Below are 89,878 nucleotides of genomic sequence, written 5' to 3'. Positions count from 1 at the left end.
GAAGGGGTTGGGGGGGGGGGGGTCTGGGGATGGGGAAGCGGCGCCCGACGCAACTCGCGCGTCGGGCGCCGCTTTCGGTGACCGGGATCTCGGTGGCCGGGACCGGGGTCCCGGTTGCCCGTCAGCCCGCGGCTGCGGGCGGGAGCGCCGGTTCGGGGCCGGGGAGCGGGGGCGGCTGCACGGGCGGCCACGGGTCGGGCTCCGGCGGCCCGGGCTCCGGGCGGGGCTCGGGCGGCACCGGGTCGGGTCCGCCCGGCGTCGGCGCCGGGCCTGGCAGCGGGCCGGGTCCGGGGCCGCCGGGGCCGGGCGCGGGGGTCGGGTTCGGCGGGACGGGGTCACTCGGACGGATCATCTCGGACACTCCTCCGACGGTTCCGACGGGTGGGGGCGGCGGGCAGCGGGAGGCCGACCGGTCAGCGGCGGCGCCGCAGCACCGCCCAGACGATCAGCACCCCCGCGGTCAGCCCCGCGCCCAGCAGGTACGGGCTGCGCCGGACGGGCCGCCCGGGCGCCGGCCAGTCCTGGAACGCCATCGGCGGCTCCCCGAACCGGGCCCGCTCGGCGGCCCGCCCGGCGGCCTGCTCAGCGGCGTGCCGGACCCGTCCCAGGCCGGCATCACCGGCGTGCACGGCCGCGGCCGTCACCCGGCCGACCGACTCGCGGGCCCGCTCCAGCAGCGAGTGGCCGTCGTCCGCGGGCACGTCCGCGGGCACGTCCGCGGGCGGGGTCGGCCCGACGCCCAGCAGGTCCTGGGCGGCCAGGGCGTCCCCGAGCAGCAGTTCCGGGTCGTCCGGTACGGGCGTGCCGAGCCCGGGGTGCGCGGCGCTGCCGCGGGCCTCGGGCCCGCCGAGCCGGTCGTCGTCTTCGGATTTCATCGCTACCAGCCTCCGGTCGGTGCGGGACGGTCTGACTCGGACGCGGCGCACGCTCACGCCGCGCCGCCCGCTCGCCTTGCCCGTGAACGACGCGGCAAACCCGGGTACCGCCGGTCCACCGGCGGTACCGGAGCCGCCGCCGCCCCTCGGTCCCGGGCCCGCGCCTGCCCTCGGCACGGCCGTGCACACCCGGACGGCCGCGGCACCGGCCCGCCCGGCGACGGGCGGTTCGATCCACCGCACCCGGGCAGACGACCCGGTATGGCGACTGTGCACGAGGAGATCGAACGCAAGTACGACGGCGCCGTGGACCGGCCGCTCACGGCGGCCGGGCTGTCCCACGTCGCGCGCCTGCGCGCCGGCGGAACCCTGAAGCTCGACGCCGTCTACTACGACACCCCCGACCTGCACCTGCTGCGCCGGGGCATCACCCTGCGCCGGCGGACGGGCGGACCCGATGCCGGCTGGCACCTGAAGACGCCGGGGCCCGACGGCAGCCGGACGGAGACCCGGCTGCCCCTCGGACCGGACGGCAGCCGCAACGGCGACGCCCGCCGGCTGCCCGCGGAGCTGGTCGCACGGACCCGCGCCGATGCCCGGGGCGAGCAGGTGGCCCCCGTCGCCCATCTGCGGACCAGACGTGACCTGACCCTGCTGGTCGACAAGCGCGACCGCACCCTGGCGGAACTGACCCGCGACACCGTCTCCGCGGAACTCCTCGGGGCTCCGGCCCGCTCCGACGGCCGTCCCGCCGGGCGGTCCACCACCACCTGGGTCGAGACCGAGGTCGAGCTGGCCGCCGGGGACCGCACGCTGCTCGACGAGATCGAGGCGCGACTGCTCCGGCGCGGGCTCCACCAGTCCTCGGCCGGGTCCAAACTCGGCCGCGCCCTGGCGGACCGCCTGGCGGCCACCCCGGCCCGCCCCGTACCGGGCCCGGCCGAACCGTCCGGCGGCGGCGCCCGGCCGGGGTCCGTCGGGGCGGCGCTCACCGACTGCCTGCGGGCCCAGGCCGCCGCGCTGCGCGAGCTCGACCCGGCCGTACGGATGGACGAGCCGGACTCCGTGCACCGGATGCGGGTGACCGTCCGGCGGCTGCGCAGTGCGCTGGCCGCGCACCGGCGGATCCTCGACCGGGCCCCGGCCGACCACCTCGACCGTGAACTCCGGCGGCTCGGCCGGGCGCTGGGCGGGGCCCGGGACGCCGAGGTGCTCGCCCAGCGTCTCGGCGAGCAGGCGGCGGAGCTGCCGCCCGCCGCCCACCCCGCCGCGGTCGGCGCGGAGATCCGCGTCCGGTTCGACGCCCGCTACCGGAAGGCACACCGGGCCGTTCTGCGGGTGATGGACGGGCGCCGCTACTACGCGCTGCTGGACGAACTCGAGCGGTTCGCCACCCGGCCGCCGCTGAACGGCCGGGCCGCGAAAGGCCGTTCGGAAGCCCGCCGGATGCTGCGCAAGCAGCGGCGGCGCACGGCCCGCCGGCTGCGGACCGCCCTCGCCCTGCCGCCCGGTTCGCGGCGGGACGGGGAACTCCACCGCGCCCGCAAGGCGGCCAAACGCGCCCGGTACGCGGCGGAGAGCGTCGGCTCACTCGTCGGCGGCCCCGCCGGCCGTACGGTCGACCGGATGAAGCGGATCCAGAGGCCGTTGGGGGCCCACCAGGACGGTGTGATGGGCGAGCGGGCACTCGCCGACCTCGCCGCGGCCACACCCCTGCCCGACGGCGCCGCGGTCTTCGGCCTCGGCGTCCTCTACGCCCGGCAGCGGCTGGACGCCCCGCGCCAGGTCGAGAAGGCGGCCGAGGCCGCCGACCGGCTCGGCCACTGACGGCGGGCCGTTCGGCCGTACCGCACCGGACCGACCGGGGCGGACGGGCGCTCAGCCCGAGGCCGGCCTGAGCAGGTCCTCGACCAGGGTGTCCACCAGGCCGCGGGGAATGCTCGCCCCCGTCAGGGCGCGGTAGACGATCGGGCCGACGAGCGCGTCGATCGTGGCGTCGGGCCCGAGCCTCGGCGCGACCTCCCCGGCCTCGACCGCCCGGGCGAGCATCTCGCGTTCCAGGCCGCGGCGGGGGTCGAGGTAGCGCCGGCGGAAGGTCTTCGCCGTGCCGGGGTCGTGCTGCGCCTGGGCGAGGAGCGCCAGGAGGACCTTGCCGGCGGGGTCGCGGGTGACGAACCGGGCGAACCCGCGGAGGTAGGCGCGGATGCCCTCCACACCGGACCCGTCCACCGGAACGGGGAGGCGCTTGTCGCTGTCCTCGATGAGCGTGTCGAGCAGGATCTCGGTCTTCGACGGCCACCAGCGGTAGATCGTCTGCTTGGCGACGCCGGCCCGGCGCGCGATGGCCTCGACGGTCAGGGCGCCGAAGCCGTGCTCGACCAGCAGGTCGTCGGCGGCGTGGAGCACGGCCAGCCGGGCGGCTTCGTCGCGCCGGCTGCCGGACCGCGCCCGCGGGGCCGGAGGGTTCGGGGCGGACATGCCGCACACCCTACCCGCCCCGACGGCCGGAACCGAACTGGACGCAACGTCTCGTCTAGACGAGACGTTGCGTCTAGTCTGGGGTTCCGCCGCGCGGCGAATCGCACGGCGGGTCCCCGCCATGCCTCCCCACAGCGAAGGAACGCCCATGTCCGTCCCCGTCACCCCGCACCGCCGCCGGGCGCTCGTCATCGGCGCCTCCCGAGGGCTGGGCCTCGTGCTCGCCGACGAACTCGCCCGCCGCGACTGGCAGGTCATCGCCACGACGCGCGGCGCCGGCAGCGAGCTGGACGCGGTGGCCCTCGCCCGGAACGGGCGCCTGACGATCGAATCCCTGGAGATGACCAGCCCCGACCAGCTGGCGGCGCTCCGCGGCCGGCTCGCCGGACACCGCCTCGACCTGCTCTTCGTCAACGCCGCGATCGACCGCGGGAACCTGCCGATCGGCGAGGTCCCGACCGAGATGTTCACCGAGGTGATGGTCACCAACGCGCTGAGCCCGATGCGCGCGCTGGAGGCGCTGCGCGGAGCCGTCGCACCCGGCGGGACAGTGGCGGTGATGTCCTCCGAGCAGGGCAGCATCTCGCTGAACACCGAGGACGGCTACGAGCTCTACAAGGCGAGCAAGGCCGCGCTCAACCAGCTGATGCGCAGCTACGCGACCCGCTACGCCGACGACGGGCGCACCAAGCTGCTCATCGACCCCGGCCACAACCGCACCGAACTCGGCGGCCCCGACGCGCCCCTCCTCCCCCGGCAGAGCATCCCGGCCGTCGTCGACGTCCTCGAGGCCCAGGCCGGCCTCCCCGGTCTGCGGTTCCTCGACCGCCACGGCGAGACCGTCCCGTGGTGACCGGGGGTGAGGCCTCCCGCGCCGGGACGCCTCACCACGGCCCGGGCCGCTCCGGTCCCGGGCCGTCGGACCCGTCCGCCCGCCGGGCGGCGGGTCCGGCACCGGCCCGGAGGGCGGCCTTGTGCACGGAGCCCAGCGCGACGAGCAGGAAGCCGATGTCGTCCAGCAGGACGGGGTCCGGCAGCAGGTCCACGGGACAGACCAGATAGGCGAGGGAGGCCCAGAACAGGACCTTCGTCGACATCGGGACACCGGACGAGCGCAGCAGTCGGCGGGCCCGGACCAGCCTGACCGCCAGGACGGCCGCGACGGCCAGGGAGGCGACGACGACCGCCCCGGCCAGCCACCAGAACACATCCGTACCGTCCACCCCGATCACCTTCCGTTCACCACCTCGCCTGCCCCGTGCCCGGCCGCCCAATCGCACCGGTCTGCCGATCTCCCCGACCGGCCGGTGGCCCGGGCCGGCGGGCCGTCGCCCGTTTGACCGCGTCCGGGTGGCGTAGGGCGGGCCTGGGCACAGGCTGGGTATCGGACCTGGCCGTTCGCATGCGCGCCGCCCGTCGAGGCGGCCGGCCGGCTCGTCCTTCCTTCGACTCGTCGTTCCACCGATCCAGGAGACCTGATGGTTCGCCCGCTGTCCCTTCCCGCGCCCAACGCCGGGACGGGCGTCATACCTGCCCCCGACCTCGACCTTCTCCCCGACCCTCCCGGCGCGAACCTGCTCCCTGCGATCCCGCCCGGCGAGGACCTCGCCGCCGCGCTGATGCACTCGGCCGCCTGCCGTCCGGTCGAGGAAGTCGCCGACCTGCTGGTCCAGTTGGAGCCGGACCGGACACCGACCCTGACCCCGGCCCTGCACCGGGCGCTGGCGGGCCGGCCGGTCGAGGAGCTGGTCCGGCTGCTCGCCCTGCTGCGGCCCCGGGACCGGGCCGGGGCGGATGCCATCCTGCGGACGGCGGTGCTGACCAGACCCCCGGACGAGGTGGCCGGCCTGACCGTCCTGCTGGCCGCGGAACCCGACAGCGGCATCCGGGCCGCGCTCTGCGACGCGGCGGCGCTGCGCCCGGTCGCCGACGTCGCCCATCTCGCCCAACTCCTGCAGCCCGTACCCGACGTGCTCCGGCCGACCGGTCCGGTCGAGCTGCCGGAGCCGTCCGGGCTGTGCGGGCCCTCGGCGCCGTTCGAGCCGTCCGCGCTGTCCGCCCCGGCCACGGCGGCACCGGCACCGGCCCCGTACGCCGGGCTCCCCGCCGGGTCCGCGGACGGGCGGGCGCCCGGGCGGGCGGCCGCGCCGCGGCCCGCGGTACGGGTCCGGGGCCACCGGACGCGCTCGCCGCTGCGGTGGCCGGCGGCCGTGGCGCTCCTGGCGACCGGGGCGCTCCATCTGCCGCTCGTGCTCCCGCACTGGGGCCAGAACCCGGTCGCGGACGCCGTGTTCACCGCCGTCGCGGCGCTGTGCCTGCTCCTCGCCGTCCTGCTCGTCCTCCGCGACGCGCCCTGGGTCTGGATCGCCGGAGCCGCCGTCGGCGGGTCCGCCATCACCGGCTACCTGATCTCCGGCAGCCTCGTCTTCCCGGACCTCGCCGACGATCTGACGCAGTGGCAGAGCTACCTGGTGCCCGCCGCGCTGGTCTGCGAAGCCGCCCTGGTGGCGCTGGCGCTCACGCATGCCGCCACCCGCCGCCGCAGGCGTCCGGCCGGCGGACCCGCGGCCCCGGTCGTCTGACCCGTCGCCGCCCGCGTCCGTGCGGACGGCCGGAGCCCGGGCCCCGCCCTCCGTGGCGGACCCGGGCTCCGGCCGTCGCGCGCAGGGTTCAGAGGCCGAGGTCGAGCAGGGCGTTGGCCACCACCTCGGTCGGTGCGGGGTGGATCCAGTACGGGGTCCCGGCCAGGGTGGGGATGTCGATGCCGAGGCTCATGGCCACCACCAGGGGCTGGATCAGGGCGGGCGCCTGCGGTCCGAGGAGGTGGGCGCCCAGCAGGCGGCGGGTGCCGGGGTCCGCGATCACCTTGCAGAATCCGGTGGTGTCCTCCGCCGCCCAGCCGTAGGCGGTGTCCGCGTAGCGGCGGGTGGCGGTCCGGTAGTCGAGGCCGCGCTCCCGGCACTCCTGCTCGGTGCGGCCGACCTGGGCGATCCGGGGCCGGGTGAAGACCGCGGCGGGCACGGCGTCGTGGCCGGCGGTGATGGGGTCGTCGGGGTGGAGCAGGTTGTGGGCGACCACCTGGGCCTCCCGGTTGGCCACGTGCTTCAGCGGGACGGGGGTGCAGACGTCGCCGAGCGCGAGGACGCCCTCGGCGGTGGTCCGCTGGTGGGCGTCGACCACGATCCGCCCGTCGTCCCGGAGCGCGACCGCGCCCCGGGCGGCGTCGATGGTGTCGCTGTTCGGGATCCGGCCGACCGCGACGAGCAGGGTGTCGGCCTCCACGGCGGAGCCGTCGTCCAGGTGCAGGCGCAGGCGGCCCGGTTCGCCGTCGAGCCGGGTGAGCGCGACCCCGGTGCGGACGTCGAACTGCGCGGCGGCGAGGCGGGTGTACGCCCGGGACACCGACTCGTCCTGGGCCGGGAGCAGGGTCGAGTGCTTCTCGATGACCGTGATCCGGCTGCCGGCCGCGTGGAAGACGTGGGCCAGCTCGGCGGCGACGTAGCCGCCGCCGAGGACGGCCAGGTGCCGCGGCGGCGTCCGGCGGCGCATCACCGTGTCCGAGGTCTCGTAGGGCAGAGCGCTGTCACGGACGGGCGGCGGGACCGCCGGGCGGCTGCCGACCGCCACGACGACCCGGTCGGCCCGGATCCGGACCTCGTCCCGGCCGGCCGTCACCACGAGGGTGCGCTCCGCGGTGAAGCGGGCCCGGCCGCGGTACACGGTGACGAAGTCCGAGGCGCGCCGGCCCTGTTCACCCTCGGCGGCGTCCCGGTCGAGGCGCCCGAACACGCGGTCGTGCACCTGCGGCCAGCGCAGGCCGTACAGGGCGGCGTCCACCCCGAAGCGGCCGGCCTCCCGGACGGTGTCCGCGACGTCCGCGGTGTGGGCGAGCATCTTGCTGGGGATGCAGCCCCGGTTCAGGCAGGTCCCGCCGAACGGTCCCTCGTCGACGATGGCGACGTCGAGGCCGCGGAAGCGGTCGTCGATCACCGCGTTGCCGGAACCCGCGCCCAGGACGACCAGATCATGGTGCCGCATGTCCGGAGGCTACCCCCGGGCGGCGCACGGACGCCGGAGCCAGCGGCTATCCTCGGGCCCATGTCGCACCCCGATGAGCTGCTCGTCGCAATCGCCTCGATGGTGGAGTCCGAGCACAGCAATCAGATGCCACTGACCGTCGTCGTCCCCGGCGCGGTCATCACCGGCCGGCTCGCCCCGGAGAGCGTGTGGCGGGAGCGGGTCGCGGAGGTCCTGGCCACCTCCGAGCACCTGAAACCGTTCGGCACCCTGTTCGCGGCCCCGGCCGACGGTACGGACGGCCCGGCCGGCACGCCCGGGCCGCGCACCGGGGAGATCACCCACCTCCACCTGCACCTCGCCAGGATCCTCCAGGGCAGCTTCGGCCTGCCGCACACCGGCGGCATGTACCGCATCGCCCTGGCGGAAGTGAGCAGTTGGACGGTGGGAGACCTCAGCTACTCCGACCAGTAGCACCCGACGAGAACCCGGCGAAGGCAGCCGGACGCCCCGCACCCGCCGAAATGAGCGTGTGCAGGGCACGCTTATTCCGGTACAGTTCCTGGCCGTACCTCGGGCAGCCGTCCACTCCGCCCGGTCAGTCATGCGGGGCACTCCCCGCGCATCCAAGGGAACCCCCGTGAACCGCACCGACATCCGCGCCGCCCTCACCGACCTGCTCCTCACCCCGGGGCTCGACCTCGACGAGGCCGCGGACCGGCACTTCGCCCCCGACTACCGTCAGCGCACCGACGGGCGCTGGGACGACCGGACCGGGTTCCTCACCCACATCGCCCACCTGCGGAAAGTGGTGGCCCACGGCACCGTCACCGTCCACGACGAACTCGTCGACGGCGACCGCTACGCGGACCGCCACACCGTCACGGTCACCAAGGTCGACGGGTCGACCGTCCGCATGGAGGTGTACCTGTTCGCCGAGTTCGCCCCCGACGGCCGCTTCCGCAGGGTCGAGGAGACCACCCTGATGCTCGAAGGCGCCGAAGGGGACCGCAACCTCGGCAGCGCCCGCTGACCTCCGGCGTCCGGGGACCGCCGCCCGTCGGCGACGGCCCCCGGACGCCGATCACTGCTCACCGGTCCGCCGCGCCTCACCGCTCTGCTGCTCGCCACTCGGCGGTCGCACCCCGCCCGCCGCGTCCCGGCCGGCGGAGGACGCCAGGCGGTCGGCGAGCCCGAGGACCAGCGCGCGCAGCTCGTCCGGCTGCTCGATCACGAACGGCCCGTCGATCGCGGCGAGCACCGCCGGGAGCCAGTCCAGCCGCTCGACCCGGAGCTCCACCCGGGACCACCCGGGAGACCCGCCGCCCGCGCCATCCGAAGGCCCGTCCGAAGGCCCGTCCGAAGGCCGGTCCGCGGGCCCGTCCGCAGAGCGGTCCGCGGGCCCTTCCACGGTCGCGACGCTGGCGGGGAGCCAGGTCCGGATCCGCTCGGGCGCCGCCGCGATCCGCAGCACCACGTGGTGCCGGTAGGCGGCCTCCGCGAACCCGGCCATGACCCGGGCCGCCGGGTCCGGTCCGGCGGGCGGCTCGAAGGTCCCCGGGCGTCCGCGCACCTCGGAGATCCGGTCCAGCCGGAAGGTCCGGTCCTCGCCGACGGCCGGGTCGGCCGCCGACACGTACCACCGGCCGGAGTGGACCACCAGCCCGTACGGATGGACCGTGCGCACGCTGCGCCGTCCGTCGGCGGCGGTGTAGCCGATCTCGACCGGTGTGCGGTGGCGGACGGCGTCCGCGAGCGCGAGCAGCACCGTGCTGTCCACGTCGGCACCGCGCGGTGCGGCGGTGAAGGCGAGCGAGCCGAGCACGGCGTCCAGCCGGTCCGCCGATCGCCGGGGAAGCACCCGGCGGACCTTGGCCAGGGCCGTCCCGGCCGCCGTGGCGGCCGCCCCCGGCTCTCCCCCCGGCCCTCCCGCCGGTCCGGTGACCAGCCCCAGCGCCACCGCCACGGCCTCGTCGTCGCTGAGCATCAGCGGGGGCATCCGGTACCCGGGGCCGAGCCGGTAGCCGCCGTACCGGCCGCGTACCGAGACCACCGGGACATCCAGCTCGATCAGGTGCGCGATGTAGCGCCGGACCGTGCGCTCGTCCACCTCCAGCCGGTCGGCGAGCTCTGCGAGGGTCCGCAGGCCGCCCGACTGGAGGAGTTCCAGCAGAGCGAGGACGCGGGAGGTCGGTTTGGACATACCGGGGATTCTCTCGCGAATACCGGGCGGATTCCGTCCGGTATCCGCTCTAGCGTGGTCCGTGTCGCCCACTCATTCGATCCAGGGAGCCACACCATGCACCTCATCTCCATCCGCGTCATCACCGAGGACGTCGCACGCCTCGTCGAGTTCTACGAACGCGTCACCGGGACGGCGGCCGTCTGGAGCACCGAGGACTTCGCCGAGATCACGCCGAGGTCGGAAGGGTCGGAAGGGTCGGATGGGCCGGAAGGGTCGGCGGCGACGGCGGGGACCGCGGGAGCGGCCACGCTGGCCATCGGCAGCACCCGGACCGTCCCGCTCTTCGCACCCGGCTCGGCCGAGGCCGCTGCCAACCGCAGCGCGATCCTCGAATTCCTGGTCGACGACGTCGACGCGCTCCACGCGGCGCTGGCGGGACAGGGCACGGAGTTCGTCAACGAGCCCACCACGATGCCCTGGGGCAACCGGTCGCTGCTGCTGCGTGACCCGGACGGCAACCTGGTCAACCTCTTCACCCCGGTCACCCCGGCCGCTCGGGCGAAGTTCGGTCGCTGAGACCGGAGCCGCCCGCCGCGGTGGACGGCACGCGGCGGGCGGTGGACGGCGGGCCGCGGACGGCGGGCCCCGGCGGCGGGGGTCAGCAGCCGGTGTTGTGCAGGCCGGGCGTCTCGAAGTTGCCCTGACCCTCGACCGCGAGGACGCCGTAGATGGTGCTGCAGCCCAGGTCCTGGTTCTTGAACTGGAACGTCTTGGTGTCGCCCTTCTTCATCGTGTAGGCGTTGCTGAGGTGCGTCGTGTTGCCCTTGCGGTAGCCGAACTTCACGGTGATCGCGGAGCCGCCGGTCTTCCCGTAGACGATGTTCACGGTGCGGCCGCCGTCGATGATGCCCACGCAGAGCGAGCCGTTGGACAGCGAGGTGCAGGACGGACCGGCGTTGCGGGCCGCGACGGCGGCCGGCTCGTCGGTGGCGGCCGAGGCCGGTACCGCCAGGGCCGCGACGGCGAGGAAGGACGCGGCGAGGACGGCGCCCGCCCGGGTGTGGTTGCGCATGGGAGATCCAGTCTCTGCAGGTGGCCGGGGTGATCGGCAGTCAGGTTACCCGACAGTACACGGAGCAACCAAGCTGGTGGCCCTATGAGATGACCATCAGTCAGCCTGCCGCCCGGTCCCGGGTGGACCCGGGCGGCGGCCCTGCCGAGGCCCGGTCGGCACCGTCCGGGTGGAGATCACCCAGAACGGCGTGGCCCGCCTCCTGAGCAGCGGGCACCCGCCCATGCCGGACACCCCCGTACACGCCCGGCCACTGCCTCGACCGTCGGCCCCGGCGCCCGCCCGGTCGGCCGACGCGCCTGGGGAGTTCAGCCGCCGGCCGGGCCGGGCTCGGCGTACGACAGCCAGTCGCGGAGGGGCGCGTCCGGCTCGTCCGGTCCGGCGGCCTCCTCCAGCGCGCGAATGGTCCGGGTGACCGGGGAGACCGAGAGCCGTACCGCCGTGCCGGGCGGGTACGCGGCGAGCGTGCGCGGGAGCGCCCAGGCGACCGTGCGGTCCGTGCCGCCCTCGTCCAGCGCGAGGTGGTGGGCACCGGTCCGGGTGCGGGCGGCCTCCACCCGCAGCACCTCGCCGGTCACCGTCCGGGCCGCCCGGCCGTCGGCCACGGCCAGCACCAGGTACAGCACGGTGAGCGCGCCGAGCACGGCCATGGCGACGGTCTCGCCGGGCAGCGGGCCCCGGTGGTCCAGCGCGTGCAGCAGCCATCCGTGGGTGCTCGCGAACTCGACGGCGCCGAGGAGCGGCAGCAGGAGCATCAGCCGGACGACGGTCAGCCGCCCGGCCACCGCGAGCGCGAGCAGCAGCAGGAACAGCCAGCCGCCGCCGATCAGCAGCGCGTCCTTGTTCTCGCCCGGAGCCGGGTTGGTCACCCAGTCCGCGGTGCGCACGTGGGCGAAGAGGGCGAGGCCGAGCGCGGCGCTCGCCGCCCCGGCCGCCACCCGCAGCAGCCGGCCCGGCGTCCCGCCGAACGCCGGCCGCAGCAGCGGGTAGCGCACCCGGACCTGGCGCCAGGTGCCGGTGTACGCGGACCACACCAGCCGGCGGTCGCCGGAGTCGAAGCCCAGCAGGCGGCCGGTGGTGCTGACCACGCCGAGCGCGGTGCCGTAGGCGAGGTAGCGGCCCCAGACGGCGACCGAGGCGGGCGGCAGCGCGGCGAACTCCTCGTGCGCCCGCAGCCAGGACTCCACGCCCGACCAGTGCCGGGCCCGGGCGAGGCCGGCCGGTGTGGACCGCTCGCCCCTGGCCAGCGCGAGCAGGGCCTGCACGGCGAGCGCCGGGACGGCGAAGGCGGCCAGGGCGCGCGGCGCGTCCACCCGGTGCTCGGCGGCGATGACCGCGAGGCCGAGCAGGATCCCCGGAACGGCCCCGACGCCCCGCAGCACGCCGGTCAGGCGGGCGGACAGGCGGGCCCGGGACAGGCCCTGGCGGCGGGCCGCCGCGATGATCTCGCCGCGCAGGGCGCGGTTCCACGCGGCCGCGGACCGCTCCCCGCGGAACGCGATCGCCCCGATCGGCGCGCCGGAGGCACCCGCCTGGCCCGCCACCCGGTCGAGGACCAGTTGCTCGTACGGCGTGAGCGGGCCCGACGGGCGGCGTCCCCGGTGGACGGTGCTGCCCGCGGGGTCGTTGCCGGGCTGGCGGAGTTCGATCAGCCCGCGTGCGGCGAGGTCGAGCAGGATGGCCGGCGCGGCGTTGCGCACCGACCGCCAGCGGTCGCCGAGGAGGCTGACCAGCGCCGGTGACTCGGGGTCGGCGCCCAGCTCCTGGGTGGCGGGGTCCGGTTCGACGGCGCCGTTGCGGGTCCTGAGCATCGCCACGGCGAAGGCCGGCAGCCACAGGGCGAACACCGCGGCGGCGGCCCACACCAGTTGGGTGCCGGTGAGCCAGTCGGGCAGCGGGCCCGACGGGGTGACCTCGGTCCACAGCGGAGGAGTGGTGCCGGCCATCAGATCGCGACCGCGTCGCCGGTGCGGACGGCGGCGTCCGTCTCGAAGTAGTCCTGGCGGACGTGCGCGCCGAAGCCGGCCACCAGGTTGGTGGGGAAGGTCTCCAGCGCGGTGTTGTAGCTCTGCACGGCGCTGTTGAAGAACTGCCGGGCGTAGGCGATCTTGTCCTCGGTGGCGACCAGTTCCGTCTGCAGCATCGCGAACCGGCGGTCCGCCTTGAGCTCCGGGTACGCCTCGCCCAGCGCGAGCAGCCGCCCGAGGCCGGCGCTCAGCGCGTTCTCCGCCTCCGCCCGCTCGGCGGCGCCGAGCGAGCCGGCGACGGCGGCGGCCCGGGCGGAGGTGACCGCCTCCAGGGCGCCGCGCTCGTGCTCGGCGTAACTCCTGGCCGTCTCCACCAGGTTGGGGATGAGGTCGTGCCGGCGGCGGAGCTGGACGTCGATCTGCGCCCAGGACGCCTGGGTCTGGTTGCGCAGCCGGACCAGCCGGTTGGAGGTCCGGACCAGTTGTCCGAGCGCCACCAGCGCCAGCACCAGTACCGCTATCCCCGCACCCACGATGACACCCATTGCGCTCTGCTCCGGACCTGTTCCTGCTCCACCGATCGGGCCGGTCGGCCGATCGAGGTGATCCTAGATCAGCTGTCGGACATTCCGGACCGGCATATCCGGCGGCCGGACGGCACTGAGGCCCCCGCCGCGGCCGGGCGGGGGCCTCACGGGTGACGGCAGGTCAGGCGCTCCGCTGCTCCTGCTCCGCCTGGGCGTTCCACTCGCGCTTGCCGGCCCGCCACGCCTCGTCGCTCTGGCCGAGCCGCCAGTACCCGGAGATCGAGAGCCGCTCGCGCGGCACACCGCGGTCCAGGCGCAGGTGGCGCCGCAGCTCCTTCACGAAGCCCGCCTCGCCGTGGACGAAGGCGCAGACCCCGCCGGGCGGGAACTCCAGGGCGGCGACCGCCTCCACCAGCGCCTCGCCCGTGGCGCGGCCGCCGCGGTGCAGCCAGCCGACCGCAACCCCGTCCGGGGTGACGATCTTCTGCTCCTCCGCGGCACCCTCGACCTCGACGAAGGCGTGGATGACCGCGCCCGCCGGCATCCGCTCCATCGCGGCGGCGATCGCGGGCAGCGCGCTCTCGTCCCCCACCAGCAGGTGCCAGTCGGCCGCCGGATCCGGTACGTAGCCGCCGCTCGAGCCGCCGAACCGCACGGTGTCGCCGACCTGCGCGGCCGCCGCCCACGGGCCGGCCAGCCCCTCGTCACCGTGCACCACGAAGTCGATGGTCAGCTCGCGCGCCGCCGCGTCCCAGGCCCGCACCGTGTACGTCCGCGACACCGGCCACTGCTCGCGCGGCAGCTCCTCCCGGATCCACCCCAGGTCCCAGGGCTCCGGGTAGGTCACACCCGGCGCCGCGAACAGCACCTTGACGTACTGGTCGGCGAACTCCGCCCCCTCGAACCCCTCGAGCCCCGCTCCCCCGAGCACCAGCCGCACCATGTGCGGGGTGATCCGCTCGGTGCGCAGCACCTGCGCCTCCCGCACCTGCGGCGCCCTCCGGGCCTGCTGCTCTGCCATTGGTCTCCCCCTGATCTCGCCCTGGTGACAACGCCGCAAACTAACACTCCGGCAGCGGAGACGCACTCCGGGCGGACCCCCGGCCGGTACTAGGTTGGGTGCATGACGAGCCTCGAGCACCCTCAGTTGTCCGGGCTGGGCCGCAATCCGGCGGCGCCGGAGGGTGCACTGGTGCGTCTGGCGGCGAGCGCGGCGGGGCGGCACGGGATCGCGCTGCGTCCCGGGGAGCTGGCGGACCCCGTGGTCGAGGCCCTCCTCACGCACGGCGGCGCCGACGCTGTGGCCACGCTGCGCCGCAACCGGCTCTCCCCGGCGATGCGCCGCCGGATCGCGGACCATCCCGATCCGGCGGTCCGCGACGCTTACCCGAACTTTGTCCGCGCTCTGGTGGGCTCCGGCGTGACGTTGAGCATCCTTGCCCTGGAGGAGGCCTACGGCCTGCTTCGGACCCCGCTCGCCGGGGCGCCGGATCCACTGCTGCGCGTCGCGGTCGCCCAGGCCTGGCACGACCGGCCTCCCGGTGTCCAGGCGGCAATGCTCGCCGACCCCGACCCCCGGGTGCGGGCTGCCGCCACCCTTCACAGCCGGCCGGGGATCCCGGTGGAATGGACGGACCGCTGTCTGGCCGATCCCGCCACGCGGACCAACGTGGCGGCCTATGCCCCGCTCAATCGGGGCCAGTTCGAACGGCTCCTGGCTTGTGGCGACGCGCAGGCCGTCCGGGCCGTCGCGGCCAACCCCCACCTGACGGCCGCCATGGTCGCGCGGCTGCTGGACCACACGGACCCGGGCGTGCAGGTCGCTGTGGCGCAGAGCCGCCACGTCGACCCCGCGACCCGGGCCCGGCTGTACGCGTCCCTGGAGGCCGCCCGCGCGGACGGGGTTCTTGCGGCAAAGGTGGCGCTGACCTGGGGTGCGTCCAGGCTGGACTGGCTGCGCGAGGCGCCGCTCGATGAGCGGATGACGTATCTGGACAGCCCGCACGCGCCGTTCCGGGAGGTACTGGCCTCCTGCCCCGACCTGCCGGAGGAGGCCTGGCAGCGGCTGGACGAGGACCCGGCGCTCGCGGTCCGCCGTACCGCCGCCCGGCGGCCGGGCGCGCCGCCGAAGGTCCTGGAACGTCTGCTGCGCGCCCACGGCGAGGAGGGCGGGGCCGGGCCGCACCTGGTCGAGCATCCCAACTTCCCCCGGCACCGGCTGCGCACGTTCGCCGACGAGCCCGGCCCGACCGTGCGCGGCCTCGCCCTGTACGATCCGCAACTTCCTGCCAGGGACCTGCGGCGGCTGGCCACCGAGCCCGCCCTGCGCCGCGGCGTCGCCCGGCATCCTGCGGTCCCGCAGGACCTGCTGGCGCAGCTGCTGGCCGATCAGGACCCCAAGGTGGCCGACGATGCCGCTGCCAACCCCGCGCTGGGGCCGGCCGGGATGGACCGGATCCTGTCCGCGGCCGGCCTGTGAGGTATCGCGGCGCGGTCAGGCGTAGCGGCTGAGGTCGTGGAAGAAGTCGGCGACCGGGGCGGCCAGGCCGCGCTGCAGGGCCTGGCGGTAGACGGTGACGCCGACGGCGAGGTCGAGGACGCCGAGGCCGAACGGGGAGAAGATCAGCGGGCGGTCGGCGGGCAGCTCGGCCTTGCCCTGGAGGACGTCGTACAGCGTGCCGGTGACGAAGTCGCGGTTGCCGGTAACCTGTTCGGCCAGGTGCGGGGAGGTGTCGGCCTTCAGGCAGTGGTCGATGTCGTCGACGATGTTGGTCGAGGCGAGGATGATCTCGGGTGAGAGGTCGCGCAGCGAGACGTGCAGCACGGTCGGGTTGTGGTCGAACCAGGCGGGCTCCTGGACGTGCGGGGCGCCGGCCGTGGTGGCGAAGACGATCAGGTCCGAGGAGCGGACGGCCTCCTCGGCGGTCGGTACCACGGTGATCCGCGCGGTGCGGCCCTGGTCGGTGAGGTAACCGGCGAAGGCGGTGGCGTACTGCTCGCTGGTGTCGAAGATGGTGACGGTGTCGAACTCCCAGCCGGTGCCGTGCAGGTACTTCTCGATGTACCGGGCGATCAGGCCGGTGCCGAAGAAGGTGATGCTGCGCGGGCGGTCGCGGTCGCGGTGCAGCTCGGCCGCCGCGAGCGCCGCGGAGGCGGCGGTGCGGGTCGCGCTGATGATGGAGCTCTCCAGGCAGGCGAACGGGTAGCCGGTCTCGTGGTCGTTGAGGATCAGCACGGCCGAGGCGCGCGGCAGCCCGGAGGCGATGTTGCCGGGGAAGCTGGAGATCCACTTGATGCCGTCGACGCCGAACTCGCCGCCCAGGGCGGCCGGCAGCGCGATGATCCGCGAGTCGGGGCGGTCCGGGAAGCGCAGGAAGTAGCTCGGCGGGTTGACGCTCTGCTGCTCGCCGTGGGCGAGGTAGGCGCGGCGCACGATGTCGACGATCCCGGCCGGGTCGCCGTCCAGGACCTCGTTGACGACGGCTCCGCCGATGACGGAGAACTGCGGTGCGGCAGAAATGATGGGCTCCAGGGTGGAAGTGACGGGTGGGGAGGGAGGTCAGTGCTCCGGGACCTCGGCGGGTGCCTCGGGTGCCGCGGGTGCGGCCGCCCGGCCGCGGACCGCCGACTCCCAGACGGTCGCCGTACCGGCGGCCAGCAGCGTGGCGCAGAACAGGCCGCTCTGGTACGGCAGGTGGTGCAGCGCCAGCGACAGCGCGCCCGCCAGCAGGCCGATCGCCACCGCCCGGAAGCTGGTGAAGCAGGAGGCGACCAGGCCGATGTAGGTGGCGTAGATGGCGAAGTCCAGGCCGAGGCCGTCCAGGCTGCCGAGGTCGCTGCCGAACAGCCAGCCGGCCAGCGAACTGCTCAGCCAGGCCGCGTACACGGCGACCGAGGCGGCCAGCACGTTCCAGTGCTGTTCGCCGGGACCGGGCTGCTCCCGGTAGCGCTTGGCGGCCAGCGCGTAGATGGCGTCCGTCATGCCGTAGGCGAGCACGGCCCGCCAGGCGGCGGACAGGTGCTTGATGGACGGCGAGAGGGCGGCCGAGTAGAACACGTGCCGGGCGTTGACCACCAGGGTGGTGAGCACCACCAGCGGCCAGGCGGCGCCGGAGGACAGCATGCCGACGCCGATCATCTGCGCCGAGCCGCCGTTGACCAGGGCGCTGAGCAGCATGGTCTCCAGCAGGCTCTGTCCGGACTGCTGCGCCACCGCCCCGAACAGCAGGCCGAACGGGACGGCGCCCACCACGATCGGGACGGACGCCAGCGCGCCGCTGCGCACCTCCGCCGATCGGGTCGTGGCGGTGACGGTGACGGTGGTCATCGACGTCCTTTCCGTGTCGTGGTGCGGGGTCCCGCCGGGCAGCGGGGGCCTCACTGGAAGAGCTTGGTGAGCGCGAACCCCGCGACCGCGCAGGCGAACACCAGGAAGAAGTTGTCCCGTTTGACCGCGCCGACCCCGAACCCGACCAGCGCGCCGACCAGGTAGGGCGTCAGCCAGCTCGGCCCGCGTTCGGCGGGCGGCGCGAGCAGCACCGACGGCACGATGATCGCCATCAGCACGGCCGGCATGACGTACGGCAGCGCCTGTTCGATCCTGGGCGAGATCTTCTCCGGTTTCAGCGGTCCGAAGAAGCTGAAGCGCAGCGCGAAGGTCACCGCGCCCATCAGCACGATGGTCAGGATGTTCACGTCGGGTTCTCCTTCGTTCGGGGCGCCGCCCGGCGGCCGGCCGTCGGTGCAGGCGGCCGGCCGTCGGTGGTGGTGGCCGGCCGTCAGCGTTCGGCGGCAGGCACCGCAGGCACGGCAGGCACGGCCGGTCGGCCGCCCAGGCTCTCGCGGACCAGCCCGGCGATCAACTCCGGCCTGGTGGTGTTGAGGTAGTGGCCGCCGTGGCCGGTCACCACGATCCGGGCCTGCGGGTCGACGGCCCGCCAGGTGTCGGCGGCGTCCGGGCGGCCGCCGGTCAGCGGGTCGTCGGTGGCGATCACGGCGGTCACCGGGCAGTCGAGCGGCTGCTCGGCCAGCGCCGTCAGCGCCTGGTGGAAGCCGCGGGTGGCCTCCACCGTGTCGTAGCGGAACGCGCCCGCCAGGTCGGCCCGTTCGGCGGCGGAGAAGCCGTCCACCTCGGTCAGGCCGGTGTTGTCGGCCAGCCACTGCAGCACCTGCTGCTCCGACATGCCGAGCACCTCGTTGGCGGTGTGGTCGGCGGGGTCCGCCGAGCGGAGCACCTTGGAGAGCACCAGCAGGCCCCGGACGTCCGTGCCGCGCCGGCGCAGCGCCGTCACCAGCAGCAGGCCGAGCGCCGATCCGGCGCAGTGGCCGAGGACGGTGACCGGCCCGGCGGCGCGGGCGGCGACCGCGTCGGCGAGCTCCTCGGCGAGGTGCTCGACCGGGCGGTGCGGGCGGGGGTCGGCGGCGGTGCGCCCGGGCAGCTCGGCGCCGAGCACCCGGACCGCCTCGCCGCCGGCCGCCAGTTCCCGGGCCAGCGGCACGTAGCTGACCGCGCCGCCGCCCGCGAAGGGCAGGCAGACCACGGTGGCCGCGGCCCCGGGCGCGTCCGCGCCGGCCGTCTCGGTGAGGTCGACCAGCAGCTCCCGGGGGCCGGCCGCGGCCTCGGCCAGGCTCGCGGCGAGCCCTCGCGGGGTCGGGCGGGCCAGCAGGGTGCGCAGGCCGATCCGGCCGTCGGAGAGCGCGGCGACCTTCATCGCGGCGATCGAGTGGCCGCCCAGGTCGAAGAAGTTGTCGGTGACCGACACCTGCTGCGCGGTCAGTCCGAGGACCCGGCCGAAGAGGTCGCAGACCAGGCGCTCCTCGTCGGTGGCGGGCGGCTCGTACGCCCGGCCGGTCACTGCGACCTCCAGCCGCTCCAGCGCCCGGCGGTCGGTCTTGCCGTTCGGGGTGAGCGGGAACTCCTCCAGGCGGACCAGGACCTCGGGGTGCATGTAGCCGGGCAGGGTGGCGGCCAGGCCGCGCCGGAAGGCCTCCAGGTCGGGGGCGGCGGTGCCGGTGTAGTACGCCACCAGCCGCTTCTCGCCGGCCAGTTCGCGGGCCAGGGTGAGCGCGCCGTCGACCCCGGGCAGCCGCTCCAGGGCGCCGTCGATCTCGGAGAGCTCGATCCGGTAGCCGCGGACCTTGACCTGGTGGTCGTTGCGGCCGGCGCAGTCGAGGATGCCGTCGGGCAGCCAGCGGCCGACGTCGCCGGTCCGGTACAGCAGCGTGGAGCGGTCGTCGAGGGTGTTGGGCCGGAACACCGCGGCCGTGCGGTCGGGGTCGTTGACGTAGCCGAGGCCGACGCCCGCGCCGGTCACGCAGATCTCGCCGAAGCTGCCGAGCGGGCGCAGCGCGTCGTCGGGGCCGACCACGTGGATGCCGGTGTTGAGCACCGGCCGGCCGACCGGCACCCGGACGCCGTCCAGCGCGGACTCGATCCGGTGGTGCGTCACGTCGTCCGAGGCCTCGGTCGGCCCGTACGCGTTGACCAGCGGGATCGCCGGGTACTGGGCGAACCAGCGGCGGGTGAGCGCGGGCGGCAGCGGTTCGCCGGTGACCAGGTTGACCCGCAGCCGGGGCAGCGGGGCGGGGCGCTGGGCGGTCTCGGTGAGCACCGCGTCCAGGTAGGAGGGGACCACCTCCAGCACGGTGATGCCGTCCTCGGCGAGGCCGTGCAGGAACGCCGGGATGTCGACCACGGCGTCCTGGCCGTAGACCACGGTGGCGCCGCCCGTGGTCCAGGCGACCAGCAGCTGCCAGACCGAGATGTCGAAGCACTGGGTGGCGAGCTGGGCGACCCGGTCGTCCGGGGTGAGGTCGAGGTCGACCACCTTGGCCAGCAGGTGGTTGAGCATGCCCAGGTGGCGGATGAGGGCGCCCTTGGGTTCGCCGGTGGAGCCCGAGGTGAAGATCAGGTACGCCGGGTCGTCCGGTCCGGGCCGCGGTCCGCCGCCGTCGGCCGGCTCGAAGCGTTCGGCGTCCTGCGGGAGGAGCAGGTCGGGTTCGGCGCCGGCCGCGGCGAGGGCCGCCCGCAGCCGGTCGGCGTCGGCGGCGTCGGCGACCAGGTGGCGGGAGCCGCTGCGCCGCAGGACGGCCGCGATCCGGTCGGCGGGGTGGTCGGGGTCCTGCGGGAGGTAGACGGCGCCGAGCTTGAGCAGGGCGAGGACGGTCACCGCCCACGGCGCGCCGCGGGTGAGCACGGTGGTGACCACGTCGCCGGCGCGGACCCCGCGGCTGCGGTAGTGGGCGGCGGTGCGTTCGGCGGCGAGGTCGAGTTCGGCGTAGCTGAGCTGCTGTCCTTCGTGGACCAGCGCGAGCCGGTCGGGGGTCCGGTCGACGTGCTGGGCGAAGCGGTCCAGGAAGGTGCCCTCGGGCAGCTGGTACGCGGGCCCGCCGAAGCCGCGCAGTTCGGCCTCCTCGGCCTCGCCGAGCAGGGCGGCCGGTTCGCGGGGCGCGTCGGCGTCGGCGGTCAGCGCGGTGAGGGCGCGCCGGTAGTGGCCGCCGATCCGGGTGATCTGGTCGGTGCCGAAGGCGTTGGCGTGGAAGTGGATGCTGAGCTGCACCTCGTCGGTGACCGCGTCCTGGGAGAACTCGGCGCGGAACGGGAACTCGGTCTGGGCGTTCACCACCGAGCGGACCAGGCCGAAGCCGTCCCGCTCGGTAAGGCTCTTCAGCACGTGGAAGTGGGTGAAGTTGAAGACCGTCTCGAACAGCGGCTCGCGGCTGCCGACGGCGCGCTTGATCTCGGCCATCGGGTAGCGGCGGTGCGGCAGCATCGCGGTCTCGGCCCGGTAGACGGCGTGGACCAGGTCGGCCCAGCTACCGGGGGCGAGCGCGGTCCGGAACGGCACCGAGTTGAGGAACAGGCCCGGGATGTTCTCGCCGCCCTCGACCTCGGGGCGCCCGGAGTGCTCGTAGCCGGTCAGGACGTCGTCGGTGCCGGCCACGAAGCCGAGGACGGCGGTGTGCGCGGCGAGCAGCAGCGACTTGACCGGCACGCGCAGGGCGGCCGCGGTGGCGACGACGGCCGCGGACAGCCCGGCGGGCAGCTCGACGTCGTGGATCACCACCTCGGGGACCTCGGCGGCGGAGTCGGCGGCGTAGCGCGGCAGGGCGGTGCTCTGGGCGCCGTCCATCAGGGTCAGCCAGAAGGCGCGCTGGTCGGGTGAGTCGACGGCCTGCCGTTCCAGTGCGACGAAGTCGCGGTAGGACAGCCGGGTGTCGGCGGCGGGCAGGTCGCGGCCGTCGAGCAGTGCGAAGTAGGTGCTGAACAGGTCGCGGTGGATCGTGTTGACGCTCCAGCCGTCGAGGGCGGCGTCGTGGTAGCTCAGCGAGTACTGGTAGTCCGCCTCGCCGAGCAGGTGCAGGTGCACCCGGACCAGGTCGGGGGTGCCGTAGCGGAAGCCGTCGCGCAGTTCGTGTTCGGCGAACCGGGCGAGTTCCTGCTCCTGGCGGCCGGCCGGGTGGTCGCGCAGGTCGGTCACGGTGAGCGGCAGGGGCGCGTCGCCGTGCACCACCTGGACCGGTTCGGCGAAGCCGGAGAGGTGGAAGGAGGTGCGGAACACGGCGTGCCGGCGGGCGACCTCGGCGACCGCGCGGGCGAAGGTGTCGACGTCCACCCGGTCGGCGATCCGGTAGCTGAGGATGTCGTGGTAGAGGCCGTCGCTGTCGCTGCGGGCGGCCTCGAAGATCAGGCCGACCTGCAGCCGGGACATCGGGTAGGCGTCCTCGGCGCCGGCCGGCAGCCGGTCCCGGTCGGCGGCGGCCAGCAGTGCGAACGGTTCGGCGGCGGCTGCGGGGGCGGCGGCCGGGTCCTCGGCGGTGGCGTGGCCGGCCAGTTCGCCGACGGTGGGGTGGGCGAACAGCTGCTGGAAGGTGAAGCGCAGCCCGGCAGCCCTGGCCCGGGCCAGCACGGCGATGAAGGTGATCGAGTCCCCGCCGAGTGCGAAGAAGTTGTCGTGCACGCCGACCTGTTCGACGCCCAGCACGTCGGCCCAGATCCCGGCGAGCGTGTGCTCCTCGGCGGTGCGCGGCGCGACGTGCTCGGCGGCCACCGCGGCGGCGGGCCGCGGCAGCGCGCCGAGGTCGCGCTTGCCGTTGTGGTTGGTCGGGATGGCCGCGACCTCGACCAGGTGCGGTGGGACCATGTACGAGGGCAGGTCGGCCGCGAGCGCCTCGCGCAGCCGGGCCTCGGTGTAGCCGGGTCCGGGGACCACGTAGCCGACCAGGGCGCGGTTCCCGGCCTCGTCGGCCACCGTGGTGACGGCGACGTCGGCGACGCCGGGGCAGGCGGCGGCGGTGTGCTCGATCTCGCCGAGTTCGATCCGGTAGCCGCGGATCTTGACCTGGGTGTCGATCCGCCCGAGGTACTCGATGGTGCCGTCGGGCAGCCAGCGGGCCAGGTCGCCGGTGCGGTAGAGCCGCCCGGCCGGTTCGAAGGGGTTGCGGACGAACCGCTCCTCGGTCAGTTCGGGTGCGCCGAGGTAGCCGCGGGCCAGGCCGGTCCCGGCGATGCACAGCTCGCCGGGGGTGCCGATCGGCGCCAACTCGCCCGACCTGGTCCGGATGTAGAGCCGGATGTTGTCGATCGGGCGGCCGATCGGGACGGACCGGGTGGTGTCGACGCCGGTGCAGGGCTGGCAGGTCACATCGACGGCGGCCTCGGTCGGGCCGTACAGGTTGACCAGTTCGGCGCGGCCGCCGAGCTCCCGGGCGAACTGTTCGGTGTGGCCGACGGCGAGCGCCTCGCCGCTGGCGAAGACCGTTCGCAGGGTGGCCAGTCGGGCGCTGCGGCCGGTGGCGGCGGCGTACTGCAGGAAGGCGCCGAGCATCGACGGTACGAAGTGCGCGGTGGTGACGGCGGCTTCGGCGATCCGCTCGGCGATCTTCTCCGGGTCGCGTTCGTCGCCGCCGGGGAGGGTGACGACGGCGGCGCCGGCCAGCGACCACCAGAAGATCTCCCACACCGACACGTCGAAGGTGAACGGCGTCTTGTGCAGGATGACGTCGTCGGCGGTGAGCGGGTAGGCGCGCTGCATCCACCAGAGCCGGTTGACGATCGCCCGGTGTTCGACCATGACGCCCTTGGGACGGCCGGTGGAGCCGGAGGTGTAGATCACGTAGGCGAGGTCCCCGGGGCCGCTGACCGCGGGCAGGTCGGCGGGGTCGGCCGCGGCGGCGGCGGGGTCGGCCACGTCGAGCACGGCCCGGCCGGTGACCGCGTGCGCGGTCTCCTCGGCGACCAGGACCAGCGGGGTGCCGCTGTGGTCGAGGATGTAGTCGATCCGGCCCTGCGGCAGGGTCGGGTCGATCGGGAGGTAGGCGCCGCCGGCCTTGAGCACGGCGTAGACCGCGACCAGCATCCGCGGGGAGCGCGGGACGCAGACGCCGACCACGTCGCCGGCGCCGATGCCGCGCTCGCGCAGCACCCGGGCGAGGCGGTTGGCGGCGGCGTTCAGCTCGGCGTAGCTGGTGCCGTCGTCGGCGACCGCGACGGCGTCGGGGGTGGCGGCGGCCCGTTCCTCCAGGAAGCGGTGGAGGGTCCGGTCGGCCGGGAAGTCGGCCTCGGTGGCGTTGAACTCCCCCGCGATCAGGGCGCGTTCGGTGTCGGTCGGGGACAGCAGCGGGGTCAGCAGCTGCGCGGTGTCCTTGAGCAGCGCGCCGCACAGCTCCGCGCAGGAGTCGGCCAGCCGCCGGGCGGTCGCCTCGGTGAACAGCCTTGCGTCGTAGCGGAGTTCGATCAGGCCGGCGCCGCCCTCCGGGCCCGGCCGCAGGTCGAACAGCAGCGGGCAGCCCCGGGCGTCGGCGTCCTGCTCGGTGAGGTCGCCGTCGACGGCGAGCATCAGGTCGCCGGGCCGGGTGCCGTCGCGGTCCAGCAGGGCGGACAGCGGGACGTCGAGGTGGTCCAGGGCCGCCAGGTAGGCGCCGCGCAGCGCGCCGAGCAGGTCGCGTCCGGTGGTCGTGTCCTGGAGTGCGACGCCGACCGGGACGGTGCGCGTGGCGCCCGGGTGGGCGGCGCCGGGAACCGGCAGGAAGACGGTCACCCGGTCGCGGTCGGCGGCCCGGGCCGCCAGCAGTGCGAGGACCGCGCCGCCGACCACCCGGAGCAGCAGCGGGTCGCCGTTGGTCAGCGCGCGGGCGGCGGCCACGGTCTGCGGCGCCAGCGGGGCGGTGGCGAGCGGGCGGGGGCCGGTGTGCTTGCGCAGGTGGTCGCGGACCAGGGCGGTCGGTTCGGCCCAGTCGGCCAGGTGCTGCTGCCAGAAGGCCGCCTGCTGCGGGAAGTCCCGCAGGGCGAGCTGGAGTTCGAGGGCGTTGCTCACGAGGTGTCCTAAAAGGAGAAGGTGGCGGCGGCCGGAGCCGCGGTGGGCTCCACGGCCGGGGCGGTGGGCAGGACGGGTCCGGTGGCGTCGGCGAGGATCTCGTCCAGGGCCCCGACGGTCCGGGCGAGCAGGAATCCGGCGGAGGCCGCGGTGAACAGCTCCGTGCCGTACTCGAACTCCAGCACCGTCCCCTCGGGGCGCCGGTACGCCTGGAGGTTGAGGTCGAAGCGGCTCGTCCCGGGGTGCGGCAGCGCGACCGCGGCGCGCAGGCCGTGCCGGCGCAGGCGGTGGACGCCGAGGTCCTGCAGCGCGAAGAACGCGTCGAACAGCGGGTTGCGGCTGTGGTCGCGGACGGTGACGACCTGGCGGGCCAGCTGCTCGAAGGGGTGGCTCTGGTGGGTGAGGGCGAGGTGGTGCCGGTCGGCGACCCGGCGCAGCAGGTCGGCCAGCGAGTCGCCGGGCTCCAGCCGCAGCCGCAGCGGCACGGTGTTGACGAACATCCCCACCACGCCGTCGAGGTCGGGGTGCACCCGCCCGCTCATCGGGCAGCCGATGGTCAGGTCGAGGTCGCCGGTGATCCTGGCCAGCGCGGCGGCGTAGGCGCTCATCAGCACGGTGAAGTCGGTGACGCCGTGCTGGGCCGCGCAGGCCCGCAGCGCCCGGTCGCGGTCGGGCCCGAGCTCCTGGCGCAGTACGGCGCCGCGGGTGGAGCGGACCGGCGGGCGCGGGAGGTCGGTGGCCAGGCCGAGGGCGGGCGGCGGCTCGGGGAAGGTCTCCCGCCAGTACCGCTCGGACTCGGCGAAGGCGCCGGCGGCGGTGCGTTCGGCGAACCACTCGGCGGCGTCGGCGTAGCGGACCGCTGGTGCGGCCGGTTCGATGCCGACGTACAGGTCGAGCAGTTCGTCGAGGAGCACCTGCAGCGAGACGCCGTCGAAGACGATGTGGTGGACGTCGAGGTACAGCCGGTCGGTGCCCTCGCCCGGCAGCAGGAGTGCGCGGACCAGCGGCGCGGCCGCCAGGTCGAACGGCCGGACGATCCGGGCGAGCGCCTCGGCGTCGGTCAGCGGCCCGGTCACCACGTCGAGTTCGGCCTCGGCGTGGTCCCGGACCAGCTGCCGGACGTCGTCGCCGTCGGCGTGGAAGGCGGTGCGCAGTGCATCGTGGCGGCGCAGCAGCCCGGCCAGTGCGGCGCGCAGCCGGTCGGGGTCCAGGGACGGGGAGACCTCGATGCGGACGGGGATGTTGTAGGCCGTCGAGGCGGGGTCGGTCTGCCAGACGGCGTACAGGGCGCGCTGCTGCGGGTGCAGGGCGTAGGAGGCGCGCGGTGCGAGCGCCGGGATCGGGGTGAGTTCGCTCCGGTCGGCCGCCGCGATCTCCTTGGCCATCAGGCGCAGGGTCCGGGCGGCGAAGAGCTGGTGGAAGCCGAGGGTCGCGCCCAGGGTCCGGGCGATCCGGCCGAGCAGCGCGCCGGCGGCGATGGAGTTGCCGCCCGAGGCGAAGAAGTCGTCGTCGGGGCCGATCGCGTCGGGGTCCAGGTGCAGGACCTCGGCCCACAGCCGGGCCAGGCGCTCCTCGTCGGCGGTGCGTTCGCCGGCGGCTGCGGCGGCCCGGGCGGGCGGGGCGGGCAGCCGGGCGGCGTCGACCTTGCCGTTGGCGTTGAGCGGGAGCGCCGGGAGGGCGATCACCCGGTCGGGGCAGAGGTAGGAGGGCAGGGTGCGGCGGAGCCCCTCGAGCACCTCGGCGGCGTCGGTGCCGGCCGCCAGGACGGCGTAGCCGAGCAGGTGGCGGGCGCTGCCGGTGCCGGCCACCACGGTGTGGGCGTCGCGGACGCCGGGAGCCTCCAGCAGGGCGTGGGTGACCTCCTTGACCTCGACCCGGTGGCCGCGGATCTTCACCTGGTCGTCGGTGCGGCCGTGGAAGGAGAGCACGCCGTCGACGTCGGCGCTGACCAGGTCGCCGGTGCGGTAGTAGCGCTCGCCGTCGAGGTGGACGAAGCGTTCGGCGGTCAGTCCGGGGTTGTGCAGGTAGCCCCGGGCGAGGCCGAGCCCGCCGGTGTACAGCTCGCCGATCCGGCCCGGGGCGGCGGGGCGGCCCTCGGGGGTGACGACCAGCGCGGTGGTCCCGCGGATCGGCCGGCCGATCGGGACGGCGTCGCGGTAGCCGCGCTCGACCGGGAAGACCGTGGTGAAGGTGGTGTTCTCGGTGGGGCCGTAGCCGTTGAGGACGCGCAGCGCCGGGCAGGCCTCGCGGACCAGGTTGACGTGGCGGCAGGAGAGCACGTCGCCGCCGACCAGCAGGGTGCCGAGCCGGGCGAACATGGTGACGTCCTCGTCGACCATCTGGTTGAACAGCGGTGCGGTGAGCCACAGCACGGTGATCCCGGCGTCGTACAGGGTCTGCTTCAGCCGTGCGGGGGTGAGCAGCACCTCCTGGTCGACCAGGTGGAGGGTGGCCCCGGCGAGCAGGGTGCCCCAGATCTCGAAGGTGGCGGCGTCGAACTCGAGCGCGCCGGTCTGCAGGCAGCGGTCGGCGGCGGTGAAGGTGAACCAGTCGGTGTCGCGGACCAGGCGCACCACGCCCGCGTGCTCGACCATCACCCCCTTGGGCCGGCCGGTGGAGCCGGAGGTGTACATCACGTACGCCAGCGGTGATCCGGCGTCGGCCTCCGGGTCGCGGGCGGGGGCCGGCGGTTCGGCGGGGGCCGGGGCGGCGAGCAGGTCGTCCAGGGTGAGCAGCCGGGTCGCGGCGGGTACCGCGTCGCGCAGGGCGCCGGCCGCCGGCGCCGCGCAGAGGATCAGCGGCGGGGCGGCGTCCGCCAGCATCCGGGTGATCCGCTCGGGCGGGAACGCGGGGTTGACCGGCAGGTAGGCGCCGCCGGCCAGGACGACGCCGAGCGTGCCCACCACGGCGTCGACGCCGCGGGGGAAGGCGAGCGCCACCAGTGACTCGCGGCGGACCCCGAGTGCGGCCAGCCGTCCGGCCACCGCCCGCGCCCGGTCGTGGAGCTGGCGGTAGGTCAGCTGCTGGTCGCGGTGGACCAGGGCGACGGCGTCGGGGGTCCGCCGGGCCTGCTCCTCGAACAGTTCGTCGAGGGTCCGGAGGTCGCCGTCCGCGGACGGCATGGATGATGAAGACATGTCACTGCTTTCCACGGCGGTGTGCGCGTCGAACATGTTCTGCGGTCTCACCTCTGGGAGATTTCCACGACGGCCCCGGCGCCTTCCCCGGCGGGGGCGAACAGTCCGATCTCGCCGAATCGTTCGCCCACCCAGTCGTCATCGTAGACGGAGTCGAGATAGCGTTCCCCGAAATCCGGGGAAATGGCCACGGCGCACACGTCGGGCCGCTCCCCGAGCAGCCGCTGGAAGGCGCCGGCGAGCACCGTTCCGGTGGAGCCGCCGAACAGGAATCCGCGCCGGGCGAGAAATCGGCACATCCGGATCGCGTCGACCTCCTCCACCATCAGGATCTCGTCGACCACCGATTCGTCGGCGATCTCCGGACGGCGTCCGGTGCCGAGCCCCGGAATGTGGCGCGTCCCGGCCGGCCCGCCGAAGGTGACCGAGCCCACGCTGTCGACCGCGACCACCTTCGCGGGGTGGCCGGCCTCCTTCAGGTAGCGCGCGCAGCCGGTGAGGGTCCCGGTCGTCCCGGCGCCGACGAACAGGTACTCCAGGTCCGGGTACGCCTTCACGATGGCCGGCCCGGTGCTCCCGTAGTGGGCGAGCCAGTTGTTGTCGTTGGCGTACTGGTTGAGCCAGAACATCCCGGGCTCCGCGGCGCAGCGCTCCTGCACGTGCCGGATGCGGGCGCCCAGCAGGCCGCCGACGGGGTCGGGCTCCGACACCACCACCACCTCCGCGCCGAACACCCGCATCAGGCCGGCGTTGCGCGGGCTGCACCGGACGTCGGTGACGCAGACGAACCGGTACCCCAGGTTGGCGGCGATGGCGGCCACCGCCACGCCGAGGCTCCCGGAGGAGGACTCGATGATCGTCGAGCCGGCCCGGATCAGCCCCTGGCGCTCCGCCGCGCCCAGCATCCCGGCGGCGGCCTTCGCCTTGACCGAACCGGCGAAGTTGAATCCCTCGCACTTCAGCGCCAGCGCCCGGCCGAAAGCCGGCGAGAGGTCGACGAATATGTCGTCGAGGACCAGGTCCTGCGGCGCCCGGATACCGGATTCCCCACCCGCGGGCGAAAAGGTCAAATCAGTGTGCGGAACCATGTGATACGCCACCAGATCCTTTATCCGGGGCACCCGGTCGGCACGGTCGGGATGCGCTCCGGGTAAATGTGCGTCGGGTAATGTCACTGCACGGCCGCAAAAGATCTTCCCGCAGTCCCGCCCGGCTGGCAATGTCGATTTGTCCGGATGCGGCCACTTGGCATGTACCTACCCGCGTAGAGTGTGACCAGCATCACAGATCCAACCGGTGGCGCACCCTCCCCCGCACCCGGCCGGACACCGGGCCGCCACCGCCGCGCTCCTGAACGACCGTCAACCGGCCACCTGGGGCGGCGGATCGGCCCAGCTCACCGCCGTCGAACCGACCGGGCCCCCGTCCCGCCACAGCCCTAACACCCGCCACTCGAGCCACGGTCGAGCACCCGCCCGATCCGCGGCCCCCGAGGGCCCCGTCCCCGGGGGGGCGGTGTCCGCCGCTACTCGCCCGCCAGCGCCGCCACCAGCTGCGGCAGGCTGCCGTCGGCCACGATGAGGGCGAGGTGGTCGTGGTAGTCCCGGCTGCTGACGATCAGTCCGTCACGGACCCGCAGCACCTGGATGTTGGCGGTCTCGAAGGTCCGCCCGGTCGCCCGGTGGTGCACCCGGTAGTCGAACTCGGCGACGACGACCTCGGGGTCCCCGGTCTCCCGGACGACAATGTTCAACGGGGTCAGTTCCACCGGCGAGACCTCGGCGACCAGGGCGAACCGCTCCCGGAGCGCGGCCCGCCCCACGGTCCGGCGCGGCCCGCCCGGCTCGAACACGGTCTCCACCACGGCATCCTCGGCGTACAGGTCCGCCAGCTCCGCGTACCGCCCGTCACCGATGCCCTCGAGCAGCTTCCCGAAGACCTCGCGCGGCAACAGCTTCTCGGACATGACCAACCTCCGGTGGGATCCACGGGCCAGAATCGGACTATCAACTCCGTTTAACGATACGGACCGGCGAGTCCGGTTGTCCAGAAGACGCCGACACGGGCTGGGGACAGCCCCCGCACCGATCCGGGTGCCAGCATGATGGGCTGACGGTCCGCAGGCCCGGCACGCTGGACCGCGACGTCCACGGGGACCGGAAACAGCGGGGAGAGCGATGAAGGTGCGTACGGGGGCCACGGCACTGTGGGTGGGGATCTGCGCGGCGGCGGTGGCGGGCGCGTTCCCGTCGGCCGCCGTCGCCGGGCAGGTGCCGGCCCCCGCCGGACTGCGGGCGGCCGTCGGGCGGACGGTCGCGGACGGATTCCCGGGAGCCGTGGCGTACGCCAGGCAGGGCGGGCGGGAGTCACGGATCGCGGCCGGGCTCGCCGACACCGCGACCGGTGAACGGGCCCGGCCGGACCAGCGGTTCCGGATCGCCAGCAACACCAAGTCGTTCGTCGCGACGGTGCTCCTCCAACTGGAGGGCGAGGGCCGGCTCTCGCTGGACGACAGCGTGGAGAAGTGGCTGCCCGGCGTGGTCCGGGGGAACGGGAACGACGGGAGCGCGGTCACCGTCCGGGAACTGCTCGACCACACCTCGGGGATCTACGACCCCACCGAGGAACCGGAGTTCTTCGCCCCCTACCTCGAGCACCACGCCTGGGGCTACGTGTACACCCCGCGCGAGGTGATCGCGCGCGCGGTCCGGCACGCGCCGTACTTCGCGCCCGGCACCGGATGGCGCTACTCCAACACCAACTACCTGCTCGCCGGGCTGGTGATCGAGGCGGTCACCCGCCGCAGCGCGCCGTCCGAGATCCAGCGGCGGATCCTCGGCCCGCTCGGCCTGCGCGACACCTCCTTCCCCGTGACCGACCCGGACATCCACGGCCCGCACCTGCACGGCTACGACCTCGGCGGACGCGATGTCACCCGGTTCAGCCCGTCCTACGACTGGACCGCCGGCGCGATGATCTCCACCGTCGACGACCTGGCCCGCTTCCACCGGGCCCTGTTCGGCGGCGAACTGCTGCCCCCGGCGCAGCAGCGTGAGCTCCTGACCACGGTCGACTTCCCCGGCGCGCCGGCGTTCGGCCTCGGCGTGCAGCGCGGGGAGATCGCATGCGGACCGGGCCCCGCCGCCCCTGCGGTCCCGGTCTGGGAGACCGACGGCGGCGGGCCCGGCTTCACCAGCGTGGCGCTCTCCAGCGCGGACGGCGAGCGGCAGCTGGTCCTCGCCGTCAACGTCTACGACCTCGGCGCGGACCTGAAGGGCGAGCCGCCCTTCCCGCGGAGCGAGGGCCTGGTGCAGGCCCAGACCGCCGCACTGTGCGGCTGACGAGGACTCAGGCCGGCGCCGAGGCCCCCCGCGGAGCGGGACGGCGGGGCAGTCCGGGGACCGGCCTCAGGAGGCGGCCGGGGCCTGCGCGGCGGCGGGGCCGATGGGGACCACGGCCTCGTCCGTGTGGACCAGGAAGGTCAGGGTCTCCTGGAAGTACAGCTCGATGCGGTCCGTGTCGTGGGCGAGGTAGCCGATCGACAGGTCCTGGCCGAGCTGGAGGGTGAAGTCGCCGCCGCGGGTGGAGAGCAGGAACGCGCCGTCGATGGCGGGCGCCCAGACGATCTCGCCGTCGAGCAGCCGCCGCAGGTGCTCGTGGATCGGGTAGCCGTGGTCCGAGGTCTCGCTGACCGCCGTGTAGGCGTCCGCGCTGAGCGCGAGCGTGTACGCGCCGCCGACACCGGCCAGCCGCAGCTCGCTGACCGCCCGGCTGACCACGTCCGGGTAGTCCCGGGGGTCGGCGGGCAGGGTCAGCGCCGGGTTGCTGGAAGCGCCGCGCAGACCGGTGATCCCGGCCGCCGGGTAGCCCTCGAACACGGCCCGGTCCTCGGCGAACGCCATCCGCTGGGCGGCCTCCTTGACCGGGCCCCAGTCGGCGTCCTGGGCTCCCCGGGCCACCGCGTCGACCTGCAGCCGGTCCACGGTGAACGGGACCCGCAGCTCCACCACCGGACGGGTGCGGCGCAGCCGGGCCCGGACGCCGGCGGCCGGGGTCTCGATGTCGTCCAGGTGGCCGGTGTTGACGGCGGCGAGCTCCGGCCCGGCCGGCTCGGGTACGTCCACCAGGCGGCGGGCCGCGACGTGCCGGGTGAAGGTGCGGCGGGCCTCCTCCTCCAGGTCGGCCCAGGCGGCGGCGGAGATCGGGGCGAGTTCGCGGTGCAGGTTGTCCATGGGGCGTTGCTCCAGTTCCTGTTCCTGGCTCCGGTGCTGAGCGGTGCGGGCCGGCGGTGGGCGGTCGGGGCGGTGGGCGGGCGCGGCTAACGGCTGCTCAGGCCGCCGATGCCCAAGGAGCCGTGGGCCGCCTCCGCCGGCCGGTCCTCCTGTGCGAGTCCCTGCAACAGGCCGGCCGGCGGTGCGAAGAAGAGCGTGCCGGTGACCGCGGTGGAGAAGTCGAGGATCCGGTCGTGGCCGACCGGTCCGTCGCCGAGGAACATGTGCCGCAGCATCTCCTCGGTGACGGCGGGGGTGCGGGCGTAGCCGATGAAGTAGGTGCCGAACTCACCGCTGCCGGGGCTCCCGAACGGCATGTTGTCGCGCAGGATCCGGCGCTCGGTGCCGTCCGGGTCGGTGATGGTGTTGAGGTCGACGTGCGAACCGGGCGCGTCGATCTCGATGTTGGTGAGTTTGCGGCGGCCGACGATCTGTTCCTGCTGCTCGACGGTCAGCCGGTTCCAGGCGTCGAGGTCGTGCAGGTACTTCTGCACGATCACGTAGGAGCCGCCCGCGAACGGCGCGTCCTCGGCGCCGACCAGGACCGCGTCCGAGGCGTCGCCGCCGGTCGGGTTCTCCGTGCCGTCGACGAAGCCGAGCAGGTCGCGCTGGTCGAGGTAGCGGAAGCCGGTGACCTCGTCGGCGACGCGGACGGCGCCCCGCAGCCTGGTCATGATCTCGCTGCCCAGCGCGAAGCAGAGGTCCTGCCGGGTGGCGCGGAGGTGGAACAGCAGGTCCCCGGGGGTGGCCGGGGCCAGGTGGCGGGCGCCGCGCAGCTCCTGGAAGGGGTGGAGTTCCGCCGGGCGGGCGCCGCCGACCAGCCGGTCCCAGGCCTGGGAGCCGACCGACGCGACCACGCTCAGCTGCCCGTCGGGGTGTCCGAAGCCGACGGCCCGCCGGAGGCCGTCGAGGTCCGCGAGCAGGTCCCTGACCACCGCTTCCCCGCCCGGGTCGACGGTGACCACCAGGAACAGGGATGCGCTGGTCAGCGGGCTGAGCACGGACTGCGGCGTCGGCATGCGCACCATCGTGGCACGGGTGCCCGGCCCGCGGGCGGGGGCGCGCGTGCGCCCGGCCCCGATTGCGCCGGCGGGAGGGCGGCGGACCGGAGCGCGGGCGACGGGCGGGGCGACGGAAGGGCGGGCGGCGGGGGTGCACGCGGCGGGGCCCGCCGCCGTGATGTGCCGGTTCAGGTGCTATACACCGGGTATGCCCAGTTCGCCGCCGCCGCCCTCCGCCGGGCCGGGGCACCGCCTGCGGTCCTCGGCGGCCGCCGCGGCCCGGGCGCTCTCGCCGCGCGGCGCGCTCACCCTCGGCCGGGCGGACGGCTCGCTGATGTTCGCCGCCCGGGCGGCGCTGGCGATGGCGTTGGTGGCGGCGCCGCTGGTGGCGGCCGGGCGGGCGGAGCTCGCCCCGTACGCGATGCTCGGCTCCTTCACCACCACCTTCGGCCGCACCATGCCCTATCCCCGCCGGGCCCGGGTGCTGGCGGTGGTCGCGGCGGCGATGACGGCCTGTGTCGGGTGCGGTTCGGCGCTCGCCGCCGGGGCCGATCCGCAGGCGGGCGGGGCGGGCGCCGCGGTGGTGGTCGTGGCGACGGCCGTGGTGGCCGGGCTGGCGAAGCTGCTGTGCGACGCGACCCGGCTGGGCGGGCTCGGCGCGGTGCTGCTGCTGTTCGCGTTCGCCGTGGCGGCCAACGGCGCTCCGGCCTGGTCCGAGGTCGGCCCGCACACGGCGCTGGCGGCGGCGGGTGCGGCGGCGGCCTGGGGACTGGCGCTGGCGGGGTGGTTCTGGCGCCCCGACCGCCCGGAACGGTTCGCGGTGGCGGTGGCACTGCGCGAACTCGCGGCGCTGCTGGAGGCACTCGGCGCGGGGCTCGCGGGCGGACGGGCCCGGCACCGGGCGACCGCCGCCGTCGTCGAGGCGTACCACTGCCTGGGGCTCGCTCCCCCGGTCGCGGGTGGGAGGGAGGAGCGCGGCGGGGTGTGCGTGCGGCTCGCCGACTTCTCCTGGTCGCTGCTGATCGGCTCGGCGGGGCGGGTCCCGGACGGGTCCGCCCCGCTGGTGGTCAGTCTGCGGCGCCAGGTGCGGCTGCTCGGCGACCGGCGCGGGCGCGCGCCGGTGCTGCTGCCGGAGCTGTCACCGCCCGACCCGGCCGGTGCGGCCGGCGGCCCGGCGGGTGCCGGGGCCGCGGCGGACCGCCTCGCCGCGCGGCGGGCCGCCGAGCTGGTGCGGCGGCGGCCCACCGGCTCCGGCCGGCTGGCGGTGGTGGCCGTCCCCGCGCTGCGGATGCTGGTGGGCACCGGGCTGGCGGGTGCGCTGGCCGTCGCGCTGGGGCTCGGCCACGGCTACTGGGCGGCGATCTCGGCGGCGGCCGTCCTGCACTCGGTCAACGTCCGGACCACCGCCCAGCGCGCCGTCCAGCGCACCCTCGGGACCTTCGCCGGGCTGCTGCTGGCCCTGGCGCTGCTGGCCGCGCACCCGGCCGCCGCGGTGCTGGTGGGCCTGGTGGTCGTGCTGGAGTTCCTGCTGGAGGCCGTCGTCGTCCGCAACTACGCGCTGGGCGTGGTGTTCCTGACGCCGCTGGCCCTGCTGCTCAGCGACCTGGCGGCGCCGGCCCCGGCCGGGGAGCTGGTCCGGGACCGGGCGCTGGGCAGCGTCCTGGGGATCGTCGTCGGGCTGGGCTGCGCGCTGGTGGTGGTGCACGGCCACGCCTCGGTCCGGGTGGAGCGGGCGCTGGCGGTGTGCGCTCAGACGGCCGAACGCGCGGAGCGGGCGCTGGCCGGGCGGGCGGGGGTGCCGGTGATGCTGGTCCAGGTGCAGCTGGCGGTCGCCGTGGTGGAGCTGCGCGAGGCCGGTGACGCCGCGGCGGGCGAGCTGTGGTCGGCGGGGATCGACACGGCGGCCCTGGCGGCCGCCGAGCAGCGCGCGTACCAGCTGCTGGCGCGGCTCGCCGGCCCGCGCTGACGGCCGCGAGCGCCCACGGCCGCCCGCGGCGTCGGAGCGGAACGTGTCGGAGCGGAGCGCGTCGGGGCGGAGCGCGTCAGAGGGCCGCCCGGGTGACGGTGACCCTGAGGTGCTTCATCAGCGGCTGGTCGCTCTGGGTGCTGAAGTCGCCGATGGCGCACAGCACGTTCAGCTCCGGCATGTAGCCGGCGGCGCAGCTGCGGGGGATGTCGTACGGGATGGCGAGGTAGCCGTGCACGGCGCGGGTGGTGCCGTCCTTGGCGGTGCTGGTGATGTCGACGGGGTCGAACTCCTCGATGCCGCGTTCGCGCATGTCGTCGGCGTTCATGAAGACCAGGGTGCGCAGGTTCTTGACGCCGCGGTAGCGGTCGTCGTCGGAGTAGATCGTGGTGTTCCACTGGTCGTGGGAGCGCATGGTGCCGAGCGCGAGCGTCCCGGGTGCGGGGACCACATCGGGCAGCGGCGCGGCGGAGAACTCGGCCAGCCCGGACGGGGTGTCGAAGACCAGTTCGCGGGCGGGCTGGCGGATCCGGAAGCCCAGTGGCAGGCGGACCCGGCGGTTGAAGTCCTCGAAGCCGTCGAGGGCCCGGGCCATGGTGTCGCGGATGCGGTCGTAGTCCTCGATGTACCACTCCCAGGGGGTGGCGCTGTCGGGGAGGGCGGCGCGGGCGATGCCCGCGATGATGGCGGGCTCGGAGAGCAGGTGGGGCGAGGCGGGCCGCTTCATGCCGAGGGAGAGGTGGACCATGCTCATCGAGTCCTCGACGGAGGTGCTCTGCGGGCCGCCGCGCTGGTGGTCCTGTTCGGTGCGGCCCAGGCAGGGCAGGATCAGGGCCCGGCGGCCGTGCACCAGGTGGCTGCGGTTGAGTTTGGTGCTGACCTGGACGGTGAGTTCGCAGGAGCGCAGCGCCTCGAAGGTGAACGGGGTGTCCGGCGCGGCGAGGGCGAAGTTGCCGCCCATGCCGACGAACACCGTCACCCGGCCGCGGTGCATCGCCTCGATGGCAGCCACGGTGTCCAGGCCGTGCTCCCGGGGGGCCGTGATGCCGCAGGCCTCGTCCAGCCGCTGCAGGAACTCCTCGTCGGGGCGGTGGTCGATGCCGCAGGTGCGGTTGCCCTGGACGTTGCTGTGTCCGCGCACCGGCGACGGGCCGGCGCCCTCCCGGCCGAGGTTCCCGCGCAGCAGCAGCAGGTTGACGATCTCGCGGACGGTGTCTACGCCGTGCTCGTGCTGGCTGACGCCCAGGCACCAGCTGACGATGGAGCGGTCGGCGTCCCGGTAGATCCGTGCGGCGTCCAGGATCTCGGCCCGGCTCAGGCCGCTCTGGCGTTCCAGTTCCTCCCACGGTGTGGCCTCGCACAGCGCCCGGTACGGCTCGAAGCCGCTGGTGTGCCGGTCGATGAACTCCCGGTCCAGCGCCTTGGGGTCGGAGTGCGCCTGTTCCAGGACGGCCTTCGCCATGCCCCGCAGCAGCGCCATGTCGCCGCCGATCCGCGGCTGGAGGTTGAGGGTGCTGGTCCGGGTGGACTTGAACAGGGCCATGTCGACGAAGTCGTGCGGCACGATGGTGCGGGTCGCGGCGGCCTCGACCAGCGGGTTGACGTGGACGATCTGTGCGCCGCGGTGGTACGCCTCGGCCAGGGCGGTGAGCATCCTGGGGGCGTTGGAGGCGGCGTTGACGCCCATGATGAACAGCGCGTCGGTGGCTTCCCAGTCCTTGAGGTCGACCGTGCCCTTCCCGGTGCCGAGGGAGTCCTGCAGGGCGCGGCCGCTGGCCTCGTGGCACATGTTGGAGCAGTCGGGGAGGTTGTTGGTGCCCAGCTCCCGGGCCATCAGCTGGTAGAGGAAGGTGGCCTCGTTGCCGAGCCGGCCGGAGGTGTAGAACGCGGCCCGGTCCGGGTCGTCGAGTTCCCGCAGGGTGCGGCCGACCAGGTCGAAGGCGTCCTTCCAGCTGATCGGGACGTAGTGGTCGGTGGCCGGGTCGTAGACCATCGGCTCGGTGAGGCGGCCCTGGTCCTCCAGGGCGAAGTCGCTCCACTCGTCGAGTTCGGCCACCGAGTGGGCGGCGAAGAACTCACGGCCGACCCGCTTGCGGGTCATCTCCCAGGTGACGTGCTTGATGCCGTTCTCGCAGATGTCCAGGTGCAGGCCCTTGGTGTCGTCCGGCCAGGCGCAGCCGGGGCAGTCGAAGCCGGTGTTCTCGTGGTTCATCCGCATGATGGCGCGCGGCCCGTCGACCAGGGCGCGGCGGGCCGCCAGGACCCGGGTGACGCTCTTGGCCGCGCCCCAGCCCGCGGCCGGGTGGTGGTAGGGCCGGAACTGCGCGGCCTCCTGGGGCGCGGGTCCGGGCTCCGGGCGGTCCTGCGGGTCGTCGGGGGCGTTCACCAGGGTCACCTTCCGCCGTCGGTCGGGCCGGGTCGCGGGTTCAGCGGTCGTCGTCGGGGTCCTCGGGCTCCGGGGGCAGGCCCACCGCCTCGCGGTCCTGCTCGGTGCGCTGCTCCAGTTCGTCCTCGTCGGGGCGCCTGGGCAGGCCGCGGCCGTGCGCGGTGTCGGGGTCCCCTTCGACGGCCTTGTTCGACTTGTGGTGCGACATGGTGTCCTCCTCGTGGGGCGGGGGCCCGCGGCGGGGTCAGGGGGTGGGACCGGCGGTCCCGGCGGACTCGGCGGTCCCGGCGGGCTCGGGAGGCTCGGGAGCGTCCTCGGCCGGCCGTACGGTGCACCGGAGGGTGCCGTCGACCACGTCGGCGACGATCGTGTCACCGGGTCCGGTGTCGCCGCCGAGCAGCAGGGACGCGATCCGGTTGTCCAGCTGCGACTGGATGGTGCGGCGCAGCGGACGGGCGCCGAACTCCGGCTGGTAGCCGCGTTCGAGCAGCAGCTGCTTGGCCGCTTCGGTGACCTCGAGCCGCAGTCCCTGGGCCCGGACCCGGCGTCTGCTCCGCTCCAGCAGGTGGTCGACGATCCGGCCGAGGTCCTGCTCGGTGAGGCGGTGGAAGATGATGATGTCGTCGATGCGGTTGAGGAACTCGGGCAGGAAGCGGGTCCGCAACTCCTCCATCAGCTCGTCCTTGAGGTCGGACGCGTCGCCCTGGTGGGCGATGATCCGCTGGGCGCCGATGTTGGACGTCATGATGACCACGCAGTGCCGGAAGGTGACGGTGCGGCCCTGGCCGTCGGTCAGCCGGCCGTCGTCGAGGATCTGCAGCAGGGTGTTGAAGACGTCGGGGTGGGCCTTCTCGACCTCGTCGAACAGGACCACGCTGTACGGCCGGCGGCGGACCTTCTCGGTGAGCTGGCCGGCTTCGTCGTACCCGACGTACCCGGGTGGCGCGCCGACCAGCCGGGCCACCGTGTGCTTCTCCTGGAACTCGCTCATGTCGAAGCGGACCATCCGGTCCTCCTCGCCGAACAGCAGCTCGGCGAGGGTCTTGGCGAGTTCGGTCTTGCCGACGCCGGTCGGGCCGAGGAACAGGAAGGACCCCACGGGCCGGTCCGGGTCGCCCATGCCGGAGCGGTTGCGCCGGACCGCCTCGGAGACGGCGGTGACGGCCTCGTCCTGGCCGACGATCCGCTCGTGCATCTCCTCCTCGAGCCTGAGCAGCCGTTCCTTCTCCCCGGCGGTCAGCTGGGCGACGGGGATCCCGGTGCGGCGGGCGACGACCTCGGCGACGTCGGCGGCGGTGACCTTGACGACGCCCGGGCGGCCCTCGTCGACGCCGGCCAGTTCGCCTTCCTCGGTGGCGATCCGGGCCTTCAGCTCGGCCGCCTTCTCGAAGTCCTCCCCGGCCACGGCCTGGTCCTTCTCCCGGCGCAGCTGCGCAATCCGGCTCTCGCGGCCGGTCACCTCGCTGGACGGGGCGACGGCGCGCAGCCGGACCCGGGCGCCGGCCTGGTCCATCAGGTCGATGGCCTTGTCGGGCAGGAAGCGGTCGCCGACGTAGCGGTCGGAGAGTTCGGCGGCGGCGGCGAGTGCCTCGTCGGTGAACCGGACGCCGTGGTGGGCCTCGTAGGCGTCGCGCAGCCCCTCGAGGATCTGCACGGTCTCCTCGACGGTGGGCTCGGGGATCAGCACCGGCTGGAAGCGGCGCTCCAGCGCGGCGTCCTTCTCGATGTGCCTGCGGTACTCGTCGATGGTGGTGGCGCCGACCACGTGGAGTTCGCCGCGGGCCAGGGCCGGTTTGAGCATGTTGCCCGCGTCCATCGCGCCCTCGCCGGTGGCGCCGGCGCCGACGACGGTGTGCAGTTCGTCGATGAACAGGATGATGTCGCCGCCGGACTCCTGGACGTCCTCGATGACCTTCTTCAGCCGTTCCTCGAACTGTCCCCGGTACTGGGCGCCGGCGACCAGGCCGGACAGGTCGAGGGAGACCACCCTGCGGTCCTTGAGGGTGGCGGGGACGTCCCCGGCGACGATGCGCTGGGCCAGGCCCTCCACGATGGCCGTCTTGCCGACGCCCGGCTCCCCGATCAGGACGGGGTTGTTCTTGGACCGCCGGGAGAGGATCTCGACGGTCTGCTCGATCTCCTCGGCGCGGCCCACCACCGGGTCGAGCCGGCCCGCCCGGGCCTCCTGGGTGAGGTCCCGGCCGAACTCGTCGAGGATGGTCGGGGGCCGGCCGCCGCCGTCGGGTGCGGCGTCGGCGCGGGGTTGGCCGGTCAGGCCGCGCAGCCGCTCCATGCCGGAGTCCTCGGCGGGCAGCCGCAGGGTGTCGGCGTCGGTGTCGGAGAGCAGGGCGCCGAGGATGTGCTCGGGCCCGATGTAGGACGCGCCGGCCGCCTGGGCCCGCTGGTAGGCGGTGGCGAGGGTGCGTTTGGCGGCGGGGGTGAGTCCGGGTTCGGTGGGCGGCTCGCCGGGGTCGCGGGGCAGGACCGCGGCGAGCTCGGCGGCGAGGGCGTCGGGATCGATCCCGGCCTGTGCGATCAGGGACCGGGCGGGGTCGACCTGGGTCGCCGCCCAGAGCAGGTGCTCGGTGTCGAGGTCCGCGGTGGCGTCATCGGCGGCGCGCCGGGCGGCCAGGTTGATCAGCTCCTGGGCCGGTTCGGTCAGCAGCCGTCCGATCGGGATCCGCTGGACGGCCGGGGGTGACGATGCGGGCGACATACCGAAGAATCGGTTCAGCATTTCACTGAACGGATCGGATGAGCCGAAGGCCGAGGGGAACGGCACTGACATGACAGCTCCTGGGGCTGGGCATCCATTCCACCTAATCCCGCCCGGTAAACGCCCGCAACCGGAGGGATTTCCGCCGGGCTGACGGCGGGTCGGATGTCCGCCGGATTTCCGCGGACGGCGTTCGCGGGGTGCACCGGTGACGTTCCATCGGCCGGTCAGGGGCGGCGCCGACCGGCCGGGGGCGGCCCGGATCCGGGCCGGGCGGCCGGATGCGCCGCCCGCACGGGGCGACGCGGACGGTGACCGCCGTCACCGATTTCGCGACATCCGGCGCCTCCGAATATCTGCCGATAGAATTTTCCGCAGTAACCGAAAACCATCCCGGCCGATATTGCAGAACGGGAGCAGAAATGACCGGTATCCCCGAGCCGATCAGCCCCGACGCCCGTCGGGCGCTGGAGCAGGAACTCTCCGTTCTGCGCGGCGAGCGCGACACGGTCGCCTCGACCCTGCACGGCAGCGACGCCGACTCCCCCGGTGACCGGGCCGACGAGGCCGACGAGCTGCAGCGCGCCACCGAGGCGGCCCGGCTGGACACCCGGATCGCCGAGATCGAGGCCCGGCTGCGCGAGGCGGCCGTCGCCGGGGCGCCCGACCCCGGGGTGGTCGGGGTGGGATCCACGCTCACCGTGCAGTTCTCCGACGGGGTGCGGGAGTCCGTCCACATCGACGAGATCGCCGACGAGCAGGACCAGGGCCTGGTGACCTCCGACAGCCCGCTCGGGCAGGCCCTGCTCGGCCACCGGGCCGGTGACACCGTGACCTACCGGACGCCCGAGGGGGCGGACGCCGCGCAGGTGGTGTCCGTCGACACCCCGCCCGGCCGGACCTGAGCTACCCGGCGCCGCCGGCCCGGCCCGGTCGGGCGGGCGGGCGGGCCGCCCAGTCCAGCCCGGGCGGCCGTCCGCCGGGCGACCTGAATCGGACATCTCGCCTGATATCGTCCTGGCCCATGACCCGTTGGCTGCCCGTGTCCGCGCTGTCCCGGCTGGCCGGGGCGATCGTCGTGGGAGCGGTGGTCGGCGCGGCCGTCGCGGCGACCAACGGGACGCCGCTGGGCTTCCTCGCCGGGGTCTCCGCGGCGGAGGCGGTGTTCGTGGTGACCGGCTGGATGGTGCTGTGGCCGATGGACGCGGCCACCGCCCGCAAGGACGCCCGGCGCGAGGACTTCCGGCCGGTTCTGGAGGAGCTCTCGGTGGTCGCGGCCACGCTGTGCGGGCTGCTCGGCATCATCGTGCTGCTGCTGGTCGGCCGCTCGAACGCCGGCCACGCCGCGGCGGCGACCGCGCTCGGCGGGGTGTTCATGGCCTGGGCGGCGCTGCAGTTGGTGTACGCCACCCGCTACGCGCACCTGTACTTCTCGACGCCCGCCGGCGGCATCGACTTCAACTGCGACGACCCGCCGACCTACCGCGACTTCCTCTACTTCAGCTACAACCTCGGCATGACCTACCAGGTGTCCGACACCTCGGTCACCAGCCCGGCGATCCGCGCGGTGGTCCTGCGGCACTGCCTCCTCTCGTACGTCTTCGGCGCCAGTATCCTGGCCACCACGATCAATCTGGTGGCCGGGGTCGTCACCGGCTGAACCCGGACCGGACACTGGAGGGCTCGCGTGAAGGAGTGGATCGCCGCGGTCGGCGCGGAGCTCGGGATCGACCTGGAGGTCGACGTCACGGGGCTGCTCGACCTGACCAAGGTGGTCGCGCACGGCGTGGCCCGCCCGGCGGCTCCGCTGACGGCCTTCCTGGTCGGGTACGCCGCCGCGCAGGCGGGCGGCGGTCCGGCCGCCGTCGCCGAGGCGAGCCGCAAGGTCGCGGCCCTGGCCGAACGCTGGACCGCCGCGCAGGCGGACGGCTCCGGCGCCGCGTGAGGCCGCGACCCCAGGCCGCCCGATCCGGCCTCACCCGGCTCACAGGGCGAAGGAGTTGCCCGCCCGTACCGCGAGACCGAGCGCGGTCCACCCGGTCCACGTACCGGCGTCGGGGCTGCTCTGCCGGCAGGTGAAGAGCATCCCGGTGGGGTCGGCGGCGAACAGCTCGATCCGGCCGTCGGCGCCCTGCCCGGCGGCGATCTGGCGCATCCGGCCCGGCAGCGCCGTCCAGGGTGCCCAGGTGTCGCTGCCGGGGGCGGTCTCGGAGCGCTGCCAGACCTGCCCGTCGCTGTTGGTACCGAAGATCGCCAGCCGGCCGTCGAGACCCCGGACCAGGGTGACGGTGTCGAGGACCCCGTCGAGCGGCGCGGCGGGTGAGAACTCTGCGTCCGTCCGGGAGTCCGGCCGGTACGCGGTCCGCCGGGCGAGGTAGCCGTCCTGGTCGAGGCGGACCAGCACGGTGCAGCCCCGGGCGTTCACCGCCGCGGCCAGCTGGGAGCCGCGCAGTCCGGCGAAGGTGCGCCACGCCGTCCAGCCGTTCGGGGCGGCCGGGTCCTCCCAGCAGCTGCTGATCCCGCCGTCGGCGGAGGTCGCGAACAGCATCGGCCCCGACGCGGCCCCGCCGACCGCGGCCACCGAGGTGAAGGCGCCCTGCAGCCCGGTGGGCGGCCCGTACGTGCCGTCGCCGGCACCGGTGCGCACCGACACGGCGCCGTCGGCGCCGACGGCGGCCAGCTTCACCCGGCCGTCGGCGCCGGTGCCGACCGCGGCGCACTGCCGGCCGCCGCCGTCCACCGCCGTCCACGGCATCAGGTCCGGGCCGTCGGCTGCCTGCCGGGTCCCGTACAGGGCGCCCGAGGGGGTGACCGCGGCCAGTTCAAGGCGTCCGCCGGCGGCGCGGGCCACCGCGATCGGCGGGCCGAGCTGGACCGGGGCGGGGATCGGGAAGGGGGCGGGCAGGACCAGTTGGGTGTTGCGGTCGAGGGCGGTGCCCATCCGGGCGGTGATGCCGCGGTTGACCTCCTGCGGGTCGTTGGCCGCCAGTTCCCTCGCCAGCGAGGCGAGGCCGCCGGGCGTGCCGAGGTCCCCGTCGTGGCTCAGCGGCGCGGCCGGGTCGACCATGGTGGTGAAGATCGAGACGGACCCGGGCAGCGGGGTGCCCCCGAACTCGCCGCCCAGGTGGCCGCCGGGGCTCGCGGCGATCTCCACGATCCGGCTCTGGACCGGCCAGTCGATGTGGGAGGCGGTGGAGATCTCCCAGAACCCGCCGGCCACCGGGCTGCCGGCAGGTGTGCGGTGCGCCGTGATGCGGTTGGCGTGGGTGTGGCCGTTGACCAGGGCGATCACATTGGGGAACCGCAGCAGCAGCGCCTTCAGCTGGTCGCCGGTGTGCCGCTTCCCGAAGATGCCGCCGAGGATGCCGTCGTCCAGGTTGTCCATGGTGAGCAGCGTGTGGTGGCAGAACAGCACGTACATCTTGTCCTGGACGCCGCCGCGGGTGCGCAGGACGCCGCCGCTGTCGACGTACCGCGAGCTGTTCTGGAGGAGTTGCTGCTGCAGCCACTGGAACTGGTCGTCGTCGATCGAGCCGCCGGCGCCGCCGGAGCCGAACCCGTCGGTGTTGGTGTTGGTGGAGTCCAGGGTGAGGTACCGGACCAGGTCCCGCGGGCCGCTGGGCACGGCGTAGTAGGCCTTGTCGATGCCGATGCCCTGGAACCCGTGGCCGACCGGGAGTCCGGCGGTGTTGAAGTGGTCCTGGATGAACGCCTTGCGGGTGAGCAGCCGCCGGGCCGGGTCGGCCACCACCGGGGTGCCCCGGGTCTCCAGGGCGGCCAGCAGTTTGCCGAACGTGCCCAGGTCCCGGTAGTTGTCGGGCAGGGTGTGGCCGGTGCCGTAGGTCTTGGACGACCCGGTCACCATGCCCTTGACGTCGACGAAGTTGTTGTCGATCGGCTCGTTGCCCTGCCACATGCCGTCGTGGTTCCCGTAGGCGGCGTACCACGGCATGCCCAGGCCGTGGGAGACGTACGGCCGCCGGGCGGCCCCGACGGCGCCGGTCGGGTCCAGCAGGCCCGGGACGTACGGGAAGCCGCGCCCGCCCGTCCCGGTGAAGGCGTTGCCGGGCACCTGCTGCGGGGGGACGGACGGGTAGTAGTAGTGGTCGTCCGGGCCCGCGCCGCCGGGGCGCAGGGCGCCGCCGGAGAAGCTCTGGTCCAGGCCGGTCCGGCCGGAGTCCGGCACGATGGTCTGCCCGCCGTCCAGCAGGTCGATGTACCAGCGGTTCTCGTTGTGCTGGCAGTTGTCGACGGCGTCGCCGGTGACGATGGTGAACTGCAGCGGCAGCCCGGTGCGCGGGCCCCGGCCGATCTCGCTGATCGCCCGGCACATCGCGTCGACCACCTGGGTCGACAGGTACTCGTGCGGCCGGTAGGCGGAGTCGGTGGGGTAGCTCGCGTAGTGCGGGGCGCCCGGGTCGGCGTAGCGGTCCATGAACTCCAGGCGGCCCGGTGACTGGTCGTCGACGATGTGCAGGTCGGTCATCTGGGCGAAGGCCGCGATCGGCAGCGTCACATGGCCCTGGTAGGGCCAGAGGTCGTTGCGGATCAGGTGCGGTTCGCCCGGGCCCGCGACGAGTCGCTGGTAGCCGGCCGCCGGGTCGTAGCTCGCCCGCTGGACGGTCCGGTCCCAGGTGGTGACGGCCGGCCCCGCGGCTGCGGCTGCGGCCAGGCCGAACGGACCTGCGGGGGCGGGTGACCCGGCCGCCGCGGCCGCGGGGCCGGGTCCGGCGAGGTCGGCGGCGGCTGCGGCCACCCCCGCGCCCGTCGCCGCGAGGAGTGTTCTGCGCGAGATGCCCACGTGGTGCACGCCCATTTCCGGATCGTGAGGAGGTCGTCCTCGTGGTGGGGACGGCTGACGCCCGCGGGCGCCCCGCGGTGGCGGACCGGCCCGACCTCGGAGCATGTGGCTCAGTGGCTGGGCCACTGAACCATTCTGTCGATCCGCCGTCAAGGGTCTCAACTCCCCCAGCAGGAAAGCCGGATGGGCAGTGGATGAGTCACTGTGCCACCTCTTTACCGACGGGTAGCCATGCCCCATCCTTTGGTACGCCGGTTCCCGCCGCGGACCCCGCGCTGCTGGTCCGCGCCCGGCCGTACCCGCCCGTCTCCCCCGCCCTCCCAGGAGGTGGCCCGTGTTCCGTTCGCGTGTCCGCACCAGCGTGCTGGCCCTGACTCTGGCCCTCGGAGCGTGGGGCGCCGCCGTGGCGCCCGGCGCCGCGGCAGCCGCGCCCCGCACCGCACCGTCCACCGGCGTGGCCGCCGCCGAGGCCTCGGCGGCACCGTTCAGCGAGCCCCCGTTCGCGGCGACCTGCACCTGGCACCGCTTCGGCGAGGGCGAACAGCCGCCGCTGTGGCTGCTGTTCGTCAACCCGCTGTGCGTGGAATACAGCAAACGCGACATCACCTTCGACAACGGCGGCGCACTGCGCTTCCTGCTCGCCGAGCCGGCCCGGTTCGCGGTCGCCCTGTCCACCTGCCGCTACTACCAGCGCGACCACTGGAGCGTGCAGTCCACCACCGGGGCCACCCCCTACGTGGCCTGGGACGGCCAGTACTGGTGGGACCGCAGCGCCCGGCGGGCCGGCGCCCGGCTGACGAACTTCCGGGTCGACGGGCGGACGGTGGGCATCGGCGACGCGGTCGCCGCCCTGCGGGCCGGCGGCTTCGCCGACCTCGCCGACCTGCTCGACGACTACGGCCGGAGCCCCGGCGAGAGCGGGGCGAACGTGCCGCTCCCCTTCGACCTGCGCTGCGCACTGGCCGGGTGAACCGTGACACCACCGGACATCGACCGGCGGGCCGTGCTCAAGGCCCTGACCGCCACCCTCGCGATCCTCGCCGCCGGCGGCCTCCCGCCCGCAGCCGCGGCCGGAGCCCCCGCCGGAACCGCCACCGGAACCGCCGCCGCCTCGGCGAGCTGGACCGTCCAGACCCTCGAAGCCTTCGCCGACACCCTGATCCCCGGCGAGCGCCGCCACCCCGGGGACCTCCCGATCGCCGGAGCGGTCAGCGGCCCCGGGGCGGTCCAGGCCGGCGCCGTCGACGTCCTCACCTCCCCCGAACTTCCGCTGGCCCCGCTGCTGCCCGCCATCGCCGCCCTGCTCGACGCCCGGGCCGCCGCCTACGCGCTCACCCACCTCCTGCTGCTCCCGCCGACCTCCCCCGCCTTCGTCGGCCTGCCCTTCAAGCACCGGACCGCCCTGGTCGGCGGCCTGTTCGACCCCGGCGACCTGGACCGGCAGATCTGGCAGGTGCTCAGCCTGATGGTCGGCCTGGCCTTCGACACCGCCGCCCACCTCGACACCCGGCAGGCCCTGGCGGGCCACCACCCCGGCCTGGCCTGGCTGGGCTTCCCCGCCCCGGACGCCGACGGGCTGTGGCGCTTCCCGCAGTACTCCTACGGCCGCGCCCTCGCCGACCTGCACCCCGCCACCACCGCCTCGGGGAGCCCGGCATGACCGCCCCCGAGACCACCGACGTCCTGGTCGTCGGCAGCGGGTTCGGCGGCGCCATCCCCGCCTACCACCTCGCCGCGGGCGGCGCCCGGGTCACCGTCCTGGAACGCGGACCGCGGCTGTCGGCCGCCGACTTCACCCACTCGCTGCGCCTCGGCACGTACAACCGGATCGTCGACGTGATCCAGGGCGACGGCGTCAGCGTGGTCGCCGCGAACTGCGTGGGCGGCGGCAGCATGGTCTACTTCGCCGCGTCGCTGCGAGCCCCGGCCTTCGCCTTCGAACGCCGGGGCGGCCTCGGTCGGCGGATCTGGCCCGCCGCGCTCACCCGGGCGAGCCTGGACCCCTGGTACGACCGGGTCGAGGAGTCCCTGCCGGTCACCCGCACCGACTGGCCGGACGTCTCGTACGCCGGCGGGGTGCTGGCCGCCGCCTGCCGCCGGGCCGGGCACACCTGCAACCCGGTGCCGCTGGCCGTCGACACCGGCCGGTGCACCAACTGCAACTGGATGCTGTCCGGCTGCCGCTTCGACGCCAAGCGCTCCCTGCTGCTGAACTACCTGCCCGGCGCGGAGGCCCACGGCGCCACCGTCCGGCCGCTGCACGAGGTCCAGCTGCTCACCCCGTCGACGGTCCCCGGGTACCGGTACGCCGCGGCCTACACCGTCCTCGACCCCGGGGACTACGGCTGCACCGCGCAGGGCGGGGTGATCCACGCGAAGGTCGTGGTGCTCGCCGCCGGGACCGTCGGCACCCCGGTCGTCCTCCAGCGTTCCGCGCTCGCGCTGGGCGGCATCCCGTCCGCGGTCGGCCGGTACTTCTCCGGCAACGGGGACCGGGTCAGCGTCGCCGACGTGGACGAGGGGAAGGCCCGGTCCCTGCTGGGCCTGTCCCGGCCGGACGGCACCGCCTACCAGGGCCTGCCGATCGGACGCCCGATCACCGCGGCCAGCTTCGACCACCTGGACCCCGCCGCCCCCGAGTACAGCCGCTTCACCCTCCAGCAGATCTACTTCCCGCCGCTGACCAACCTGCTCGCCCAGGCGGCGGGCCCGCCACCGTGGTTCGGCACCGGCAAACGCGAACTGCGGGCCCGCTGGCGGTCCTGGCTCACCCTGCTGGCCATGACCGAGGACGACAACGAAGGGACCTTCGGCCCGCCCCCGCTCACCGGGAGCGCCACCCGGCTCGCGCCCGGGCTGGGCCTCGGCACCATGAGCTTCCACCCCACCGCCCGGACCCGCGCCGCCTGGCAGCGGGCCGACCAGGCGCTGCGCGAGATCCTGGAGAAGGACGGCCTGGCCCAGGTCCGCCCGTGGTCCGAGGACGTGGCGGCGACCGTCACCGCCCACCCGATCGGCTCGGCCCGCCTCGGCGACGACCCGGCCACCAGCGCGCTCACCGACACCCACGAACTGCGCGGCCACCCCGGGCTGTTCGTCACCGACGGCGCCGCGGTGCCCGCCGCACTGACCGTCAATCCCTCGCTCACCATCGCCGCCCTCGCCGAGAGGTCCGCCCCGGCCGTGACCGCCCGCGCCCGGCAGGCCGGCGTCCCGGTCACCTACGGCGCCCCGCCACCGGGCCGCTGACACCGGGCCTCTCGACACCGGGCCCCCGGCAGCCGGCCTCCGGCACCGGGCCCGCTCCCCCGGAAAAGCAGTGGCGCGGGCCCGCGCCGCGCGGGCACGATGGCCCGCATGTACCCGTACGCCATCGCCGAGTTCCCCGCAGTCGCGGGCGCGATGGCTGCTGCCCTGGCACTCGCAGCCGCATTCGACGGCGCACGACGCTGACCTTCCCCGGGAAGTCCCGGGACCTCGGACGGGGAAGGTCGGCCCGTCACTGAGGTCCCGTCACCGTGCTGACGATTCCAGGAAGAAGAAGATCCCGTCATGGCCAAGCAGGCCTTCGTGCGCACCAAGCCGCACCTCAACATCGGCACCATGGGTCACGTCGACCACGGCAAGACCACCCTCACCGCCGCCATCACCAAGGTCCTCGCCGAGCGCGGCGGCGGTACGTTCGTCCCGTTCGACCGGATCGACCGCGCCCCGGAGGAGGCCGCCCGCGGTATCACCATCAACATCTCGCACGTCGAGTACGAGACCGCGACCCGCCACTACGCGCACGTCGACATGCCCGGCCACGCCGACTTCGTGAAGAACATGATCACCGGTGCCGCCCAGCTGGACGGCGCGATCCTGGTGGTCTCCGCGCAGGACGGCGTGATGCCGCAGACCGCCGAGCACGTCCTGCTGGCCCGGCAGGTCGGTGTCGAGCACATCGTCGTCGCGCTCAACAAGGCCGACGCCGGCGACCCGGAGCTGCTCGAACTGGTCGAGCTGGAGGTCCGCGAGCTGCTCACCGCCCAGGGCTACGACGGCGCCGGGCTGCCGGTCGTCCGGGTGTCCGGGCTGCGGGCGCTGGAGGGCGACCCACACTGGTCGGCGGCGCTGCTGGAGCTGCTGGACGCGGTGGACGCCTACGTCCCCACGCCGGTGCGCTACACCGACGTGCCGTTCCTGCTGCCGGTCGAGAACGTGCTCACCATCACCGGCCGCGGCACGGTCGTGACCGGCGCGGTCGAGCGCGGCCGGGTCCGGCTGGGCGACCGGGTGGAGGTGCTCGGGTACGACGCCGACCTGGTGTCCGTGGTCACCGGGGTCGAGACCTTCGGCCGCACGATGGAGTCGGCGGAGGCCGGCGACAACGTGGCGCTGCTGCTGCGCGGCGTGCAGCGCGGGCAGATCCGCCGGGGGCAGGTCGTCACCGCGCTCGGCACCGGCTCGGTGCACACCCGCTTCACCGCCCGGGTGCACCTGCTGCCGACCGCGCAGGGCGGTCGGCGCACGCCCGTCACCAGCGGCTACCGCCCGCAGTTCTACCTGCGCACCGGCGACGTGGTCGGCGACCTGGAGCTGACGGACGGCGGGACGGCCCGGCCGGGCGAGACCGTCGACGCGACGGTCACCCTGGGCCGTCCCGTCCCGCTGGAGCCCGGACTCGGCTTCGCCGTCCGCGAGGGCGGCCGGACCGTCGCGGCGGGCACCGTGCTGACGGTCGGCGGGTAGGGCCTGCCCGGGCTGCGCACCCCGGAACGCCGGATCCCGGCGACCGGCGGTGCGCAGCCGGCGCGGGGTCAGAACCAGTGCAGGCAGTGCGGGGCGCGCTCGCCGCGGAAGAGCGCGTCGGCGAGCGCGGCCGCACCCGGGCGGTGGGCCCGGATGTGGCCGGCCCGCACCAGCGTGCTCGGGGCGGTGCCGCCGAGGTAGACCGAGCCCAGGTCGCTGATGTCCAGGGACAGGTCGGGCTCGCGGTCGGTCGGGACGCAGTCGGCCTTGCCGTCCCGGACGGTCAGCAGGTAGCGGCCGTGCTCGCCGAGGAACGGGTCGTCGACGTCGAGGACGAGCTCGCCGTCCATGGACCAGCCGCGCGCGGTCAGCGCCCGCGGTACGTCCAGCAGCCGCACCCAGAGCCAGTCGGTGTCGCCGGTCACCTCGCCGCCGCGGAAGTCCTCGAGCTGCCAGCGCATCGGGTGCCCGGTCGGGACGTGCTTGAACACGACCGTGGTGGCGAGGTCGTGGCCGAGCAGGAAGCGGGCGAGGGCCGTGTGCACGGCGTCGTCGGTCGCGACGATCTCGTCGGCGGTCAGGCTGCCGGCCTCGAGCGTGTAACTGGCGTACCCGTCCGGCACACCGTCGGCGTCCCGGTGGACGGCGACGTGGCGCGGCGCCCGGGAGACCGGCGGCTGTCCGGCCCCGAGGGCCCACCAGCGGTGCGGCCGGGACAGCGCGCCCGGCTGGGCGCGGCGGTAGCGGTCGTAGACCGCTTCCAGGATCTCGCCGCAGTCGGCCCGCCGCAGCACCTCGACCGTGCCGGCCGCGGTGGCGTCGTCCGCCGCCCGGCGCGCCCGCGGCAGGGCGGGGGCCGACCGGTGGCGCGGCACCGTCAGCCGTGCCGTGTACGTCGCGGGTCCGTAGCCGAACCTGCGGTAGATCACGGCCTCGGAGGCCAGCAGGACGGCGAGGAACTCCCCGCGGTCCCGCACCGCGGTGAGCTGCTGCCGCATCATCGCGGTCAGCACGCCCTGGCGCCGGTGGGTGGGCAGGACGGCGACGGCGGTGACCCCGGCGGCCGGGACCAGGACCTCACCGGGCAGGGTGAGGTCGAAGGAGTACGCCCCGGCGGTGCCGACCGGCCGCCCGTCCGCGGCCACGGCGAGCAGACCGCGGTCCATCTCGTACGCGGCCCAGAGGACCCCGCCGCCGTCCTCGGCCGGGGCCTGCGGGAAGAGCCCGAAGGCGGTGTGGACGGTGTCGACGAAGACGCCGAGGTCCTGGTCGGTGGTGGGACGGATGTCCATCGGTGCCGCTGCCTCCCCTGGTCGCGGGCCCACCACGACGCGTGGTGCCCCGCCACAGTGCAGCGTCACCGGGCGGCCCGGTCAAGCGGATTACCTGCGGGGACGGCGGCGTCGGCGCCCCCTCGCGGCCGGCCGCTCAGGCGGAGGCGGTCCAGCCCCCGGACGTGGTGGTGGTACGGACCGTGGGTGCATCGGTGCCGATACCGGTGGTCGTGCCGGTGATCGTGCCGGTGGTGCGGGCGGCCTGGACGGGCCGGGTGGCGGCAGCGGGTACGGCGGACTCCGTGGTGGCCCGGCGGTAGGCGGCCGGCGCCGGGGCGGCCGCCGGACGCGGGTCCTCCCGCTCGATCCGCAGGACCAGGTTGCGGCCGCCCGGGTTGCCCGGACGCTCCCGGTCGGTGCTGCGGACCAGCTGTCGGCGGATGCCGCCGATCTCCTCCCAACGGCCCACCACCGCACGAATGTTGGGCTCCCAGACGCCCCGGTGGCAGTGCTCGACGGCGAGGTCCCAGTCCTCGGCGTCGATCAGCTCGCTGGCGCCCGGCTCCCCCGGCACCACGATGGTCCGGCCGCCGCGGACGGTCACCACGGCCCGCTGCGGCCACTGCGCCTCCACGCCGGTCACGGTGATCCGGTGGGGGCCTCGGTAGGTCGGCATCTGGTGTTCACTCCCGCGGGCTGTCGGGCCGCCACGGGGCGCGGCGGGTCCTGACAGCAGGTACGTCCGGCGGCCCGGCCCCGGTTCACCGCGCCGCCGACGCGACCGGTGGCCGGGGCGCCCGCCGGCCCGCCGGACCGCTGAACCGGCGGGTCAGGGCGTCAGGGCGTCAGGGCGTCAGGGCGTCAGGGTGAAGGACAGCCGGCCGAGCCGGCCCTCGTCCCGCAGCGCACGCAGCTCGGCGGCCGGGCCGGACGCCGCGGGGCCGGGCGGTTCGGCCAGGACCGCGCCGCTGTGGCGCAGGGCCCCGGCGGCGTCGTAGCCGTAGGCGTCCTCGAGCACGGCCGCGAGGCCGTCGACGGCGGCGCGCGGCTCGCTCGCCCCGGCCACGGACCAGGCGTTGACGCCGAGCCGGGCGGCCGCCGCCTCGGCGGCCAGGTCGGCGCCGGCAGCGGGCAGCGCGCCGTGGTCGGCGCCGAGGGTGAGGTAGACCTCGGTGCCGGGGCGGGCCGCGAGCAGCCGCCGGAGCGCGTCGACCACCCTGGCCCGCAGGCCGGGGTCGGCGAGGCTGTCGGCGGGAAGGTGGACGTCGACCGCCCGGAGCCGGTAGCGGTCAACGGTCGCCAGGTAGGCATCGGCGAGTTCGGCGCCGGTGGCGCAGGAGCGTTCCAGGGTGGCGGGGCCGTCGCCGCCGAAGGAGACCAGGACGTCGCCGCCGTGGGCCCGGACCGCGGCGGCCTGCTCCGCCCGGTCGGCGCCGTCCGCCCAACTCGGGCCGCAGCCGCCGTCGGAGACCACCGCGGCCAGTGCGGCGTGCGGTGGTCCGCCGGGCTCGCGGCCCGGGTCCACGGCCTGTTCGAGGTCGGTGACGGTCCGTCCGGGCGGCAGTCCGACGGCGTCCGCGCCGACCGGCCCGCGGACGGTGAGGCCGGCCGGCGCCTCGGCGGCCCGGTCCAGGCCGTGCTGCAGTGCGAGGCCACCGGCCAGCGCACCCGTCACGGCGAGCGCGGTGACCGCCCGTCTCAGCCCGGTCCGGGCCCGGGCCCGCTCGATCCCACCACTCATCTCGCTGCCTTCGCTCTCCGTCGACCCCGCACACTGCCGTCCTGGTCAACGAGGCAGCCGGGAAAAGCGGTTCACGATTCGTCAGCCACCTATCGTGCACGACCCGCACGGGGGGCGCAACCGGCGCACGGCCACTCCCCGCGACCGCCGGGGCTGCTGCCGCCCGGGGACCGTCAGCCGTTGATCACATAGGTGTCGCCGTGCACCCGCCAGCGCAGCGGGGCGGCCAGGTCGAGGTTTCCGGCCTGGAGGAACCAGCGCTGCTCGGTGTCGACCCTGCTGGTGTCGCGGTGGGCGCGCTCGGTCAGCATCGCGGCCCGGCGGGCGTCCAGGAACGCGTTCAGGTAGGCGGTCTCGTCGCCGCCCTGGGCGGGCGTCCTGGCCTTCTTCATCGCGGTCGCACGGATCCCGCCGAAGCTGACCGGGTCGTCGCCGGGGCCGTGCATGACGATGGCGTCGTAGTAGATGAACTGGCCGAGCGCGCGCAGCCCGTCCGCCTCGGCCTGGCGGACGGCGGGGTCGAAGTAGACCCGGTCGCGCTCGTCGTCCTGGGCCCGGCGGAACGCCGGGTCGTCGGCCGCCCGGGCCCAGTCGGCGGTGAAGGTGGGGTCGAGGCCCTGGTGCGAGGCGCTGCCGTCGACGGCGGCCAGCGCGGGGAGGTACTTGACCAGCGGGTTGCCCGGCTCGAGGTCGCGGTAGTGCCGGACCAGTTCGAGCATGTCGTGGGTGCGGGAGGTGAAGCCGATGATGCCGCCGGTGTAGCCACGGCCGTCCTTGATGTCCTCGATGTACCGGTACTGGGCCCGCCAGTCGAGCGAGGAGTTCTCGGCGCTGGAGACCAGCTGCTGGGCGATGTCCTTGAGCCGCGGGCTGTTCAGGTCGCCGCCCCGGCCGGGGGCCGGGGTGCCGGGGGCGGCACCGGCCGGGCTGCCGGTACCGGCCGTGGGTGCGGTGGTCCGGGCCGGGGCCCGGCCGGCGGCGGGGGTGCCGAGGGCGGCGGCCACCGGTGTGGCACCCGGGGCGGTGGCGGTGCCGGTCGAGGCGCCGGGGCCGGTGTCGGAGGCTGCGCCGGCGGGCTCGGCCGGGGGGAGGTCGGTGGGGGTGGCCGAAGGGGCGGCCGCCGGGTCCGCGGCGCTGCCGGTGGTGGAGGGTGCGGGTGTCCCGGTGGCGGCCGGGGGGCGGGTGCCGCGGGCGGCGGCGGTCGGTGCGGGCCCGGCCGCGCCGGGTCCCGCGCCGTTGGTGGCGGCCACCGTGGCGACCACCGCCGAGGCCGCTCCGGCCAGCAGGACGGCGCGGATCACGCGGGGCTTCAGCCGCATGACGGGCCGGTTCTGGTCAGGCTGCATGCAGCACTCCGTTTCGGTCGACTCCGCGGGGCGGCGCTCCTCGCCCCGCCCGGGTGAACGGCGGTGCGCCCGTTCCCGGTTCACCGTCCGGCCGCGATCCCGCCGGTACGGTCCAGGCGGTGCGGTCCGCCCTGTCCGGTCCGCCCGGTACGGCCCGCCGCGGCGCCCGTGGCCCCACCCGGCTGAACCGGGGGCCGCCGGGCGTCCGTTGAACGAGGCGAACCCCCGGCCGCCAGTCCAGGAAGACGGTGACCCGCCCGATGAGCCCCAGTACGCCGCGGCCTCCGGCCCGCCCGCCGAGCGGGCGCCCGCCGACCGCCGTCCGCGCGGCCCGCCGCACCGGAACGGCCCGGCGGGAGCCCGTCGTCCGGCTCAACGGCCGCCCCGTGCAGCGGGGTTCACGCACCCTCGGCCGCGGGGCGGGGTCGTGACCGCGGCCGTTCTGCCGGTGTCGGCCGCACTCGGCCTGGCGGTCGCCGGTGTCCTCGCGGTGAGTCCGCCGGCGTTCCCCGGCACGGTCGGGGTACGCGGCCCCTCCGCGGCCCCGGCCGCCGTCTCCGGCCCCACCGCCCACCGGGAACCCAGTACGTCGCGGACCGGCGCCCGCCCGGCGCTCTTCGGCCCGTCGGCGACGGTGGGTCCCTTCCTCGGCGCCGCCACCGGTCACTCGACGCAGAAACGGACCACCCCATGACCGATCGCCACTACGGGCAGTCCGTGCCGTACCCGCCGGAAACCGACCGGCCGGGGTACGGCACGGAGCCGGCGCCCGGCCCCGGTGCCCCCTCGCACCAGGGTCTCCAGCTGCCGTGGGTGGGCGCGCCCGCCGCCGACCGCGGCCAGAGCCTCGGCGAGCGGCTGCTCGGTCCCTGGCAGCAGGTCGGCGCCCAGGTCGGTGCGCAGGCCGCCGCGGTCGGTTCGACGGTACGCCGCACCGCCGCCGGCACGGTGGCCCGGCTGCGGCCGGAGCGGCCGCCGGCCGGCGCGCACGGCGGGGATCGGACGGCCGCCGCCGGCTTCTGGGACGCCAGGCGCGGGGTCATGGCCGGCTGCATGGTGCTCGGCACGGTGCTGCTGGCGGTCGCGCCCGCGCTGCGGCCCGACGCGGGACCGGCGGCCGACCCGGCGGCGGCGGGCAGTGCGGTCGAGGGCGGTGGCAGCGGCCCGCTGGGCAGCCGCGGGCGGCCGCACCCGGCGGCCTCCGCCGCTGCCTCGGCCTCGACATCGGGGTCCCCCGAGGCCCCCTCCCCCGAGGCGTCCGCTCCCGCGAGCGCCACCGCCTCGCCATCGGCGGCCGCCGCACCGTCCTCCCCCGCGCCGTCGCCGGCCGCGGCCCGGACCACGGCCCCCGCCGTGCCCGTGGCCGTGCCGCCGCCCGCCGGACCCCCGCCGTTCCGGTCGGTCGCCGGCCCGGGCTGCACCGGCGCGGGCGGGCACTACAAGGAGGTCGGCCGGTTCAGCGACGGGGCGGAGGGCTGGAACACGGTCGGCAGCGGCGGCTACCGCGCGGACGCCTGCGACGGGCGGTACGTGGCGGTCCCGATGTCCGGTGACAAGAACAAGGACGACCCGAGCACCTACGCCCTGTGGACCTTCGACGTCGGCACGGCGGCGGGCGGCTGCGCGGTCTCGGTGTACGTGCCCGACAGTTCCTCGATCAAGCAGGTCGGCGGTGTGCCCGCGCACTACACGGTGAGCGGGGGTTCGGGCGGCGACGTGGGCTCGTTCAACGTCGACCAGGTCGGGAACCGGGGCCGCTGGGTCGACGCCGGGTCCTTCGCCGCCCGGGACGGCTCACTGGTCGTCAAGCTGCACAACCGGGGCCAGGACTGGACCGGCTCCAGCCAGAAGACGTACGCACACCTCGCGGCCGCCCAGGTCCAGGTGGTCTGCCAGGCCTGACGGCGCCGCGGGCCGGTGCAGCCGAGCAGCCGGGCCGCCGGCCGTGACCGTGCCGCCGGTGGCTACTCGGCGGCCCGGCGTCGGCGGCGGGCACCGGCGAGACCGAAACCGCCGCCGATCAGGAGCAGCGCACCCGCACCCGCGACGACCACGCTGGTGGTGTCACCGCCGCCGGTCGAGGCGAGCGACCGGTCGCCGTCCTTGCCGTCCGCCGGTCCCGCCGTGGTGGGCCTGGCGGCGGTCGGGGTGGCGGTGGAGGTGGCCGTGGGAGTGACCGTCGGGGTGGCGGTCACCGGCGCGGGGTCGGCCGCGCTCGGGGTCGCCGTGGGCGTGGCGGTGGGGGTTGCCGTGGCGGTGGCCGTGGCGGTCCCGGAGGGGCGGGGGGCAGCCGTGGCGGTGTGCGTGGCGCAGGTGGAGCCTGGTGCGGTGCACTCCTCCGGCTTGGTCGCCGTCGCGGTGGGGGCGGGCGTGGCGGAGTGGGTCGCCGGTGCGGACGACCCGCCGGCGGAGGGACCGGCCGTCGGACTGGCGCAGTCCGACGTCGGGCCCGCGGACGCGGAGGCGGAGGCGGACGAGGACGAGGAGGCCGACGCAGACGCAGACGCCGACGTGGACGCGGACGCGGAAGTCGAGGGCGAGGCCGAGGGCGAGGCCGACGGGGTCTCGTCCGCCTGCTGCTGGTCGCCGTCGTCGCCGTCCTCGTCGCCCTCGTCGTCGCCCTCGTCCTGGTCGGCGGGGACACCGGGCTGCTCCTGGATGCGCTGGGCGGTGCGCTTGGTCTCCGCGGTCCGCGCCTGCTTCGGCGCGTCGGAGGCGTCACCCCCGTCCTCGTCCTCGTCGTCCGCGGGCTTGGCCGTGGTGGGTGAGGCCGATGGCTTGGGGCTCTTCGACTTGGACTTCCCCGCCGACGGGCTCGCCGAGGCGGAGGTACTCGGGTCCCCGCCCGGCGCTCCCGTCGCGGTGGCGGTCGCGCCGGTGGTGGCGGTCGGGGTGGTACAGGCCGGGTCGCCCGGCACCGAGTCCGCGTGGAAGCCGGCCACCACCTTGGTGTACTCGTACTCGCCCTGGGCGACGCCGCTGCACACGGCCGAGGACGCCGCGTCGTACGCCCCGGCGCAGGCGCGGTCGCGGTTGACCGCCCAGAAGGTGAAGCGGGCCAGGTGGTGGGTGGCGGCGAAGTTCCGCATCGTGGTGAGGTCGGCGACCGAGACCTGCTCGCCGGTCTGGTCGGTGCGCCCGATCATGGTGGACAGGCCGGTGTGCCGCCAGGCCTTGTCGGCGTCGTAGCCGTACGCGCCGGCCACCACCTTCTGCAGGGCGGTGAGGGCGGAGGCGGAGGCGTCCGCCATGGTGCCGGTGTGGCTGTCGAAGTCGAACGGCATCACGGTCCAACCGTCCACCTCCAGCCCGGCTTTGGCCCCCATGGCGATCATGTCGGTCCCGTTGGCGTCGGGGCCGTCGGGGTTGGCGGTGAAGGTGACGTAGACCCGCAGGCCCTGGTTGCGGTCCTTGACGGTCTTCAGGGCGTCGACGACGCGCTGCCGGACCGCGGGGGTCTCCAGCTCGGAGCCCTCGATGTCGATGTCGATCGCCTTGAGCCCGTACGCGTCGATCACCTTCTGGTACGCGGCGGCGAGGTCGGCGGCGCTGCCGCACTTCTCGCCGAGCTTTGCGCCGTCCCAGCCGCCGAACGAGGCCACCACATCACCGCCGGCGGCCCGGATCGCCTTGATCCCGGCCTCCTCCTTGTCGCCGGTGAGCGCCCGGTCGCCGTCCCAGCGGGGCTCGCAGGCGCCGTCCTTGCCCGCCAGCACGAAGGCGAGGGTGAACTGCTTGAGGCCGGTGGCCTTCATCACGGCGGCCGGGTCGGGCGCGTTCCCCCAGCCCAGGTACTCGTAGACCGCGTTGAGGCCGACCGGGTCGCTGGTGGCGGCGGGGGCGTAGTTCTGCGCGACCACGAGGACGCCGCCGGCCGCGAGAGCGGTGGCCGCGGCCGCGATCCGGCGCCGGCGGCTGAGCCGATGTCTGGTCATGAGGATTCTCCTGAGAGGGGACAAGGGCTGACGTGCCGGCCGGCCGGCGCGGGCGCGTCCGGGGAATGCCCTCCCACAAGGGCACTCCCCGGACGCCGTTCCGACTCCCGCCGGGGTCCGGGGATCCGGCCCGGGCCGCGGATCGCCGCCGTCCGACGGCAGATCCGCCCACGGCCGGCCGTGGGCCCGTCCGCGTTCCGGAGGAGTCCTCAGCTGGAGGAACGGGCCGCGGGGCGCAGCCGGTTCAGCCGACGGGCCGTCAACTCCGCGCGCCTCCCGGGACACCGGTGAACCCGGTCCGGCCGGGCGCCCGTTCCTCCGGCGGGGACGCGGCCCGGCGAGGTGCCAGGACCGGACCTTCGGCAGCCTGGAGAGGCGGAGCCATGGGACGCAGACGACTCCCGAAGAGGCGCTGGCAGGCCGCGCTGGTGGCGACCGCCGTGGGCGGGGCGGGTGCGGCCGTGCTGCTGCCGTCCGGGGCCGAGGCGGCGCTGCCGCCGGCCCAGGACTGCACGGCGTCCTGGTACGGGGCCACCGACGAGGGGGTCGAGGGGGCCGCCACCGCGAGCGGGGAGCCCTTCCGTGCGGCGGCGATGACCGCGGCCAGCCGCACCTTGCCGTTCGGCACGGTGGTCGAGGTCACCGACCGGCGTTCGCACCGTTCGGTGACGGTGAAGGTCACCGACCGCGGCCCGTTCACCGACCCGGGGCACCGCTGCCTCGACCTGTCCGCCGGTGCCTTCCACGCGCTCGGCGCGGACCTGTGCTCGGGCCTGGTCGACGTCCGGGTCGAACCGGTGCCCCCGGGCACCCCCTTGACGGCCCGGCAGCCGGGCTTCCGGCCGATCTCGATGGCCGACTGCGCGCCGGGCAGCGGCAGCACCCCGGACGCGACGGACCCGACGGACGCCACCGGCACGCCGGACGCCACGGCCGCCCCCGCACCGGCCCCCACTGCGACGGCCGGCCCCACCCCCACGCCCACCGGGACGCCGACGGCGGTGACCACGCCGGCGCCCCCGTCCGCGACCGCGCCCGCGTCCGCGACCGCGACCCACGACGCGCAGTGGTGGCAGCAGGAGTGGCAGCACCAGCTCCAGGCGATGATCGACACCCAGCAGCGGATGATCGACGAGCAGCGCCGGGCGATCGAGGCGCAGCAGCGGCTCATCGCGGCCCGTCAGGGCTCCTGACCACCGGAGTGCCCGGCTCGTGCCGGGCGGGGCGGCACCGCGGGGTGCCGGTGCCGGGTGCCGGTGCCACCCTCGGGCTGCCGGCTCAGGTGCAGGCCTTGCTCCAGGAGACATCCGCCAGGCCCTGCGTGTCCGATTCGGCCGAGGTGATGTCCGCGACGCTCGTGCCGGTGGGGCCGGAGAGTTCGGCCTTGAACGTGCCGTAGGGCATCCAGGGCGAGGTGACCGTGTAGATGGTCCGGGTGCCCTTGGCGAGCGGGACCCGGGCCACCTCGGTCACGGTGAGCGGCGTGCCGCCGCACGAGAGGCCGTGGAGTTCTTCGAGGTCGGCGACCAGGATCATCACCCAGTCCGCCAGCGTCTGCGGTCCGCGCAGCACGGCCACCGTCGGGGTGTCACCGCTCGGGAGCCGGTCGCCGCATTCGATCTCGGTCTCTCCGAGGAAGTAGAACCCCAGGCAGAGCTGGTCTCCGTCCCCTGCCGGGCGCCAGAGGAAGCCTTCGACGTCGGGACGCTGGTACACCGGGGTCAGCGGGCCCGCCGGTGCGTTCGCGCCGGTGGCCGCCTCCCGTACGGTCTGCTCGATCCGGGCGGGCGAGAGCCGCCCGGTCGACGGGCCGGGAGCGGGGCCCGTGGCCGAGCCCGTGGCCGAGCCCTCAGCCGCCGCCGGCCGGCCGGTGGCCGGCTGCCCGGTGGCCGGCTGCCCGGAGCACGCCACCGCCCCCAGCAGCAGCACTGCGGCCGCGGCCGGCCCCACGCTCCGTCGTACGGACGGTCCCACCATGTCTCCCCCAAGGATTCCGGCACCCGGTTCCCCGGGGGTGCCCGGGGTGAGCGTAGTGGGTGGCTGCCGGCCCCGCTCGGGTCCAAGTGCGCCGCCGGCGGGTGGGGTTGGGCGGCTCCGGCCTGCGGCGGTCACCAGGCGTAGGACTCCGGGGCCTCGGGGTGCGGGGGGAAGATCTCGTCGAGGCGGGCGAGCGCCGCGTCGTCGAGTTCGACGGTGAGGGCGGCGAGGCCGGTCCGGAGCTGTTCCAGTGTTCGCGGGCCGATGATCGGGGCGGTGACGGCGGTGCGGTGGAGCAGCCAGGCGAGGGCGACCCGGCCCGGCGGCAGTCCCAGGCCGTCGCAGAACTCCTCGTACGCGGTGAGCCGGGTCCGCAGTCCGTCGGCCTTGGCGCGCAGGGTCTCGTCGGTGCGCCGGCCGCCGTCGGCGGTGCTGCGCAGGATTCCGCCGAGCAGGCCCCCGCCGAGCGGTGAGTACGGCAGCAGGCCGAGGCCGTGGTGCCGGGCGGCGGGGATGAGTTCGCTCTCCACCGTGCGCTCCAGCAGGTTGTAGACGGACTGCTCGCTGACCAGGCCGAGCAGGCCGCGGCCGGCGGCGGCGGCCTGGGCGGTGGCGATGTGCCAGCCGGCGAAGTTGCTGGAGCCGACGTAGAGGATCTTGCCCTGGGCGATCAGCACCTCCATGGCCTGCCAGATCTCGTCCCAGGGGGTGGTCCGGTCGATGTGGTGCATCTGGTAGAGGTCGATGTGGTCGGTGCGCAGCCGGCGCAGGCTGGCGTCGACGGCGTGCCGGATGTGCAGGGCGGACAGCCGCCCGCTGTTGGGCCAGCCCTCGCCGAGTTCGGGCATGGTGCCGTAGCCCTTGGTGGCGAGGACGGTGCGTTCGCGGCGGCCGCCGCCCCGGGCGAACCAGTTGCCGATGATCTCTTCGGTGAGGCCTTTGGTGACGGTCCAGCCGTAGACGTCGGCGGTGTCGACCAGGTTGATGCCGGCTTCGTGGGCGGCGTCCAGGATCCGGTGGGCGTCGGCCTCGCCGGTGCGGGCGCCGAAGTTCATGGTGCCGAGGCAGAGCCGGGAGACGGACAGGCCGGTACGGCCGAGGCGGGTGTACTCCATGGTGGTGGTGGCGCCTTCTTGGTCGGTCGTCAGGGGAGGGGCCTTCCGCGCGCGGGGCGGGGAAGGGGGATCACCCGGGGGCCGCGGCACGTCGGCAGGCGTGGGCAGGGAGAATCAGGAGTGCTTCGCGTCGGCGCTTCGGGGCCGTACCGCGGGGCCGAGAGAATTCTTACCAGCGTCACGATCGATCCGCCATAGTTTGACCAATGGTAACTTCTAGCGGCACCATCGACCCGATGACAGCCGGTGAGGAGCAAGCAGTCGTGACCGATGAGGCGGCCGAGCGGGAGCACTCCCGGACCTCGGCGAAGCGCACGCGCATCCGTGACCATCTGCTCGACCTGGTGGAGACCCTCGGGCACGGCGACGCGATCCCGTCCGAGCGCCGGCTCTGTGCCGATCTGGACGTCTCGCGGCCGACGCTGCGGGCGGTGGTGGACGACCTGGTCCGCGACGGTCTGCTGGTCCGCCGCCAGGGACAGGGAGTGTTCGTGGGCCAGCCGAAGATCGCCCAGCCGCTGACGCCGGCCGGTGCCCCGGCCCTGCCCAGGACCGCCGGGGCCGCCGGCTCCTGGACCAGCCGGACGGTGGACTTCACCCGGATCAGCGCCGGCGCCCGGGTGGGCCGCCGGCTGCGGCTGGCGCCCTCCTCGCCGGTGCTGCGGATCACCCGGCTCCGGCTGGTCGACGGCCAGCCGATGTCGGTGGAGACGCTGTACGTCCCGGAGTCCGCCGTCCCCGGTCTCACCGCCCGGGACCTGGAGGAGAACTCCTTCTACGAGCTGCTGGAGCGCCGCTACGGCATCGGCGTGGCCGAGGCGGTGCAGACCATCGAGCCGACCGTCACCGACGAGCAGGAGGCCGAACTCCTCGACGTCCCGGCGCACTTCCCGGCGCTGCTGTTCGAGCGGGTCACCGAGGACGAGTCCGGCGCGGTGGTGGAGTTCACCCGCTCCGTCTACCGCGGCGACCGCTACCGGGTGGTGTCCCGGCTGTCGCTGGCCCGCGGCGGCGGGCCGGGCCGCGTGCTGTCCGGCGGCTGGGCGACCGCCGGCCCCGGGCCGGACGCGCTGCCCGCCGACCCCTTCCTCGGCTGAACCCGCGGCTCTCACCGGGTCAGGCCCGGCTCCACAGCTGGTTGTCCTGGCCGGTGCAGGGCCACAGCTCCAGCTTGGTGCCGTTCGGCGCCGGCACCGCGCCGCCGATCACGTCCAGGCACAGCCCGGACTGCGCCCCGACCACCGATCCGTCGGCCCTGGACGTCCACTGCTGGTTGGCGCCGCCGTTGCAGGTGTAGAGGATCACCGGGGTCTCGGGCGCGGTCCTGCGTCCGGAGGCGTCCACGCACTTGCCCTGCACCTGCAGCGTCCCGTCCGGCTGCGCCGCGATCCGCTGCCCGGCCGAGCCGTCGCAGTCCCGCACCTCCAGCCGGGTCGAGTTGGCGGCCGACGGCGCGTTCAGGCAGCGGCCGGACGCCTTCGACACCAGCGAGCTGGCCGCCGGACCGGTGCCGCCGCCCAGCGCGCCCGCGGAGAACCAGGCGTTGCCGCCGCCCAGCGCCCACACCGAGACCTCGGACACGCCCAGGTCACGGACCACCTTCAGCTTGGCGTCCAGGGCCACCTGGTCCACGTAGTCGTAGAACTTCCCGCCCGAGCTCCAGCGGATCTCACCCGAAGCGGGATCCCGCCGCTGCGCCACCACCGCCGGGTCCTCCGACCAGCCCGGCGCCTTGCGCATGTCCGCCACCGTCTGGTTGCCCACGATGGTCCGGCACTGGTCGGACGCGGTGTACGCCTCGGACGGCAGGCCCGCCACGAAGCGCGAGCGCCGGTCCGCGGGGATCTGCGCCAGGGCGCCCGAGACCAGGTCCTTCATCCAGTCGAACGGTGCGAACGGCAGGCAGGTCGCCCCCTTCGGCGACTGGTACTCCAGGTCGTAGACCATCATCACCACCTGGTCCGCCCCCACCTCCAGCGCCTGGCCGTAGTCGAACCGGGTGGTGGTGTCCGGCGGGCCCTCCACCTGGAGCTGCAGGCCGCGCGCGTGCAGCCCGTCGGCGAGGTCGTGCAGGAAGGAGAAGAAGTTCGCCGCGTCCTGCTCGTTCCACTCCCAGTAGTTCTCGAAGTCGATGTCGACGCCGGTGAAGCCGATCTGCCGGGTGAAGTCCGCCAGCGTCGTCACCGCCGCCGCCTTCTTCGCCGGGTCACCGGTCAGCTTGCGCTCGGCCGCCAGGTCCGCCAGCGACACCGTCATGAACTGCCGCGCCGAGTGCGCCTTCACGTCCGCGGCGTTGGCCGCGCTGTAGCCGTTGCACGCGTACGCCGGGTCGGTGGCGGGGAGCAGCACCGCCTGACCGGAGGCGTTGATGGCGTAGTACTCGGGCTTGAGGACGCCGTTCTTCACCCGGTTGTCGGCGTACTCGGCCGGGGCGCTGCAGGCCACCGAGCCAAAGACGCCGGGGTAGAGCCACTCCTGGACCGCGACCGGGGTGCCGGCGGCCGGGGCGGCGGCCGGGCGGGCGGCGGCGGGCTGGTTGGCGTCGGCCGGGCGGGGCGCGGCGACGGCGAAGGTGCCGGCGACCGCGAGGGCACTGGCCGCGACCGAGGTCGCACGCCGGAAGAGGGGAGATTTCATGTGCGGAATCCTGACCTTGGATTGACCACCGGTCAATACCAGTGGTCAGAATCTCTCCGGTGGTCCTGCTCGCGGTACCGCCGGCGCCCTTACAGGGGGACGGGCGCCGGCGGCGGCACCGCACTTGAGTCAACGGCCCCCGGCCCCGATCCGGTTCACCGGCCGGCTGCGGCCCGGCCGATCTCCGCCAACCTGGCCCGCACGCCGTCGAGTTGGCCACCGTGCCGCTCGCAGGCCTCCAGCGCCTGCCGGTAGTGCTCGGCGGCCTCCCGGTCCCGCCCCAGCCGGGCGAGCAACTCCCCGGCCTGGACCAGGTGGTCGGCCTCCTGCCGGTGGTCACGGCGTTCCCGGTCCAGCCGCAGCGCCTCCAGGACCACCGCCAGCGCCTCGTCCACCAGCCCGAGCCCGGCCCGTACCTGCGCGAGCGTGCCGAGCGTGATCGACAGCGCCGGGTCCGGCCCCGCCGCCAGCAGCGCGGCCGACTCCTCCGCCGCCGCCAGCGCCGCCGGCAGCTCGCCCAGCGCCATCCGGCACTCCGCCAGGTTGTTCAGCTGGACCCCGGCCGAACGGTGGTCCCCCGCGGCCCGTTCGGTCTCCACCAGCCGCTCCAGCAGCAGCAACGCCCGCTTCGCGTCGCCGAGTTCGTAGAGGGCGGCGGCCAGCACGCTCAGGCAGCGCACCAGCGGCCGGCGCCGGCCCAGGCGTTCGGCCAGCACCACCGCCCGCTCCAGCAGCCCGGCCTGCTCGGCGGGCTGCTCACGCTCGCCCAGGATCATCCCGAGGTCGCTGGTCATCCAGACCCGGCCCTCCAGACTGTCCGAGTCCTCCGCGGCGGCCAGCGCCGTCCGCGCCAGCTGCTCCCACTCGGCGAGCAGCCCGCCGTCGTGGAAGTAGGCCGGCGCCGCCTCGTACGCCAGCAGCCACACCGCGCCGCCGAGGCCGTGGCGGGCGCCCTCCCGGGCGGCGGCGCGGATCGCCCGCTCCTCGCGGCCGAACAGTTCCAGCGCCTTCCCCGGCCCGTCCAGGACCGGGAGGCCGCCGGGCGGCGGCGGTCCGGGATCCCGGACCGGCTGCCGCGGCCGGCCGAGCGCCGTCGTCACCGCGGTGACCACGGCGCGGTGGTAGCCGAGCAGCCGCTCGGCGGCGGCCCGGCGCTCCGCGGCCGGCAGCGCCTCCGCCAGCTCACGGGTGTAGAGCCTGACCAGGTCGTGCCGGGCGAACAGGCCGGGCGCCGACTCCTCGACCAGGTGGGCGTCGCCCAGCTCGCCCAGCAGCCGGGCCGCCCGCCCGGCGTCCAGCCCGCCGAGCGCCGCGACCGTGTGCGGGCAGACCGCCGGCCCGGCGTGCAGACCGAGCAGGGCGAACAGCCGGGCGGCGGGCGCCGACAGCGCCCGGCAGCTGAGCGCCAGCGCCGAGGCGACCCCGAGGTCGCCGCCGGTGGTGAGCGCGGGCAGCGCCGTCTGCTCGTCGGCGAGTTCCTCGGCGAGCGCGGTCAGCGGCCAGCCCGGACGGGAGGCCAGGCGGGCGGCGGCGATCCGCAGGGCGAGCGGCAGGCCGCCGCAGAGGTCGACGATGCGGTCGGCGGCGGCCGGTTCGGCCGCCAGCCGGGCCGGGTCGACCACCCGCGACAGCAGGTCCAGCGCCTCGCGGCGGCCGAGAACGTCCAGGGTCAGCCGGACCGCGCCGGGGCAGTCGACCCCGTCCAGCCGGCTGCGGCTGGTGACCAGGGTCAGCACCTCGGGGCAGTCCACGACCAGTGGTTCGGCCTGGGCGTGGTCGCGGACGTTGTCCAGCACCACCAGCATCCGCCGCCCCGCCAGCAGCTCGCGCAGCAGCGCCGAGCGTCCGGCGGTGGACACCGGCAGCGTGTCCTCGGGCACCTCCAGCGAGCGCAGCAGCCGCCCGAGCGCCTCCCGCGGATCCAGCGGCCCCGACTCGTCGAAACCGCGCAGGTTGACGAAGAGCCGGCCGTCCGGGAAGCGGTCGGCGTTGCGGTGCGCCCACTCCAGCGCCAGGCCGGTCTTGCCGACCCCGGCCGCACCGCGGACCAGGACCGCCGTCCGGCCGGGCCGGGCGGCCGCCTCGTCGAGCCGGGCCAGGTCCGCCGCCCGCCCGGCGAACCCGCGGCCGGCCCGGGGCAGTCCGCACGGCACCGGACCCGGCCGGGCGGCGGCCGGGCGGGGCCGGGCGGCCGCCAGGACCTGCTCGTGGGCGGCGAGCAGCACCCGGCCCGGGCCGATGCCGAGCTCCTCCTCCAGCGCGGCGACGGTACGGCGGTACACGGCGAGCGCCTCGCCGGCCCGGCCGGCCCGGTCCAGGCAGAGCATCAGCAGGGCCACCGTCGGCTCGCGGCGGGGTGCCGCGGCGACCGCGGCGGTCAGTTCGTCCAGCGCCTCGGCGGACCGGTCGAGCCGCAGCAGCGTCTCGGCGTACCGTTCCAGGGCGCGCAGCCTGCTCCCGCGCAGCCGGCGGGCCGCGTCCGCGGGGAGCGGACCGGGCGCGTCCTCGGGCTCCCAGGGGCCGCGCCACAGCGCCAGCGCGGTGCGCAGGACCGCGGCGGCGGCCGGGTCGGCGAGGTCGGCGGCGGCGTTCACCAGGTCGGCGAACTCGTGCACGTCCACCGAATCCGTCGCCCCCACCAGGGAGTACCCGGAATCCCGGGTGACCAGGCGCAGACGGGCGCCGTCGAGCTGCTTGCGCAGGGCGGCGACGTGGCCCTGGAGGGCGGCCCGGGCGGTGGGCGGAGCGGTGTCGCCCCACAGGGCGTCGACCAGGTGGTCGGTGGGGACGGCCCGGTTCAGCTCGAGGGCGAGCACGGTGAGCAGGGTGCGCCGCTTGGGCGTGGCCACCGCGAGCTCGGTCCCGTCCGCGCACCGCAGTTCGAGGTCGGTGAGCAGGTTGATTCGCATGGCGGGATCCTGTGGCTCAAGTGGTTCTGCTGCGCGGGGGCCGGCACCGCTCCGGTCCCGCCGGCCCGGTGCGCGGGCCGCCGGTGGGGCGCCCCCGGGCGGCGGGGACGCCGATCGCCGTACGCGGAGCGGCCGCTGCGTCGTCGGTGCGGCCCGGCTCGGTCAGTACCGTAGCGACAACGGCGAATTGATGCAGCATCATGCCCACGATGTCCTGCCCGGCCGCCGCCACGGCGACCGTCCGGGCAGCATGCCGGGTGGCCCGGCGGCTGCCCGGTGCGGGCGGGCACGGCCGCGGACGGCCGGGCGGCCGCCGGAAAGCTCCTCGACGAGAACGGGCACCGGGCCCGCCGGAACGGCCACCCGCACCGGGCCGCGGGCCACGCCGGGGCAGCGGGCCGGACCCGCCCGCGCCCGGCCGGCCGGCCGTGGGCCGCACCCGCTCCTGCGGAACGCCGTCGGCGGCGGTGGGCCGCAGCACAGCCGCCCGCTCGGCCGGTACGGCGCCGACGTGGCCGCCCGCCCCGGAACCGGGGAACCCACCGGGCAGCCCGGCCGGCCGCTCGGCCGCCGGGTCCGGGTCCGGTTCCGCACAACGCGCCGCGGGCGCCGGGACCCTGACGATCGGGCCGCCACCCGCCACCGGACCGGCGGCCCGGCCCCAACGGTCGGACACCGCGCCGGACGCCTCGCCCACCGACGGGCCGGACATCCGGCGGGGCGGCCCGACGGCTACCGCACCGGACACCGGACCCACCGGCGGCGCAGCCGCCACCCGCCGGCCGTCGGCGGGCACCCCGAGGGCCGCTCCACTGCCCGGTTCCGCCGGCCACCCACCGCAGACCTCACCGACCGCCCGAGCCGCCATCGCCCGACGCCCACCGGCCGCGGGCCCGGCCGCAGGCCCGGCCGTCGCCGCCGCGCCACGAACGAGCGCCACGGAGGGCGTCCCACCGTCCGGCTCCGCCGGCGGTTCGCCGGACACCTCGTCAACGACGTCTCCGACGATGCCGATCAGGCCGTCGTCGGCGGGCACCCCGGACATCGCCGCGACCGGGTCGGCGAGTGGGTCACCGGCTGCGGTGTCCGACCGGTCGGCCGCCGCCCGCAGTGCGCGCAGCAGCCACTCGCTCGGCCCGACCGGCCACCCGTCCTCGGCCGGTACCGCGTCGGCGTCGGCGTCGGCGTCGGCGTCGGCCCACTCCGTCCCCGCCACCCGGCACAGCGGCGCCACCGGCGCATCAGGCTCGTCGAACCCGTCAGGCCGGCCGAGCCCGTCGGACTCGTTCCCGGGGGCCGCCTCGGCCCGCCCTCCCGGCGGGCCCGCAGACTCGTCCCCGCCCAACGGCTCCAGCGGCAGCGGCAGTCCGGCCTCCCGGACCACCAGCTCCGTGAGGTGTGCGCGGCCGGTCACCAGCACCAGGACGCCCGGGGCGCCCGGCAGCAGCGGCTCTACCTGCCGGTACCCGGCCGCGTCGTCCAGGATCAGCAGCATCCGGCGGTCGGCGAGCAGTCGGCGCAGCAGCACCGCGCGTTCCCCGGTGCCCCGCGGCAGTTCCTCCGCGCCGGTTCCGAGTGCGCCGAGGAGTTCGGCGAGCAGCGACAGGGGTTCGGCGGGCCGGGCGTGGCCGGAGCCGCGCAGGTCCAGGTAGTGCCGGCCGTCCGGGAAGCGGTCTGCGTTGCGGTGCGCCCACTCCAGCGCCAGGGCGGTCTTGCCGGTCCCGGCGGCGCCGGTGAGCAGCAGCGGGCGGGCACCGGCCGTGGCGGCGGCGCGGTCCAGGCGGTCGAGCTCGCGCTCGCGGCCGGCGAACCCGCGTGCGGCCGCCGGGAGCGCCGCCCCGGCGCCGGGCGTCGTGCGGTGCAGTGCGTCGCCGGCCTCGCGCAGCCGCGGACCGGGCGTCAGGCCGGCTGCCGCCAGGGCGCCGGCGGCCCGCTGGTACGCGGTGGCGGCCTCGTCGGTGCGGCCGGCCTGTCCGAGGCAGGCCACCAGCAGGGCGGCTGCCGACTCGCGCAGCGGCTCGGCGTCGGCCACCCGGCCCAGTTCGGGCAGCGCCTCGCTTCCCCGTCCGGCCGTCAGCAGCCTTTCGGCGAGGCGTTCGGCGGCCATCAGCCGGGCGGCCTGCCAGGCGCGGCCGGTGGTGTCGGTCAGGGTCCGTGAGCCGCAGTCGGCCAGTGCAGGCCCGGGCCAGGGGCCCTGCCACAGGGCGAGCGCCTCGCGCAGCAGGCGGACGGCCGCCTCGTCGTCCGCGGTGCGGTCGGCCTGCGCGCACAGCCGCTCGAAGCGGTGGGCGTCGACGGTGTCGGGGTGCCCGGCCAGCAGGTAGCCGGCGCCGCGGGTGACCACCTCGAGCCCGGTGCCCGGCAGTGCGCGGCGCACGGCCGCCACGTGCCCCTGCAGGGCGGCGCGCGCGGTGGGCGGCGGTGTGCCGTCCCAGACCAGGTCGAGCAGCCGCTCGACGGGCACCACCCGGTTCAACTCGGCGGCCAGGGCCGCGAGTACGGCCGTGCGCCGGGATCCGGGCAGCCGCAGCGGCGTGCCGTCGGCGCCGGCCCGGAGCCCGACCTGACCGAGCAGATGGATGTGCATGTCCGCCCCCCTTGCCGCTTGCCGATGTGGACGGAGCTGACAATACGGACCGCCGCGGACCTGATCCAAGCGTCCCGCGGCCGCCGTCAGCTGCGTCAACTTCCTTGTGGGAAGCGACGGTCCGGGCCGTCGGCGCGGGCTCGGGGGCTCCCAACTCTTTGCCGTGAGTTCATCCGCCGTCGATCTTCTACGCGGGTGGCTCGCCCGCCGGATGGCGTTCACCGGCGGTGTTCCGGGATGTGGCGGTCCGCTCTCGTACCGTGGTTAGACTGCCACCCGGCGCTTCGACAGCGAGGCTGACAGGGGTGGGGAGCGCATGCGTATTCGGCTGCTCGGTCCTACCGAGATCCGGGACGCGGACGGCGGCCCGGTGGCCGTCCGCGGGGCGAAGCGGCGGGCCGTCCTGGCCCTGCTGGCCCTCGAACTGGGCCGCTGCGTACCGGTGGAGCGGTTCTACGAGCTGCTCTGGGCCGACGATCCGCCGCCCCGGGCCAGGGCCGCGCTGCAGGGGCACGTGGCCGCGCTGCGCAAGCTGCTCGCGGGGTCCCAGCTGACGCTGGTGACCCGGGCCCCGGGGTACCTGCTGCTCGGTGACGCGGTCCGGGTCGACGTGCACGCCTTCCGGGCGCTGGCGGCCCGGGCCGAGGCGACGGCGGACGACACCGCCGCGGCCGGGCTGCTGGGCGCGGCGCTCGACCTGTGGCAGGGGCCGCCGCTGTCGGACCTCCCGGAGACCGGGCTGCGCCGGGCCTTCGCCGCCGAACTGGAGCGCGACCGCGGCAGGGCGCTGGCGGGCTGGGCCGAGCGGCTGCTGCGGACCGGGCGCGGCGCGGTCGCCGTGCCCGCACTGGAGCTCGCGGTGCACGCCGACCGGCTGGACGAGCCGGCCGCCGCCCTGCTGGTGCGCTGTCTGCACCAGGCGGGCCGGCCGGCCGAGGCGCTGGAGGCCTACCACCGGGTCAGGGCCGGGCTGGCCGCGGAGCTCGGGCTGCTGCCCGGGGCGGCGCTGCGGTCGGCGTTCGCCGGTGTGCTCGCCGACGAGCCCGCCGAACTGCCCACCCGGCCCCGGGCGGCCGGGCAGGTGCGGCCGGCGGCGGCCGTGCGCCGGCTGGAGTGCGCGCTGCCGCGGCTGTCGCCGGGCTTCGTCGGCCGGGCCGAGGAGGCCCGGCGGCTGGACCAGGTGTGCGGCGCGGACAGCGGCGGCGGCATCGCCGTGGTGACCGGCCCGGCCGGGGTGGGCAAGACGGCGACCGCGGTCCAGTGGGCGCACCGGGCGTCGGCGGGCTTCGCGGACGGCCACCTCTACGGCGACCTGCGCGGCTTCGACCCGGCCGGCCCGTGCGACCCGGGTGAGGTCCTGGTGCGCTTCCTGCGGGCCCTGGGGCTCGCCGAGTCCGAGGTGCCCGAGGACCCGGCGGGCCGCGCCGCCCGCTACCGCGAACTGACCCGCCACCGCCGTCTGCTGGTGGTCCTGGACAACGTGCAGGACGCCCGCGACATCGCCGAGCTGCTGCCCGCCGGGCCGGGCTGCGCCACCGTGGTGACCAGCCGCCGGACGCTGGAGGACCTGGTGGTCACGGAGGGCGCGGTGCTGCTGCAGCTCGGGGCTCTGCCGCCCGGTGACGCGCTCGGCCTGCTGGCGCAGCTGCTCGGCGAGGAGCGGACCGCGGCGGAGGCCGAGGCCGCCGGGCAGCTGTCCGCCTTCTGCGGGCGGCTGCCGCTGGCGCTGCGGATCGCGGCCGCCCGGCTCGCCTCGCAGCCCGGGCTGAGCATCGCCGGGCTGGTCGCCGAGCTGGCGGACGAACGGACCCGGCTGCCCGCCCTCGACGCCCAGGGCGGGGTGAGTGTGCGCTCGGCGCTCAATCTGACGTACCGGCACCTGGATCCGTCCAGCGGCCGGCTGCTGGCGCTGCTGGCCGTCCACCCGGCGACCGAGGTGGACGTGCCGGCCTGCGCGGCGCTGCTGGGCGGCGGCGCGGCCGAGGCCCGCCGGGCGCTCGCCGAGCTGGCCTCGTACCACCTGCTGACGGAGCGGGCGCCGGGCCGCTTCCACCGGCACGACCTGGTCCGGGCGTACGGGCTGGAGCTGCTGGACGCGGCGGGGCCGCGGACGGGGCTGCGGGCCAGGGCCCGGCTGCTCGACCACTACCTGGCGGCGACGCTGCGGGCGGCGACCAGGCTGCAGCCGCACCTGGCGGAGTTCGCGGCGCCGGAGGAACCCGGGCCGGCGGCGCCGCCGCTGCTGCCGGTGGTGCCGGACGTACGCGCCGCGCTGGCCTGGTTCGCGGGCGAGGAGCCGGTGGTCCGCGCGTTGGTGGAGGCGGCCGGCGAGGCGGGCGAGCACCGGCGGGCCTGGCAGCTGGCGCTGGTCGCCAACTGCCTGTACCACGCGGCGGGCCGGCTCACCGACCGGCTCGGCTGCCTGCGGTCCGGGCTGGCGGCGGCCGCCCGGGACGGGGACCAGCTGTCCCTGGCGCTGCTGGAGTCGGCCACCGCGCGGGCGCTGGCGGGCCGGGGTCCGGCCGGGCGGGCGCTGGGGCTGGCCCGGCAGGCCGCGGCGCGGACCGCGCCGCTCGGCGGGCGGGTCCATGTGAACAGTCTGACGGTGCTGGCGCTGGCGCTCGCGGACGACGGGGAGCTGCCGGCGGCCGTGGCCACCTCGGAGGAGGCGCTGGGCCTGCTGGGGACGCTGGACGCCGGGGAGGCCGGCGCGGCCGTGCTGAGCACCGCGGCCCGGCTCCGGGTGCGGACCGGGGACGGCGCGGGTGCCCTGCGGTACGCCCGGGCGGCCCGCGACCTGCTGGCCGGGCACCCGTACGCGACCTTCCACCTCCAGGCGATGGCCGCCGAGGCGGCCGCCCTGCACCTGCTGGGCAGCGTGCCGGAGGCGGAGTACGCCTGGCGGCAGACGCTGGCCGGCTGCCGGTTCTCGGGGGCGCTGCACCTGCACGCGCTGGCGGAGCAGCAGTTCGCGGACTTCCTGCTGGCCTCGGCGCGTCCGGCGGAGGCGGCCGGGCACCTGGACGCCGCGGCCCGGCTGTCCGCCGAACTCGGCGACACCGGCGCGGCGCAGGCGCTGGCCCGGCGGGCGGCGGCGGTCCGCGCGGAGCTGCCCGGTCAGAGTGCGGCGGTCATCCCGGCCGTCATCCCCCTGGCCTCCAGGATGGGGCGCAGCGCCCTGACGGCGTAGAAGTTCCGGGACTTCACGGTGCCCACGGGCACCCCGAGGACCTGGGCGGCCTCGGCCATCGACCGGCCCTTCATGTGCAGTTCGACCAGGACGTCCCGGTGGTGCGGCTGCAGTTCGGCCATGGCGACCTCGATGTCCCGGGCGGCCAGCACCTCGTCGTAGGGGTCGTGGGTGCCGGCGTGGTCCTCCGGGGAGTCGTCGGCGACCTCCTGGGCGCGGGCGGCCTGCATCCGGAAGTGGTCGATGGCGATCCGCCGGGCGACCGTGAACAGCCAGGGGCGGCTGTGCTCGGGGCCGCGGTGGATGGCGGCGGGGTTCTTCCAGGCCCGCAGGAAGGTCTCCTGGAGGATGTCCTCGGCCTTGCCGCGGTCCCCGCTGGTGACTCTCAGCAGTGCCCGCAGCAGGTACGGCCCGTGCAGTCGGTACAACTCCGCCAGGGTTTCCTGGTCGAGGGTCGCACCGGTCCGACCGGTCCGACCGGCCTGACCGGTCGGACCGCTCGGTGCGGCTCCCTCGGCAGCAGTAGCGTCCTCGGCCACGGCCATGCCCTTCGCTCCGGTTCGTCGAACTGACGCGGGGACACCCTCGGCCGTGCCGGCCGCCGGAGGTCCCCCGTTCTTACGGAGTCCACAGTTCCAGGCGCCGCCAACACGGTCCCAATGATCCGCCAACGCGGCCGCCGGGCCGGGCGGCCGTGGGAGGGCGGTCAGCGGCGGGCTCAGCGGTGGGCGGCCGCCGGCGGGCGGTCAGCGGCGGCCGGCCAGCGCGGCGGTCAGGCGCTGGACGCCGTCCTCGCCGAAGCGGTGCACCAGGACGGCGATCCAGCGGGCCAGTTCGGCCCGCTCGCGGGCGGTCCAGCCGGCCGCCGACGGGTGCTCGTCGACGACCAGGGCCTCGGCGATCAGGCGGAAGTCGGCGGGCGGTACCGGCCAGGGCCGTCCGGCCAGGCCCTGGACGGCCAGTCGCCGCGCGGTGGCGATGACCTCCCGGGCCGCGGCGGGCGGCACGGCCAGTCCGGTGGGCGCGGCCGCGGCACCGCCCGTCCCGCCGCCGGGGTCGCCCGGGTTCCCGTCCTCGCCGTCCGCGAGCCAGGAGGCGATCAGCCGACGCGCCGTCTCCTCGTCCTCACCGTGCCTGTCGTGGTCCACCATGACCGCCAGCATGCCACCGCTCCGGAAGCCCGTACTCACCCGCATGGGAACGCCCCTCGTCCGCCGGTCGGCGCGGCCCGCAGGTCCGTCCTCGCCGTACTTGGTTGAACGGATAACGGGCTCGCGAGTGTTCACCGCCGGGTCGGATCTCGGGCGGGTCCTGTTCGCCCGCCGTCCCACCGGCCGCGGCCGGTGGCGGAGCCGCAGGTCAGGGGCGCGGAGGCCGGTTGTGGCGGCGGCCGAGCCGGAGGGCCGCCGCGGCGAAGCCGACGACGGCCGACACCCCGCCGCCGGCGCCCGCCACCAGGAGGGCGAGCCGCGCGGCGCCCGGGTCGACCGGCGGCCGGACCGCCGGCGGTTCGCCCGGGTCGGCCGGCGCGGGCGCCGGGACGGCGCCGCGCTCCTCGGGGAGGTCGGCGGTGACGGCGGCGACCGGGTCCACGGTGCCGTAGCCGAGCTGGGGGTCGGGCAGCACCGTGCCCGGCCGGTAGGCGGTGGCCTCCAGCCGGTGCGTCAGCTGGGCCGGCGTCAGCTGCGGGTGGGCGGCGAGCACCAGGGCGGCGGTGCCCGCCACGTAGCCGACCGCGTAGCTGGGCCCGGAGGCCTGGAAGTGGCCGCCGCCGGGCCCGGCGCCGACCACGGCGTCGCCGGGGGCGGCCAGGTCGGTCCGGCCCTGCCGGGCGCCGTCGGGGGCGGCGCCGCCCGGGCCGATGTCGGTGACGGCCAGCGCCCCCGGGTAGGAGGCGGGGAAGACGGGGGCGCTGCGGCTCTCGCCGTCCGGCGCGCAGGGCGCGACCACCAGCGCCCCGCGGGCCTGGGCGTGGCGCATCGCGTCGGACAGCGCGTCGCTCGCCGCCGCCACCGGTACCGCCACGGCGACCACCCGGGCGCCGCCGTCGACCGCGTCGCGGATCCCCTTGGCGAGCAGGTCCGCGGTGGTGGCCCCGGAGTCGTCGGTGACGGCGACGGCCAGCACGGCGGCCTCGGGCGCCAGCCCGGCCGGCCCGGTGCCCGCGCCGCCGGCGGCACCGGGTCCCGGTCCGCGGCCGGCGATCAGGCCGGCCAGCAGGGTGCCGTGCCCGACGCAGTCCCGGCCGGAGGAGCCGCCGCCGCTCTCGCGCGGGCCGAGGGTGAGCCGGCCTGCCAGTGCGGGCGAGGAGCCGTCGACGCCGGAGCCGACCACCGCGACGGTGATCCCGGCGCCCCGGGTGCGGACCCAGGCCCCCTCGGGCCGCAGCGCGGTCTGCGGCCAGGGGGTGCGGTCGGTGGTGCGGTCGGACGGCGTCAGGCAGCCCTCGCGCTGGGCGTCCCGCAGGCTCTGGGTGACCACCGGCAGCGGCGCGCCGTCCGCGGGGGCCGCTCCGCCGGCGCCCCCGGCGGCACCGGCCGGGGCGGCCGGTACCAGCACCGCGCCCGCCAGCGCTCCGCCCGCGGCCACCAGCGCGGCGGCGGCCCGCGCGCGGGTGGGCGCCGCTCCCCCGGTCCGCGGCCGGCGGCTCATACCGCGGTGCCCAGCCGCTCCGCCGCGATGTCCTGCGGGAGCAGGAGGCTGAGCTCGGCCAGGTCGCCGATCTCCAGCCGGCTGAGCCGTCCGGCCTGACGGGTGATCATCGCCTCCAGGGTCTGCCGGGCGAGGCGCCCGTTGCCGAAGGTGCGGTCGCGCGGGATCGCGGCGAACTGCCGGCCGAGCGCGGCCAGCGTCTCGGGCGAGCAGACGTACCCGGCGTTCTCCGCGTGCAGCCGCACGATGGTGACCATCTCGTCGTCGGTGTAGTGGCCGAACTCGATCTGCCGGGAGAAGCGGGACGCCAGCCCCGGGTTGGAGGACAGGAAGCCGCGCATCTCGTCCTCGTAGCCGGCCACGATGACGGCGACCTCGTCGCGGTGGTCCTCCATCAGCTTCATCAGGGTGTCCACCGCCTCCTGCCCGAAGTCCCCGCCGCCGCCGTGCCGCGGGGTCAGGGTGTACGCCTCGTCGATGAACAGCACCCCGCCGCGGGCCCGGTCGAAGGCCTCGCGGGTCAGCTGCGCGGTGTGGCCGACGTACCGTCCGACCAGGTCGGCGCGGGCGGTCTCGACCAGCTGGCCCTTGGGCAGCACCCCGAGTTCGGTGAGCAGCCGCCCGTAGAGCCGGGCCACGGTGGTCTTGCCGGTCCCGGGCGGGCCGGCGAAGACCAGGTGGTTGCTGATCTTCGCGGTCGGCAGCCCGGCCTCCTGCCGGCGGCGGACCTGGGTGATCAGGTTGACCAGGTCCTCGACCTGCTCCTTGGCGGCGGGCAGGCCCACCATCGCGCGCAGCTCGTCCAGGATCTCGGTGCCGCCGGTGCCGGCCGGGGCGGCGCCGGTCTCCACCCCGGTGTCGGCGGCGAGCAGCAGCGCGAGGTCGGCGTCGCCGATCTCGGCCTGCCCGGCGAGCCGGGTGGCCTGGCGGTCGACCATCTCCTCGAAGACCTTGCGGGCGGCCCGGCCGTTGCCGAAGTCCGCGCCGCGGGGCATCCGGGTGAAGAGCTCGGCGAGCGCCTCCCGGGTGCCGTCGGCCAGCTCGTAGCCGTGGCCGCCGGCGGCCCGCTCGACAATCGTGACCAGCTCGTCCACGGCGTAGTTCTCGAACTCGACGGTCCGGCTGAACCGGGACGCCAGGCCCGGGTTGGAGGCCAGGAAGTCGGTCATCTCCTGGGAGTAGCCGGCCACGATCACCACGATGTCGTCGCGGTGGTCCTCCATCAGCTTCACCAGGGTGTCGATCGCCTCCCGGCCGAAGTCCGGGCCGCTGCCGCCGGCGCCCGCCGACAGGGTGTACGCCTCGTCGACGAACAGCACCCCGCCGAGCGCCTCCCGGAACACCTCGGTGGTCTTGATCGCGGTGCCGCCGACGATCGAGGCGACCAGGTCGGCGCGGGCCACCTCGGTCAGGTGCCCGCTGCGCAGCACGCCGAGCTCGGCGAGGATGCTGCCGTAGAGCCGGGCGACCGTGGTCTTACCGGTGCCCGGGGGGCCCGCGAAGATCAGGTGACGGCTCATCGGGAGGGCCGGCATGCCGGCCAGTTCCCGGCGCTTGGCGAGCTTGTTGAGGTTGACCAGGGTGGCGACCTGCTCCTTGACGCCGGCCAGGCCGACCAGCGACTCCAGTACCTCCAGCGGGCCCTGGACGGCCGGGCGTCCCGGCGCCTCCCGGACCTCCTCGGTGCGGGCCGCGTCGGGGGCCGGCGGCCGGGCGTCGGCGGTCGCCGAACCGTGGGCGTCGGGCATCGCGTTGTCCCGGCTGTGCAGGTCCTCCACCGCGAGCCGGCTGCTCGGCGCGGTCTGCCGCAGGCCGCAGCCGCGGTTCTCGGCGACCGTGCAGCCGGTGAGGCGGACCGCGTCGGCGGAGTCGACCCGGATGCCGTCGGCGGCGTTGTCCAGCGCCTCGACCTGGCCGAGGGCGGCCCGCGCCCCGGCGCCGATCCGGACGCCGTGCCGGCGGTTGCCGCGGCTGCGGACCCGGGTGCAGGTCAGTTCGCCGCCGCCGTCGACCGCCACCCCGTCCTCGCCGGAACCGGCCGTCTCGCAGTCCCGAAGCGACGCGGTGCCGGCGTCGCCGACCAGGACGCCGGCGCCGGCGCTGTCCCGGACCACGGTGGTGCCGATGAAGGTGTCGGCGCCGTCCGCGACCAGGATCCCGGCCGGGCCGGCCGCCACGATCTCCGACTGCTCCAGCCGGCCGCGCCCGTCCCGGACCGCCTCCACCCCGGGGCCGCGGGTCCCGTGCACGGTGACCCGGCGCAGCAGCGGGTTGGCGCCCTCGCTGATCCGCACCCCGGGGCCGGCGATGTCGCGCACCTCCAGCCGGTCCAGTTCGGCGGTGCTCTCGCCGGTCAGCTCCACCCCGGCCCCGGCGCAGTCCCGGACGGCCGTGCGGGTCAGCACCGGGCCGGAGGAGTCGCCGATCCAGATGCCCGCCTGCTGCGCGCCGCCCGCCTCGCACTCCTCGAAGGTGCCGCGGGAGCGGCCGCCGACGTGGATGCCGTGGCCGGCGGTCCGCGAGGTCCGGCAGCGGCGCAGCAGCGGGTCGGTGCCGCCGGCCAGGGCGATGCCGTGGCCCTTGGTGCCGGTGACGGTGCAGTCCTCCAGCAGCACCCGGGAGGAGGAGCTGAGGTAGATGCCGACCGTGGTGTCGCGGACGGTGGTGCGCAGCACCCGGGTGGAGCTCTGCTCCTCCAGCGCGATGGCGGGCTTGTCGGTGCCGGAGATCTCGCAGTCCTCGATGGTGCCGCGGGCCTCGCCGTTGGCGCAGACGCCGTTGCCGCGGGCGTCGCGCAGCACGCAGTTGCGGATCACCGGGTTGGCGCTCTCGCCGATCACCAGGGCGGAGGTGCCGAGGTGTTCGATCACGCAGTCCTCGATGACGCTGGTCCCGGTGGAGGTCTCGACGATCCCGGCGCCGGCCGAGTTGACCACCCGGCAGCCGCGCATCGCCAGTGAGCCCTGCTGGCGGGTCAGTACCGCCGTCCAGGAGTTGCCGGCCACCTCGCAGTCCTGGAGCGCGGCCTGGCCGCGCGGGACGTCGATGGCGGGCAGTTCCTCGTCCTGGCCGGCCAGCACCAGCCCGGTCAGCTGGACGGCCTCGGCGACGACCTGGACCACGCAGCCGCGGCGCGGGCTGATCCGGACGCTGCCGCGGCTGTCCTCCGCGGTGATGGTGACCATCTTGGTGATCACCAGGTTCTCCTCGTACCGGCCGGGGCGGACCGAGATGACCGCACCGCTGCGCGCCGCTTCCAGGGCCTCGCCGATCGTCCGGTAGGAGCCGCCCTGCTGCTCCTGGCACACCGTCAGCACGTGGCGCGACATGGCCTGCTGTTCCCTTCGTTGCACGGGTGGTCCGCCCGGCGGGGCGGGGTCGGGCCGGAGGTCATCCGGTGCAGTCGGCGCGGGCCGCGGCGGCCGCGAGGTGGGCGTGGGTGGCGCTGCCGAAGTCGATGCCGCGGGTGTGCAGCATCACCGAGATCGAGCCGGAGCTGAGCTTGTAGGTGCCGGCGCTCACCCACTGCCCGAGGCTCTTGACCTGGTTGACGGTGAACGAGCCGATCGTGCCGCTGCCGGGCGAGCTGCCGTTCTGCACGGTGTAGTAGGCCGGGTTGCCGCCGACCTGCTTGATGTCCTTGCTGTTCGGGATGTAGACCGAGATCCGGCAGCTGCCGCTGGTGACCGGCGCGGTGCGGAACGTCCAGACCACGGAGTTGCCGTCGTCGCGGGTGTCGGAGCCGGACATCGGCATCGAGGTGTAGCGGCCGTCGCAGCTGGCGCCGTCGTAGCTGCCGGAGTTGGTGGCCCAGCCGTGGCTGCCCTCCCACCAGCCGTACTGGCTGAACGAGACGCTGGCGCTCTTGCACCAGGCGCCGCCGATGCCGGTGTACGAGGGCGGTGCGGCCGGGGTGGTCCTGGTCGGCGGCTGGACGGGCGGGACGGCGACCGGGGTGGTCGGCGTGACCGGGGTGACGGGGGTGGTGCTGCCGGGGCCCGGGTGGGCACCGGGGGCGGTCACGGGGACCACCGCGCCCGGGCCGGGAGCGGTGACGGGCGTTCCGGTACCGGGGGCGGCGGCCGCCGCCGGCTGGCCGGGGACGGCGCCCGGGGTGACGGCGGCGGGGTCCGCGGCCGGGTCGGTGGCCGCGCCGGGGGACGCGGTCGGCGCGCCGGGGGCGGCGGTCGGCGTCGCCGCGACGTCACCGGGGGCGGCCGTGGCGGGTGCGGCGCCCGGGTCGGTGGCGGGGGCGTCGGTGCGGCTGAGTCCGGCGGAGTCGGTCTCGCCGAGGCTCTGCGGGGCGCCGCTGCCGTGCGGGAGCACCAGCGGCAGGCCCATCAGCACCATGCCGACGGTGGCGGCGGCGGCCACGGCCGGGCGCCTGAGCCGGTTCAGCCGGTGGACCCGGGCGGCGGCGCCCGGTCCGGGGTTCTCGGCGTCCGGGCCGGGGGCCTCGCCGCCGGCCCGCAGCCGGGCGGCGGCGGCCGCCAGATCCGCGGGGTCCGCGACACCGGCGGGCCGCAGCGGCGGCCGGACCCGCTGCGGCGGCACGGTCGCGGGCGGGACGGGGGCGGGGGCCGGCACCGGCGCGGGAGCCTGGACCGGCGCGGGGGCCGGCGCCGCAGCGGCGGCCGGGGGCGCGGCCGGCGTCCCGTCCGGGGTCCGGGCCTGCGCGGGCTCTGCGGGCTCCGCGGACCCCGCGGGCGGCGGGTCCGTGCGGTGGACGCGCCCGAGCGGGTGGCCGGTCTGCGGGGCCGTCCGCTCGACCCGTCCGAGCGGCGGCGGCCCCGGGAGTTCGGCCGCAGGAAGCCCGGCGGCGGGCGCGGCCGGCTCCGCGAGCGGCGGCACGGCGGGCTCCGGGGCCCCGGCCGGGGCGGGGGCCGCCTCGGCGGGCTCCGGGCCGACCCCGTCGAGGTCCTGGTCGTCGTCCATCATCCAGGCGACCGCCGGCAGCTGATACCCCGTCGAGGCGCCGTCGTTCCCGTTCTGGCCCGTGCCCACCACAGCCCCCTGGCTCTGCATGCGAATCGTGTCCGTCCGAGGCGGCACCGGGCCGGGCGGCCCGACGGTACCTCTGCTACGGACTACGGCCCGGCCCCGCCGCACGGTTCACCGGACCGGGCGGCGGCCCCGGAGGCCGGGTGAACCGGGCCCGAACGCGCGGGCGTTGTCCGGGTGTCGAGGTGTTCCAGGCCGCCGGTCCCCGGCGCCGACCGAGGAGTTCCATGCCCATCGCCCGATCCCGGCGCCGGTCCCTGCTGCGCGCAGCCGTCGCCGCGTCCGCCCTGGCCGGCCTCTCCGCAGCGTGGGCCGCCACCACCGCCGTCGCCGCCGACCCGGGGAGCGACGATCCCGTCGACTGGCTGCAGTTCGGCAACGGCCGGCTGGTGTACGGCCACGACCGGCAGGGGAACCGGATCCCGGACTACTCGTACGCCGGGTACCGCAACGGCGGTGAGCCGCTGCCCACCGCCAGGGCGGCCGCCACCCTCACCCCCAACCCGTCCGGGGACGACAGCGACCGGATCCAGCAGGCGATCGACCAGGTGTCCGCGCTGCCGGCCGGCGCGGACGGGCTGCGCGGGGCCGTCCAGCTCGCCGCCGGGACGTACCGGGTGGGCAAGCCGCTGCGGATCCGGACCTCCGGGGTGGTGGTCCGGGGCGCGGGCAGCGGCCCGGGCGGCACCCACCTGACCGCCTCGGGCCCCGCCCGGGTGCTGTTCGAGATCGCCGGGGAGGGTGCCCCCCGCAAGAGCGGCCAGAGCCACGCGGTGGCCGACGCCTACGTCCCGGTCGGCGCCACCACCCTGACCCTGGACTCCGCCGCGGGCCTCAAGGCCGGCCAGGAGATCGTCGTCCAGCGCCCGCAGGAGGCCGCCTGGATCAAGGCGATCGGGATGGACCACATCCCCGGCCGGACGGACGGCGGCGAGAGCAAGCCCTGGACGCCCAACGACGGCCTGCAGTTCCAGCGGACCGTCACCGCGGTCGACGGCAACCGGATCACCCTGGACATCCCGCTGACCAACGCGCTGGAGAAGGAGTACACCCACGCCACCGTCTGGGCCTACGACTTCCCCGGCCGGATCGCCCAGGTCGGCGTCGAGGGCATGAGCGCCGACGGCGCGGCGTTCGTCGGCACCGCCGGGTACGAGACCAGCGGCTACTTCAAGTCCGGTTTCGCGCACTTCGCGGCCGTCCGGGACGGCTGGCTGCGCGACGTCGTCGCGGACCGGTTCGGTGCCGGCATGGGCTCGGTGGGCAGCACCGCGTCGCGGATCACCATCACCGGCACCGCCGCCACCGGGATGGAGAAGGCGATCCCGCAGCGGGCGCCGTTCGCCCAGCCCGGCGCGTACACCATCGACGGCCAGCAGACCCTGGTGGTCGACTGCACGGTGAGCGGCAGCAACCTGCACGCCTGGATGACCGGCGCCCGGGTCGCCGGGCCGAACGTGTTCTCCCGCTGTACCTCGGACAACACCGGCGGCTTCCGCCTGGACGCCGGGCCGCACCAGCGCTGGGCCAGCGGCACCCTGTACGACTCCATCACCATGCTGCACTCCCGCGGCCCCAACGACGACCTCGCGCTGACCAACCGCAGCAACGCGGGCAGCGGCCAGGGCTGGGCCGGCGCCAACCAGGTGATGTGGAACGCCAACGTCGGCTACTACGGCATCGAGCAGCCCCCCACCGCGCACAACTGGGCGTTCGGCACCCGCGGCACCCCCGTCGAGGGCAAGCAGTCCGGTACGAAGATCTCCACCGGCACGCCGGTGCAGCCCGGCAGTCTCTACGCCCAGCAGCTGGCCGAACGCGGCAAGGGCGCCCCCGCCCCGGCCACCACCGCCCCCGCGCCGGGCACCCCCGTCCCCACCCCCACCGCGCCCGCCACCCCGAAGCCCGCCACCGCCTCGCCGTCCACCGGCCCGAGCACACCGGCGCCCGCGCCGAGCCCGTCCGCGTCCGCGAGCACGGCGGCGAGCCGCAAGCCGGACCCGGGCCCGAGCCTCGCCTCCACCGGCGCCGAACTGGCCTCCGAACTGTCGCTCGCGGCCGGCGCCCTGCTGGTCGGCGGCGCCGCGATCGGCCTCACCCGGCAGCGCCGCCGCGCCCGCCACGCCCGCTGACCGGCCCCGGCCCCCGAACGGCCGACGCCCCCGGGGACCCGCGTCCGGCGCGGGCCCCGCGGGGGCGTCGGCCGCGGCCGTTCAGTCCGTTCGGCCGGCCTCGCCGACCTCCCAGACCGGCTCGCGCTCGGGCGGGGTCAGGATGAAGGCGACCGCCCGCTCCCGGGTCAGGTCGTCCACCTGTGGCGTCGCGGCGCCGTCCGGGCGGGCCCGCAGGTGGGCCAGCAGCCCGGGTTCCGGCGCCAGCCGGTGGTGCTCCAGGTAGTACGCGACGGTGTCGGTCCAGATCCAGCTGCCGTCGGTGCGGTAGGTCATCGGCACCACTCCGCCGCGCTCCGGGTCGAGCACGTCCTCCATCAGCAGCGCGGTCATCAGCACCGGCGTCCCGGCGGCGAGCCGGCCGAGCAGCGCCTCGCGCTCGGCGCGGTCGCCGATCAGGGGGTGGTCGGCGGCGAATCCCGGTCCCTCGACCGGGTCCACGGTGTCGAAGACCGCGGCCAGCCGGAAACCCTCCGGCGCCCCGGTCCCTGCGGCGGTGTCGTTCACTTCGTCAACTCCTGGTAGATCAGGTCCGCGATGTCCGCGCCGGGCTGCTCCGGGGCGTCCTGGGCGTCCGGGCTGTCCGGGTCCTCCGGGGCGTCCGGAGCGTCCGGGTCGTCGGGCTGCCGGTACGGATCGGGGTCGTCGGCCGTGAAGGGGACCGCCCCCTCCAGGTCCGCCGCCAGCTCGCCGGGCGGCGCGGGCAGGTAGTTCTCCGGCCGGGCCGCGGAGTGGCCGTCCGGGCTGAGGTAGGCGCCCAGCTGCTCGACCTTCGGCCGCAGCGACCCGTCCTCGGGACGCTCGAAGCGGTACCAGTGGCCGCCGGGCACGATACCGGGCCGGCGGTCCTTGGTGATCCCGACCCCCGCCGAGACCACCAGGTGGCCGCGCCCGTCCAGCGGCACCGGGCTGCCGTCGGAGGACAGCTTGGGGGTGAACCAGACCGGGCCGTCACCGGCGTACGCGGCGGCGGTGACCGACGGGTCGCGCCACAGCGCGCCCATCACCTCGCCGACGTAGCTCGAGGAGACCGTGTCGCCGAGCCCGCAGGCCGCGAACTGGAGCGGCTTGACGCCGTCCCAGACGCCCGCGTCGCGGAGCTCCAGCAGCTTGTCCGCCAGGTCGGCGGGCGGGATCAGCTCGGCATCGCTGGTGGGCAGGCCGCGCGTGGTGTGCATGGCGACGGTGAGGAAGCGGTCGTCCAACGGGAACCGTTCGAGCGCGTCGTTGGTGAGCTGGGCCCGGTCCGGGTCGTGCGGGTCGCCGACCCGCAGCACGTACTGCCTCCGGTGGTCGTCGACCGGGTCGTGGCCGCCGGCCTGGGTGACCAGGTGGCCGGTCGCCGTGAAGGTCGGGGTGCTCGGCTGCTGCCGCCACACCTCGGCCACCTGGGCGGGGGTGACCGCGCGCCCCGGCTGCCGCTGCTTCAGCCGGGACACCTCGGAGACCAGTTGCAGCCGCTCGATCGGGTTGACGTGCCGCCCGTACTCGGTGCCGAGACCGCGCAGGTAGGTGTCCACCTCCGCCAGGGTGACGGGGCTGTCACCCGGCAGCCCGAGGGCCTCGCGGACCACGTCGGCGGTGCGGCGGACGTCGGTCAGCCGGGCGACGTCCAGGGTGTGCGGGCCGCCGTACAGGTCGGCGGTCAGCCGGACCAGGTGCCAGGTCCGCAGGCCGGCCTGCTCGCGGGCGGCCTGCGGCTGCATCAGGTCGATCACCATCGAGGAGCGGCGGCGGCCGGAGTGGGTCGCACCGATCTTCTCCGCCAGCGGCCACAGGTCCTCGCGCCGGTCGATCCGGCGGACACCGGTCAGGTCGGCGGCCGCGGCCAGCAGCTCCTTGGTGGCGGCCCGGTCGGCGGCCTGGTTCGGGGTGGCCGGCGAGGGGAACGCGGGCCCGGGCTCCTCGGTGCGGATCCGCTGGTAGCCCTCGCCCGAGTTCGTGCGTTCGATCACCTTGAACCCGCTGTGCGACTTGGCCAGCACCTCCGCCTCCTTCATCTCCACCGAGAAGGCCGAGATGTCCACCGCACCGCCTGCGCCGCTCAACTTGGTCTGCAGCAGCAGCGGTTGCAGGCCGACCGGACGACGGCGGTCGCGCATGAACCGCAGCGCCACCGGCTCCTCGCGGCTCATGCTGGCGAACTCCCCGTGGCGCACGGTCCGCCCGCCGTACGCGGGCGAGACCGGGCTGACCCCGCCGGCCTTGAAGCCGATCGCCGCGCCGCCGCGGTACACCTCGCCCTGGGCGCCGGGCAGCGCGTCCAGGGCCGACTTGACCATCGCAATGTGCTCGCGGACCTCCGCCTTCAGCTCCGGCAGCACCCGCTTGACCTGCTCCATCACCGTGGCCCGGTGCGCGTCCGACTCCCGCTTGTCGGCGAAGACCCGGCGCTGCAGCAGATCCTTGAGGGCCGGATGGGTGGCGAGGCTGAGCGGCGTGACCCGGTCCTTGAAGATCTGGTTCTCGATCTGGACCAGCAGGGCCTTGTCGACGGTCGCACCGCCGAACCGCATCATCACGTTGATCATCGGGAACGCGGGCCCGGTGTAGGCGGCCAGCGCGTAGAAGTGCGCCGGGGTGAGCGCCCGCAGCACCTCCGCGGCCGTGGTGTGGTTGTCCCGGAGCCACTTGGCGAGGTGCTCGTGCAGGTCCTCGTCCAGGTCGAAGGTGTCGCCGCGGTCGATCGCCCGGAACGCCTCCCGCCGCTCGTCCGCCATCCTGATGTGGACGGCCGCGGGCTCGGCGATCCCCCCGACGGGATTCGGGTCGGTGAGCTTGGCGCGGATCTTCTCGTGGTAGACCGCCTCGTGCGGCAGCATGCCGTCCACGGCCACCGACTCGCGCAGCTCGGTCAGCGTGATGCCCGGCAGGTTGCGGTACATCCGGTCGGCGGAGGTCAGCGCGTCGGCGGCCAACGGCTTCGCCACGTCCGAGAGTTCGACCCCCTTGAGGATCTCGTACACCGAGTGGTCGCCCGCGGCGAGCATCCAGCCGAAGAGCGCCTGGGTCATGTGGTCGGGGTCCACCCCGTCGACGCCCAGCAGCTTGAACGCCTTCATCACCTTGGCCGAGGTCGCCGACACACCCGCTACCAGCCGCATGCCCTTGTCGCCGTTCAGCTCCCGGTACCAGGAGCTGTGCTCGTCGAGCCGGTGGTACGCCTCCCCGGAGTGCCAGCTGAGCGGCAGCTCCGGACCGGGCAGCAGGCCCGGGCCGGGCAGGTCGCCCTGCCGGGGGTCCTCGACCGTGACCGGCTCGCCGATCATCTTGACCGCGACGTCGGTCCCGTCGGCGCCCTTGACGATCCAGATGTCCAGCAGCCCCTCCTGCTCCCGCAGCCCGGCCAGGTCCGGGCCGCCGTCCTGGTGCCGCGGCAGCGAGGCGGCGGGCACCTCCTCCAGCCGGAACCCGAGCAGCCGCTGAGCAACCGGGTTGGCCTGCAGGAAGGCCAGTTCGCGCGGGCTCAGCGGGGCCTTCAGCCGGGCCCACTCGGCCGGGCCGCGGGCGCTGAACACCGCGTCGCGCTCGCTCTCCGGGCGGAGGGTGCGGGCACCGATGCTCGCCAGGTAGTGCTGGCCGTCCGTCAGCCAGGTCTTCGACTGGGCGAGCACGTTGCCGGTGGCAAAGACGTCGTGGTCGAACATGCTCGCGCGGCCCGGCGAGAGCTTGCCGAGCGCACCGGCCAGCACCGACCGCACGGGGCTGTTCAGGAACTGCGACTGCGCCCGGAACTCGGCCGTGTCCAGTCCGATCGCCGCGGCCTTCGCCTCGTCACCGGACCGGACCAGGTCGTTGACCACCGACTTCAGGCCGAGCGGCGACTCCTTGAAGAACGCCGCGTTGAAGAACGCCGTCATCAGCTCGCGGGTGTTGCCCTCGCGCAGCAGCGCGTCGAACTCCTCCCGGGTGGTCCGCTCGCCGATCTGCCCCGCCGACCGCACGTCGTCCTTGAGGAAGGTCCGCATGAGCTCGTGCTCGGGCACCTCCGGGTGGGCGGCGGTCAGCACGGTCAGCAGCTTCTGCACGGACCTGCGGGCGGCGGTGTTCGCCGACTCCAGGTTGTGGCAGTACGCCCCGAGATCGGTCTCGAACTGCCGGGTCCGCTCGGCGTACCGGGCGGAGGAGTGGATCAGCGGCGGTGCCTCGCCGAACGCGGTCGCCCCCGGGATCGCACCGAGCAGCGCCGGATCGGTGCCGTCGGGCGCCAGGTGGAAGCCCTCGGGCAGCGACTGGTGGTCGGACGGCGACTGGTGGTCGGACGGCGGGCGGTGACCGGACGGCGGGGGCACGGCGGACGGCAGGGGGTGCTCCACCGGGAGGTGGGCGCCGAGGGTCTCGACGTGCGGTGCGGCCCCTTCGGTGCCGCCCACCGCAGTGCCGCCGACCGCGGTGTGCCCGGCCCCCGCATCCACCACCGCAGTGTCCTCGGCGGAGGTGACCTTCAGCCAGTGGCCGCCGGGCACCACCACCGGAAGCCCGTTGGCATCGAAGCCGACGCCCTTGGCCACCACGAGGTGGCCCGCCCCCTGCGACTCGACCTGGAACGGCCCGGTGGGCTTCGGCACGAACCACAGCTTGCCCTCGGGCACGTACGCCTCGACGGGGCCCGTCACCTTGCCGCGCAGCGCCCGGACCACCTCGCTCGCGTAGGAGCCGGCCCCGCCGGTACCGAAGTCGCACGCGGGGAACTGCAGCGGCTGCCCCTGTGGCCAGACCCCCCTGGCCCGCAGCTCCGCCAGCACGTCGGCCAGCTCCTCCGGGCCGACCCGCTCGCCGTGCCAGGTCGGCGCGCCGTCGGCCTGCGTGGAGTGGAAGGCCACCGCGAAGAACCGGGGGTCCCGCGGGAACCGGGCGACGGCCGCACCGGTGGCGTCCAGCTGCGCCGGGACGGCGCCGGGGTCGGCGAGCCAGCGCACGTCCGAGTCCTGGTGCGCCGTGAGCAGCGTGTCCACCATCTCGTGCACCCTGGCGGATTCCTGCGGGCCGGGTCCCTCCTCGCCGGGAACCCCGGTACCGACGTCCGCACCCTCCCCGGAGGCGGGGCCGGGGGCGGGGTCCGTGGGGGCAGGATCCGTGGGGGCGGGGTCGGCCGGGACCGGGTCGGCCGGGACGTGCTCCGGCCGCAGCGGGACCGGGCCGAGGTCGGTGGGGCGGCCGTCGTCACGGAAGCGGACCAGCTGGACCGAGCCGTCCGGCCCCGCCATCAGCAGGTCGACCGGCGTCATCAGCATGTCCGCCGCCGACCGCACCACGTCCACCGGATCGGCCCCGAGCGCGCCGGGCTCCACCCGCAGCACCACCCGGAACGAACCCATCGGCAGCTCCGAGAGCTTCGGCATCAGGAGACCCACCAGGCCGTCGCCGTCCAACGGCGCACCCCGGGGCACGTCCACCGTCACCGGCGACAGCCCGTCCTGGGGCAGCTGATGGTCCAACGAGTCCCACGCCACCGCGGCCCCTCCGCCCGGCGGCACCGGCGCGGGCGCCGCACCGGGTGTGTCGGCGGGCGGCGGGGCCATGCCGAGACGGTCGCGCAGCTCCGCCTCGGTCATCGTCCCCGAGTCGATGTCAACGGTCCGGACCCGGGCCCGGATGCCCGCCTCGGTGAGCGGCTGTCCGTCGGCTAGGGCCTCGCCGACGGCGTCGGCCACGGCCCGCAGGTGGCCGGGCTGCGGGCCCGTCCCCCCGAGGTCGAGCAGCTCGTGGGTGTACGAGGCGACGGCGACCGGGGTCGGGTGGCCGGGGAACTTCGCGGTCGCCAGGTCGGCCAGGGCCTTGACCGTGGCCAGTTGGTGGCGGCCCGGGTCGTCCAGCGACGGCACCTGGCCGCCGTACAGTGACCGGCCGAGCCGCACCAGGTCGAGCACCCGGTGGTGCAGGACGGCGGCGTCACCGGGCGCGCTGCCGGCGGTCAGGCCGAAGGCGTCGGCGAGCTCGTCGATCAGGTGCTGGTCGGTGGGTCCGGCGGGCGTGTTGAAGGTGTCGCGGCCGGCCCCCGCCGCGAGGGCGTCGAACCGGTCCATGCCCTCGACCAGGTGGTCGGCGATCTCGTGCGCGGTGTAGCCGCCCAGGAAGAGCGAGAAGGAGTTGGTCAGCACGGACGGCCGGAAGCCCTGTTCGAGCAGGAACTTCTGCATCAGCACGTGGACGTTGACCCGGCTGTTGGCGTCGTTGAAGGGCTGCAGGATCTGCAGCGCCCGGGTCACCCGGGCGATGGCGAGCAGCTTCGACCGGTCGTCGGTGGCGGCGCCGACCTCGGTGTAGTAGCGGTCGAGGACCGCCCCGACGTGCTCGCGGACCTCGTCCTGCCGGTAGTTGATCGAGATCATGCCCTCGCCGCTGCGGCCCCGGGAGAACACCACCAGCGGCTCCCGGCCGCCGGTGTCCGCCCGTGACTCGCGGGTGATGTCCACCAGGAGTCGCCGGCCGCCGATCACGTCCGAGGACATGTCGGCGGCGACCGTCTCACGGCCGGTTCCCCGCATGGTGGTCACGAGGTCGTCGGTCGCGCCGGACCAGCTGGTCTCGACGTTCGACTGCGCGCCGACCACCAGGTGACGGGTGGCCAGCCCGTGCAGTTCCTCGTACGCGTCCACGTCGATCCTCGACCAGTCGCGGGCACTGCCCGGGCCGCCGCCCTCCAGGACCTCCCGGTAGATTCCGGTCATGCTCTGCCGGTAGCCCGGGTACTTGGTGGCGTCGAGGTGGCCGCCCGCATCGGACGGCGACTGGGAGAGCGCCAGCTCGTGCACGTTCGGGTCGATGAACAGCCGCCACCAGGAGCTCTCCGGCAGCAGCGCGGAGAGCGGGGGGTGCTGCGGGCGGGGCGGCGTTGGGGAGGGGGTCACGTCGGTGGGCGGGTGAGGGTGCGTCGCAGGCTCGTGCCCCGGGACGGAGGAGATCTCGGCGACCGACGGCTCGTGCGGTCCGGTCTCGACCACCTGCGGGCGCCGGGGCCCGGTGGCCGTACCGAACCGCGCGTCACCGCCCGGGACGTTCCAGTCCCGGGCCTCCTGGTTCCAGCGGTGCGCGGCGGCCGTCGCCCCCGCGTCGGCCGAGTCCATCTCCACCTGGACCGGCTCCGGGGTCTGCACCACCCGAGGCCGCCGCGGCGGGCTCACCGACCGGACCGTCGGCGTTCCGTCGCCGCCGGTGCCGTCGCCGAGCACCTGCCGCCGGCGGTCGCCGACGTCGTGCGGCTGCTCGTCACCGAGCGGGTGCAGCTCGACCGGGGCGGTGTGGGCGTCCGGGGTGGCGGCGAGCTTCGGGCTCCCGGAGGGGACCGTGCCGAGCGTCACCCCGGGCTCGAGGGCGCCGTCGCGGCGCAGGCCCGCCAGTGCGGTGAAGGCCTCCTCCGCCTCGCTGCCGGTCCGGCGGTGCGGGCTCGGCAGGGTCACCCCGGGCTCGTCGGCGCGGCGGACCGGGCCCGGATCGCTGGCCCGGCGCCGCGGCGGCTCGGGACGCTGCGGCGGCTCGGGACGCTCGGGTGCTTCGGGGCGCTGCGGCGCTTCGGGTGACGACCTGTCGGGACGCGGCTGCGCCGGGGGGTCGGGCAGCGGGCGGGTCGGCACCGGGGGGCGGTTCGCCGACGGCGCTCCCTGCGCATCCGGCTGCGGGTGCGGCAGCGGCTGGGCAGGGGTCTGCGGCTGGACGGGCGGTTGGACGGGGTCCGGTACGCCCTGCGCGTCGGCCTGCGGGTGAGGCTGCGGCTGGACGGGGTCCGGGGCCGAGGCCGGGGCCGGGGGGTCGGGCAGCGGGCGGGTCGGCACCGGCGGGCGGTTCGCCGACGGCGCTCCCTGCGCATCCGGCTGCGGGTGCGGCCGGGCAGGGGTCTGCGGCTGGACGGGCGGCTGCGGCTGCACAGGCGGCTGCGCCGGGGCCTGCGGCTGCGGCGG

61 protein-coding genes and 1 pseudogene (1 of these 62 running past the window's edge) are annotated in these 89,878 nt (G+C 75.6%); 23 read left to right on the top strand and 39 right to left on the bottom strand.

The genetic code is table 11. The features are described from left to right. Window positions 1-413: 413 nt before the first annotated feature. On the bottom strand, window positions 414-875 hold the full coding sequence (locus tag AC2TEW_RS06675; protein ID WP_484622383.1) for a hypothetical protein: 462 nt from the start codon (window positions 873-875) through the stop codon (window positions 414-416). 261 nt (window positions 876-1,136) lie between these two features. Between AC2TEW_RS06675 and AC2TEW_RS06670 the strand changes: the two genes are divergently transcribed. Beyond that, window positions 1,137-2,702 (top strand): CYTH and CHAD domain-containing protein, encoded by a 1,566-nt coding sequence (locus AC2TEW_RS06670; protein ID WP_484622382.1) that lies wholly within the window; start codon window positions 1,137-1,139, stop codon window positions 2,700-2,702. Window positions 2,703-2,753: 51 nt separating this feature from the next. Here the strand turns inward: AC2TEW_RS06670 and AC2TEW_RS06665 are convergent, their stop codons facing one another. Then, a complete protein-coding gene (locus tag AC2TEW_RS06665) occupies window positions 2,754-3,353 on the bottom strand; it encodes a TetR/AcrR family transcriptional regulator (protein WP_484622381.1) in 600 nt (199 codons plus the stop codon). A gap of 148 nt (window positions 3,354-3,501) precedes the next feature. Here AC2TEW_RS06665 and AC2TEW_RS06660 point away from each other — a divergent pair, with 148 nt between their 5' ends. Then, window positions 3,502-4,206, top strand: coding sequence for an SDR family NAD(P)-dependent oxidoreductase (locus tag AC2TEW_RS06660; protein WP_484622380.1), 705 nt, complete (start codon window positions 3,502-3,504; stop codon window positions 4,204-4,206). A gap of 31 nt (window positions 4,207-4,237) precedes the next feature. Here AC2TEW_RS06660 and AC2TEW_RS06655 read toward each other — a convergent pair whose 3' ends face one another. After that, the gene (locus AC2TEW_RS06655) at window positions 4,238-4,576 is read right to left on the bottom strand and encodes a DUF1232 domain-containing protein (protein ID WP_484622379.1); all 339 of its coding nucleotides are present in this window, start codon (window positions 4,574-4,576) and stop codon (window positions 4,238-4,240) included. A gap of 255 nt (window positions 4,577-4,831) precedes the next feature. On the opposite strand from AC2TEW_RS06655, the gene AC2TEW_RS06650 reads away from it, so the two are divergent. After that, window positions 4,832-5,935, top strand: coding sequence for a hypothetical protein (locus AC2TEW_RS06650; protein WP_484622378.1), 1,104 nt, complete (start codon window positions 4,832-4,834; stop codon window positions 5,933-5,935). Between the two features lie 88 nt (window positions 5,936-6,023). On the opposite strand, the gene AC2TEW_RS06645 is transcribed toward AC2TEW_RS06650, so the two are convergent. Continuing rightward, window positions 6,024-7,391, bottom strand: coding sequence for a mycothione reductase (locus AC2TEW_RS06645; protein WP_484622377.1), 1,368 nt, complete (start codon window positions 7,389-7,391; stop codon window positions 6,024-6,026). A gap of 60 nt (window positions 7,392-7,451) precedes the next feature. Between AC2TEW_RS06645 and AC2TEW_RS06640 the strand changes: the two genes are divergently transcribed. Together AC2TEW_RS06640 and AC2TEW_RS06635 are read left to right on the top strand one after the other, a co-directional pair. Then, window positions 7,452-7,844 (top strand): GvpU-like protein, encoded by a 393-nt coding sequence (locus tag AC2TEW_RS06640; protein WP_484622376.1) that lies wholly within the window; start codon window positions 7,452-7,454, stop codon window positions 7,842-7,844. Between the two features lie 166 nt (window positions 7,845-8,010). Next, window positions 8,011-8,403, top strand: a complete 393-nt coding sequence (locus tag AC2TEW_RS06635) for a nuclear transport factor 2 family protein (protein ID WP_033826019.1) — start codon at window positions 8,011-8,013, stop codon at window positions 8,401-8,403. Window positions 8,404-8,454: 51 nt separating this feature from the next. Here AC2TEW_RS06635 and AC2TEW_RS06630 read toward each other — a convergent pair whose 3' ends face one another. After that, window positions 8,455-9,573: a helix-turn-helix transcriptional regulator gene (locus AC2TEW_RS06630; RefSeq protein WP_484622375.1), complete on the bottom strand. Its 1,119-nt coding sequence runs from the start codon at window positions 9,571-9,573 to the stop codon at window positions 8,455-8,457. Window positions 9,574-9,669: 96 nt separating this feature from the next. Here AC2TEW_RS06630 and AC2TEW_RS06625 point away from each other — a divergent pair, with 96 nt between their 5' ends. Beyond that, window positions 9,670-10,131, top strand: coding sequence for a VOC family protein (locus AC2TEW_RS06625; RefSeq protein WP_484622374.1), 462 nt, complete (start codon window positions 9,670-9,672; stop codon window positions 10,129-10,131). Between the two features lie 82 nt (window positions 10,132-10,213). Here AC2TEW_RS06625 and AC2TEW_RS06620 read toward each other — a convergent pair whose 3' ends face one another. Next, the gene (locus AC2TEW_RS06620) at window positions 10,214-10,627 is read right to left on the bottom strand and encodes a hypothetical protein (protein ID WP_484622373.1); all 414 of its coding nucleotides are present in this window, start codon (window positions 10,625-10,627) and stop codon (window positions 10,214-10,216) included. 163 nt (window positions 10,628-10,790) lie between these two features. Between AC2TEW_RS06620 and AC2TEW_RS06615 the strand changes: the two are divergent. After that, window positions 10,791-11,042, top strand: a pseudogene (locus AC2TEW_RS06615) (hypothetical protein); the annotation flags it as partial. Here the strand turns inward: AC2TEW_RS06615 and AC2TEW_RS06610 are convergent. The 3 genes from AC2TEW_RS06610 to AC2TEW_RS06600 form a co-directional block, all read right to left on the bottom strand. Then, window positions 10,936-12,573 carry a DUF2207 family protein gene (locus tag AC2TEW_RS06610; RefSeq protein ID WP_484622372.1) on the bottom strand — a complete coding sequence of 546 codons (1,638 nt, stop codon included), beginning with the start codon at window positions 12,571-12,573 and terminating at the stop codon, window positions 10,936-10,938. The pseudogene AC2TEW_RS06615 and the gene AC2TEW_RS06610 overlap by 107 nt on opposite strands. Continuing rightward, window positions 12,573-13,139, bottom strand: a complete 567-nt coding sequence (locus AC2TEW_RS06605) for a LemA family protein (RefSeq protein ID WP_484622371.1) — start codon at window positions 13,137-13,139, stop codon at window positions 12,573-12,575. The genes AC2TEW_RS06610 and AC2TEW_RS06605 overlap by 1 nt, the downstream gene beginning before the upstream one ends. A 163-nt stretch (window positions 13,140-13,302) precedes the next feature. Next, complete coding sequence (locus tag AC2TEW_RS06600) at window positions 13,303-14,142, bottom strand: siderophore-interacting protein (RefSeq protein WP_484622370.1); 840 nt, start codon at window positions 14,140-14,142, stop codon at window positions 13,303-13,305. A gap of 102 nt (window positions 14,143-14,244) precedes the next feature. Here AC2TEW_RS06600 and AC2TEW_RS06595 point away from each other — a divergent pair, with 102 nt between their 5' ends. After that, entirely contained in the window at window positions 14,245-15,600 is a 1,356-nt protein-coding gene (locus AC2TEW_RS06595; RefSeq protein ID WP_484622369.1) for a hypothetical protein, read from the top strand. 15 nt (window positions 15,601-15,615) lie between these two features. Here the strand turns inward: AC2TEW_RS06595 and sbnB are convergent, their stop codons facing one another. The 7 genes from sbnB to AC2TEW_RS06560 all read right to left on the bottom strand — a co-directional run bounded on the left by sbnB (window position 15,616) and on the right by AC2TEW_RS06560 (window position 29,539). Further along, on the bottom strand, window positions 15,616-16,653 hold the full coding sequence (sbnB, locus tag AC2TEW_RS06590) for a 2,3-diaminopropionate biosynthesis protein SbnB (RefSeq protein ID WP_484622404.1): 1,038 nt from the start codon (window positions 16,651-16,653) through the stop codon (window positions 15,616-15,618). A 27-nt stretch (window positions 16,654-16,680) separates the two neighbouring features. Next, window positions 16,681-17,448, bottom strand: a complete 768-nt coding sequence (locus tag AC2TEW_RS06585) for an AzlC family ABC transporter permease (protein WP_484622368.1) — start codon at window positions 17,446-17,448, stop codon at window positions 16,681-16,683. Between the two features lie 50 nt (window positions 17,449-17,498). Further along, window positions 17,499-17,816, bottom strand: a complete 318-nt coding sequence (locus AC2TEW_RS06580; RefSeq protein WP_484622367.1) for an AzlD domain-containing protein — start codon at window positions 17,814-17,816, stop codon at window positions 17,499-17,501. An 83-nt stretch (window positions 17,817-17,899) separates the two neighbouring features. Next, window positions 17,900-24,436: a non-ribosomal peptide synthetase gene (locus AC2TEW_RS06575; RefSeq protein ID WP_484622366.1), complete on the bottom strand. Its 6,537-nt coding sequence runs from the start codon at window positions 24,434-24,436 to the stop codon at window positions 17,900-17,902. Window positions 24,437-24,444: 8 nt separating this feature from the next. Continuing rightward, window positions 24,445-27,573, bottom strand: a complete 3,129-nt coding sequence (locus AC2TEW_RS06570; protein WP_484622365.1) for a non-ribosomal peptide synthetase — start codon at window positions 27,571-27,573, stop codon at window positions 24,445-24,447. Between the two features lie 47 nt (window positions 27,574-27,620). Then, complete coding sequence (gene sbnA, locus AC2TEW_RS06565; RefSeq protein ID WP_484622364.1) at window positions 27,621-28,748, bottom strand: 2,3-diaminopropionate biosynthesis protein SbnA; 1,128 nt, start codon at window positions 28,746-28,748, stop codon at window positions 27,621-27,623. Window positions 28,749-29,098: 350 nt separating this feature from the next. Then, entirely contained in the window at window positions 29,099-29,539 is a 441-nt protein-coding gene (locus AC2TEW_RS06560; protein WP_484622363.1) for a nuclear transport factor 2 family protein, read from the bottom strand. Between the two features lie 211 nt (window positions 29,540-29,750). Between AC2TEW_RS06560 and AC2TEW_RS06555 the strand changes: the two genes are divergently transcribed. Next, a complete protein-coding gene (locus tag AC2TEW_RS06555; RefSeq protein ID WP_484622362.1) occupies window positions 29,751-30,914 on the top strand; it encodes a serine hydrolase domain-containing protein in 1,164 nt (387 codons plus the stop codon). Between the two features lie 66 nt (window positions 30,915-30,980). Here AC2TEW_RS06555 and AC2TEW_RS06550 read toward each other — a convergent pair whose 3' ends face one another. Both AC2TEW_RS06550 and AC2TEW_RS06545 read right to left on the bottom strand, forming a co-directional pair. After that, window positions 30,981-31,805 carry a family 1 encapsulin nanocompartment shell protein gene (locus AC2TEW_RS06550; RefSeq protein WP_484622361.1) on the bottom strand — a complete coding sequence of 275 codons (825 nt, stop codon included), beginning with the start codon at window positions 31,803-31,805 and terminating at the stop codon, window positions 30,981-30,983. Between the two features lie 86 nt (window positions 31,806-31,891). Continuing rightward, on the bottom strand, window positions 31,892-32,863 hold the full coding sequence (locus AC2TEW_RS06545) for a Dyp-type peroxidase (RefSeq protein WP_484622360.1): 972 nt from the start codon (window positions 32,861-32,863) through the stop codon (window positions 31,892-31,894). A 190-nt stretch (window positions 32,864-33,053) separates the two neighbouring features. Between AC2TEW_RS06545 and AC2TEW_RS06540 the strand changes: the two genes are divergently transcribed. Next, entirely contained in the window at window positions 33,054-34,811 is a 1,758-nt protein-coding gene (locus AC2TEW_RS06540) for an FUSC family protein (protein ID WP_484622359.1), read from the top strand. Window positions 34,812-34,887: 76 nt separating this feature from the next. On the opposite strand, the gene AC2TEW_RS06535 is transcribed toward AC2TEW_RS06540, so the two are convergent. From AC2TEW_RS06535 to AC2TEW_RS06525, 3 genes are read right to left on the bottom strand one after another with little or no spacing between them, the layout of a single operon-like run. Further along, window positions 34,888-37,197, bottom strand: coding sequence for an FdhF/YdeP family oxidoreductase (locus AC2TEW_RS06535; protein WP_484622358.1), 2,310 nt, complete (start codon window positions 37,195-37,197; stop codon window positions 34,888-34,890). A 40-nt stretch (window positions 37,198-37,237) separates the two neighbouring features. Continuing rightward, complete coding sequence (locus AC2TEW_RS06530) at window positions 37,238-37,405, bottom strand: hypothetical protein (protein ID WP_484622357.1); 168 nt, start codon at window positions 37,403-37,405, stop codon at window positions 37,238-37,240. A 36-nt stretch (window positions 37,406-37,441) separates the two neighbouring features. After that, a complete protein-coding gene (locus AC2TEW_RS06525) occupies window positions 37,442-39,985 on the bottom strand; it encodes an ATP-dependent Clp protease ATP-binding subunit (protein ID WP_484622356.1) in 2,544 nt (847 codons plus the stop codon). 350 nt (window positions 39,986-40,335) lie between these two features. On the opposite strand from AC2TEW_RS06525, the gene AC2TEW_RS06520 reads away from it, so the two are divergent. The 3 genes from AC2TEW_RS06520 (at window position 40,336) to AC2TEW_RS06510 (ending at window position 41,858) form a co-directional block, all read left to right on the top strand. Next, entirely contained in the window at window positions 40,336-40,818 is a 483-nt protein-coding gene (locus AC2TEW_RS06520; RefSeq protein WP_484622355.1) for a GreA/GreB family elongation factor, read from the top strand. 119 nt (window positions 40,819-40,937) lie between these two features. Continuing rightward, window positions 40,938-41,573, top strand: coding sequence for a DUF1345 domain-containing protein (locus AC2TEW_RS06515; RefSeq protein WP_484622354.1), 636 nt, complete (start codon window positions 40,938-40,940; stop codon window positions 41,571-41,573). A 27-nt stretch (window positions 41,574-41,600) separates the two neighbouring features. After that, window positions 41,601-41,858 (top strand): DUF6457 domain-containing protein, encoded by a 258-nt coding sequence (locus tag AC2TEW_RS06510; RefSeq protein ID WP_484622353.1) that lies wholly within the window; start codon window positions 41,601-41,603, stop codon window positions 41,856-41,858. Between the two features lie 39 nt (window positions 41,859-41,897). Here the strand turns inward: AC2TEW_RS06510 and AC2TEW_RS06505 are convergent, their stop codons facing one another. Next, the gene (locus tag AC2TEW_RS06505; protein ID WP_484622352.1) at window positions 41,898-44,729 is read right to left on the bottom strand and encodes a TIGR03767 family metallophosphoesterase; all 2,832 of its coding nucleotides are present in this window, start codon (window positions 44,727-44,729) and stop codon (window positions 41,898-41,900) included. Window positions 44,730-45,048: 319 nt separating this feature from the next. On the opposite strand from AC2TEW_RS06505, the gene AC2TEW_RS06500 reads away from it, so the two are divergent. The 4 genes from AC2TEW_RS06500 to tuf all read left to right on the top strand — a co-directional run bounded on the left by AC2TEW_RS06500 (window position 45,049) and on the right by tuf (window position 49,445). After that, window positions 45,049-45,684 carry a hypothetical protein gene (locus tag AC2TEW_RS06500; RefSeq protein ID WP_484622351.1) on the top strand — a complete coding sequence of 212 codons (636 nt, stop codon included), beginning with the start codon at window positions 45,049-45,051 and terminating at the stop codon, window positions 45,682-45,684. A 3-nt stretch (window positions 45,685-45,687) separates the two neighbouring features. Beyond that, the gene (locus AC2TEW_RS06495; protein ID WP_484622350.1) at window positions 45,688-46,374 is read left to right on the top strand and encodes a DUF5987 family protein; all 687 of its coding nucleotides are present in this window, start codon (window positions 45,688-45,690) and stop codon (window positions 46,372-46,374) included. Next, a complete protein-coding gene (locus AC2TEW_RS06490; RefSeq protein WP_484622349.1) occupies window positions 46,371-47,963 on the top strand; it encodes a GMC family oxidoreductase N-terminal domain-containing protein in 1,593 nt (530 codons plus the stop codon). Before AC2TEW_RS06495 ends, AC2TEW_RS06490 begins: the two co-directional genes overlap by 4 nt. A 303-nt stretch (window positions 47,964-48,266) precedes the next feature. Beyond that, complete coding sequence (gene tuf / locus AC2TEW_RS06485) at window positions 48,267-49,445, top strand: elongation factor Tu (protein WP_484622348.1); 1,179 nt, start codon at window positions 48,267-48,269, stop codon at window positions 49,443-49,445. 68 nt (window positions 49,446-49,513) lie between these two features. On the opposite strand, the gene AC2TEW_RS06480 is transcribed toward tuf, so the two are convergent. From AC2TEW_RS06480 to AC2TEW_RS06465, 4 genes are all read right to left on the bottom strand, one after another. Continuing rightward, complete coding sequence (locus AC2TEW_RS06480; RefSeq protein WP_484622347.1) at window positions 49,514-50,737, bottom strand: GNAT family N-acetyltransferase; 1,224 nt, start codon at window positions 50,735-50,737, stop codon at window positions 49,514-49,516. A 136-nt stretch (window positions 50,738-50,873) separates the two neighbouring features. Beyond that, complete coding sequence (locus AC2TEW_RS06475; protein ID WP_484622346.1) at window positions 50,874-51,395, bottom strand: hypothetical protein; 522 nt, start codon at window positions 51,393-51,395, stop codon at window positions 50,874-50,876. Window positions 51,396-51,572: 177 nt separating this feature from the next. Beyond that, entirely contained in the window at window positions 51,573-52,460 is an 888-nt protein-coding gene (locus AC2TEW_RS06470; protein ID WP_484622345.1) for a glycoside hydrolase family 18 protein, read from the bottom strand. A 173-nt stretch (window positions 52,461-52,633) separates the two neighbouring features. Beyond that, window positions 52,634-53,464, bottom strand: a complete 831-nt coding sequence (locus AC2TEW_RS06465) for a chitosanase (protein ID WP_484622403.1) — start codon at window positions 53,462-53,464, stop codon at window positions 52,634-52,636. 769 nt (window positions 53,465-54,233) lie between these two features. Between AC2TEW_RS06465 and AC2TEW_RS06460 the strand changes: the two genes are divergently transcribed. Next, window positions 54,234-54,500, top strand: coding sequence for a hypothetical protein (locus AC2TEW_RS06460; protein WP_484622344.1), 267 nt, complete (start codon window positions 54,234-54,236; stop codon window positions 54,498-54,500). After that, on the top strand, window positions 54,497-55,708 hold the full coding sequence (locus AC2TEW_RS06455; RefSeq protein WP_484622343.1) for a hypothetical protein: 1,212 nt from the start codon (window positions 54,497-54,499) through the stop codon (window positions 55,706-55,708). The genes AC2TEW_RS06460 and AC2TEW_RS06455 overlap by 4 nt, the downstream gene beginning before the upstream one ends. Window positions 55,709-55,770: 62 nt before the next feature. Here the strand turns inward: AC2TEW_RS06455 and AC2TEW_RS06450 are convergent, their stop codons facing one another. Then, the gene (locus tag AC2TEW_RS06450) at window positions 55,771-57,741 is read right to left on the bottom strand and encodes a chitinase (protein WP_484622342.1); all 1,971 of its coding nucleotides are present in this window, start codon (window positions 57,739-57,741) and stop codon (window positions 55,771-55,773) included. A gap of 383 nt (window positions 57,742-58,124) precedes the next feature. On the opposite strand from AC2TEW_RS06450, the gene AC2TEW_RS06445 reads away from it, so the two are divergent. Then, a complete protein-coding gene (locus AC2TEW_RS06445; protein WP_484622341.1) occupies window positions 58,125-58,934 on the top strand; it encodes a septal ring lytic transglycosylase RlpA family protein in 810 nt (269 codons plus the stop codon). Window positions 58,935-59,019: 85 nt separating this feature from the next. Here the strand turns inward: AC2TEW_RS06445 and AC2TEW_RS06440 are convergent, their stop codons facing one another. Both AC2TEW_RS06440 and AC2TEW_RS06435 read right to left on the bottom strand, forming a co-directional pair. Further along, window positions 59,020-59,718 carry a hypothetical protein gene (locus AC2TEW_RS06440; RefSeq protein ID WP_484622340.1) on the bottom strand — a complete coding sequence of 233 codons (699 nt, stop codon included), beginning with the start codon at window positions 59,716-59,718 and terminating at the stop codon, window positions 59,020-59,022. A 131-nt stretch (window positions 59,719-59,849) separates the two neighbouring features. Next, the gene (locus AC2TEW_RS06435) at window positions 59,850-60,833 is read right to left on the bottom strand and encodes an aldo/keto reductase (RefSeq protein WP_484622339.1); all 984 of its coding nucleotides are present in this window, start codon (window positions 60,831-60,833) and stop codon (window positions 59,850-59,852) included. A 263-nt stretch (window positions 60,834-61,096) separates the two neighbouring features. Here AC2TEW_RS06435 and AC2TEW_RS06430 point away from each other — a divergent pair, with 263 nt between their 5' ends. Continuing rightward, the gene (locus tag AC2TEW_RS06430) at window positions 61,097-61,930 is read left to right on the top strand and encodes a GntR family transcriptional regulator (protein WP_484622338.1); all 834 of its coding nucleotides are present in this window, start codon (window positions 61,097-61,099) and stop codon (window positions 61,928-61,930) included. A gap of 19 nt (window positions 61,931-61,949) precedes the next feature. On the opposite strand, the gene AC2TEW_RS06425 is transcribed toward AC2TEW_RS06430, so the two are convergent. The 3 genes from AC2TEW_RS06425 to AC2TEW_RS06415 form a co-directional block, all read right to left on the bottom strand. After that, complete coding sequence (locus AC2TEW_RS06425; RefSeq protein ID WP_484622337.1) at window positions 61,950-63,470, bottom strand: ricin-type beta-trefoil lectin domain protein; 1,521 nt, start codon at window positions 63,468-63,470, stop codon at window positions 61,950-61,952. A 155-nt stretch (window positions 63,471-63,625) separates the two neighbouring features. Next, a complete protein-coding gene (locus tag AC2TEW_RS06420) occupies window positions 63,626-66,379 on the bottom strand; it encodes an AfsR/SARP family transcriptional regulator (RefSeq protein WP_484622336.1) in 2,754 nt (917 codons plus the stop codon). 16 nt (window positions 66,380-66,395) lie between these two features. Next, the gene (locus AC2TEW_RS06415) at window positions 66,396-68,966 is read right to left on the bottom strand and encodes an AfsR/SARP family transcriptional regulator (protein WP_484622335.1); all 2,571 of its coding nucleotides are present in this window, start codon (window positions 68,964-68,966) and stop codon (window positions 66,396-66,398) included. 316 nt (window positions 68,967-69,282) lie between these two features. Between AC2TEW_RS06415 and AC2TEW_RS06410 the strand changes: the two genes are divergently transcribed. Next, the gene (locus tag AC2TEW_RS06410) at window positions 69,283-72,156 is read left to right on the top strand and encodes an AfsR/SARP family transcriptional regulator (RefSeq protein WP_484622334.1); all 2,874 of its coding nucleotides are present in this window, start codon (window positions 69,283-69,285) and stop codon (window positions 72,154-72,156) included. Here AC2TEW_RS06410 and AC2TEW_RS06405 read toward each other — a convergent pair. The 5 genes from AC2TEW_RS06405 to AC2TEW_RS06385 all read right to left on the bottom strand — a co-directional run bounded on the left by AC2TEW_RS06405 (window position 72,084) and on the right by AC2TEW_RS06385 (window position 79,833). Further along, window positions 72,084-72,584 (bottom strand): sigma-70 family RNA polymerase sigma factor, encoded by a 501-nt coding sequence (locus AC2TEW_RS06405; RefSeq protein ID WP_484622333.1) that lies wholly within the window; start codon window positions 72,582-72,584, stop codon window positions 72,084-72,086. The two genes, AC2TEW_RS06410 and AC2TEW_RS06405, sit on opposite strands and share 73 nt — an antisense overlap. A gap of 318 nt (window positions 72,585-72,902) precedes the next feature. Further along, window positions 72,903-73,307, bottom strand: a complete 405-nt coding sequence (locus AC2TEW_RS06400) for a hypothetical protein (RefSeq protein WP_484622332.1) — start codon at window positions 73,305-73,307, stop codon at window positions 72,903-72,905. Window positions 73,308-73,515: 208 nt separating this feature from the next. After that, complete coding sequence (locus AC2TEW_RS06395) at window positions 73,516-74,808, bottom strand: S8 family serine peptidase (protein ID WP_484622331.1); 1,293 nt, start codon at window positions 74,806-74,808, stop codon at window positions 73,516-73,518. After that, window positions 74,805-78,137, bottom strand: coding sequence for a right-handed parallel beta-helix repeat-containing protein (locus tag AC2TEW_RS06390; protein ID WP_484622330.1), 3,333 nt, complete (start codon window positions 78,135-78,137; stop codon window positions 74,805-74,807). Before AC2TEW_RS06390 ends, AC2TEW_RS06395 begins: the two co-directional genes overlap by 4 nt. 61 nt (window positions 78,138-78,198) lie before the next feature. Next, window positions 78,199-79,833 carry a carbohydrate-binding protein gene (locus AC2TEW_RS06385; RefSeq protein ID WP_484622329.1) on the bottom strand — a complete coding sequence of 545 codons (1,635 nt, stop codon included), beginning with the start codon at window positions 79,831-79,833 and terminating at the stop codon, window positions 78,199-78,201. Window positions 79,834-80,036: 203 nt separating this feature from the next. Here AC2TEW_RS06385 and AC2TEW_RS06380 point away from each other — a divergent pair, with 203 nt between their 5' ends. Then, window positions 80,037-81,941 (top strand): pectate lyase family protein, encoded by a 1,905-nt coding sequence (locus tag AC2TEW_RS06380; RefSeq protein ID WP_484622328.1) that lies wholly within the window; start codon window positions 80,037-80,039, stop codon window positions 81,939-81,941. A gap of 81 nt (window positions 81,942-82,022) precedes the next feature. Here the strand turns inward: AC2TEW_RS06380 and AC2TEW_RS06375 are convergent, their stop codons facing one another. Next, on the bottom strand, window positions 82,023-82,487 hold the full coding sequence (locus tag AC2TEW_RS06375; RefSeq protein ID WP_484622327.1) for a hypothetical protein: 465 nt from the start codon (window positions 82,485-82,487) through the stop codon (window positions 82,023-82,025). Beyond that, window positions 82,484-89,878: the 3' end of a toxin glutamine deamidase domain-containing protein gene (locus AC2TEW_RS06370; RefSeq protein WP_484622326.1), read on the bottom strand. The gene runs 9,786 nt beyond the window's last position; 7,395 of the gene's 17,181 nt are visible here — the last part of the coding sequence; the start codon falls outside the window, past its right edge — the gene reads right to left on this strand; its stop codon occupies window positions 82,484-82,486. Before AC2TEW_RS06370 ends, AC2TEW_RS06375 begins: the two co-directional genes overlap by 4 nt.

It is taken from the genome of Kitasatospora sp. NEAU-CNBT7, assembly GCF_057220535.1.
Note: the sequence above shows the minus strand (reverse complement) of the source record. Positions and strands in the feature narration are given on the sequence as shown.

Coding starts and splice junctions, on each gene's coding strand:
- AC2TEW_RS06610 (WP_484622372.1), bottom strand. CDS start 12,573: ATGGCCGGCACCACTCCTCCGCTGTGGACCGAGGTCACCCCGTCGGGC.
- AC2TEW_RS06400 (WP_484622332.1), bottom strand. CDS start 73,307: ATGGTGGACCACGACAGGCACGGTGAGGACGAGGAGACGGCGCGTCGG.
- AC2TEW_RS06470 (WP_484622345.1), bottom strand. CDS start 52,460: ATGAGTGGTGGGATCGAGCGGGCCCGGGCCCGGACCGGGCTGAGACGG.
- AC2TEW_RS06545 (WP_484622360.1), bottom strand. CDS start 32,863: ATGCCGACGCCGCAGTCCGTGCTCAGCCCGCTGACCAGCGCATCCCTG.
- tuf (WP_484622348.1), top strand. CDS start 48,267: ATGGCCAAGCAGGCCTTCGTGCGCACCAAGCCGCACCTCAACATCGGC.
- AC2TEW_RS06425 (WP_484622337.1), bottom strand. CDS start 63,470: ATGAAATCTCCCCTCTTCCGGCGTGCGACCTCGGTCGCGGCCAGTGCC.
- AC2TEW_RS06505 (WP_484622352.1), bottom strand. CDS start 44,729: ATGGGCGTGCACCACGTGGGCATCTCGCGCAGAACACTCCTCGCGGCG.
- AC2TEW_RS06520 (WP_484622355.1), top strand. CDS start 40,336: ATGACCGGTATCCCCGAGCCGATCAGCCCCGACGCCCGTCGGGCGCTG.
- AC2TEW_RS06570 (WP_484622365.1), bottom strand. CDS start 27,573: ATGTCTTCATCATCCATGCCGTCCGCGGACGGCGACCTCCGGACCCTC.
- AC2TEW_RS06515 (WP_484622354.1), top strand. CDS start 40,938: ATGACCCGTTGGCTGCCCGTGTCCGCGCTGTCCCGGCTGGCCGGGGCG.
- AC2TEW_RS06630 (WP_484622375.1), bottom strand. CDS start 9,573: ATGTCCAAACCGACCTCCCGCGTCCTCGCTCTGCTGGAACTCCTCCAG.
- AC2TEW_RS06560 (WP_484622363.1), bottom strand. CDS start 29,539: ATGTCCGAGAAGCTGTTGCCGCGCGAGGTCTTCGGGAAGCTGCTCGAG.
- AC2TEW_RS06605 (WP_484622371.1), bottom strand. CDS start 13,139: ATGGGTGTCATCGTGGGTGCGGGGATAGCGGTACTGGTGCTGGCGCTG.
- AC2TEW_RS06450 (WP_484622342.1), bottom strand. CDS start 57,741: ATGACCAGACATCGGCTCAGCCGCCGGCGCCGGATCGCGGCCGCGGCC.
- AC2TEW_RS06490 (WP_484622349.1), top strand. CDS start 46,371: ATGACCGCCCCCGAGACCACCGACGTCCTGGTCGTCGGCAGCGGGTTC.
- AC2TEW_RS06650 (WP_484622378.1), top strand. CDS start 4,832: ATGGTTCGCCCGCTGTCCCTTCCCGCGCCCAACGCCGGGACGGGCGTC.
- AC2TEW_RS06445 (WP_484622341.1), top strand. CDS start 58,125: ATGGGACGCAGACGACTCCCGAAGAGGCGCTGGCAGGCCGCGCTGGTG.
- AC2TEW_RS06620 (WP_484622373.1), bottom strand. CDS start 10,627: ATGCGCAACCACACCCGGGCGGGCGCCGTCCTCGCCGCGTCCTTCCTC.
- AC2TEW_RS06480 (WP_484622347.1), bottom strand. CDS start 50,737: ATGGACATCCGTCCCACCACCGACCAGGACCTCGGCGTCTTCGTCGAC.
- AC2TEW_RS06475 (WP_484622346.1), bottom strand. CDS start 51,395: ATGCCGACCTACCGAGGCCCCCACCGGATCACCGTGACCGGCGTGGAG.
- AC2TEW_RS06595 (WP_484622369.1), top strand. CDS start 14,245: ATGACGAGCCTCGAGCACCCTCAGTTGTCCGGGCTGGGCCGCAATCCG.
- AC2TEW_RS06625 (WP_484622374.1), top strand. CDS start 9,670: ATGCACCTCATCTCCATCCGCGTCATCACCGAGGACGTCGCACGCCTC.
- AC2TEW_RS06420 (WP_484622336.1), bottom strand. CDS start 66,379: ATGCGAATCAACCTGCTCACCGACCTCGAACTGCGGTGCGCGGACGGG.
- AC2TEW_RS06660 (WP_484622380.1), top strand. CDS start 3,502: ATGTCCGTCCCCGTCACCCCGCACCGCCGCCGGGCGCTCGTCATCGGC.
- AC2TEW_RS06530 (WP_484622357.1), bottom strand. CDS start 37,405: ATGTCGCACCACAAGTCGAACAAGGCCGTCGAAGGGGACCCCGACACC.
- AC2TEW_RS06670 (WP_484622382.1), top strand. CDS start 1,137: ATGGCGACTGTGCACGAGGAGATCGAACGCAAGTACGACGGCGCCGTG.
- AC2TEW_RS06645 (WP_484622377.1), bottom strand. CDS start 7,391: ATGCGGCACCATGATCTGGTCGTCCTGGGCGCGGGTTCCGGCAACGCG.
- AC2TEW_RS06555 (WP_484622362.1), top strand. CDS start 29,751: ATGAAGGTGCGTACGGGGGCCACGGCACTGTGGGTGGGGATCTGCGCG.
- AC2TEW_RS06410 (WP_484622334.1), top strand. CDS start 69,283: ATGCGTATTCGGCTGCTCGGTCCTACCGAGATCCGGGACGCGGACGGC.
- AC2TEW_RS06675 (WP_484622383.1), bottom strand. CDS start 875: ATGAAATCCGAAGACGACGACCGGCTCGGCGGGCCCGAGGCCCGCGGC.
- AC2TEW_RS06585 (WP_484622368.1), bottom strand. CDS start 17,448: ATGACCACCGTCACCGTCACCGCCACGACCCGATCGGCGGAGGTGCGC.
- AC2TEW_RS06525 (WP_484622356.1), bottom strand. CDS start 39,985: ATGTCAGTGCCGTTCCCCTCGGCCTTCGGCTCATCCGATCCGTTCAGT.
- AC2TEW_RS06380 (WP_484622328.1), top strand. CDS start 80,037: ATGCCCATCGCCCGATCCCGGCGCCGGTCCCTGCTGCGCGCAGCCGTC.
- AC2TEW_RS06540 (WP_484622359.1), top strand. CDS start 33,054: ATGCCCAGTTCGCCGCCGCCGCCCTCCGCCGGGCCGGGGCACCGCCTG.
- AC2TEW_RS06385 (WP_484622329.1), bottom strand. CDS start 79,833: ATGCAGAGCCAGGGGGCTGTGGTGGGCACGGGCCAGAACGGGAACGAC.
- AC2TEW_RS06390 (WP_484622330.1), bottom strand. CDS start 78,137: ATGTCGCGCCACGTGCTGACGGTGTGCCAGGAGCAGCAGGGCGGCTCC.
- AC2TEW_RS06665 (WP_484622381.1), bottom strand. CDS start 3,353: ATGTCCGCCCCGAACCCTCCGGCCCCGCGGGCGCGGTCCGGCAGCCGG.
- AC2TEW_RS06415 (WP_484622335.1), bottom strand. CDS start 68,966: ATGCACATCCATCTGCTCGGTCAGGTCGGGCTCCGGGCCGGCGCCGAC.
- AC2TEW_RS06435 (WP_484622339.1), bottom strand. CDS start 60,833: ATGGAGTACACCCGCCTCGGCCGTACCGGCCTGTCCGTCTCCCGGCTC.
- AC2TEW_RS06550 (WP_484622361.1), bottom strand. CDS start 31,805: ATGGACAACCTGCACCGCGAACTCGCCCCGATCTCCGCCGCCGCCTGG.
- AC2TEW_RS06600 (WP_484622370.1), bottom strand. CDS start 14,142: ATGGCAGAGCAGCAGGCCCGGAGGGCGCCGCAGGTGCGGGAGGCGCAG.
- AC2TEW_RS06440 (WP_484622340.1), bottom strand. CDS start 59,718: ATGGTGGGACCGTCCGTACGACGGAGCGTGGGGCCGGCCGCGGCCGCA.
- AC2TEW_RS06640 (WP_484622376.1), top strand. CDS start 7,452: ATGTCGCACCCCGATGAGCTGCTCGTCGCAATCGCCTCGATGGTGGAG.
- AC2TEW_RS06395 (WP_484622331.1), bottom strand. CDS start 74,808: ATGAGCCGCCGGCCGCGGACCGGGGGAGCGGCGCCCACCCGCGCGCGG.
- AC2TEW_RS06455 (WP_484622343.1), top strand. CDS start 54,497: ATGACCGATCGCCACTACGGGCAGTCCGTGCCGTACCCGCCGGAAACC.